102 protein-coding genes, 2 tRNA genes, 1 pseudogene and 1 riboswitch (2 of these 106 cut by a window edge) are annotated in these 115,343 nt (G+C 69.8%); of the genes and pseudogenes, 59 read left to right on the top strand and 46 right to left on the bottom strand.

Features of this window, described 5'->3' with window-relative positions; all coding sequences use genetic code 11:
* Positions 1 to 593, top strand: partial view of a bifunctional DNA primase/polymerase gene (locus tag FB157_RS12080; RefSeq protein WP_145878809.1) — the 3' portion only. The gene continues 280 nt to the left of window position 1, outside the view; 593 of the gene's 873 nt are visible here — the last part of the coding sequence; the start codon falls outside the window, past its left edge; the stop codon is at positions 591 to 593.
* Between the two features lie 31 nt (positions 594 to 624).
* Here FB157_RS12080 and FB157_RS47240 read toward each other — a convergent pair whose 3' ends face one another.
* Complete coding sequence (locus FB157_RS47240; protein WP_186581468.1) at positions 625 to 1,332, bottom strand: hypothetical protein; 708 nt, start codon at positions 1,330 to 1,332, stop codon at positions 625 to 627.
* A gap of 314 nt (positions 1,333 to 1,646) precedes the next feature.
* Between FB157_RS47240 and FB157_RS12095 the strand changes: the two genes are divergently transcribed.
* Together FB157_RS12095 and FB157_RS12100 are read left to right on the top strand one after the other, a co-directional pair.
* A complete protein-coding gene (locus FB157_RS12095) occupies positions 1,647 to 2,198 on the top strand; it encodes a SigE family RNA polymerase sigma factor (protein ID WP_145878816.1) in 552 nt (183 codons plus the stop codon).
* Positions 2,195 to 2,911, top strand: coding sequence for a SecDF P1 head subdomain-containing protein (locus tag FB157_RS12100; RefSeq protein WP_145878818.1), 717 nt, complete (start codon positions 2,195 to 2,197; stop codon positions 2,909 to 2,911). The genes FB157_RS12095 and FB157_RS12100 overlap by 4 nt, the downstream gene beginning before the upstream one ends.
* A 208-nt stretch (positions 2,912 to 3,119) precedes the next feature.
* Here the strand turns inward: FB157_RS12100 and FB157_RS12105 are convergent.
* Both FB157_RS12105 and FB157_RS12110 read right to left on the bottom strand, forming a co-directional pair.
* A tRNA-Ser gene (locus FB157_RS12105) sits at positions 3,120 to 3,206 on the bottom strand.
* A 153-nt stretch (positions 3,207 to 3,359) separates the two neighbouring features.
* The gene (locus tag FB157_RS12110; protein WP_145878820.1) at positions 3,360 to 4,826 is read right to left on the bottom strand and encodes a S1C family serine protease; all 1,467 of its coding nucleotides are present in this window, start codon (positions 4,824 to 4,826) and stop codon (positions 3,360 to 3,362) included.
* A gap of 296 nt (positions 4,827 to 5,122) precedes the next feature.
* On the opposite strand from FB157_RS12110, the gene FB157_RS12120 reads away from it, so the two are divergent.
* The 3 genes from FB157_RS12120 to FB157_RS12130 all read left to right on the top strand — a co-directional run bounded on the left by FB157_RS12120 (position 5,123) and on the right by FB157_RS12130 (position 7,901).
* A complete protein-coding gene (locus FB157_RS12120; protein ID WP_145878822.1) occupies positions 5,123 to 5,980 on the top strand; it encodes a glycerophosphodiester phosphodiesterase in 858 nt (285 codons plus the stop codon).
* Positions 5,981 to 6,121: 141 nt separating this feature from the next.
* Entirely contained in the window at positions 6,122 to 6,760 is a 639-nt protein-coding gene (locus FB157_RS12125) for an ATP-binding protein (protein WP_145878824.1), read from the top strand.
* Between the two features lie 178 nt (positions 6,761 to 6,938).
* Positions 6,939 to 7,901: a DUF5926 family protein gene (locus tag FB157_RS12130; RefSeq protein WP_145878826.1), complete on the top strand. Its 963-nt coding sequence runs from the start codon at positions 6,939 to 6,941 to the stop codon at positions 7,899 to 7,901.
* Positions 7,902 to 8,160: 259 nt separating this feature from the next.
* Here FB157_RS12130 and FB157_RS12135 read toward each other — a convergent pair whose 3' ends face one another.
* Positions 8,161 to 8,787, bottom strand: a complete 627-nt coding sequence (locus tag FB157_RS12135; RefSeq protein WP_261386280.1) for a hypothetical protein — start codon at positions 8,785 to 8,787, stop codon at positions 8,161 to 8,163.
* A 56-nt stretch (positions 8,788 to 8,843) separates the two neighbouring features.
* Positions 8,844 to 9,509 (bottom strand): bifunctional DNA primase/polymerase, encoded by a 666-nt coding sequence (locus FB157_RS12140; protein ID WP_145878828.1) that lies wholly within the window; start codon positions 9,507 to 9,509, stop codon positions 8,844 to 8,846.
* A 605-nt stretch (positions 9,510 to 10,114) separates the two neighbouring features.
* Here FB157_RS12140 and FB157_RS12145 point away from each other — a divergent pair.
* From FB157_RS12145 to FB157_RS12160, 4 genes are all read left to right on the top strand, one after another.
* Positions 10,115 to 11,542 (top strand): PP2C family protein-serine/threonine phosphatase, encoded by a 1,428-nt coding sequence (locus FB157_RS12145; RefSeq protein ID WP_145878830.1) that lies wholly within the window; start codon positions 10,115 to 10,117, stop codon positions 11,540 to 11,542.
* 156 nt (positions 11,543 to 11,698) lie between these two features.
* Positions 11,699 to 13,186 (top strand): aminopeptidase P family protein, encoded by a 1,488-nt coding sequence (locus FB157_RS12150; RefSeq protein ID WP_145879407.1) that lies wholly within the window; start codon positions 11,699 to 11,701, stop codon positions 13,184 to 13,186.
* Between the two features lie 93 nt (positions 13,187 to 13,279).
* Complete coding sequence (locus FB157_RS12155) at positions 13,280 to 14,644, top strand: PLP-dependent aminotransferase family protein (protein WP_145878832.1); 1,365 nt, start codon at positions 13,280 to 13,282, stop codon at positions 14,642 to 14,644.
* 68 nt (positions 14,645 to 14,712) lie between these two features.
* Positions 14,713 to 15,939 (top strand): MFS transporter, encoded by a 1,227-nt coding sequence (locus FB157_RS12160; protein WP_145878834.1) that lies wholly within the window; start codon positions 14,713 to 14,715, stop codon positions 15,937 to 15,939.
* 195 nt (positions 15,940 to 16,134) lie between these two features.
* Here the strand turns inward: FB157_RS12160 and FB157_RS12165 are convergent, their stop codons facing one another.
* Together FB157_RS12165 and FB157_RS12170 are read right to left on the bottom strand one after the other, a co-directional pair.
* Complete coding sequence (locus FB157_RS12165) at positions 16,135 to 16,713, bottom strand: GNAT family N-acetyltransferase (protein ID WP_145878836.1); 579 nt, start codon at positions 16,711 to 16,713, stop codon at positions 16,135 to 16,137.
* A 38-nt stretch (positions 16,714 to 16,751) separates the two neighbouring features.
* Complete coding sequence (locus FB157_RS12170; protein WP_145878838.1) at positions 16,752 to 17,195, bottom strand: ATP-binding protein; 444 nt, start codon at positions 17,193 to 17,195, stop codon at positions 16,752 to 16,754.
* A gap of 243 nt (positions 17,196 to 17,438) precedes the next feature.
* Between FB157_RS12170 and FB157_RS12175 the strand changes: the two genes are divergently transcribed.
* The 9 genes from FB157_RS12175 (at position 17,439) to FB157_RS12215 (ending at position 27,276) form a co-directional block, all read left to right on the top strand.
* On the top strand, positions 17,439 to 18,266 hold the full coding sequence (locus FB157_RS12175) for a hypothetical protein (RefSeq protein ID WP_186581469.1): 828 nt from the start codon (positions 17,439 to 17,441) through the stop codon (positions 18,264 to 18,266).
* A 178-nt stretch (positions 18,267 to 18,444) separates the two neighbouring features.
* Positions 18,445 to 19,179, top strand: coding sequence for a YcnI family protein (locus FB157_RS12180; RefSeq protein WP_145878840.1), 735 nt, complete (start codon positions 18,445 to 18,447; stop codon positions 19,177 to 19,179).
* Positions 19,180 to 19,269: 90 nt separating this feature from the next.
* On the top strand, positions 19,270 to 19,923 hold the full coding sequence (locus tag FB157_RS12185) for an SCO family protein (protein ID WP_145878842.1): 654 nt from the start codon (positions 19,270 to 19,272) through the stop codon (positions 19,921 to 19,923).
* Positions 19,920 to 20,387: a copper chaperone PCu(A)C gene (locus tag FB157_RS12190; RefSeq protein ID WP_145878844.1), complete on the top strand. Its 468-nt coding sequence runs from the start codon at positions 19,920 to 19,922 to the stop codon at positions 20,385 to 20,387. Before FB157_RS12185 ends, FB157_RS12190 begins: the two co-directional genes overlap by 4 nt.
* A 13-nt stretch (positions 20,388 to 20,400) precedes the next feature.
* Positions 20,401 to 22,362: a copper resistance CopC/CopD family protein gene (locus FB157_RS12195; protein WP_145878846.1), complete on the top strand. Its 1,962-nt coding sequence runs from the start codon at positions 20,401 to 20,403 to the stop codon at positions 22,360 to 22,362.
* Positions 22,363 to 22,370: 8 nt separating this feature from the next.
* The gene (gene efeB / locus FB157_RS12200) at positions 22,371 to 23,654 is read left to right on the top strand and encodes an iron uptake transporter deferrochelatase/peroxidase subunit (RefSeq protein WP_145878848.1); all 1,284 of its coding nucleotides are present in this window, start codon (positions 22,371 to 22,373) and stop codon (positions 23,652 to 23,654) included.
* A gap of 81 nt (positions 23,655 to 23,735) precedes the next feature.
* Positions 23,736 to 24,668, top strand: coding sequence for a prephenate dehydratase (gene pheA / locus FB157_RS12205; RefSeq protein WP_145878850.1), 933 nt, complete (start codon positions 23,736 to 23,738; stop codon positions 24,666 to 24,668).
* 530 nt (positions 24,669 to 25,198) lie between these two features.
* Entirely contained in the window at positions 25,199 to 26,476 is a 1,278-nt protein-coding gene (gene serS / locus FB157_RS12210) for a serine--tRNA ligase (RefSeq protein WP_145878852.1), read from the top strand.
* Positions 26,473 to 27,276, top strand: a complete 804-nt coding sequence (locus tag FB157_RS12215) for an HAD family hydrolase (protein WP_145878853.1) — start codon at positions 26,473 to 26,475, stop codon at positions 27,274 to 27,276. Before serS ends, FB157_RS12215 begins: the two co-directional genes overlap by 4 nt.
* A gap of 54 nt (positions 27,277 to 27,330) precedes the next feature.
* Here FB157_RS12215 and FB157_RS12220 read toward each other — a convergent pair.
* The 6 genes from FB157_RS12220 to FB157_RS12245 form a co-directional block, all read right to left on the bottom strand.
* Positions 27,331 to 27,418 (bottom strand) — tRNA-Ser (locus tag FB157_RS12220).
* A 259-nt stretch (positions 27,419 to 27,677) separates the two neighbouring features.
* Positions 27,678 to 27,920, bottom strand: a complete 243-nt coding sequence (locus tag FB157_RS12225) for a hypothetical protein (RefSeq protein WP_145878855.1) — start codon at positions 27,918 to 27,920, stop codon at positions 27,678 to 27,680.
* Between the two features lie 97 nt (positions 27,921 to 28,017).
* Positions 28,018 to 28,737, bottom strand: a complete 720-nt coding sequence (locus FB157_RS12230; protein WP_145878857.1) for an ABC transporter permease subunit — start codon at positions 28,735 to 28,737, stop codon at positions 28,018 to 28,020.
* A 10-nt stretch (positions 28,738 to 28,747) separates the two neighbouring features.
* Complete coding sequence (locus FB157_RS12235) at positions 28,748 to 29,659, bottom strand: ABC transporter ATP-binding protein (RefSeq protein ID WP_145878859.1); 912 nt, start codon at positions 29,657 to 29,659, stop codon at positions 28,748 to 28,750.
* Entirely contained in the window at positions 29,656 to 30,573 is a 918-nt protein-coding gene (locus FB157_RS12240) for an ABC transporter permease (protein WP_145878861.1), read from the bottom strand. Before FB157_RS12240 ends, FB157_RS12235 begins: the two co-directional genes overlap by 4 nt.
* Positions 30,563 to 31,525: an ABC transporter ATP-binding protein gene (locus FB157_RS12245; protein ID WP_145879411.1), complete on the bottom strand. Its 963-nt coding sequence runs from the start codon at positions 31,523 to 31,525 to the stop codon at positions 30,563 to 30,565. Before FB157_RS12245 ends, FB157_RS12240 begins: the two co-directional genes overlap by 11 nt.
* Positions 31,526 to 31,764: 239 nt before the next feature.
* Here FB157_RS12245 and FB157_RS12250 point away from each other — a divergent pair, with 239 nt between their 5' ends.
* The 6 genes from FB157_RS12250 (at position 31,765) to FB157_RS12275 (ending at position 37,915) form a co-directional block, all read left to right on the top strand.
* Complete coding sequence (locus tag FB157_RS12250) at positions 31,765 to 32,607, top strand: M24 family metallopeptidase (protein ID WP_145878863.1); 843 nt, start codon at positions 31,765 to 31,767, stop codon at positions 32,605 to 32,607.
* Positions 32,604 to 34,358 carry an SDR family oxidoreductase gene (locus tag FB157_RS12255; protein ID WP_186581470.1) on the top strand — a complete coding sequence of 585 codons (1,755 nt, stop codon included), beginning with the start codon at positions 32,604 to 32,606 and terminating at the stop codon, positions 34,356 to 34,358. Before FB157_RS12250 ends, FB157_RS12255 begins: the two co-directional genes overlap by 4 nt.
* 31 nt (positions 34,359 to 34,389) lie before the next feature.
* Positions 34,390 to 35,337 carry a MerR family transcriptional regulator gene (locus FB157_RS12260; RefSeq protein ID WP_145878866.1) on the top strand — a complete coding sequence of 316 codons (948 nt, stop codon included), beginning with the start codon at positions 34,390 to 34,392 and terminating at the stop codon, positions 35,335 to 35,337.
* Between the two features lie 121 nt (positions 35,338 to 35,458).
* Positions 35,459 to 35,998, top strand: a complete 540-nt coding sequence (locus FB157_RS12265; RefSeq protein ID WP_145878868.1) for an RNA 2'-phosphotransferase — start codon at positions 35,459 to 35,461, stop codon at positions 35,996 to 35,998.
* Between the two features lie 42 nt (positions 35,999 to 36,040).
* Positions 36,041 to 36,943 carry an LLM class flavin-dependent oxidoreductase gene (locus tag FB157_RS12270; RefSeq protein WP_145878870.1) on the top strand — a complete coding sequence of 301 codons (903 nt, stop codon included), beginning with the start codon at positions 36,041 to 36,043 and terminating at the stop codon, positions 36,941 to 36,943.
* A gap of 84 nt (positions 36,944 to 37,027) precedes the next feature.
* A complete protein-coding gene (locus tag FB157_RS12275) occupies positions 37,028 to 37,915 on the top strand; it encodes a Cof-type HAD-IIB family hydrolase (protein WP_186581471.1) in 888 nt (295 codons plus the stop codon).
* Positions 37,916 to 38,043: 128 nt separating this feature from the next.
* On the opposite strand, the gene cydD is transcribed toward FB157_RS12275, so the two are convergent.
* From cydD to FB157_RS12290, 3 genes are read right to left on the bottom strand one after another with little or no spacing between them, the layout of a single operon-like run.
* A complete protein-coding gene (gene cydD, locus FB157_RS12280) occupies positions 38,044 to 41,550 on the bottom strand; it encodes a thiol reductant ABC exporter subunit CydD (RefSeq protein ID WP_145878873.1) in 3,507 nt (1,168 codons plus the stop codon).
* Between the two features lie 59 nt (positions 41,551 to 41,609).
* A complete protein-coding gene (cydB, locus tag FB157_RS12285; protein ID WP_145878875.1) occupies positions 41,610 to 42,620 on the bottom strand; it encodes a cytochrome d ubiquinol oxidase subunit II in 1,011 nt (336 codons plus the stop codon).
* Positions 42,621 to 42,635: 15 nt separating this feature from the next.
* Positions 42,636 to 44,144, bottom strand: a complete 1,509-nt coding sequence (locus FB157_RS12290) for a cytochrome ubiquinol oxidase subunit I (RefSeq protein WP_145878878.1) — start codon at positions 44,142 to 44,144, stop codon at positions 42,636 to 42,638.
* Between the two features lie 210 nt (positions 44,145 to 44,354).
* Here FB157_RS12290 and FB157_RS12295 point away from each other — a divergent pair, with 210 nt between their 5' ends.
* Positions 44,355 to 44,729 (top strand): cyclophilin-like fold protein, encoded by a 375-nt coding sequence (locus FB157_RS12295; protein WP_145878880.1) that lies wholly within the window; start codon positions 44,355 to 44,357, stop codon positions 44,727 to 44,729.
* 74 nt (positions 44,730 to 44,803) lie between these two features.
* Here FB157_RS12295 and hisC read toward each other — a convergent pair whose 3' ends face one another.
* Entirely contained in the window at positions 44,804 to 45,883 is a 1,080-nt protein-coding gene (gene hisC / locus FB157_RS12300) for a histidinol-phosphate transaminase (RefSeq protein ID WP_145878882.1), read from the bottom strand.
* A gap of 430 nt (positions 45,884 to 46,313) precedes the next feature.
* Here hisC and FB157_RS12305 point away from each other — a divergent pair, with 430 nt between their 5' ends.
* The 3 genes from FB157_RS12305 to FB157_RS12315 all read left to right on the top strand — a co-directional run bounded on the left by FB157_RS12305 (position 46,314) and on the right by FB157_RS12315 (position 49,941).
* Entirely contained in the window at positions 46,314 to 47,426 is a 1,113-nt protein-coding gene (locus FB157_RS12305; protein WP_145878884.1) for a LacI family DNA-binding transcriptional regulator, read from the top strand.
* Positions 47,427 to 47,818: 392 nt separating this feature from the next.
* Positions 47,819 to 48,895 carry a metallophosphoesterase gene (locus FB157_RS12310; protein WP_145878886.1) on the top strand — a complete coding sequence of 359 codons (1,077 nt, stop codon included), beginning with the start codon at positions 47,819 to 47,821 and terminating at the stop codon, positions 48,893 to 48,895.
* 182 nt (positions 48,896 to 49,077) lie between these two features.
* The gene (locus FB157_RS12315) at positions 49,078 to 49,941 is read left to right on the top strand and encodes a hypothetical protein (RefSeq protein ID WP_145878889.1); all 864 of its coding nucleotides are present in this window, start codon (positions 49,078 to 49,080) and stop codon (positions 49,939 to 49,941) included.
* A 47-nt stretch (positions 49,942 to 49,988) separates the two neighbouring features.
* Here FB157_RS12315 and FB157_RS12320 read toward each other — a convergent pair whose 3' ends face one another.
* From FB157_RS12320 to thiC, 3 genes are all read right to left on the bottom strand, one after another.
* On the bottom strand, positions 49,989 to 51,092 hold the full coding sequence (locus FB157_RS12320) for a hypothetical protein (RefSeq protein WP_145878891.1): 1,104 nt from the start codon (positions 51,090 to 51,092) through the stop codon (positions 49,989 to 49,991).
* 52 nt (positions 51,093 to 51,144) lie between these two features.
* Positions 51,145 to 52,152 carry a hypothetical protein gene (locus FB157_RS12325; RefSeq protein WP_145878893.1) on the bottom strand — a complete coding sequence of 336 codons (1,008 nt, stop codon included), beginning with the start codon at positions 52,150 to 52,152 and terminating at the stop codon, positions 51,145 to 51,147.
* Between the two features lie 80 nt (positions 52,153 to 52,232).
* Positions 52,233 to 54,017, bottom strand: a complete 1,785-nt coding sequence (thiC, locus tag FB157_RS12330) for a phosphomethylpyrimidine synthase ThiC (RefSeq protein WP_145878895.1) — start codon at positions 54,015 to 54,017, stop codon at positions 52,233 to 52,235.
* A riboswitch (TPP riboswitch) is annotated at positions 54,010 to 54,183 on the bottom strand. (Overlaps the previous gene by 8 nt.)
* Before the next feature lie 71 nt (positions 54,184 to 54,254).
* Between thiC and FB157_RS12335 the strand changes: the two genes are divergently transcribed.
* Entirely contained in the window at positions 54,255 to 55,706 is a 1,452-nt protein-coding gene (locus FB157_RS12335; RefSeq protein WP_186581472.1) for a YibE/F family protein, read from the top strand.
* 95 nt (positions 55,707 to 55,801) lie between these two features.
* On the opposite strand, the gene FB157_RS12340 is transcribed toward FB157_RS12335, so the two are convergent.
* The 4 genes from FB157_RS12340 to FB157_RS12355 form a co-directional block, all read right to left on the bottom strand.
* Positions 55,802 to 56,239 carry an SsgA family sporulation/cell division regulator gene (locus FB157_RS12340; RefSeq protein WP_145878897.1) on the bottom strand — a complete coding sequence of 146 codons (438 nt, stop codon included), beginning with the start codon at positions 56,237 to 56,239 and terminating at the stop codon, positions 55,802 to 55,804.
* Positions 56,240 to 56,337: 98 nt separating this feature from the next.
* Positions 56,338 to 57,252 (bottom strand): IclR family transcriptional regulator, encoded by a 915-nt coding sequence (locus FB157_RS12345; protein WP_398946564.1) that lies wholly within the window; start codon positions 57,250 to 57,252, stop codon positions 56,338 to 56,340.
* Positions 57,253 to 57,452: 200 nt separating this feature from the next.
* Positions 57,453 to 57,665, bottom strand: coding sequence for a DUF5326 family protein (locus FB157_RS12350; protein WP_145878899.1), 213 nt, complete (start codon positions 57,663 to 57,665; stop codon positions 57,453 to 57,455).
* Between the two features lie 166 nt (positions 57,666 to 57,831).
* Positions 57,832 to 58,149 carry a cupin domain-containing protein gene (locus FB157_RS12355; protein WP_094218692.1) on the bottom strand — a complete coding sequence of 106 codons (318 nt, stop codon included), beginning with the start codon at positions 58,147 to 58,149 and terminating at the stop codon, positions 57,832 to 57,834.
* Positions 58,150 to 58,209: 60 nt separating this feature from the next.
* On the opposite strand from FB157_RS12355, the gene FB157_RS12360 reads away from it, so the two are divergent.
* From FB157_RS12360 to FB157_RS12380, 5 genes are all read left to right on the top strand, one after another.
* Positions 58,210 to 58,587 (top strand): phage holin family protein, encoded by a 378-nt coding sequence (locus FB157_RS12360; RefSeq protein ID WP_145878901.1) that lies wholly within the window; start codon positions 58,210 to 58,212, stop codon positions 58,585 to 58,587.
* A 7-nt stretch (positions 58,588 to 58,594) separates the two neighbouring features.
* Complete coding sequence (locus tag FB157_RS12365; RefSeq protein ID WP_145878902.1) at positions 58,595 to 59,104, top strand: low molecular weight protein-tyrosine-phosphatase; 510 nt, start codon at positions 58,595 to 58,597, stop codon at positions 59,102 to 59,104.
* Positions 59,101 to 60,249, top strand: coding sequence for a cystathionine gamma-lyase (locus FB157_RS12370; RefSeq protein ID WP_145878904.1), 1,149 nt, complete (start codon positions 59,101 to 59,103; stop codon positions 60,247 to 60,249). Before FB157_RS12365 ends, FB157_RS12370 begins: the two co-directional genes overlap by 4 nt.
* Positions 60,250 to 60,466: 217 nt before the next feature.
* On the top strand, positions 60,467 to 61,372 hold the full coding sequence (locus tag FB157_RS12375) for a LysR family transcriptional regulator (RefSeq protein WP_145878906.1): 906 nt from the start codon (positions 60,467 to 60,469) through the stop codon (positions 61,370 to 61,372).
* A gap of 84 nt (positions 61,373 to 61,456) precedes the next feature.
* Positions 61,457 to 61,939, top strand: coding sequence for an NUDIX domain-containing protein (locus tag FB157_RS12380; protein ID WP_145878908.1), 483 nt, complete (start codon positions 61,457 to 61,459; stop codon positions 61,937 to 61,939).
* A gap of 14 nt (positions 61,940 to 61,953) precedes the next feature.
* On the opposite strand, the gene FB157_RS12385 is transcribed toward FB157_RS12380, so the two are convergent.
* Together FB157_RS12385 and FB157_RS12390 are read right to left on the bottom strand one after the other, a co-directional pair.
* Complete coding sequence (locus FB157_RS12385; protein ID WP_391336089.1) at positions 61,954 to 63,447, bottom strand: globin domain-containing protein; 1,494 nt, start codon at positions 63,445 to 63,447, stop codon at positions 61,954 to 61,956.
* 315 nt (positions 63,448 to 63,762) lie between these two features.
* Positions 63,763 to 64,398, bottom strand: coding sequence for an HAD family phosphatase (locus FB157_RS12390; protein WP_145878909.1), 636 nt, complete (start codon positions 64,396 to 64,398; stop codon positions 63,763 to 63,765).
* Positions 64,399 to 64,561: 163 nt separating this feature from the next.
* Here FB157_RS12390 and FB157_RS12395 point away from each other — a divergent pair, with 163 nt between their 5' ends.
* Complete coding sequence (locus FB157_RS12395) at positions 64,562 to 65,428, top strand: GNAT family N-acetyltransferase (protein ID WP_145878911.1); 867 nt, start codon at positions 64,562 to 64,564, stop codon at positions 65,426 to 65,428.
* Between the two features lie 77 nt (positions 65,429 to 65,505).
* Here FB157_RS12395 and FB157_RS12400 read toward each other — a convergent pair whose 3' ends face one another.
* Complete coding sequence (locus FB157_RS12400) at positions 65,506 to 65,925, bottom strand: heme-binding protein (protein WP_145878913.1); 420 nt, start codon at positions 65,923 to 65,925, stop codon at positions 65,506 to 65,508.
* Between the two features lie 130 nt (positions 65,926 to 66,055).
* A complete protein-coding gene (locus FB157_RS12405; protein WP_145878915.1) occupies positions 66,056 to 67,264 on the bottom strand; it encodes an MFS transporter in 1,209 nt (402 codons plus the stop codon).
* A gap of 143 nt (positions 67,265 to 67,407) precedes the next feature.
* On the opposite strand from FB157_RS12405, the gene FB157_RS12410 reads away from it, so the two are divergent.
* Together FB157_RS12410 and FB157_RS12415 are read left to right on the top strand one after the other, a co-directional pair.
* Positions 67,408 to 67,866: a MarR family winged helix-turn-helix transcriptional regulator gene (locus tag FB157_RS12410; protein ID WP_145878917.1), complete on the top strand. Its 459-nt coding sequence runs from the start codon at positions 67,408 to 67,410 to the stop codon at positions 67,864 to 67,866.
* Positions 67,867 to 67,875: 9 nt separating this feature from the next.
* Positions 67,876 to 68,328 (top strand): GNAT family N-acetyltransferase, encoded by a 453-nt coding sequence (locus FB157_RS12415; RefSeq protein ID WP_145878919.1) that lies wholly within the window; start codon positions 67,876 to 67,878, stop codon positions 68,326 to 68,328.
* Between the two features lie 58 nt (positions 68,329 to 68,386).
* Here FB157_RS12415 and FB157_RS12420 read toward each other — a convergent pair whose 3' ends face one another.
* Positions 68,387 to 69,775, bottom strand: coding sequence for a serine hydrolase (locus FB157_RS12420; RefSeq protein ID WP_145878921.1), 1,389 nt, complete (start codon positions 69,773 to 69,775; stop codon positions 68,387 to 68,389).
* 84 nt (positions 69,776 to 69,859) lie between these two features.
* Positions 69,860 to 71,335: a replicative DNA helicase gene (gene dnaB, locus FB157_RS12425; RefSeq protein ID WP_145878923.1), complete on the bottom strand. Its 1,476-nt coding sequence runs from the start codon at positions 71,333 to 71,335 to the stop codon at positions 69,860 to 69,862.
* Between the two features lie 458 nt (positions 71,336 to 71,793).
* Here dnaB and FB157_RS12430 point away from each other — a divergent pair, with 458 nt between their 5' ends.
* On the top strand, positions 71,794 to 73,131 hold the full coding sequence (locus FB157_RS12430) for an MATE family efflux transporter (protein WP_145878925.1): 1,338 nt from the start codon (positions 71,794 to 71,796) through the stop codon (positions 73,129 to 73,131).
* Positions 73,132 to 73,244: 113 nt separating this feature from the next.
* On the opposite strand, the gene rplI is transcribed toward FB157_RS12430, so the two are convergent.
* From rplI to rpsF, 4 genes are all read right to left on the bottom strand, one after another.
* Positions 73,245 to 73,691 (bottom strand): 50S ribosomal protein L9, encoded by a 447-nt coding sequence (gene rplI / locus FB157_RS12435; RefSeq protein WP_067000461.1) that lies wholly within the window; start codon positions 73,689 to 73,691, stop codon positions 73,245 to 73,247.
* Between the two features lie 18 nt (positions 73,692 to 73,709).
* A complete protein-coding gene (rpsR, locus tag FB157_RS12440) occupies positions 73,710 to 73,946 on the bottom strand; it encodes a 30S ribosomal protein S18 (RefSeq protein ID WP_003949403.1) in 237 nt (78 codons plus the stop codon).
* 40 nt (positions 73,947 to 73,986) lie between these two features.
* A complete protein-coding gene (locus FB157_RS12445) occupies positions 73,987 to 74,574 on the bottom strand; it encodes a single-stranded DNA-binding protein (RefSeq protein WP_145878926.1) in 588 nt (195 codons plus the stop codon).
* A gap of 75 nt (positions 74,575 to 74,649) precedes the next feature.
* Complete coding sequence (gene rpsF, locus FB157_RS12450) at positions 74,650 to 74,940, bottom strand: 30S ribosomal protein S6 (protein WP_005482942.1); 291 nt, start codon at positions 74,938 to 74,940, stop codon at positions 74,650 to 74,652.
* 265 nt (positions 74,941 to 75,205) lie between these two features.
* On the opposite strand from rpsF, the gene FB157_RS12455 reads away from it, so the two are divergent.
* The 3 genes from FB157_RS12455 to FB157_RS12465 all read left to right on the top strand — a co-directional run bounded on the left by FB157_RS12455 (position 75,206) and on the right by FB157_RS12465 (position 77,936).
* Complete coding sequence (locus FB157_RS12455; RefSeq protein ID WP_145878928.1) at positions 75,206 to 75,520, top strand: hypothetical protein; 315 nt, start codon at positions 75,206 to 75,208, stop codon at positions 75,518 to 75,520.
* Positions 75,521 to 75,699: 179 nt separating this feature from the next.
* A complete protein-coding gene (locus FB157_RS12460) occupies positions 75,700 to 76,821 on the top strand; it encodes a peptidoglycan bridge formation glycyltransferase FemA/FemB family protein (protein ID WP_145878930.1) in 1,122 nt (373 codons plus the stop codon).
* Positions 76,822 to 76,904: 83 nt separating this feature from the next.
* A complete protein-coding gene (locus tag FB157_RS12465) occupies positions 76,905 to 77,936 on the top strand; it encodes an alanine racemase (RefSeq protein WP_145878931.1) in 1,032 nt (343 codons plus the stop codon).
* 109 nt (positions 77,937 to 78,045) lie between these two features.
* Here FB157_RS12465 and FB157_RS12470 read toward each other — a convergent pair whose 3' ends face one another.
* Together FB157_RS12470 and FB157_RS12475 are read right to left on the bottom strand one after the other, a co-directional pair.
* Complete coding sequence (locus FB157_RS12470) at positions 78,046 to 79,578, bottom strand: glycosyltransferase family 87 protein (protein WP_186581474.1); 1,533 nt, start codon at positions 79,576 to 79,578, stop codon at positions 78,046 to 78,048.
* A 129-nt stretch (positions 79,579 to 79,707) separates the two neighbouring features.
* Complete coding sequence (locus FB157_RS12475; protein ID WP_261386286.1) at positions 79,708 to 82,371, bottom strand: transglycosylase domain-containing protein; 2,664 nt, start codon at positions 82,369 to 82,371, stop codon at positions 79,708 to 79,710.
* A gap of 363 nt (positions 82,372 to 82,734) precedes the next feature.
* Here FB157_RS12475 and FB157_RS12480 point away from each other — a divergent pair, with 363 nt between their 5' ends.
* From FB157_RS12480 to FB157_RS12490, 3 genes are all read left to right on the top strand, one after another.
* Positions 82,735 to 83,415 (top strand): PadR family transcriptional regulator, encoded by a 681-nt coding sequence (locus tag FB157_RS12480; protein ID WP_145878935.1) that lies wholly within the window; start codon positions 82,735 to 82,737, stop codon positions 83,413 to 83,415.
* A gap of 43 nt (positions 83,416 to 83,458) precedes the next feature.
* The gene (locus FB157_RS12485) at positions 83,459 to 84,541 is read left to right on the top strand and encodes an inositol-3-phosphate synthase (RefSeq protein WP_145878937.1); all 1,083 of its coding nucleotides are present in this window, start codon (positions 83,459 to 83,461) and stop codon (positions 84,539 to 84,541) included.
* 123 nt (positions 84,542 to 84,664) lie between these two features.
* The gene (locus FB157_RS12490; protein WP_145878938.1) at positions 84,665 to 85,975 is read left to right on the top strand and encodes an MFS transporter; all 1,311 of its coding nucleotides are present in this window, start codon (positions 84,665 to 84,667) and stop codon (positions 85,973 to 85,975) included.
* Positions 85,976 to 86,019: 44 nt separating this feature from the next.
* Here the strand turns inward: FB157_RS12490 and FB157_RS12495 are convergent, their stop codons facing one another.
* Positions 86,020 to 87,486 carry a CCA tRNA nucleotidyltransferase gene (locus FB157_RS12495; RefSeq protein WP_145878940.1) on the bottom strand — a complete coding sequence of 489 codons (1,467 nt, stop codon included), beginning with the start codon at positions 87,484 to 87,486 and terminating at the stop codon, positions 86,020 to 86,022.
* Positions 87,487 to 87,743: 257 nt separating this feature from the next.
* On the opposite strand from FB157_RS12495, the gene FB157_RS12500 reads away from it, so the two are divergent.
* The 7 genes and pseudogenes from FB157_RS12500 to trxA form a co-directional block, all read left to right on the top strand.
* Entirely contained in the window at positions 87,744 to 90,110 is a 2,367-nt protein-coding gene (locus FB157_RS12500; protein ID WP_145878942.1) for a DUF6049 family protein, read from the top strand.
* Positions 90,111 to 90,156: 46 nt separating this feature from the next.
* Positions 90,157 to 92,508 carry a murein biosynthesis integral membrane protein MurJ gene (gene murJ / locus FB157_RS12505; RefSeq protein WP_145878943.1) on the top strand — a complete coding sequence of 784 codons (2,352 nt, stop codon included), beginning with the start codon at positions 90,157 to 90,159 and terminating at the stop codon, positions 92,506 to 92,508.
* Positions 92,509 to 92,626: 118 nt separating this feature from the next.
* Positions 92,627 to 94,345, top strand: coding sequence for a protein kinase family protein (locus FB157_RS12510; protein WP_145878945.1), 1,719 nt, complete (start codon positions 92,627 to 92,629; stop codon positions 94,343 to 94,345).
* A 26-nt stretch (positions 94,346 to 94,371) separates the two neighbouring features.
* Entirely contained in the window at positions 94,372 to 95,097 is a 726-nt protein-coding gene (gene sigM, locus FB157_RS12515) for an RNA polymerase sigma factor SigM (protein WP_145878947.1), read from the top strand.
* On the top strand, positions 95,094 to 96,008 hold the full coding sequence (locus FB157_RS12520; protein WP_145878949.1) for an anti-sigma factor: 915 nt from the start codon (positions 95,094 to 95,096) through the stop codon (positions 96,006 to 96,008). Before sigM ends, FB157_RS12520 begins: the two co-directional genes overlap by 4 nt.
* 170 nt (positions 96,009 to 96,178) lie before the next feature.
* Positions 96,179 to 97,150: a thioredoxin-disulfide reductase gene (gene trxB / locus FB157_RS12525; protein WP_145878951.1), complete on the top strand. Its 972-nt coding sequence runs from the start codon at positions 96,179 to 96,181 to the stop codon at positions 97,148 to 97,150.
* A gap of 33 nt (positions 97,151 to 97,183) precedes the next feature.
* Positions 97,184 to 97,519, top strand: a pseudogene (trxA, locus tag FB157_RS12530) (thioredoxin); the annotation flags it as partial.
* Positions 97,520 to 97,596: 77 nt separating this feature from the next.
* Here trxA and FB157_RS12535 read toward each other — a convergent pair.
* From FB157_RS12535 to rpmH, 9 genes are all read right to left on the bottom strand, one after another.
* On the bottom strand, positions 97,597 to 98,214 hold the full coding sequence (locus FB157_RS12535; RefSeq protein ID WP_145878954.1) for a GNAT family N-acetyltransferase: 618 nt from the start codon (positions 98,212 to 98,214) through the stop codon (positions 97,597 to 97,599).
* 320 nt (positions 98,215 to 98,534) lie between these two features.
* Positions 98,535 to 99,635, bottom strand: coding sequence for a ParB/RepB/Spo0J family partition protein (locus FB157_RS12540; RefSeq protein ID WP_145878956.1), 1,101 nt, complete (start codon positions 99,633 to 99,635; stop codon positions 98,535 to 98,537).
* On the bottom strand, positions 99,632 to 100,705 hold the full coding sequence (locus tag FB157_RS12545) for a ParA family protein (RefSeq protein ID WP_145879422.1): 1,074 nt from the start codon (positions 100,703 to 100,705) through the stop codon (positions 99,632 to 99,634). Before FB157_RS12545 ends, FB157_RS12540 begins: the two co-directional genes overlap by 4 nt.
* Positions 100,706 to 101,014: 309 nt before the next feature.
* A complete protein-coding gene (gene rsmG, locus FB157_RS12550; protein ID WP_145878958.1) occupies positions 101,015 to 101,731 on the bottom strand; it encodes a 16S rRNA (guanine(527)-N(7))-methyltransferase RsmG in 717 nt (238 codons plus the stop codon).
* Between the two features lie 117 nt (positions 101,732 to 101,848).
* On the bottom strand, positions 101,849 to 102,361 hold the full coding sequence (locus FB157_RS12555; RefSeq protein WP_145878960.1) for a R3H domain-containing nucleic acid-binding protein: 513 nt from the start codon (positions 102,359 to 102,361) through the stop codon (positions 101,849 to 101,851).
* 15 nt (positions 102,362 to 102,376) lie between these two features.
* Positions 102,377 to 103,657 carry a membrane protein insertase YidC gene (yidC, locus tag FB157_RS12560; protein ID WP_145878962.1) on the bottom strand — a complete coding sequence of 427 codons (1,281 nt, stop codon included), beginning with the start codon at positions 103,655 to 103,657 and terminating at the stop codon, positions 102,377 to 102,379.
* A gap of 3 nt (positions 103,658 to 103,660) precedes the next feature.
* Positions 103,661 to 104,026 (bottom strand): membrane protein insertion efficiency factor YidD, encoded by a 366-nt coding sequence (gene yidD / locus FB157_RS12565; RefSeq protein ID WP_145878964.1) that lies wholly within the window; start codon positions 104,024 to 104,026, stop codon positions 103,661 to 103,663.
* Positions 104,023 to 104,394 carry a ribonuclease P protein component gene (gene rnpA / locus FB157_RS12570; protein WP_145878966.1) on the bottom strand — a complete coding sequence of 124 codons (372 nt, stop codon included), beginning with the start codon at positions 104,392 to 104,394 and terminating at the stop codon, positions 104,023 to 104,025. Before rnpA ends, yidD begins: the two co-directional genes overlap by 4 nt.
* Positions 104,395 to 104,415: 21 nt before the next feature.
* Positions 104,416 to 104,553, bottom strand: coding sequence for a 50S ribosomal protein L34 (gene rpmH / locus FB157_RS12575; protein ID WP_015659252.1), 138 nt, complete (start codon positions 104,551 to 104,553; stop codon positions 104,416 to 104,418).
* Between the two features lie 374 nt (positions 104,554 to 104,927).
* Between rpmH and dnaA the strand changes: the two genes are divergently transcribed.
* The 7 genes from dnaA to gyrA all read left to right on the top strand — a co-directional run.
* Entirely contained in the window at positions 104,928 to 106,895 is a 1,968-nt protein-coding gene (dnaA, locus tag FB157_RS12580; protein WP_145878968.1) for a chromosomal replication initiator protein DnaA, read from the top strand.
* Between the two features lie 988 nt (positions 106,896 to 107,883).
* Positions 107,884 to 109,014: a DNA polymerase III subunit beta gene (gene dnaN, locus FB157_RS12590; RefSeq protein ID WP_145878970.1), complete on the top strand. Its 1,131-nt coding sequence runs from the start codon at positions 107,884 to 107,886 to the stop codon at positions 109,012 to 109,014.
* Positions 109,015 to 109,168: 154 nt separating this feature from the next.
* The gene (gene gnd / locus FB157_RS12595; RefSeq protein ID WP_145878971.1) at positions 109,169 to 110,044 is read left to right on the top strand and encodes a phosphogluconate dehydrogenase (NAD(+)-dependent, decarboxylating); all 876 of its coding nucleotides are present in this window, start codon (positions 109,169 to 109,171) and stop codon (positions 110,042 to 110,044) included.
* Positions 110,045 to 110,096: 52 nt separating this feature from the next.
* Complete coding sequence (recF, locus tag FB157_RS12600; protein ID WP_145878973.1) at positions 110,097 to 111,218, top strand: DNA replication/repair protein RecF; 1,122 nt, start codon at positions 110,097 to 110,099, stop codon at positions 111,216 to 111,218.
* Positions 111,215 to 111,760, top strand: a complete 546-nt coding sequence (locus FB157_RS12605; RefSeq protein WP_145878975.1) for a DUF721 domain-containing protein — start codon at positions 111,215 to 111,217, stop codon at positions 111,758 to 111,760. Before recF ends, FB157_RS12605 begins: the two co-directional genes overlap by 4 nt.
* 362 nt (positions 111,761 to 112,122) lie before the next feature.
* A complete protein-coding gene (gyrB, locus tag FB157_RS12610) occupies positions 112,123 to 114,192 on the top strand; it encodes a DNA topoisomerase (ATP-hydrolyzing) subunit B (protein WP_145878977.1) in 2,070 nt (689 codons plus the stop codon).
* A 42-nt stretch (positions 114,193 to 114,234) separates the two neighbouring features.
* Positions 114,235 to 115,343 carry the start of a DNA gyrase subunit A gene (gyrA, locus tag FB157_RS12615; RefSeq protein WP_145878978.1) on the top strand. Its footprint extends 1,486 nt past the window's final position, so 1,109 of the gene's 2,595 nt are visible here — the first part of the coding sequence; it begins with the start codon at positions 114,235 to 114,237; its stop codon lies off the right edge, out of view.

Here is a 115,343-nt window from a genome sequence, read left to right on the forward strand (position 1 = left end):
CGCACCACCTCATCGGCGTCGACCTCGACACCAAGTCCGGCACGGACTCCTCGGCCGCACTGCGCGAACTGGCCCTGCGACACCTGTTCACGATCCCCGAGACGGTCGTCGTCCTCACCCCGAGCGGCGGCCGCCACCTGTGGCTGACCGGCCCGCCGGACGTCGTCGTCCCCAACTCGGCCGGCCGGCTGGCCCCGGGCATCGACATCCGGGGCGCCGGCGGCTACCTCGTGGGCCCCGGCTCCCGTACCGCCCACGGCGCCTACGCGGCCGCGCCCGGCACCGCGCACCTGGCCCCCGCCGTCTGCCCGCCGGCCCTGCTGCGCCTGCTGCTGCCCCCGCCCCGCGCCACCCACCCGGCGGCCACGACCACCACCGACCACGGCCGCGGCCTGGTCCAGTTCGTCCTGACCGCACACGCGGGCCAGCGCAACACCCGCCTGTTCTGGGCGGCCTGCCGCGCCTACGAGAACGGGCTCGGCCCCGCCCTGCTCGACCCCCTGGTCGAGGCGGCCGTGCACACCGGCCTGTCCGAGCGCGAGGCCCGCGCGACGATCGCGTCGGCGGCCCGGATGACGGGGCGCCGGGCGTGAGGCGGGGGCACCGGGGCGGGGGACGGGATGCCTACGGCGTGTAGACCTGCTCCAGCCGGTCGATGGAACCGTCGGCGCCGGTCTCGTACTTGAACACCAGGCCGGAGTCGGGATGCGCCTTGACCCAGTCCATCAGCTCCCCCACGCCGATGCGCTGGTTCGTGCTGCTGCCGGTGACGGGGTTGGTGGCGGTGACGTACGCGGCCTGGTCCATGGCCCAGCGGGCCTCCTCACCGCTGACGACGAACGGCTTGCCGTCACTGTCCTTGTCGGCGCATCCCCAGGCGCCGTGCTGGATGACGAGGTTCACCTTGCCGGTGCTGCCCGGGAGTTCCTCGATGCGGTACAGGGCGAACTCGTCCGGGTCGTAGTGGTCCGGGTCCGGCGCCTTGGTGACGCAGTCGGCGGCCGGCGCCGCGGTCTTGCCCGATCCGGTGCCCGATCCTGTGCCCGATCCGGTGCCCGTGCCCTTGCCGGCGGGCGTCGCGGCCGCAGTGGCGCCCGAACCCGCCGTGCTTCCGCCGCTCTTGCCGGTGCCGGTGCCCTTGCCGCTTCCGGTGCCGGTGCCCTTGCCGGTGCCCCCTGCCGTGCCGGGTGCCGTCGAACCGGCCGTGGCCCCGGCCTTCGGCGCGTCGGAGGCCCCCGCGGCGGTGTCGTCCCCCTGGCATCCGGTGAGTACGGCGGCCAGCGCTACGGCAGTGAGCGCGACGGCAACGGGTCTGAGGCGATGGGCATTCATCCGGGACGTCCCCCCTGATCACGGGCGGCCCGGTCGGCCGCTCCGATCGGGACCGTAACGCCCTGCCCGTGCTCACCGCAGCACCGGAGCAACCCGTGTCACGGACTCGGGACAGTGCCGTCACCACGCCCGGACCATGTGACGTGCACAGGCCAGGACCGAAGAGCCCCTCCCCGCGGCAGGACCGGGCCGCATGAACCGGCACGACGCTCCGCGCGAGGAGCCCGGCAGCGTCGTGGCGGAGAAAGTCAGACCGGCAGGGCAGTCGAACCCTCTTCCGTACCCGTCTTTACGGGGGAACGAGGGAGGGCACATTGAACGCCGACGAGGAACGCCAGTTCCGCGAGTTCGTGGCGGCGCGGTCGAGATCGCTGCTGCACACGGCCTACCTGCTGACCGGGGACTGGGAGCAGGGCCGCGACCTGCTCCAGACCGCGCTTGCCTCCACCGCTCGGCGTTGGTCGAAGCTGCGCGACCGGCAGCACCCGGAGACCTATGTGCGCCGGGCGCTCTACCACGCCCACGTGGACCGCTTCCGACTGCTCAGCTGGGGACGGGAGACGGTCACCGACACCCTGCCGGACCAGCCGTCCGCGCAGGCCGCCGACTGGGCCGACACCGTGGTCCAGCGACAGGACATCATGGCCGCGCTGCGGCGGCTGCCCAGGCGCCAGCGCGCGGTGATCGTGCTGCGCTACTTCGAGGACCGGCCGGACACCGAGATCGCCGCAATTCTGGGCGTCGCCCAGGGGACGGTCCGCAGCCAGACCCACAAGGCCCTCGCCTCCCTCCGCACCACCCTGGCCGAGGCAGGGCCGTCGGCCGCCGCCTCCTCCACTGCCTCCGGAAGGGGCGTCGTCGCATGACCGACTCGACCGAACACCAGCCGCATGAAACGCTGCTGCACGATGCCTTGCACTCCCATGTCCGGGAGAGCGGAGGTAATGCCGCCGGTGCCTATCTGGTCGGCCTGGCCGACGGCGCATTGCGGGACGCCCGGCGGCGGCAGCGGCTGGCCCGCGCCGGGGTGGGCATCGCCGCCGCCGCCGTGGCCGCCACCGCCTGGGTGACCGTCCCGGACGGCGCGACCCAGCGCGCGCACGAGGTACAGCCCGGCGCAGGGGGCACTGCGAACGCCGAGAAGGCGGCCCTGATGTCCATCCTGCCGGTCACCTCGTCCACGGAGCACGCCTGCACCCGTGGCAGCGGCGGCTACACCGTGCGGGCGAGCGCGACCCACCCGGCGTTCTGCGTCCGCGCCGACCGGTCCAGGGGCATGACCGACGTCCGTGTCACCTCCGCGAAGGCCGAGAAGAGCAGCATCGACGGCACCTGGCAGGTCGAGGTGTCCCTCAGCTCCACCGACCGGACCCGTTTCGCCGCCCTCACCGGCTCCATCGCCGCGGACCCGTCCCCGCGCAACGAATTCGCCGTCGTCATCGACGGCAAGCTCTGGGGCATGCCCTACGTGACCTCCTCGATCACCGGTGGCCGTCTCGAAATCGTCGGGCCCTTCGCCGGGGACCTCACCAGCGCCACCGCCCACGACCTCGCCCTCCGGCTGGATACCGGCAGGTGACCCCCGTGGCGGCACGAAGGCAGCGCCGCAACGCGCCTTCCCGCTCTTTCCGCTCTTTCGTTTCTGCGCCGAGATCCTTCAGGGCGGCCCAACGCACCTGTCGAAGCCGGGACTTGGACGAGTCGGGGTGAGACTGGGTGCACGCGGAAGGGGTGCCCCTCATCGGAGGGGCACCCCTTCTGACCAGCACGTCTGTTGACCTGCACAGCGGTGGGTGTGGGATTTGAACCCACGGTGACATCGCTGCCACGACGGTTTTCAAGACCGTTCCCTTAGGCCGCTCGGGCAACCCACCTCGCCTCCGCCCACCCGGGGTCGGAGCGGGTACAGCGTACCGGGAGCGGAGCGCGGCGTGGGGCGTGGTCCGCTCAGGAGGTGCCGTCGGCCGATCCTGTGCCGGGCCGACGGGACTTTCCCGAGGGGCCGCGCCCCTGCGCGCGCGTGCGGGTCAGCTGTCGCCCGCCCGCGAGCCGAGGGTGAGGTCCACCGTGTGCTCCTGGCCGCCGCGCGTGTAGGTGATCGTGACCTTGTCGCCGGGCTTGTGGGTCCAGATCTCGCCGATCAGGGTCGGACCGCTGTCGATCACGTTGTCGTCGAGCTTGGTGATGACGTCGCCGGGCTTGAGGCCGGCCTTGTCGGCCGGGCCGCCCGACTCGACCGGGGCGGCACCGCTCGCGCCCTGGTCGGTGATCTTCGCGCCGTTGGTGGACTCCTCCAGGGAGACGGAGGCGCCGATCTTGGCGTACACCGGCTTGCCGTTCTTGATCAGCTGCTGGGCGACGTACTTGGCCTGGTTGATCGGGATCGCGAAGCCGAGGCCGATCGAACCGGACTGGCCGGAGCCGAATCCGCCGCTGCCGGTGGACTGGATCGCCGAGTTGATGCCGATGACCGAGCCGGAGGCGTCCAGCAGCGGGCCACCCGAGTTGCCGGGGTTGATCGACGCGTCGGTCTGCAGGGCGCTCATGTAGGACGCCTTGCTGGACGAGTTGCCGTCGCTGGAGGCCACGGGGCGGTTCTTGGCGCTGATGATGCCCGTGGTGACCGTGTTCGACAGCCCGAAGGGGGCGCCGATGGCGATCGTCTCGTCGCCGACGGCCACCTTGTCCGAGTCACCGAGGGTGAGGGGATTCAGGTCGGAGGGGGCGTTCTTGAGCTTGATGACGGCGACGTCGTAGCCCTGCGCGTGGCCGACGATCTCCGCGTCGTACTTCTTGCCGTTCGGGAAGGTGGCCGTGAGCTTGCCACCGTCCACCGCGTCCGCCACCACGTGGTTGTTGGTGACGATGTGGCCCTGCTTGTCGAAGACGAAACCGGTGCCCGTGCCGCCCTCGCCGCTGGTGCTCTCCGCCTCGATGGTTACGGTGCTCGGCAGCGCCCTGGCGGCCACGTTGGCGATGGTGCCGGGCGCGCGCCTGACCTGAGAGGCACTGCTGTCGGAGGCGGAGACGGTGGTGGAGCCGTTGTCGTTGTCCTTGGCCAGGGTGTAGCCGAGGCCGCCGCCCAGACCGCCCGCGACCAGCGCGGCCACCAGGACCGCGGCGACCAGCCCACCGCGCCCGTTGCGGGGCTTGGGGGCGGGCTGCTGGTACGACGCACCCCAGACGGTGCCGGAGCCGCCGGAGCCGGCGTCGCCGTAGGCGGGCGCGGCCGGAGGCGGCCAGGAGCCCTCGGGGGCGGGGCCGGGGTAGCCGGCCGGGGGCTGGTGTCCGCCGACCGGACTCTGGTGGGCCGGTGCGGCCTGCGCCGTACCGTGCTCGGGCGCACCCGGGGTGCCCGGGGGCACCGGCGGAAGCTGGGCCGTCGGCGCTCCGTCGGGCACGGGGCCCTGCGGGGAGGCTGCAGGAGATGCCACCGGCACGGGAGGTACGGACGGCGCCGGGGGTACCGCGTTGCCCTCGTTCTCGGTGCTCACAGCTCTTCTCCTCGATCCACGGCTGTTGTCATAGGTCGCACTCGGTCACGCTCGTTCACGCTGTCGCCGGTCCGTTGCGAACAGCTGTGCATGGTCCTGCGTCGTGCTTGTATGCAGTCAGTTTTTCCCACGGGCCGTCAGAGCACCATAAGCGGTGGCTGTGGGTCCAGGGTCATCCTTTACATAGGACCTTTCTGGCAAAAGTTACATAAAAGGGCATGGCGGGTGCCTCCGTTCGCCGCACGGACCCCTCCCGCGCCGCCCCGCGTACCCCGCGCGGGTGGCACCATGACGCGGTGACCCACGCACCACAGCACCCCATCCAGGTCGTCGCCCACCGGGGCGCCTCCGAAGACGCGCCCGAACACACCCTGGCCGCCTACAAGAAGGCGATCGAGGACGGCGCGGACGCCCTGGAGTGCGACGTACGGCTGACCGCCGACGGCCATCTGGTCTGCGTCCACGACCGTCGGGTGAACCGCACCTCGAACGGCCGCGGAGCCGTCTCCGCCCTGGAGCTGGCCGATCTCGCCGCCCTGGACTTCGGATCCTGGAAGACGCGCGAGGCCTGGCGCGGACGCGACGAGGAGCCCGACTGGGAGCACCGTCCGGAGGATCCTGCGGACACCTCCGTACTCACCCTGGAACGACTGCTGGAGCTGGTCGCGGACGCCGGGCGGCGGGTGGAACTGGCCATCGAGACCAAGCACCCCACCCGCTGGGCCGGACAGGTGGAGGAGCGGCTGCTGCTCCTGCTGAAACGGTTCGGGCTGGACGCACCGGCCTCGGCCGCCGAGTCGCAGGTGCGGATCATGAGCTTCTCGGCCCGCTCGCTGCAGCGTGTGCGGGCCGCGGCACCGACGCTGCCGACGGTGTACCTGGTCCAGTTCCTCTCACCCCGGCTGCGCGACGGACGGCTGCCGGCGGGCGTGGGGATCGCGGGCCCCTCGATCCGGATCGTGCGCAACCACCCGGCCTACGTGGAGCGGCTGAAGCGCGCCGGTCACCAGGTCCACGTCTGGACCGTGAACGAGCCCGAGGACGTCGACCTCTGTGTGGAGCTGGGCATCGACGCCATCATCACCAACCGCCCGCGCGCGGTGCTGGAGCGGCTGGGTCGCCGAGCGGGAAGCGGGCCAACAAGAGCCGGGTAAGGACCGGTGCACACCCCTTGACCCGGCCGCCCGGCTCGACGATCCTCCAATCTCGGCCACACCGCTGAATTCCAGCCACACGATGACAGGCCCGTCACAGGGAGTGCTCCGGCGCATTCGTTCCGTATGCGGTCGTTGCGAATGCGTCACCGGAAGGGGATTGGCCGGTTTCCGGTACAGGCCAATGGGGCATCCACACCGTGGCGTGGGGCAAAGGAGGTCTCGGGGGTGGCGTTGGTGGTGGCACAGGAGGTGCCCACGTCGTCGAGCATGGCCGTACCCCATGGCCCTGCGGGCGTAGGTAGGGCCAGGCACCGGATGCGTGCGCAGTTGCGCAGCGGCGGGGTGTCGGAATCGGTCATCGACGATGCCGTACTGATCCTTTCGGAGCTGTTGAGCAACGCCTGCAAACACGGGCGGCCCCTGGGCGACGCTCCGCCCGGGGACGGCGACGTACGCGCCGCCTGGCGGGTGGACACGCGCGGGCGGCTTACCGTGGAGGTGACGGACGGCGGCGGCCCGACCCGCCCGGCTCCGGCCACCCCGTCGGTGACCGCGCACGGCGGCCGCGGGCTGAACATCATCACGGCTCTGGCGGACGACTGGGGCGTCCGGGACGACATCCACGGCGAGGTGACGGTCTGGGTCGTGGTCAACGAGGACGTCCATGATCCGGATGCCGGGTACCGCCCCGGCGGTTTCGCTACGCGCGTCACCTCCTCCACGGTCGCGGCCATGGCCGATCTGGACTTCGCGGACGCGTTCGACGACCTGGACTGAGCGCGCCGGGGAGCAGTGGAACCGGACCGCCCGAGCCGCGCGGAGACAGGTGAGCCGTCCACAGGTTCACCCTGTCGGCGTCGCCCAAGTGTCCGTTGTCCACAGGTTCCCGTCGGCCGTGGCGCGAACGGCTAGGCTCCCGCCCGTACCAGACGAGCCGTAACCGGGAGACCCCACGATGGCCAAGAAGCGACCCCAGACGAAGGCCAAGCCGCAGATCACGGACGGAGAGATCCCGGTTGTCGGCGCCCGCGAGCCCTGTCCCTGCGGCAGCGGCCGGCGCTACAAGGCCTGCCACGGCCGGGCCGCCGCGCACGCCGCGACCGAGCTGGTGCAGCGTCCGTTCGAGGGGCTCCCGGGCGAGTGCGACTGGGTGGCGCTGCGCGAGCTGGTGCCGGCCGCCACGGTGGAGCTGACCCTCAGCAGCGGCCTGCCCGAGGGCGTCCCGTCGGTCACGCTCGCCACGGTGCTGCCGATGGCCTGGCCCGCGCTGCGCCGCGACGACGGCTCGGTCCTGCTCGGCCTGCAGAACGACACGCCCTCCGGCGACATCAGCCGCGACCTCGCCGACACGCTCCAGCGTGCGCTGGAAGCCGCGCCCGGCACGCCGGTGGAGGGCCGCCGCGCCCCCGCCGGGGGTCCGCGCCTGCAGGACCTGCTCGAGCCGGAAGGCGCGTTCGAGCCAGTTGTGCACAGCGGCTTCGAGTTCTGGGTGCCGGACGCGGAGAACGCCACCCCGGACGTGGCCGCCTCCCTGGAGCGGGCCAACGCCGCAGCCATCCCGACCGTGAAGCTGTCCGGCGTGGACGCCGCCTACTGGTGCGAGACCCCCGAGAAGAACCACCTGCGCTGGGTCATGCCGCACCCGGAGGAGCAGCTTCTGGACGCTCTCGCCCGGCTGCACGCGGCCGGCCGCTCCAGCCTCGGCGAGGGCACCCGGCTGGTGGGCTCCTTCCGTGCTCACGGCCTCACGGTGCCGGTCTGGGACCTGCCGAGCGGGGTCACGGCCGACGACGTGGAGAAGCCGGCCGCCGAGTTCGCCGAGCGGCTCGCCGCCGCCCTCGCGGTCACCGAGCCGCTCACGGTCGACGAGCGCCGCGCGCGCGGCGGACTGACCAACCGGCAGGTCACCCTCAGCTGACCTCCCCCGGGGCACGTGTCACGGCTGAACGGTCGGTCAGCCGTGACAGCGGTGCCCGAAACAGGTGACTCCTGTCACAACTCCCCGTCGGGGCAGGGAAATCGTTGTCCGAATAGCCGAGATCGAATTTGCGAACCGCCGATCTCTTGTTACCGTTCCAGTAGCCCGGTTGCTGGTGCATCCCCCGTCGCCAGCAACCGGGCCTTTCCATGTCCGCATCCGGTGTACAGCGCGCCGGGTGGCGTCAACTCCCGTTCCTCTACTCGGAGTTGCTGCCCGAGTGCAGCAGCAGCCGCCCGTCGGCGCCGCGCGCCGAGAACTCGGCGACGGCGCTGTAGCCGTCCAGCGAGCCCCGGGTGCGTCCGCGGGGTGTCTCACAGGTGGCGGGCTCGTCGTCGGCGTCCGTGGCGCAGTGCGTCTGCACGGCCCGGCCGCCCGGCTGCAGCAGGCTCAGCACGGCGTCGACGGCCTCGCCGGTGGCGTTGCGGTAGTAGGTACGCGCCCAGGTGTCCTCGCCCTGGGTCAGCACACAGGTCTGCGCCTCGACGCCCTCGGGGGAGGAGAGCTCCGGCCCGCAGCGGGCGGCGGTGGCCAGGCCCAGGCCGAGCAGCAGCGGGGAGCGCGTGGGATCGACGGAGGGCATCTTCGCGTCCCCGTCCGAGGACGAGGCCCTGGACGACTTGGCCGACGGCGCGTGCGCGCCGGACCGGCCGCCCGCCGCCGGAGGTCCCGCGGCGTCGCCCACCTGCCCCGCGGACGCCACGGCAAGCGGCAGCACGACGGCGGCCACCACGACGCCCGCGAGGGCGAGCAGACGAAGCCTTCGGGGGTCCGGCCCGCCGCGGTGCGGCGAACGAGTGCCCTGGCCCCCAGAAATGCGCAGCATGTAGCGGAAGATAACGACCATGGACGGGCATCGGGCGGCGCCCGCGCCCGACACCCCTACAACTCGGGCGCGCTCACACCCGTACGAGTGAGGGCGTCGACCACCGCGTCCACCACTGCCTCCACGTCGGGCACCCAGGGCGAAGCCGACCCCGGCAGCGGCGCGCGCTCCCAGCGGACGGCGCCGTGGCCGGTCCCGGAGGGAGGCAGGGCGAGGTAGCCGCCCTCGCCGTGGAAGCGCAGCGAGCCGGGCACGAAGTCCTTGGCGTAGAGCAGCTCGCCGAGCTGCTCCATGGAGTACGGCTTGACGAGCACCGACCAGCGGGTCGGTGCGGCGATCACCGGGCCGAGACGCATGCCCCGCCGGTCGAGCAGGTCGAGGGCGTGGGCCGCCGCGGGCGCCGGCAGGCTGACCGCGCAGGGCGCGTTGCCGCCGGTGGCGAGGATGATCGGGGCGCCCGGCCGGTTGCTCCACCACCAGCGCACCATGCGCGCGTCGGTCGTGGCGGCGAGCAGGCCCGGGTCGAAGGGGTGCGCACCGGGCACCGTGCACTCCGGGTCGGGGCACGCGCAGCGGGCCCGTCCCTGCGGATCCGGGGCCACGCCCGGGAGCACGGGCCACTGCCATTCCGTCGCGAAGGTCAGAGCCGCGCCGATCAGCTCAGGCCTCCCGTCTTTCCGCCTGGACAGGAGCCTGCGTCGCCTTCCGAGGATCTCGCGCATGAGCGCTCGTTCCTTTCCGTTGCACCGCTGGCAACACCGTGGACCACATCACACCATGTGTCGATCACTTCACTGTGCGTACCTGTTGGCGCATCACACCCCTGCGCACAGCAAGGGGAACCCCAAACGGTCGAGCGTTGGCCGCGTCCTTAGTGCGTCTATCAAAAGCACGGGTGCGGCGTGGGGGTGGCGAAGTCTGGCGTTTTGCCGTCGCGCGTATTTCTCTCCGCCTCCGCCAGGGAGGATGGGGCTCGGCCGTCGGTGGCTATGACGCCCGGGTCCGTCGCCAGGTTCCGGGTGGCCCCCAACCACCCCTGGCCTTCACCGAGTACGTACCCATCACGACCGCTGTGACGCTCAGTAGAGCAAGGCCAGTCGACCGCAATGGACCGATACCTGAGGCAGTTTTAAGCCAACTTGGCAGTAAGGCAAGGGTTTCGGAAGAAACCCACATCAGACCCATGGACACCAGGAATCCCCGCAGGACAATGCTGGACATCCCCTCACGAGTGCGTGTACATGTGGAGACACTGCTAGCGGCGCAGAATGACATGGGGGTTTGCGATGCTTCTGAGCAATACGCACCGGTCTGAAAGCCGGACGCCATGAGCGCCCCGCACCCTCCGAAAGTGGCTGGAATCGATCCAGCGGTTCCCCCACCCGCACACACTGTCGCGCCCACACCCGCCGCCCCGGGCGCCGGCCCCTCCCCGGACACCGCACCGCCGGTCAGCAGCACCCCGGCCCCCGCCGGCCCCGCCCCCGGCACCCTGCTCCAGGACCGCCTGGCCACCTGGGTCTCGGACCTCACGACCCTCCACGAACTCACCGAACGCCTGTCCCGCACGGACGCACTCGAGCCCGCCCTCGAGGAGCTGCTGCGCGCCGGAGCCGCCCTCGTCGGCGCCCGCCGCGGTCTGGTCGTCCTGGAACCCGCCGGCGGACTCGGTCCCCGCACCTCCCTCGGCCTCGGCCTCGGCCGCGCCGACCTCGGCCACCTGGAGACCGTGCCGCGCGGCTCGCAGCCCTACGGCCCCCTCCTCGGCACCGGCGCCGGCACCGCCGAGATCGTGCACGCCGACCTGTTCGCCGAGGAGGGCCTCGACCCCCGCCACCGCGAGGTGGCCGCCCGCCTCGGCTACGCCGCCAGCTACGCCCTGCCCCTGACCGCCGAGTCCGCCGGCCGCCTCGGCGCCGCCGCGTGGCTGTACGACGAGGCCGCCGAGCCGGACGAGCACCACCGCCACCTGATCGGCCTGTACGTCCGCCACGCCGCCGAGCACCTCGCCCTGCTGGTGGAGGTGGAGCGCACGCGCGCGCGTGCGGCGACCCTCGCCGAGGAGCTGCTCCCCTCCCGGCTGCCTCGGGTGGCCGGCGTCCAGCTCGCCGCCCGGCACCGCACCGGTCCGCGCGGGGGCGGCGACTGGTACGACGCGTTGCCGCTGCCCGACGCCGCCCTCGGCCTCTCCGTCGGCTCGGTCACCGGCTCGGGCCCCAGCGCGGTGGCCGCCATGGGCCGGCTGCGCGCCTCCCTGCGCGCGTACGCCGTGATGGAGGGCGAGGACCCGGTCGCCGTCCTGTCCGACCTGGAGCTGCTGCTGCGCCTGACCGAGCCCGCCCGCTCGGCCACCGCCCTGTTCGCCTACTGCGAGCCGGCCCTGCGCAGGATCGCCCTGGCCGGCGCCGGGCACAGCCCGCCCCTGCTGATCGGCGAGCGCCGCACCGAGTTCGCCGAGACCTCCGTCTCCGCTCCGCTCGGCATGCTCGCCTGCTGGGAGGCGCCGAGCGTGGAGATCCAGGCCGAAGCAGGAGAAACCGTCCTGCTCTACACCGACGGGCTGCTGCACCGCACCGGCGACCCCATGGACCGTGCCTTCGCCCGGCTGCACGCGGCCGCCGCGAGCATCCCGCGCCCCATGCGCCGGGACCCGGGGGCCATCGCCGACCACGTGCTGCGCACCGTCCTGCCGGGCGGTCTGGACACGGCCGACAGCGAGGAGGACGTGGTCCTGCTGACGGCCCGCTTCGACTGAGAGCGCTCCCGCACCGCCTCGCATGGGTGGGCATAACAGGTCTTCCGGCCCGGGTCGCATTGTGTACGACCGTACGATGATGGAGGTCCCCGCTCGGCCACAAGCATGAGCGTCGCGGGCCCGGGGGGAGATCACATGCGTACCGAGGAGGATCACGTGTCCGACGAGCTCAACCCGGCTGTGCCCGATGAAGCTGCTACCGCAGCGGGCCCGGAAGCTGAGTCCGAGGAGCCCATCAAGCAGCGGAAGAACGGCCTGTACCCGGGCGTCTCCGACGAGCTGGCCGAGAACATGAAGTCCGGGTGGGCCGACACCGAGCTGCACGACCTGCAGCCGATCCCGCAGGCAGCCGAGACCGCCCGTCGCCGTGCCGCGCTCTCCGCGCGCTTCCCGGGCGAGCGCCTCGTCGTCCCCGCGGGCAACCTGAAGACCCGCTCCAACGACACCGAGTACGCCTTCCGCGCCTCGGTCGAGTACGCGTACCTGACCGGCAACCAGACCGAGGACGGCGTCCTGGTCCTGGAGCCGACCGCGGAGGGCCACAAGGAGACGATCTACCTCCTGCCCCGCTCCGACCGCGAGAACGGCGAGTTCTGGCTCTCCGGCCAGGGCGAGCTGTGGGTGGGCCGCCGCCACTCGCTGACCGAGTCCGAGGCGCTCCACGGCATCCCGGCCTCCGACGTGCGCGAGCTGGCCGACGCCCTGCGCGAGGCCACCGGCCCGGTGCGGGTCGTCCGCGGTTACGACGCCGGCATCGAGGCCGCCCTGACCGACAAGGTCACCGCCGAGCGCGACGAGGAGCTGCGGGTCTTCCTCTCCGAGGCCCGGCTGGTCAAGGACGAGTTCGAGATCGGCGAGCTGCAGAAGGCCGTCGACTCCACCGTGCGCGGCTTCGAGGACGTCGTGAAGGTCCTCGACAAGGCCGAGGCGACCAGCGAGCGCTACATCGAGGGCACGTTCTTCCTCCGCGCGCGCGTGGAGGGCAACGACGTCGGCTACGGCTCCATCTGCGCGGCCGGCCCGCACGCCTGCACGCTGCACTGGGTCCGCAACGACGGCCCGGTCCGCTCCGGCGACCTGCTCCTGCTGGACGCGGGCGTGGAGACGCACACGCTGTACACCGCCGACATCACGCGCACGCTGCCGGTCAACGGCACGTACAGCGAGATCCAGAAGAAGATCTACGACGCGGTGTACGAGTCCCAGGAGGCCGGTATCGCGGCCGTGAAGCCGGGCGCCAAGTTCCGCGACTTCCACGACGCCGCCCAGCGCGTGCTCGCCGAGAAGCTCGTCGAGTGGGGCCTGGTCGAGGGCCCGGTCGAGCGCGTCCTGGAGCTGGGCCTGCAGCGCCGCTGGACCCTGCACGGCACCGGCCACATGCTCGGCCTGGACGTCCACGACTGCGCGGCCGCGCGGACCGAGACGTACGTCGACGGCACGCTGGAGCCGGGCATGGTGCTCACCGTCGAGCCGGGCCTGTACTTCCAGGCCGACGACCTGACGGTGCCCGAGGAGTACCGGGGCATCGGCGTCCGCATCGAGGACGACATCCTCGTCACCGAGGACGGCAACCGGAACCTCTCGGACGGCCTGCCGCGCCGCTCCGACGAGGTGGAAGCCTGGATGGCGTCCCTCAAGGGCTGATATGACACTGATGGCCGGGCACCCGGAAGGTGCCCGGCCATCGGCGTGTCCGTACGCGTGCGCAGGATTCACGTGCCTAGGGGGAGGGTTTTCGTGGACGACTTCTGGTCCGGTGTGGGTGTGGACCTGCATCTCGAACCCGACGCGGCCGACGGCCGCCGGGTCGGTCTGGAACGGGCGCTCAGGGACGCCGTACGCGACGGGCGGCTCGCACCCGGCACCCGGCTGCCGGCCACCCGGCGGCTCGCGACGGAACTCGGCATCTCGCGCGGCACGGCGAAGTCGGCGTACGACCAGCTCGTCGCCGAGGGCTATCTCACGGCCCGGCAGGGGTCGGGCACCCGGGTCGCCGAGCTGCCGGCCCTGCGGGAGGAGGCGCCGGGAACGCCGCCGCACACGCGTGCGCCGCGTTTCGACCTCCGGCCGGGCAGTCCCGACGTGGGCGCGTTCCCGGCCGCGGCCTGGCTGCGCGCGCTGCGCCGGGCCATAGCGACGGCGCCCTCACTGGCGTACGACTACGGCGACCCGCGCGGCCGGATCGAACTGCGTACCGCGCTCTCGGGTTACCTCGGGCGGGCGCGCGGGGTGCTCGCGCCGCCGGAGCGGATCGTGGTCACCTCCGGGTACGTCCAGGGACTCGCGCTCCTCACCCGCGTGCTGGACGGCGCCTCGATCGCGATGGAGGACCCGGGGCTGCCATTCCACCGGGAGGTGGTGCGGCGCAACGGCGGGACCGTGCTGCCGGTGCGGGTGGACGAGCGCGGGGTCCGTCCGGCAGAACTGGGCGAGGCGGCCGCCGTGGTGGTCACCCCGGCCCACCAGTACCCGACCGGTGTGACCCTGCACCCCGAGCGGCGCCGCGCCCTCACCGACTGGGCACGCGCGCGCGGGGGGCTCATCGTCGAGGACGACTACGACGGCGAGTTCCGCTACGACCGCCAGCCGGTGGGCGCGCTGCAGGGCATGGCCCCGGGTCAGGTCGTCTATCTGGGCACCGCTTCCAAGACCCTCGGCCCCGCGCTGCGGCTCGGCTGGATGGTGCTGCCGCCGCAGCTGGTCGACGCGGTCGCCGACGCCAAGCTGCACAGCGACCACCACACCGAGACCATCGGGCAGCTGGCACTCGCCGAGCTGATCGACAGCCACGCCTACGACCGGCACGTACGCGCGTGCCGGCTGCGCTACCGGCGCCGCCGGGACCAGCTGCTGGACCGGCTGGGGGCGCGGCGGAACGTGCGCGGCATCGCGGCCGGGCTGCACGCGCTGATCGACGTCCCCGACGAGGCCGAGGCGGTGGCCCGCGCCGAGGCGGAGGGACTCGCCGTCGGCCGTCTGGGCACCCACTGGCAGACCCCCGCCGAAGGCCGGCCGCAGGGCTTGGTCGTCGGCTACGGCACCCCCCGCGAGCGGGCGTATCCGGAGGCGCTGGAGGTGCTGGCGAAGGTCCTGGAGGCCTGAAGTGGACCAGTGAAGCAGCCATGGATTGGGCCTGCTCATGGAGCCAATGAGTGCCTACCGTCATCGGTATGACGAACCGTCCGCAGCGCTTCCTGGCCCTCGCCCAGCTCGCCAACTCCGTCGGGGACGGCGCCTTCTACGTCACCTCGGCGCTGTACTTCACCCGCGTCGTCGGCCTGGCGCCCGCGCGCGTGGGGCTCGGGCTGACGCTCGCCTGGGCGGTCGGCTCGCTGGTCGGGGTGCCGCTCGGGCGGATCGCCGACCGGCGCGGGGCGCGCGGGACTGCGGTACTGCTGGCGCTGGGAACCGCGGCGGCAGTCGGGTCGTTCCTCCTGGTGCGGGGGTTCGTGCCGTTCGTCCTCGCCGCCTGTGCCTACGCCTCGGCGCAGTCGGGTCTGGCGGCGGCCCGGCAGGCGCTGCTGGCGGGGCTGGTGCCGGCCGGAGAGCGCACGGGGCTGCTGGCGCGGCTGCAGTCGACGCTGAACGCAGGGCTGGCGGTCGGCGCGGCGCTCGGCGGTCTCGCGCTGAACGCCGGTACGGCGGGGGCGTACCGGGCGGTGCTGATGCTCGACGCCGTGTGCTTCGTGGTGTGCGCGCTGATCCTGCTGCGACTGCCGGCGGTGGCTCCGGCGACGGCGGTGGCTACGCCGGGCGGGCGCCGGGAGCAGCGGTTCGCCGTCCTGCGCGACCGGCCGTACGCGCTGCTCGCGCTGCTCAACGCCGTACTGCTGCTGCGTCTGCCGCTGCTGAGCCTCGCGCTGCCGCTGTGGATCACGGAGCGGACCGGGGCGCCGGCCTGGCTGGCCTCGGCGCTGTTCGTCCTCAACACCGGGGTGGTCACGCTGTTCCAGGTGCGGGCGGCCCGTGCCGTCACCGGGCCGGCCACGGCGGTACGGGCGCTGCGCCGGTCCGGGGTGGTGATGTTCGTGTCCTGCGCGGTGTTCGCGCTGTCGGCGGGCCGGTCCGCGTGGCCCGCTGCGGTGATCCTGGTGGCCGGCGCGGTGCTGCAGGTCGTCGCGGAGATGCAGCAGTCGGCGGGCTCGTGGCAGCTGTCCTTCGACCTCGCCCCGGCCGACCGGATGGGTGAGTACCAGGGCTTCTTCGGCACGGGCGTCACGGTGGCCCGCACCCTCGGGCCGCTGGTGGTGACCTCGCTGCTGATGGGCTGGGGCACCCCGGGCTGGCTGCTGCTGGGCGCGCTGATGCCGGTGGCGGCCTGTGCGATGGGGCCGGCGGCCCGCCGGGCCGCCGGCCGTGCCGGGCGGAAGGTCACCGAGCCGGCCCTCGCGGGCTGACCGGCAACGCGTCCGGGAACAGCGCCCCCGCGAGGGCCCGGCGCCGGGTGATCGAGGTGTTTCTATGCTTTCCCGTCATGGCCGAGGAAGTCAGGAACGCCGCTCGTCGGTCCGCCGGGCGGCCTGGGAAAGCGCGGTGAAGGAAGGAAAGTCCGAGAAGAAGACCGAAAACGCACCCTTGGGCGAGAAAGTGCCTTACGGAACCGGAGCGTGGTCGTGCAGCACGCGCTGGAAGAGCCGGCAGTCCCGCCATTCCCCGTTGATATGGAGGTAATCGGGCGCAAGTCCGATCGTCTCGAATCCGCATTTCGTCAGAACCCGCTGCGAACCGGTGTTGTCGGTCAGCGTGGACGCCTCGATCCGGTGCAGTCCGATCGTGTCCCGGGCGATACGGCAGACCTGCTCCACCGCGGAGCTGGCCAGCCCCTGGTTCTGCTGGTCGGCGGCCACCCAGTACCCGAGATAGGAACTGCAGAAGGGGCCGTGCGAAATACCGGACAAGGTGATCGCCCCGACGATCCGGCCGTCCGGAGCCTCGAACACCCAGGGCACCAACGCGCCCTCGGTGAACTGCCGCAGCAGCCCGTCGATACGCTCCGCCTGACCCTCGGTGGTGAAGAAGGATTCCGGCCTGACCGGCTCCCAGGGTTCCAGGTGTTTACGGTTCTCCGTATAGGCGGAGGCGAGCGCGAAAGCGTCGGCCGCGGCGAGCGGACGCAGGATCACGCCGCCAGCTATTTTCTCGTGCTGCAATTCCAGGTCTCTGCCATGCATGCGCGCACCATAGCCGCGCGGACTCAGGGGAGGGACCGTCATGCCGTAAGCAGGGAAGGATCTTTCTTCCACTTGAGCATCTTGTCGAAGCTCACCACCGTCCCGCCCCGGCCCGGCTTGGCACCGATGTGCACGTGATCGGCGAGTTCCCGGATCAGACAGAGCCCGCGGCCGTGCTCGGCGTCCGCACGGGCGGGCCTGATGTCCTGGGTGCGGGTGAACCCGGGCCCGGCATCGGCCACCTCGATCCGGCACTTCTCGCCGTCGAGGTAGGCGGTCACCCGGTAGGCCTCCGAGGAGCCGTCGCGCGAGCCCCCGCCGTGCTCGACCGCGTTCGCGCAGGCCTCGCTGAGGGCGACGGACAGGTCGTAGGAGACGTCCGGGTCGACGCCCGCCGTCTCCATCGTGCCGATCAGCAGCCGCCGGGCGAGCGGGACGCTCGCAGCCTCGCGCCGCAGATGGAGTGACCACCAGATGCTCATGCTCCAGCCTCCTGGCCGCGGCTCGACATACAGTTACCTATTGCCGCCCGTACACGGCCGTAAGCACACCGTTGACGTGACTCCGCCCATACGGTCGATGCATCCCTGGAGGAATCGGTGTATGAGGGCAGGTCCCCGGGCGGAGGGTGATCTTCCATTCTTTTCGGTGATCTTTTTCGCCGGGGCCGGATTCCGCGCCCTGCCGTAGGAACCGGGTAAGGCCAGTGCGATGATGAGGCCGCCATGACTGCCCCTCACCCGCGCACGGCGCGCTCCGGAGCCGGACTCCGGTTCCTGCGGGCCGCGGTGTTCGCCGCGGTCTGTGTCGCGCTGGCCGCGGCCGGGCACACACTGGCCTCCTGCGCGCGCGTGCCGCTGTGGACGCTCGGCGCGGGATTCCTGGGCTCCCTGCTGCTCGTGGCACCGCTCGCCGGACGGCAGCGCTCGCTGCCCGGCATCGCGGCGCTGCTCGCGCTCGGCCAGACCGTGCTGCACACGCTGTTCGGGCTGGGGCAGCACGGGACGACCGCCGCGATGCCGATGAGTTCGGCCGACGGGTCGCTGAGCAGCGGTGTCCTCGTCGAACGGGCCGCCCGGCTCGTGTGCGGTTCCAGCCCCTCGGCGCTCACCCCCGGGCACGCCTACCGGCTCCTGCTCGACGCGCACCTCATCGACCCCTCGGGCCGGGCCGTGGGCGCCACGCCGGCCATGCACCACATGGCCGACGCCACCGGTTCCTCGGCGTCGCTGCTGCCCTCCCTGCCGATGCTGCTCGGCCACGTCCTCGCGGCACTCGCCGCCGGATGGCTGCTGCGCCGCGGCGACCTGGCCGTGCTGCGGCTGATCGCGCTGTCGGCGCACGGAGTCGCGGAGGGGGCGCTCGTACGATCCCTGCGCGGGGCGCTGGCACTGGTGTGCGCCCTGTGCGCCGGGCTGCTGCCCGGGGCCGAGCCCGGCCCGCGGGGCCGTCGTACCGACCGGGACGAGGAACCCGTCCCGCACACCACCGCACTCCAGCACACGGTGATCCGGCGCGGCCCGCCCGCCGCCGCGTTCCTCCTCGCCGCCTGACACGACGCGACCATCAACTCCACCGGAGCCGGAAACGGAGAACCGGACGGGAGCGGCCGCCGTCGTGCGGCACGCGCGCGTGCGCACCTCGGACCCACGGCACCACGAGTGGTGCCGCCACGCGCACGCGTACTCCTGAACACCACCGGAACTCACTCGGAGTGGAGTGCTCCCCGCCATGAAGACTTCTCGCATCGCCGCCGCCGCTGCCGTCGCGGGCACGGCCGTTCTCGCGCTGTCCGCCCCCGCCTTCGCGCACGTCAGCGTGCAGCCCGAAGGCACCGCGGCCAAGGGCGGCTACGCGGTCGTCGACTTCAAGGTCCCCAACGAGCGGGACGACGCCTCGACCACCAAGGTCGAGGTGAACTTCCCCGCCGACCACCCGCTGGCCTCCGTGATGCCGGAGCCGATCCAGGGCTGGAAGATCGAGGTCACCAAGTCAAAGCTGGCCAAGCCGCTGACCATGCACGGCGAGAAGATCGACGAGGCCGTCACCAAGGTCACCTGGACCGCCGACGGCGACGGCATCGAGCCCGGCTACTTCCAGAAGTTCCCGCTCTCGGTCGGCGCCCTGCCCGAGGACACCGACCAGCTCGTGTTCAAGGCGATCCAGACGTACTCCAACAAGGAGGTCGTGCGCTGGATCGAGGCGCAGAAGGAGGGCCAGGAGGAGCCGGAGAACCCGGCCCCGGTGCTGGAGCTGGCCGCCGCCACCGGTGACCACCACGGCACCTCGACCGCCGAGGACGCCTCCGACAAGTCCGACGCCAAGAACGAGACGACGGCGGCCGCCGACGCGGACGCGAAGGGCGACAGCGACACCACCGCGCGCGTGCTCGGCGTGGTCGGCATCGTCATCGGTGCCGCGGGCGTGGCCTACGGCGTCCTCGCCGGCCGGCGCCGGGCCGCCTGACCCACCGTTCCACATGCGCACCAGGGGTCGTGCGAGGCTGTCGTACGACCCCGGTGCGCACCGGAGTTCTCACATCTGGGACATTTTTCTATGCGCAAGAAGACCTTCGCCGCGGCCGCGCTGCTCGCCGCCGCCACCCTGACCCTCTCCGCCTGCGGCAGCGGTGGCGACGGAAAGTCGCCCGTCGCCGTGGTCTCCGAGGAGACCGACTCGGGCAAGGCCGCGACCGTCCTCGACCAGCCGTTCGAGAAGCCCGATCTGGTCCTCACCGACACGCACGGCAAGAAGTACGACCTGCGTGGCGAGACCAAGGGCCACCCGACCCTGGTCTACTTCGGCTACACGCACTGCCCCGACATCTGCCCGACGACGATGAGCAACATCGCCGTCGCCAAGAAGGCGCTGCCCAAGGCCGCGCAGAACGACCTGAGGGTCGTCTTCGTCACCACCGACCCCGACCGCGACACCCCCACCGAACTGGGCAAGTGGCTCAAGGGCATCGATACCCAGTTCATCGGCCTGACCGGCGACTTCTCCACCATCCAGGCCGGCGCCCGTTCCCTCGGCATCTCCATCGAGCCGACGAAGAAGGACAAGAACGGCAAGGCCGTCTCGGTGCACGGCACCCAGGTCATCGCGTTCTCGCCGAAGACCGACGGGGGTTACGTCCTCTACGGCGAGGACGCCACGGTCGACGACTACACCAAGGACCTGCCGAAGCTCGTCGAGGGAGCCAAGCCGTGAGGCGTGCCGTCCTGACCGCGGCCGCACTCGCGGGCGCCCTCGCACTCGCCGGCTGCGGCACCGGCTCCGGCTCCGGCTCGAGCTCCGCCAAGGCCGAGCTGTCGGTGCGTTCGTCCTACATGCCCCAGCCGGTCTCCGCCGACATGGCCGCCGGGTTCCTGACGATCACCAACAGGGGCGGCGCGAAGGACGAGCTGACCTCGGTCACCAGCGACGTCGCCGGCCAGGTCACCATGCACAGCACCGTCGGCGGGGCCATGGCGGAGAAGACCTCCTTCGCCGTCCCGGCGCACGGTCAACTCGTGTTCAAAAGCGGTGGCAACCATCTGATGTTCGAGAAGCTGAAGCGCAGGCCGGAGCAGGGGCAGAAGGTCACCCTGAAGCTCACCTTCGCCAAGTCCGGACCCCTCACCGTCGAGATGCCGGTGGAGTCCGCCACGTACAACCCGTCGACCGGCCACTGAGGGAGGGACCACCTTGACCCGGACCATCACCCCCCGTCTGCGGACCCTGGTGCTGCTGCTTCTCGCCGTCGCCGGCGCGCTGCTCGCGGGCGCCGGACCGGCCTCCGCGCATGCCGCACTGACCGGCAGCGACCCCGCTCAGGGGGTGGTGGTCGACAAGGCGCCCACCCAGGTGTCGCTCACCTTCTCCGAGAAGGTGGCGATGAACGACGACTCGCTGCAGGTCCTCGACCCCAAGGGCAAGAAGGCCCAGGTGGGCTCGCCCGCCAACGTGAGCGGGACGACGTACGCCGTGCAGCTGAAGAGCGGCCTGGCCAAGGGCACCTACACGGTCGCCTACCAGGTCGTCTCGGCGGACAGCCACCCCGTCTCCGGCGCCTTCACCTTCTCCATCGGGGCGCCCTCGCAGACCGTCGTCTCCGGGGTCGGGACCGCGGCGAACGACACGGCCGTCGGCTGGCTCTACGCGTTCGGACGGTACGTCTCGTACGCCGGCTTCATCGTGCTGGCGGGCGGTGCCGCCTTCGTACTGGCCTGCTGGCAGCGCGGCTCGGGCGTACGGGCCCTGCAGCGGCTCGTGGTCGGCGGCTGGCTCGCGCTCACCGCGGCCACCCTGTGGCTGCTGCTCCTGCGCGGCGCCTACACCTCCTCCGGGAAGTTCGGGGACGTCTTCGACCTCGACCTGCTCGGCCAGGTGCTGCAGACCAAGACCGGCGCCGCGCTGGTCTCCCGGCTGCTGCTGCTCGCCGCCGCCGCGCTGTTCATCGCCGTCCTCTTCGGCGCCTACAACCGCCGGGAGGAGGCCGAGGAGAAGCGTGACCTGACCTTCGGGCTCGCCATCGGCGGAGTGGTCGTGGCCGCCGGGCTCGCGGCGAGCTGGGCCATGGCCGAGCACGCCTCCACCGGGCTCCAGCCGGGCATCGCCATGCCTGTCGACGTCCTCCACCTGCTGGCCGTCGCCGCCTGGCTGGGCGGTCTGACCGCGCTGCTCGTCGCCCTGTACCGGGCCCCCGCGGACACGCCGGTCGAGACGGCCGCCGTCCACCGGTTCTCCCGCCTCGCGTTCGGCTCCGTCCTCGCCCTGGTCGCCACCGGCACCTATCAGTCCTGGCGCCAGCTCGGTTCCTGGTCCGCGTTCACCGAGACCCGGTACGGACAGCTGCTGCTGGTCAAGATCGGGCTGGTGGCGCTGCTGGTGGGGATCGCGTGGATCTCGCGGCGCTGGACGGGACGTCTGGCGGACGTCACGAACACGGTCACCGCCGCCAGGAAGGCGAGGCAGTCCGGGAAGGAAGGCGCCGAGGAGCACGAGAAGGTGCGCGTCTCCGCGTCGAAGGCCACCGCCGGCAAGGACAGCGAGAAGAACACCGGCAAGGGCGCCGTCCCCGGTGACGGCAAGCGCGCCGCCCAGCTCGCCCGGCAGCGGGCCGCGGTGGACACCGCCCGGCAGAAGCGGCTGCGGGACGCCGACGCGAACCGCTTCGGTCTGCGCCGCTCGGTACTCGCCGAGGCCGGCGTCGCGGTCGTGCTGCTCGCCGTCACCACCTGGCTCACCCAGACCGAACCGGGCCGCACCGAGCTGGAGGCCAAGGCGGCCACGTCGTCCTCGTCCTCCTCCGCGTCGAGTTCCTCGGGCACGCTGACCCTGGACATGCCCTTCGACACCGGCGGCACCGACGGCAAGGGCCTCGTGCGGGTCGACCTCGACCCCGCTCGCGTGGGCGGCAACGAGATGCACGTCTACGTCCAGCGGCCCAACGGGCGCGCCTTCGACATCCCCGAGGTGAAGGTCGCCTTCACCCTCACGGCGAAGAAGATCGGGCCGCTTCCGGTGACCCCCGACCACATCACCACCGGCCACTGGTCCGCGAGCAGCGTGCAGATCCCCATGGCGGGCGACTGGAAGATCGCCGTGACCGTGCGGACCTCCGACATCGACCAGGTGACCGTCTCCAAGAACGCGCAGATCGGCTGAACCACACCATGCCCGACCAGTCCCTTCCCCAGGCCCGTACGCCCGAGTCCGCGGTGCGGGAGCCCGCCGCCGACGGCGGCCACGGCATCACCCGGCGCGCGCTGATCGGCACCGCCGGGGCCACCGGGCTCGTGCTCGGCGCGGCCGGCGGAGCCGTGGGCTACGCGGCCGCGCCCGCCCAGGCCACCCCGCTGACCTCGGTGGGCTCCGATCGGGCGATGTTTCACGGGAAACATCAGGCCGGCATCACCGAGGGACTGCAGGCCCGCGGTCACCTCGTCGCCTTCGACCTGACGGCGGGCGCGGGCCGCAAGGAGGCGGCGGCCCTGCTGCGCCGCTGGTCGGCGACGGCCGAGCGGCTCATGGCGGGCGAGGCGGCGCCGCACGACGACACCGATGTGGCCCGGGACGCGGGCCCGTCCGCGCTGACGATCACCTTCGGCTTCGGTCACAGCTTCTTCGGCAGGACCGGTCTGGAGAAGCAGCGGCCGGGCGCCCTCGACCCGCTGCCCGACTTCTCCTCCGACCAGCTCGACAAGGCGCGCAGCGACGGCGACCTGTGGGTGCAGATCGGCGCCGACGACGCTCTGGTCGCCTTTCACGCGCTGCGCGCGATCCAGAAGGACGCCGGCAGCGCGGCCCGGGTCCGCTGGCAGATGAACGGCTTCAACCGCACCCCCGGCGCCACCGCCCACCCGATGACGGCCCGCAACCTCATGGGCCAGCTCGACGGCACCCGCAATCCCAAGCCGGCCGACGCCGACTTCGACAAGCGGATCTTCGTGCCCGCCTCGGGAGAGCCCGCGTGGATGGCGAACGGCTCCTACGCCGTCGTGCGCCGTATCCGCATGCTCCTCGACGACTGGGAGAAGCTGTCGCTCACGGCCCAGGAGGCGGTCATCGGACGCCGCAAGGCCGACGGTGCGCCGCTGTCCGGAGGCCGTGAGACGACCCCGATGGACCTGGAGAAGGCCGACGCCAAGGGCGAGTACGTCGTCCCGGTCAACGCCCACGCCCGGATCACCCGGCCCGACCGCAACGGCGGCGCGGCCATGCTGCGGCGCCCGTTCTCCTACCACGACGGCATCGACACGGACGGGACGCCGGACGCCGGGCTGCTTTTCGTCTGCTGGCAGGCGGACCCGCTGCGCGGCTTCGTACCGGTGCAGCGCAAGCTCGACCGCGGGGACGCGCTGTCGAAGTACATCCGGCACGAGTCGAGCGGTCTGTTCGCAGTGCCCGGCGGCGCGGCCGAGGGAGAGTACGTGGGACAGCGGCTGCTGGAGGGGTGATTCCGGGTTTCAAACCACCCGGTCGAGTGGCGTCCGTGAGACACGAGGGCCGCGTTCACCGGCGCCCATTAGGGTGAGGACATGCCAGCGAGCTATGCGTATCTCGGTCCCGAAGGCACCTTCACCGAAGTCGCCCTGCGCACGCTTCCGGAGGCGGCCACCCGCGAACTGATCCCGTACGTGTCGGTGCAGTCCGCGCTGGACGCGGTGCGGGCCGGCGAGGCCGAGGCCGCGTTCGTGCCGATCGAGAACTCCGTCGAGGGCGGCATCACCACCACCCTGGACGAGCTGGTCGCGGGCGAGCCGCTGATGATCTACCGCGAGGTGCTGCTGTCGATCACCTTCGCGCTGCTGGTCCGCCCGGGCACCGAGCTGTCCGACATCAAGACGGTCTCGGCGCATCCGGCCGCCCAGCCGCAGGTCCGCAACTGGCTCAAGAAGAACCTCCCGGACGTGCACTGGGAGTCGGCCGCCTCGAACGCGGACGCCGCCCGACTGGTCCAGGAGGGCCAGTACGACGCCGCGTTCGCGGGTGAGTTCGCCGCCGCCCGGTACGGCCTCGAGGCTCTGGAGACCGGGATCCACGACGCGGAGAACGCGCAGACCCGGTTCGTGCTGGTCGGCCGCCCGGCCCGGCCCGCCGCGCCGACCGGTGCCGACAAGACCTCGGTGGTGCTGTGGCAGCGGGACGACCACCCCGGCGCCCTGCGCGACCTGCTCGGCGAGTTCGCCACCCGCGGCATCAACCTCATGCTGCTGCAGTCCCGGCCGACCGGCGCCGGTATCGGCAACTACTGCTTCTGCATCGACGCCGAAGGCCACATCTCCGACCGGCGGGTGGCCGAGGCGCTGATGGGGCTGAAGCGGATCTGTCTGCAGGTTCGATTCCTCGGTTCCTATCCGCGCGCGGACATCAAGCCGGGCGAGGCCCGGGCCACCCTGCCGGGGACCTCGGACGAGGAGTTCGTCCGGGCCGCGGACTGGGTCGCGCGCTGCCAGGACGGCCGGTTCTAGCCAGTCGTACCTGCGTATCTTCGTTATCCACAGAAGTTATCCACAGGTCCGCTTCTCGACCTGGGGACAAGTCGACAAGGCAGTGCCATCCGGTCGACAAATCGTCCTGGACGTCCCAGATGCGGCCACCGCCCGGCAGGTCACCCTTCGTCCACTCGTTTCCTTTGGTTCATCTTTTGGAGCGACCCCTTTCCACCCGAAAGTGGGTGTCACCCCTGTTTGGACCGGGAATTCTTCAGTCCGGCCGGAACTTCCGGAGTGATCAATTCCGAAGTCCACAGACTTTCCGCACAGCCTGTGGATAACTCTCCCCGGAGTGCGGATTCCTGTGGACAACGGCCCAGCCAAGTCCCGCTCTTCACAAGGGAATCCGGTCAACCAGGGGTCGGCAGACTGCCTCGTTCCAGGGAATGAGACGGCCTTTATTGACACGACCCGACACTCTGCGTAATTGCCCCATAACGGCATGTAAGGCGCAAGTCGCAATAGTGGGTCGTGGCCCGGCAGCTCGCACCGGTAGCCTTGGCCTCGTGATTGACCTTCGCCTGCTTCGTGAGGACCCCGACCGTGTGCGCGCGTCCCAGCGCGCCCGTGGAGAGGACGTCGCGCTCGTCGACTCCCTCCTGTCTGCCGACGAGCGGCGCAGGTCCTCCGGCGTCCGCTTCGACGAGCTGCGCGCCGAGCAGAAGCAGCTCGGCAAGCTGATCCCCAAGGCCGGCCCGGACGAGAAGGCCGAGCTGCTGGCGCGTGCCGAGCAGCTGAAGGCCGACGTCAAGGCCGCCGACGCCGAGCGCGACGCCGCCGACACCGAGACCCAGCAGCTGCTGCTCCGGCTCGGCAACCTCGTCCACCCCGACGTGCCCGTCGGCGGCGAGGAGGACTTCGTCACGCTGGAGACGCACGGCACGATCCGCGACTTCGGCGCCGAGGGCTTCGAGCCCAAGGACCACCTGGAGCTGGGCCAGCTCCTCGGCGCGATCGACGTCGAGCGCGGCGCCAAGGTCTCCGGCTCCCGCTTCTACTTCCTCACCGGTGTCGGCGCCCTGCTGGAGCTGGCCCTGGTGAACGCGGCGATCGGGCAGGCCACCGAGGCCGGCTTCACGCCGATGCTCACCCCGGCGCTGGTGCGCCCGCAGTCCATGGCCGGCACCGGCTTCCTCGGCCAGGCGGCCCAGGACGTCTACCACCTCGACAAGGACGACCTGTACCTGGTCGGCACCTCCGAGGTCCCGCTGGCGGCATACCACATGGACGAGATCATCGACGCCGACCGGCTGCCGATGCGCTACGCGGGCTTCTCCCCGTGCTTCCGCCGCGAGGCCGGTTCGCACGGCAAGGACACGCGAGGCATCTTCCGCGTGCACCAGTTCGACAAGGTCGAGATGTTCTCGTACGTCGCTCCCGAGGACTCGCAGGCGGAGCACAAGCGCCTGCTGGAGTGGGAGAAGCAGTGGCTGACCTCGCTGGAGCTGCCGTTCCGCGTCATCGACGTCGCCTCCGCCGACCTCGGCGCCTCGGCCTCCCGCAAGTTCGACTGCGAGGCGTGGATCCCGACCCAGGGCAAGTACCGCGAGCTGACCTCGACCTCGGACTGCACCGAGTTCCAGTCCCGCCGGCTGCAGATCCGGGTCCGTGACGGCAAGCAGGTCAAGCCGCTGGCCACGCTCAACGGCACGCTGTGCGCCGTACCGCGCACGATCGTGGCGATCCTGGAGAACCACCAGCAGGCCGACGGCTCCGTGTACGTGCCCAAGGTGCTGCGTCCGTACCTCGGCGGCCGGGAGGTCCTGGAGCCGGTCGCCAAGTGAGCGCCGGCTTCCCGTTCCGACTCATCGCCACCGACCTCGACGGAACGCTCCTGCGCTCCGACGAGTCGGTCTCGCAGCGCACCCGTGAGGCGCTCGCCGCGGCCACCGCGGCGGGCGCGGCGCACATCGTCGTCACCGGCCGGGGGGTCCCCTGGACCCGGCACATCCTCGACGACCTCGGCTACGACGGCCTCGCCGTCTGCGCCCAGGGCGCGCAGGTGTACGACGCCGGGCGGCACCGTCTGCTGACGTCGGTGACCCTGGACCGGCAGCTGGCGGGCGTGGCCCTGGCGAAGATAGAGGCCGAGGTGGGCCCGCTGCGCCTGGCGGCGAGCCGGGACGGCCTGGACGGCGATGTGCTGGTGGGGCCGGGTTACGCGGTCAGGGGCGCCCTGCCCGCCACCCCCTTCACGGACGCGTCCGACCTCTGGGCCGCCCCGCTGAACAAGATCTACATCCAGCATCCGACGCTGGGCGACGACGAGCTGGCGGAGGCGGCCCGCCGGGCGGCCGGCGGATTCGTCACGGTCGCCATGGCGGGCGAGGGCATCGTGGAGCTGCTGCCCCTCGGCCTGTCCAAGGCCACGGGCCTGTCCCTGGCGGCCCGCCGTCTGGGGCTGAAGGCCGCCGACACCATTGCCTTCGGCGACATGCCCAACGACGTCCCGATGTTCGCCTGGGCATCCCGGGGCGTGGCAATGGCCAACGCCCACGAGGAGCTCAGGGCAGTGGCGGACGAGGTCACGGCCTCCAACGAGGAGGACGGGATCGCAGTGGTGCTGGAGCGGTTGCTGGGCTGAGCGTTCAGTCTTCTGCGCCGAGCTTTCGGCTTCTTCTGCGCTCGGCTTCTTCTGCGGAGGATGCACGGATCGAACGTGCGCGGGCTTTTCAGGCCCGACCACGGTTTAGCAAACCGGTGCCTTACCACTCGGCCAATCCTCCGGGTGGGCGGCCCACGCGAGAGACACGTCGCGTGCTCGAAGCGGCCGCCCCGGGCAGCTCCCATGAGCTCTACGGAGAGGTAGGGATCACTCCGGAGCCCGGCTCAGGCTGCCCTGAAGGGAGCTGGACGTACTGCCGTGCATGGACATCGCCCAACTCCTCTCCCAGAACGCGGCGCCGGGACACTCCCGGCGGACGGGGCACAACCACTGTGCCCCGCCGCCGAGTCGGGCGCCACTGAATTAACCGGGGGCCGCCACTACCGGCGGCGCCACCTGCGCCGGCGCGCCTTGCTGAAGAACCAGCCGGCCGGCGGTTCGTCGGACCGCCACGGCTGTGGCTCCGGCTGCTCGGCGCGCCAGCGGGCGGCGAGCATCCGGGCCCGGGCGGACGGCTCGGAGATGTCGGCGGCCCGTACGAAGTCCTGGTCCAGGACCAGCTCGTCCCAGACGTCACCGCCGGTCCGCCCTCGTCCCTCGTACCGCGGGATCTCCTCTGCCATCTGCGGCCTCCCAGCCGTGCACCGGCCTCCTAGCCGTACATCCGCCGCGCCCAGTCTGCCCGGACCGGGGTGAAGCCCCCGTCAAGGCCGTGACCTGTCACTCCTCGCCGGCCAGTGTCAGCGAGCGCAGCTTCTGACCCGCGTACCAGGTGGCGAGCACGGTGACCACGACCAGCAAGACCGTCGCCGTGGGCAGTCCGACGTCCGAGGTCACCAGGTCCCCGCCGGCCACCTTGTGGGCGACGGCGAGCGACCACTGCTGGACGCTCAGGGTGCGGGCGCCGGACACCAGGGAGCCGAACAGGGCCTCCCAGACGAGGGCGTAGACGAGGCCGAACACCACCGCGTGCCGGGACACCGTGCCGAGCAGCAGGAACATCGCCGCGTAGGCGATCGACGCGACCAGTGCGGCCACCGTGTAGGCAACGGCGATCTGCTGGCCGTTGCCGTTGAGGATGAAGCCCGCGACGAGCGTCGGCAGGGCCGAGAACACCATCGTCACGGCGATCGCCACGATCAGCTTGGTGAAGATGATCGTCGGACGCTTCACCGGCTTGGACAGCAGGTAGACGACGGAGCCGTCGTCGATCTCCGGGCCGATCGCGCCCGTGCCCGCGATGACGCCGATGATCGGCACCATCGTGGCGAGCGCGAGCCCGCCCAGCAGGTCGGAGGCCGTCTGGTCGTCGGCGCCCGCGAGGCCCCGGACGACGACGGAGATCGCGATCAGCAGGAGCGGCAGGGCGCCCAGGATGAGGGCCCGGCGTCGGCCGAGCAGGGCCCGGTAGGTGAGCCGGGCGACTGTGGGGTCGTACATCTTCGGCCTCCTACGCCGCGACCAGGTACGAGAACACGGACTCGAGGGACTCGTCGGACGGCGAGACCGTGAGCAGCCGGATGCCGTGGTCGCGGGCGACCTTGGGCAGCAGGACGGTGAAGCGGCCGAAGTCGACGGCCTGGATGCGCAGGGCGCCCTCGGTGACGTCGACCTCGATGCCGGACGTCGACGGATCGGCGATCAGCGCGGCCGCGAGCGCGCGGTCGTCGCTGGAACGCACCAGGTAGCGGTGCGGGCGGTCGGTCATCAGCCGGCGGATCTTGCGGAAGTCGCCGCTGGCCGCGTGCCGCCCGGCGACGACGACCTCGATGTGCCAGGCGAGCTGCTCGACCTCTTCGAGGATGTGCGACGAGAACAGCACCGTGCGGCCCTCGTCGCCCATGCGCCGCAGCAGCTCCATGAGCTGCATGCGCTGGCGCGGGTCCATGCCGTTGAAGGGCTCGTCCAGCAGGAGCAGCGACGGGTCGTGCACCAGGGCGCTGGCCATCTTCACCCGCTGGCGCATGCCCTTGGAGTACGTCGAGATCTTGCGGTCCTGCGCGTACTCCATCTCGACCGTGGCCAGGGCCCGCGCGGCGGCCTTCGCGCCGAGGCCGTGCAACTCGGCGTTGGCGACGACGAACTCGCGGCCGGTGAGGAAGTCGTACATCGCCTCCCGCTCGGGGACGACACCGATGTGCTTGTAGATGGCCTCGTTGCGCCACACCTGCTGTCCGTCGAGGGTGACGGTGCCGGTGGAGGGGGCCAGGAAGCCGCCCATCATGTTGATGAGAGTGGACTTTCCGGCGCCGTTCGGGCCGAGCAGGCCGGTGACGCCGGGGCCGATGGTCATGGTGATGTCGTTGACGGCGACCACGTTGCCGAACCAGCGGGAGACGTGGTCGATGGACAGTGTGGTCACAGTCCCACCTTCCGGTAGCGGCGCACGAGGAGGCCGTAGCTGGCGGCGATGAGGCCCAGGACGACGAGGACGTAGACCGCGCCCTCCCCGTTGGTGGGTCCGACCGCTCCGGGGAACGACGAACTCGCGCCGAGGAACGCGGACTGCACTCCGTCGATGAGCGTGACGGGAGAGAAGAGGCCGATCCAGGGGATGGCGCCCGTGCTGTTCTGCGCCTCCGCGATGGCCTGGAGCGTGGAGACCGCGCCGTAGGAGATCGTCATGACGGCGATGACGGCCGCGATGCCGAAGCCGCGCCGCGGGGTCACCGAGGCGATGACCAGACCGATACCGGCGAAGAGCAGCGAGAGCAGTGCCACGGAGACGATTCCCTGTGCGAATCCCTTGGTCTGGTCGGCGAAGTCCAGCTTGGCCAGCAGCGCGCCGACGTAGAGCACGAGCAGCGGGGCCGCGGTGAGGACGAACAGTGCCGAGGCCAGCGCCGCGTACTTCGCGCGCACGTAGTCGGCGGTCTCGATCGGCCGCGAGAAGTACAGCGGCACGGTCTTGAAGCGCAGGTCGCGCGAGACGGACTGGGGCGCCTGCGAGGCGACGTACAGGCTGATGACGGCCTGCAGGAGGATCGCGTAGCGCGTGTAGTCGACGGGCAGGTCCTTCGCCTTCGTGGCGACCGCGACGGCGACCATGATGGCCGCGGGCACGCACATCACCACGAACAGCAGCATCGGCAGCACCTTGGACTTGACCGAGCGGCCGAGGCCGTACGCGCCGCGCAGGGACTGCGAGTAGAGCGAGCGGGTGGCGTAGGAGCGGCCGAGGCGGGGGCCGTCGTAGTTGCGGTAGCCGATGTTGTGGATCCGGGTCTGGTCACCCGGCGGTGCGACGGTTGTCGGCATGGGCTGCTCAACTGCCATGGACGGCCGCCTCCTTCCGCTGTTCTTCCCCGCTCGTGAAGACCTCCGAGATGTGGTGCCGGCGCTGCTCCATGCGCACCAGCCCGAGGCCCAGGTCGGCGACGGTGTCCCGCACCAGGTCGTACGTCTGGTCGCCCTGCGCGGTGAGCAGCAGGATGTGCCCGGCGCCGGGGAGGCCGCTGCTGTCGTCGGTGTCCACCCCGCGCGCGAGGAGCGCCTCGCGGACCGCGCGGGTGCCGTCGGGGTGTTCGTCGCTGTCGGTGACCTCGATCGCGAGGGTCGTCGTGGTCTGCGTGAAGTCCGTGGTGGAGCTGGAACGCAGCAGCTTGCCGCCGTCGACGACGACGACGTGGTCGCAGGTGCGCTCGAGTTCGCCCAGCAGGTGGGAGGTGACCAGGACCGAGATGCCGAAGTCGGTGTGGATGCGGCGGATCAGACCGAGCATCTCGTCGCGGCCGACCGGGTCGAGGCCGTTGGTCGGCTCGTCCAGGAAGACCAGCTGCGGGTCGTGCACCAGGGCCTGGGCGAGCTTCACGCGCTGCTTCATACCGGTGGAGTAACCGCCGATGGGGCGGTAGCGCTCCTCGTACAGGCCGACATGGCGCAGGGTGTCCGCGGTGCGCTCGCGTGCCGCGGTGGGCGGCAGGCCGGACATGCGGGCCATGTGGACGACGAACTCGGTGGCCGAGACGTCGGGCGGCAGGCAGTCGTGCTCCGGCATGTACCCCACGCGCTCGCGGATGTCGCCGCCCTTGGTGGCGACATCCAGACCGAGCACCTCGGCACGGCCCTCCGTGGCGGGGGACAGACCCAGCAGGATCTTGATCAGGGTGGACTTGCCGGCGCCGTTGGCTCCGACGAGTCCGGTCACACCGGGTCCGATGTCCACGGACAGCCGGTCGAGCGCGGTCACCCGGGGGAACCGCTTGCTCAGGCTTTCGGTCGCGATCACAGTCACGTCATCGAAGGTAGTGATCCGGACCACGCCGGTCGTCAGACCTCAGAGCCGTCTTCGCGTCAGACTCGAGTATTACGGGACCCTGAGGGTTCCCCTGCCTGAGAGCTATCCACGGCAGCTCACCGAGCGTTGTCCACAGCCTCGATCCCGCCTATTGACGCCGCCTCTAACAACTGTCACATTCACCAGTGTCAAGTTACGGACGCGTACCGCAGTCGACGGGACGGGGCGGCATGGCGACGGCAGTGAGCAGCGAACTCTCCGTGGAGTTGCAGGGGTTCAGGCGTGTGCAGCGCCTCGCGTACGAGTGCGCGGAGGCGGTCGCGGCACGCCTGGAGCCGGGTGTGACCGAGCGCGAGGCGGCGCGGATGCAGCGCGAGTGGCTGCGCGAGCGCGGGGTGCGGGACTGGTTCCACCTGCCCTTCGCCTGGTTCGGCGACCGCACGGCGTTCGTTAACTTCCGCATCCCGCTGCAGTTCTTCCCGACCGACCGCGCCCTGGAGCCCGGGATGCCGTTCATCCTGGACATGGCCCCGGTCTACGAGGGGTACACGGCCGACATCGGCTACTCGGGCTCGCTCGGCGTCGACCCGGTGCAGGACCGGCTGATGGCCGACCTGGAGGCGCACCGGGAACTGCTCCTGCGCGAGGTGCGCGAGCGGCGGCCACTGCGGGAGATCTACGAGGACGTGGACCGCCTCATGGTCCGCCAGGGCTACGCCAACCGGCACCGGGCGTACCCGTTCGGCGTGATCGCCCACAAGGTGGACCGGGTGAAGCAGCGCCGCTGGTCACCCCATCTGTTCGGGTTCGGCACACAGTCCCTGAAGGGCCTGGCCGCCGACGCCCTGCACGGCCACCGCGAGGGCTGGTCGCCCCTGTGGTCGCCGTACCGCTTCTCCGACCACCCGCCGCAGCCGGGCCTGTGGGCGGTCGAACCCCACCTCGGCTTCCGGGGTACGGGCGCGAAGTTCGAGGAGATCCTGGTGGTCACCGACTCCCGGGACCCCGAGCAGAGCGCGTTCTGGCTGGACGACGATCTGCCGCACGTGCGGCGCTGGGCGGAGGCGAAGTGACGCTGAAGGGTGCGCGTGAGCGCCGGGTGCACACCGGCGGGGTGGAGCTGTGCGTGGCCGAGCTGGGTGCCCCGGAGCAGCCGACGGTCGTCCTGGTGCACGGCTACCCGGACAGCAAGGAGGTCTGGTCGCAGGTCGCCGGCCGTCTCGCCGACCACTTCCACGTCGTGCTGTACGACGTCCGGGGCCACGGCCGCTCCACGGCACCGAAGCCGCTGCGCGGCGGCTTCACCCTGGCGAAGCTCACGGACGACTTCCTGGCGGTCGTGGACGCGGTGAGCCCGGACCGCCCGGTGCACGTCGTCGGGCACGACTGGGGCTCGGTGCAGTCCTGGGAGTTCGTCACGGTGGGCCGCACGGAGGGCCGTATCGCCTCCTTCACGTCGATGTCCGGCCCCTCCCTGGACCATTTCGGGCACTGGATCAACGCGCGCGTGAAGCGACCCACGCCCCGCAGGGTGGGCCAGCTCCTCGGACAGGGCGCCAAGTCCTGGTACGTCTACATGCTGCACACCCCCGCCCTGCCGGAACTGGCCTGGCGCGGCCCGCTCGGCAAGCGCTGGCCGAAGATCCTCCAGCGGACCGAAGGGGTTCCCGCCGGCGACTACCCGACCCCCTCCCTCCCCTCCGACGCGGCGCACGGTGCCTGGCTGTACCGGGACAACGTCCGCGCCCGGCTGCTGAGGCCCCGCACGGACGCGTTCGCGCACGCGCCCGTGCAGCTCATCACGCCCCAGGGGGACGCGTTCCTGTCGGAGCGCCTGTACGACGACCTGGAGGAGTGGGTGCCGCAGCTGACCCGGCGCACGCTCCCGGCCAAGCACTGGATCCCGCGTACACGTCCCGACCAGGTCGCCGCCTGGATCGGGGAGTTCGTGACCGGCGTCGAGGGCGGCCGCCCGGCGCCCAAGGCCGCCGGCCGCCATGCGGACCGGTTCGGCGGGCAGTTGGTGCTGGTCACCGGAGCGGGCAGCGGCATCGGCCGGGCCACGGCGTTCGCCTTCGCGGAGGCGGGGGCGCGCGTGGTGGCCGTCGACCGCGATGCCGAGGCCGCCGCCCGTACCGCCGAGCTGTCCCGGCTCGTCGGCGCACCCAAGGCGTGGGCGGAGACGGCGGACGTCTCCGACGAACAGGCCATGGAGAAGCTCGCCGAGAAGGTGCACCGCGAGTACGGGGTGCTGGACGTGCTGGTCAACAACGCGGGGATCGGCCTGTCGGGCTCCTTCTTCACCACCACGACCGAGGACTGGCGCAAGGTCCTGGACGTCAACCTATGGGGTGTGATCCACGGCTGCCGCCTCTTCGGCGCGCGCATGGCCGAGCGCCGCCAGGGCGGCCACATCGTCAACATCGCGTCGGCGGCCGCCTACCAGCCGTCCCGCGCGCTGCCCGCGTACAGCACCTCCAAGGCGGCGGTCCTGATGCTCTCCGAGTGCCTGCGCGCCGAACTGGCCGGACAGGACATCGGAGTCACGGCGATCTGCCCCGGCTTCGTCAACACCAACATCACCTCCACCGCCCGCTTCACCGGAGTCGACGAGGCCGAGCAACGCCGTCGCCAGAAGCACTCCGCCCGCCTCTACGGCCTGCGCAACTACCCGCCGGAGAAGGTCGCCGAGGCCGTCCTGGACGCGGTGACCCACAACAAGGCGGTGGTACCGGTGACACCCGAGGCGAGGGGCGCACACCTTCTGTCGCGGTTCATGCCGGGGGTGTTGAGGGGGATCGCGCGAGTGGAGCCGAAGCTGTGACGCCTCCGGTGCCCCTCCGAGGGACCTCCGCATGACCGGTCCCCCGGCCCGACAGCCCTACCGCATCGAAGATCTGGCCCACCGCAGCCGCACCACCGTCAGAACCATCCGCGCCTACCAGGACAAGGGTCTCCTCCCGCGCCCCGAGCGCCGGGGCCGCGCCAACCTCTACTCCGACATCCACCTCACCCGTCTCCACCAGATCGCCCACCTCCTCGACCGCGGCTACACCCTCGCCTCGATCAAGGAACTCCTGGACGCCTGGGACACCGGCCGCGGCCTGGGCGGAGTCCTCGGCCTGGTCACCGAGGTGGAGGGCCCCTGGACCGACGAGGAGCCGGCCCGCATCACCCGCACCGAACTGGAGGCCCGCTTCGGCGGCGCCCCCGACGAGGACGCCGTGGCCGAGGCGGTCGAACTCGGCGTACTGGAACCAGTGGACGGTGCCCCCGACATCTTTCTGGTTCCGAGCCCCCAAGAGCTTTCCGTCGCAGCCGAGTTGCACGCCACCGGAGTCCCGCTCTCCGCGATCTCGGGCCACCTCAGGGAGTTGAGGGGTCAGGTGGAGCACATAGCCGCCCGTTTCCTGGAGTTCACCACCGAGTACGTCTTCGCCCGCTACCTCGACGATCCCACCCGCCGCACGGACGCCCACGCGGCGGAGGCGGCGTCGCTGGTACGCCGCCTCCGCCCCCTCGCCCAGCAGACCGTGGACGCCGAACTGGCGCGGGCCATGCGTGTGTTCGCGATCCAGCACCTGCGAACACGCCTCGGTGCCGAGGATCCGCCTGAACCGCCGGGCCGAACAGGTTCGGTCGACCTGCCCACGGAGACGATCACCGCTGTGGAGAACCTCGTTGGCCGCGCACACACGTCCGCGTTCATCGCACTGGCTGCCGAACGCGAAATCAGGGCAAGGGCGTTGGACGAACTGGCCTCATCCAATCGGTCCCGCAGCGAACTTGACGAATCACCCTGAACCGCACGCCAGTTGTCCACAATTTCTTCAATTCGCCTGTGGATAACTGCACTTGCTTGTGGATCAAACCCCGGAAAGAAAACAACCTGCGTGATCCGCGTCTCTCCAGCACTCTGGAGGCATGGAAGAAAGACGCACCGTGAAGGTGTCGAAGTACCTCTCGAAGCACCTCCGCCACCAGCCCGAGCGCATCGGCCTCGCACTCGACCCGGGCGGCTGGGTCGAGATCGACACACTGATCGCCGCGGCCGCCGCGCACGGGTTCCGGTTCACCCGTGAGGAGCTCGACCACGTGGTGGCCGCCAACGACAAGCAGCGCTTCGCGATCGAGGGCACGAGAATCCGCGCCAGCCAGGGCCACAGCATCGAGATCGACCTCGGCCTGCCCCCGGCGACCCCGCCGCCGTACCTCTACCACGGCACCGTGGCCGGCAGCCTGGACGCGATCCGTACCGAGGGCCTGCGGCCCATGAGCAGGCACGACGTCCACCTCTCGGCCGACCGCGAGACCGCGACCCGGGTCGGCGCCCGCCGCGGCCGCCCCGTCGTGCTCGCCGTGGACGCCGGCGCCATGCACCGCGACGGCCACGTGTTCCACGTCAGCGCGAACGGAGTGTGGCTCACCAAGGCGGTACCACCCCGCTATCTGCGGTTCTCTTGATCGCTTTCGGCCCCTGACGGCGGGCCCCGTACCCTCGGACTCATGAGTCTGCGTCTGAGCACCGTGATCCTGCCGTACCGCCGCTGGAGCGAAGGCGGCCGTTCGGCCTGGGTGCGGGCCGAGCAGCTCGGCTTCCACACCGCGTACACCTACGACCACCTGTCCTGGCGCAGCTTCCGCGACGGCCCGTGGTTCGGCGCCGTTCCGACGCTGACCGCCGCCGCGGCCGCCACCGACCGGCTCCGCCTCGGCACCCTGGTCACCTCGCCGAACTTCCGGCACCCGGTGACCCTCGCCAAGGAACTGATCTCCCTGGACGACATCTCCAGCGGCCGCATCACCCTCGGCATCGGCGCCGGCGGCACCGGCTTCGACGCGACCGCCCTCGGCCAGGAGCCGTGGACGCCGCGTGAGCGCGCCGACCGGTTCGCCGAGTTCGTGCCACTGCTCGACCGGCTGCTCACCGAGGACACGGTGACGCACGAGGGCCGGTTCTACTCGGCGCACGAGGCGCGCAACATCCCCGGCTGCGTGCAGCGGCCCCGGCTGCCCTTCGCGGTGGCGGCCACCGGCCCGCGCGGACTCAAGCTCGCCGCACGGCACGGCCAGGCATGGGTGACCACCGGCGACCCGAAGCTGTACGAGAACGGCACACCGGAGCAGTCGGTCGAGGCGCTGCGCGGACAGCTGGAGAAGCTGTCCGAGACGTGCGCGGCGATCGGCCGGGACGTGACCGGGCTGGAGAAGGTGCTGCTCACCGGCTTCACCCCGGACCGCGGCCGGCCGCTCGAATCCCTGGACGCCTTCGTGGACTTCGCCGGCCGTCACCAGGAGCTGGGCTTCACCGAGATCGTGATCCACTGGCCCATCCAGGACTCGGACTTCGCCGCGGACGAGAAGGTCTTCGAGCGGATCGCCATGGAGGCGCCCGCCCAGCTGGCGTGACCCGGTGACAGACGTCACCTGTCGGGCGTCTCCGATGTGTCTGTGGACTCATCTGTGCGGACTTCCGCACGGGCGTGCTGGCATATGCGCGAGAATGACCCGGTGACCTCAGCGACCAGACAGCCCGGTACCCCGGCCGCCGCTCTTCCGCCGCGGCTGATCGCCACCGACCTCGACGGCACTCTCCTGCGCGACGACAAGTCGGTCTCCCCGAGGACGGTCGCCGCGCTGGCCGCCGCCGAGGCCGCGGGCATCGAGGTCTTCTTCGTCACCGGCCGCCCGGCCCGCTGGATGAACGTCGTCAGCGACCACGTCCACGGCCACGGCCTGGCGATCTGCGGCAACGGCGCCGCCGTTGTCGACCTGCACGGCGGCCCCGGCGCCCACCGCTTCGTGAAAGTGCGCGAACTGGCCCGGGCGAACGCGCTGGACGCCGTACGAACGCTGCGTGACGCGGCACCCGGCACGGTGTTCGCCGTCGAGCAGACGTACGGCTTCCACCAGGAACCGGCCTATCCCAAGCTGCACATGGAGATACCGGACAACCTCCTGGCCGCCGAGGCCCTCCTCGCGGCCGACGGTCCGGACGCCGATCAGCCCGTGCTCAAGATCCTCGCCTACCACCCCGACCTCGACCCGGACGCCTTCCTGGCCCTCGCCCGCCTCGCGGTCGGCGACCGCGCCAACGTCACCCGCTCCAGCCCCAGCGCCCTGCTGGAACTCAGCGGCCCGGACGTCTCCAAGGCCAGCACGCTCGCCCTGTGCTGCGCCGAGCGCGGCATCACGCCCGAGGAGGTCGTCGCCTTCGGGGACATGCCCAACGACGTCGAGATGCTGACCTGGGCCGGCCAGTCGTACGCGATGGGCAACGCCCACCCGGACGTCATCGCCGCCGCCTCGGGCCGTACGGTCGCCAACAACGACGACGGCGTCGCGGTCGTGATCGAGCGAATGATCGCCGAACACGTCTGACGAAGGCACAGCCGGCAAGGAGCCGGGCGCGGCAGACGCATCCCGAGCGCAATCAGTCCACTCAGTCCACTCAGTCGCGAACGCTCGGGCGAGCCACTCGTGAGCCCGGGCGCGCCGCGGCGCGCCCGTCACCGCGCTCCCGCCGGCTCCTCCGCCGCCTTCTCTCGCCGCACCATGTCCCGCAGCGGCCCGTCCACGGCTGCCAGCTCCGCGTACCGCCCCCGCTGCACCACCTGGCCGGCATCGAGCACGACCACCTCGTCGACCGCGTCGAGCCCGGCCAGCCGGTGGGTGATCAGCAGGGTCGTACGGCCCTCCGTGGCGGCGAGCAGATCCACGGTGAGCGCGTCCGCCGTAGGCAGGTCCAGGTGCTCGGCGGGCTCGTCCAGGACGAGGACCGGGAAGTCGGCGAGGAGCGCGCGGGCCAGCGCGAGGCGCTGCCGCTGCCCTCCGGACAGCCGCGCCCCGTGCTCGCCGACCAGCGTGTCCAGCCCGTCGGGCAGCCCGTCCACCCAGTCCAGCAGCCGGGCCCGGGCCAGCGCGTCGCGCAGGTCGGCCTCAGTGGCGTCCTTCCGGGCCAGCAGCAGGTTCTCGCGCACGCTGCTGTCGAAGAGGTGCGCGTCCTGGGCGCACAGTCCGACGAGCCGTCGCACGTCGTCGTCGGCCAGGGAATACGCGTCCACACCGGCGAGCGTGTACGAGCCCGCTCGCGGGTCGAGGAACCTGAGGAGCACCTGGGCGAGGGTCGTCTTGCCGGATCCGGAGGGACCGACCACGGCGATCCGGCGGCCCTGCTCCAGCGTGAGGTCGAGACCGGCGAGCGCGTCCCGGTGCTGCCCCTCGTACCGGGCACCCAGGCCCCTGAGCACGACCGGGAAGGGCGAGGCGGGCGCCTGCCGGGGCCGCTCCGGCTCGCGTACGGGCTCCGGGGCGTCCAGCACCTCGAACACGCGCTCCGCGCTCCGGCGCACCCGCTGCCGGTAGCGCACGGCGAGCGGCAGCCCCAGTACGGACTCGAAGGCCGCCAGCGGGGTGAGGACCACCACGGCCATCGCCACGCCGCCGAGCCGGCCCGCGGCCACCGCCTGGGCGCCGAGCAGGGCTGCGGCGGTGACGGTCAGGCCGGAGAGCAGGGCGGTGAGCCCGTCACCGAGCGCGGTGACGGCGGCGGAGCGCGAGGCGATCCGGGTGAGCGTGCCGTCGGCCTGCCGGGCCGCGGCCGTACGCGCCGGCAGCGCGCCGGCGACGGTCAGCTCTGCGGTGCCGGTGAGCAGGTCGGTCACCCGGGTCGCGAGCTCTCCGCGGGCAGGTGCCAGCCGCCGCTCGGCCCGGCGGGCCGCGGCCGCGGTGACCAGGGGAACGCCGACGCCGGCCGCGAGGAGCCCGGCCGCGAGCGTCGCTCCGGCCTCCGGCAGCAGCCAGGCCGTGAAGGCGGCGGAGCCGGTCGAGACGGCGACCGCGACACCAGCGGGCAGCAGCCAGCGCAGCCAGTAGTCCTGGAGCGCGTCCACGTCGGCGACCAGCCGCGTGAGCAGATCGCCGCGGCGGGCCGTGCGCAGTCCCGCGGGCGCCAGTCGCTCCAGCCGCCGGTAGACGGCGACCCGGGTGTCGGCCAGCATCCGCAGCACGGCATCGTGCGACACCAGCCGCTCCGCGTACCGGAAGACGGCCCGCCCGATCCCGAAGGCCCGTGTCGCCGTCACGGCCACCATCAGGTACAGCACCGGCGGCTGCTGCGAGGCCCGCGAGATCAGCCAGCCGGAGGTGGCCATCAGCCCGACGGCACAGCCGAGCGCCAGACTCCCGAGCAGCAGCGCGAGCAGAAGCCGACCGCGCCGGGGCCCCGCGAGCCCTCGGACCCGGGCGAGTGCACTCCGCATGGGTGCTGCGGGCTGCCTGTGGGGGCCACTTGCCAAGTGACCGAGTCCGGAAGCTGGTGCGTCAGGACGGAGATCCAGGGTGCGGGCCCGGGGAGGGCGGCCGTCGGACCGCTGCGCCGAGGACTCCGAGCCCTCCAGCCGCACCACCCGGTCCGCCACTTCCAGCAGCGCCGGCCGGTGCACGACGAGCAGCACCGTGCGCCCCGCCGCAAGCCGCCGTACCGCCGCCACGACGTCAGCCTCGGTCGCGCCGTCCAGCGCGGCCGTCGGCTCGTCCAGCAGCAGCACGGGCCGGTCCGCGAGGAAGGCCCGGGCCAGCGCGAGCCGCTGCCGCTGCCCTGCGGACAGCCCGGCCCCGTCCTCGCCGAGCACCGTGTCGGACCCCTCGGGCAGCGCGTCCACGAACTCCAGCGCGCCCGCGTCCCCCAGCGCCCGGCGTACGGCGATGTCGTCCGCGTCGGGCCGGGCGAGCCGGACGTTCTCCGCGATGGTCCCGGCGTACAGGTGCGGCCGCTGGGGCACCCACGCGATCCGCGACCGCCACTTGGCCAGGTCGACGTCGGCGAGATCGGCTCCCCCGACCCGCACCCGGCCCTCGGCGGGCGGGACAAATCCCATCAGCACGTTCAGCAGCGTCGACTTGCCCGCGCCGCTCGGCCCGACCAGCGCCACGGTCTCCCCGTGCTCGACGGTGAACGACACCTCGCTCACGGCGTCCACCGACCGCCCCGGGTAGCGGACCGTCACCCCGTCGAAGGCCAGCGGGCCCTCGGGCACCGCCGCGGTGCCGCACGCCGGTACCGGCGTCTCCAACACGGCGAAGATCTCCTCCGCCGCGGCGAGCCCCTCTGCCGCCGCGTGGTACTGGGCACCCACCTGGCGCAGCGGCAGATACGCCTCGGGCGCCAGTACCAGGATGACCAGCCCGATGTACAGGTCCATGTCGCCGTGCACCAGACGCATGCCGATCGTGACGGCAACCAGCGCGACCGACAGTGTGGCCAGCAGCTCCAGGGCGAAGGAGGAGAGGAATGCGATCCGCAGGGTCCGCATGGTGGCCTGGCGGTACTCGCCGGTGATCCGGCGGATGGACTCGGCCTGCGCCTTGGCCCGGCCGAACACCTTCAGCGTGGGCAAACCGGCGACCACATCCAGGAAGTGGCCCGACAGCCGGGACAGCAGCCGCCACTGGCGGTCCATCCGGGACTGCGTGGCCCAGCCGATCAACACCATGAAGAGCGGAATCAGCGGCAGGGTACCGACGATGATCGCCGCCGACACCCAGTCCTCGGTGACGATCCGCGCCAGCACGGCCACCGGGACGACGACCGCCAGGCCCAACTGCGGGAGATAGCGCGAGAAGTAGTCGTCGAGGGCGTCGACCCCTCGCGTGGCCAGGTTGACCAGCGATCCGGTCCGCTGCCCGCTCAGCCACCCGGGGCCCAGCCGGGCCGCGCGATCCAGCAGCCGCCCCCGAAGCTCCGACTTCACGGCCGCGCTCGCGCGGTGTGCCGCGAGTTCGGTGAACCACGCGACAACCGATCGCCCCGCGGCCACCGCAGCCAACAGCAGCAGGGGAGTGCGCAGTTCGGCGACCGACTGCCCGTGCTGGAAGGCGCCGACCACCACCTCGGCGATGAGCATGGCCTGGGCGATCACCAGCCCGGCCCCGACGGCTCCGAGACCGACTACCGCCACCAGGAAGAGACGGGTGGCGCGGGCGTAGTGCAGGAGGCGCGGATCGATTGGTTTCACGTGGAACATGCCCTTCGGTCCAGAGGGTGTGTTTCACGTGAAACACACCCTCGGCGGACTCAGTGTGCGGCAGCGTCAGGAGCGATGTGCTGCGTGCCGATCCGCTTGCGGAACACCCAGTAGGTCCAGCTCTGGTAGAGCAGGACGAGCGGTGTGGCGATGGCCGCGCACCACGTCATGATCTTCAGGGTGTACGGGCTCGACGAGGCGTTGGTGACCGTCAGGCTCCAGTCCCCGTTGAGCGTGGACGGCATGACGTTCGGGAAGAGTGACAGGAAGAGCATCGCCACCGACGCCACGATGGTCACGCCGGACAGCGCGAACGCCCATCCCTCGCGCCCCGTCTGATTGGCCACCAGAGCTGCCACCAGGGCGGCGACCGCCACGATCAGGGCGACCAGGCTCTTGCCGTCACCGTGGTCGGCCTGCGTCCACAGCAGGAAGGCGAGCGCCAGGGCAGCCGTCACGAGACCGACCCACAGCGCCAGCTTCCGTGCCCGCAGCCGGATGTCCCCGACGGTCTTCAGCGTCGTGAAGACCGCCCCGTGGAAGGTGAAGAGCGTGAGCGTCACCATGCCGCCGAGCAGGGCGTAGGGGTTGAGCAGGTCGCCGACGCTGCCGACGTACTCGAAGTGCTGGTCGATCTTCACCCCCCGCACGATGTTCCCGAAGGCCACGCCCCACAGGAACGCCGGGATGAGCGAGGTCCAGAAGATGGCCGTCTCCCAGTTGCGCTGCCAGTTCTCCTCGGGTCGCTTCGCCCGGTACTCGAAGGCCACACCCCGGACGATCAGGCAGACCAGGATGACCAGCAGCGGCAGATAGAAGCCGGAGAAGAGGGTCGCGTACCAATCCGGGAAGGCGGCGAAGGTCGCACCTCCCGCCGTGAGCAGCCACACCTCGTTGCCGTCCCAGACGGGCCCGATGGTGTTGATCAGTACTCGGCGCTCGGGCCGGTTCCGGGCGAGCAGCTTGGTGAGGATGCCGATCCCGAAGTCGAAGCCCTCCAGGAAGAAGTAGCCGGTCCACAGGACGGCGATGAGGACGAACCAGACGTCGTGAAGTTCCATGACTGTTCCCCCGGCCTAGTACGAGAAGGCCATCGGCTTGTCGGCGTCACGGGTGTCGCCGCCGATCTTCGTGGGCGGGTTGAGGTCGGCCTCGGTCAGCTCGGGCGGGCCGGCCTTGACGTACTTCACCAGCAGCTTGACCTCGACGACGGCGAGGATCGCGTACAGCGCGGTGAAGACGATCATCGAGGTGAGGACCTCCCCCTGGGAGACACCGGGGGAGACCGCGTCCCGGGTCTGCAGGACGCCGTAGACGACCCACGGCTGACGGCCCATCTCGGTGAAGATCCAGCCCCAGGAGTTGGCGATCAGAGGGAAGGCCAGGGTCCAGATCGCGATGCGCCAGTACCAGATGGTCAGCGTCGGGCCGAGCGCCTTGCTCCGGAACAGCACCAGGTGCGGCACCTCGTCGTCACCGACCCTCAGGTGCTGCGGCAGCATGAACTTCTTCCGGGTGAGCCACAGTCCGGCGAGGCCGATGGCGAAGGAGGCCATGCCGAAGCCGATCATCCAGCGGAAGCCCCAGAAGGCCACCGGGATGTTGGGCCGGTAGTCGCCGGGCCCGAACTTCTGCTGCTCGGCCTTGTTGACGTCGTTGATACCGGGGACGTACGAGGTGAAGTCGTCGTTGGCGAGGAAGGACAGCAGGCCCGGGATCTCTATCGCCACGGTGTTGTGGCTCTTCTCGACGTCTCCGTAGGCGAAGATCGAGAACGGTGCCGGCTTCTGGCCGTCCCACAGCGCCTCGGCGGCAGCCATCTTCATGGGCTGCTGCTTGAACATGACCTTGCCGAGCACGTCACCGCTGACCGCGGTGAGCAGGCCGGCGATGACCACCGTGATCAGACCCAGCCGCAGCGAGGTCTTCATCTCGCGGATGTGCCGCTTACGGGTCAGGTGGTAGGCGGAGATGCCGACCATGAAGGCGCCGCCGGTCAGGAAGGCCGCGGAGAGGGTGTGGAAGGCCTGACTGAGCGCGGTGTTCTGGGTCAGGACGTGCCAGAAGTCCGTGAGCTCGGCCCGGCCCTTCACCTTGTTGATCCGGTAGCCGACAGGGTGCTGCATCCAGGAGTTGGCCGCCAGGATGAAGTACGCCGACAGGATCGTGCCGATCGAGACCATCCAGATGCAGGCCAGGTGGATCTTCTTGGGCAGCTTGTCCCAGCCGAAGATCCACAGTCCGATGAAGGTGGACTCGAAGAAGAACGCGATCAGGGCCTCGAAGGCGAGCGGGGCGCCGAAGACGTCACCGACGAAGCGTGAGTAGTCCGACCAGTTCATGCCGAACTGGAACTCCTGCACGATGCCGGTGACCACACCCATCGCGATGTTGATCAGGAAGAGCTTGCCCCAGAACTTCGTGGCCCTGAGGTACTTCTCCTTCTCCGTGCGCACCCAGGCCGTCTGGAGCCCGGCCGTGAGGGCGGCCAGGGAGATCGTCAGGGGGACGAACAGGAAGTGGTAGACGGTGGTGATGCCGAACTGCCATCGCGCCAGTGTCTCCGGCGCCAGAGCCAGGTCCACGTCGTCACTCTCCTTACTACGCCGTGGTACTGCGGCGGTTTGCCCCTCTTGTCACGCACATAGAGGAGCAAACGGGATGCGCTTGTGAACGCGTTCACATTCACAAGCCATTATGACCTACTGATTTTCGGCAACCAACGGGGGGTCCCCCCCTTCGCCGCACCGTCAAGGTCTTGGCAGGGACTTCAACATCTTGTTGAATTGCGCGCCATGCAGATACGGATCTCCTGGCCCGCGGGCAACATCACCGCGACCCTCGACGACACACCGACCACCCTGGCCCTCGGCAAGGCCCTGCCGCTCGCCTCAGCCGCCCGCACCTGGGGCGAGGAGGTGTATTTCGACACAGGCATCACCGTTTCACGTGAAACGGACGCCCGGCAGGTCGTGGAGCCGGGCACGGTGGCCTTCTGGACGGACGGCGACGCTCTCGCACTCCCCTACGGGCCCACGCCCATCTCACGAGGCGACGAGTGCCGGCTCGCGAGCCCGTGCAACGTCCTGGGACGCCTGGACGGGGACGCCGCGGTCCTGGCGACCGTGCGGGACGGCGACCCCGTACGCGTGGAACTGATCCACGAATAGGCGCTGAAAGACGAGTAGGCCCCGCACACGCGAGGCCCACCCGGAACCGCTTCGGCACTCCCTGCGGAGCCCGCTCAGATCTCCTTGTGGAACGCTTCCGCCACCTTCAGGAAGATGTCGTTCGCCTCGGTCTCGCCGATCGTCACCCGCACACCCTCGCCCGGGAACGGCCGGACCACCACACCGTGCTCCTCACAGGCCGCCGCGAACGCGACCGTGCGCTCCCCCAGCCGCAGCCACACGAAGTTGGCCTGGGTCTCCGGGACCGTCCAGCCCTGGGCGCGCAGCGAGTCGACCACGCGCGTGCGCTCGCACACCAGCGAGCCGACCCTGCCCAGCAGCTCGTCCTCGGCCCGCAGCGAGGCGATCGCCGCCTCCTGCGCGAGCTGGCTGACACCGAAGGGCACCGCCGTCTTGCGCAGCGCCGCCGCCACCGGGTCGTGCGCGATCGCAAAACCGACGCGCAGCCCAGCGAGTCCGTAGGCCTTCGAGAACGTACGCAGGACACAGACGTTGGGGCGGTTCCGGTACAGCTCGACGCCGTCGGGCACCTCGGGGTCGCGGATGAACTCCCGGTAGGCCTCGTCCAGCACCACCAGCACATCGCCGGGCACCCGGTCGAGGAACCGCTCCAGCTCCGCGCGACGGACCACCGTGCCGGTCGGGTTGTTCGGGTTGCAGACGAAGATCAGACGCGTCCGGTCGGTGATCGCCTCCGCCATCGCGTCCAGATCGTGCACATCGCCCGGAGTGAGCGGCACCTGCACCGACCGGGCGCCGCTGATCTGCGTGATGATCGGGTACGCCTCGAAGGACCGCCAGGCGTAGATCACCTCGTCGCCGGGGCCGCTGGTGGCCTGGATCAGCTGCTGGGCGACACCCACCGAGCCGGTGCCGGTGGCCAGGTGGGAGAGCGGGACACCGAAGCGCTCCGACAGCTCGTTCATCAGGCCCGTGCAGGCCATGTCCGGGTAACGGTTGAAGCTGGAGGCAGCCGCGGTCACGCTCTCCATCACGCCGGGCAGCGGCGGATACGGATTCTCGTTGGAGGAGAGCTTGTAGGCGACCGGCCCGCCGGCCGCGGCGGGCTTGCCCGGCTTGTAGGTGGGGATACCCTCCAGCTCGGCGCGCAGCTTCGGGCTCATCTCGCTCACCGCAGTCCTCCTCGCGACCACCGGCGGACCGTCGACGCCGCCGGCTTTCAATACTCCACACCTTATGAGGATTCGGCCTCCCTGCGAACAGATGCGGGGCACGAAGACGCGAACCTCATAGGCCCCACCGGCATCAGGGGCATCACCAGACGAAGGCGTACGTATCGGGGGGGCGCGCCGCACATATATCTACGCGCCGGTGGCTCGCGCCGTGGCGCGCATCACCCGTGCAGGTGAGTTGAGACCTCTTCGAGACATCGAGCACTTGGCAGGCTCATGCGCGTCGACACGTCAGGTCTTACCATCAGAGCCCCCAACTTCCTTTCTTTCCAAGGAAGTTGGCCCTTTATGACCATGCAGAAACGTACCTGTCAATGCGTGCATATGCGTCCGCACTACCCCACCGCATGAGCCCTACTATCGGCTCGCCATGACAGCAGCAGGGAAGCACCAGGTGAGCCGCGCGGAAACCTCACGTCGAGGCAGTCGGCCGGGCCGGGCGGGCATCAGAGACGTGGCCGCCGCCGCCGGGGTCTCCATCACGACCGTGTCCGACGCCCTCAACGGGAAGGGCCGGCTCCCGGATGCCACCCGGCGCCACGTCCGCGAGGTCGCCGACCGGCTGGGATACCGCCCCTCGGCCGCCGCCCGCACCCTCCGTACCGGCAAGTCGGGTCTGATCGGCCTGACCGTGACGACGTACGGGGATGAACCTTTCACCTTCACGGAGTTCGCGTACTTCGCCGAGATGGCGCGGGCCGCCACCTCGGCGGCGCTCGCCCGTGGCTACGCCCTGGTCATCCTGCCCGCGACCTCCCGCCACGACGTGTGGTCGAACGTGGCCCTGGACGGCACGGTCGTCATCGACCCCTCCGACCAGGACCCGGTGGTCAGCGAACTCGTCCGGCAGGGGCTGCCGGTCGTCTCCGACGGCCGCCCGGCCGGCTCGCTCCCGGTCACCGCCTGGGTCGACAACGACCACGAGGCCGCCGTCCTCGGCATCCTGGACCACCTCGCCGACGCGGGCGCCCGCCGGATCGGCCTGCTCACGGGCACGACGACGGACACGTACACCCATCTGTCGACCACGGCCTACCTGAGCTGGTGCGAGCGCGTCGGCCAGGACCCGGTCTACGAGGCCTACCCGGCGCACGACCCGTGCGCGGGCGCAGTCGCCGCCGACCGGCTGCTCGCCCGCCCCGACCGCCCTGACGCCGTCTACGGCCTCTTCGACCCCAACGGCACCGATCTGCTCGCCGCCGCCCGCCGCTACGGCCTGCGCGTCCCGGACGACCTGCTGCTGGTGTGCTGCAGCGAGTCCACGGTGTACGCCAGCACCGAGCCGCCCATCACCACGCTCTCCCTGAAGCCGCGGCGGATCGGCACCGCGGTGGTCCAGCTCCTCATCGACGCCATCGAGGGCGTCGAGTCGGACCATCCCGTCGAGCAGGTGATACCGACGGAGCTGATCGTGCGTACCTCGTCCCAGCGGCGTCCCCCACGCACGACCGTCAGCCCGCCGCGGACCCCGGAAGAGGGATAGCGGGGGGATCGCAGGCGGGTGACCGCGGTCGGCTCACCCGCTGCGGTCGGCTCGGGGGACCGGGCAGACTCAGGGGGAGCCGACTCCGGCCCACCACGCCTCGGCCACCGCGGCCGCCTCGCTGCACGCCGCTCCGCGGCTCTGTCGCCCGAAACGGGTCGGTCGACCGTCCAGCCGTGCGACCGGTGCGGACCGGTGCGGACCGGCAGCCGGTCGAACCCCTGCCCAAACGGGGCGAAAGCCGCGGCGAACTGGAGTCTTGCTCCGATTCACCACCCCTGGGTCATCACACGGCGCGACGCGCATTCCTATGATGGGCCCACGACACCGCGGGCCGCTGCGACCAGGCAGTCCGAAGCGGTGCAGCTGCGGCGCGATGGTGGAGGGGTCTGATGACTCAGGGGGCCGGTCAGGGACCCGAGGTGGAGCGGACGGCGACGTTGCGCGACTTCCGGGTACCCGCGTACGTCCACGAGACCGGTCCGTACGTCCATGCCCAGTCCGGCGACACCCTCCCGTCCGTGGACGAGGCCTACCCCGAGGGCTACACGCCCACCCAGCGCGACCTGCCCGTCATCAACCGCGGCGACACGCTCCAGGTCTCCGTGGAACCGGCCCCCGCAGCCCCCGCCGCGGAGGCCACGGCCGGCCCCGGCGCGCTGTACGTCGTCGGTGACGTCCACGGCTACCTGGACGAGCTGCTGGCCGCCCTGCAGGAGAAGGGGCTCATCGACGCCTCCGGCCAGTGGTGCGCGGGCACCGCCCGGCTGTGGTTCCTCGGCGACTTCACCGACCGCGGCCCGGACGGCATCGGGGTGATCGACCTGGTGATGCGACTGTCAGCCGAGGCGGCCGCGGCCGGCGGCTACTGCAAGGCCCTCATGGGCAACCACGAGCTGCTGCTGCTAGGCGCCAAGCGGTTCGGCGACACCCCGGTCAACTCCGGCGCGGGCACCGCGACCTTCCAGGCGGCCTGGCTGCTCAACGGCGGCCAGAAGACCGACATGGACCGGCTCCAGGACCACCACCTGCAGTGGATGGCCCGCCTCGACGCCGTCGAGGAGGTCGACGGCTACCTGCTCGTGCACTCCGACACCACCGCTTACCTCGACTACGGCGACTCGATCGAGGCCGTCAACGACACCGTCCGCGAGACGCTCACGCGCAACGACGCGGACGAGTGCTGGGACCTGTTCCGGAAGTTCACCAAGCGCTTCTCGTTCCGCGACGAGGGCGGCGCCGACGCCGTACGCTCCCTGCTCGACACGTACGGCGGCACCCGCATCGTTCACGGCCACAGCCCCATTCCGTATCTGCTCGGCGAGGTCGGGTCCGAGGACGGCGAGGAGAGCGACGACCCCGTCGTCGAGGGACCGCACGTCTACGCCGAGGGACTCGCCATCGCCATGGACGGCGGTGTGACCATGGCCGGAAAACTGCTGGTCCAGCAACTTCCCCTGGACAGCTGAGCGTTCGCGGGGCAGATGCGCCCCATACCGTATGAGCGCAGGTCGGCACGCAATTTCCGGCAACCCCCTGTCACCGCGTGCCGTCACGGCTCTACCATCGGCTTATCCGTAGCAGGCTCCCCTCCGTTTCTGCCCGACGGCTCGCCGGCGTGCGAGCCACAAGCCCTACGGAGCATCGGGGGATGCACATGAACAGCGTTCCGCAGCACCTGCTGAACGAGGACCGCCAGGAATTCGAGCGGATCCTCGATGAGGCGCTGCGCTCCGCACCAAACCGACCGGAACTGGCCGCTGTCGGACAGCGGCTGAACCCCGAACAGCTGCGCACCATGGCCCTCAACGCCACCGCGCTCATCACGGCGGCCGTGGCGGCCGAGTACCAGCACTACGTGAAGGTCCGCGAGGAACTGCGCCATCCGGCGCCGTCCACCCCCTCGGCCGCCCGCGATTCCGGTTCCGCCGAACCGGGTGCGGACGCGATGGGGCTCGCCACCAGCCTCGGCGAGGCCGCCGAGACGACCGGGGCGGGCGCCATCGCCGTGATCGCGGTGCTGGCCCCTGTCCTCGCCGGGACGGCCGCGGCGATCTTCCTGCTCGTCGGCTACATCCTGAGAATGCTGGCCCCCGGTCAGGCCTTCGCCCAGACCATGCTCACCGCGGGCTGGGTGTTCGGCGCCGTGGCCGCGGCCTCGATCCTCGTCGCCGCGGTCGGACTGCTGCTCACCGCCCTGCGCAACAGCGCCGCGGCGGAAGCCGGGACCCACGACGCGGCGAGCGAGGAGGTGTCCAGGGCCAGAGAGGCCTGGCGGGAGGCCCTGCTGGAGCGCGGCATACTGCCGTTCCTGCGGGACGCGCTCGCCCAGCCCGGCACGGCAGCCCTGCACCCCGCGGCCCCGCCGGCCCCTACCGGCCGCATGCCGCGCCTCGGTTACGGCCGCCCCGGCTTCAGCAGCCCCGACGACGGCTCCGCCTCCGACCGCCCGAGCTTCACCAGCCCCGACTACACGAGCCCCGACTTCGGCGGCCCGGAACACCAGCCGGAGTGAGGCGTCTGCCCCGCCCGGGGCACACGCCTCAAGCGGACCGGATCCTGCTACAGCCGTCGGACGATCTGCGCCTCGACGCGTTCGACGGACGTGCGGCTGTAGGCGTGCACGAGAGCGAGGTGGAACAACGCGGGCGCCAGCGGCGCCCAGCGGTGGATGCGGTCCTCCCGGAGCAGATATTTGATGACGGGCGCCGGACGGAAGGGCACGTAGTCGATCGTCTGGTGCTCCCAGCGGTCCGCCACGCCCCTGCTCATCCGCGCCTGGAGATCGGAACTCCTCAGTTCCTTGAGCCTGGCGAAGTAGTGACCGCTCCAATGGCGCTTGTCGACGTCCAGGACGAAGGCCAGAAGGTCGAGTGAGTACTCGTGCGCCTCCAGGGCCAGTTCCTCGCGCATCCCCCGACGGCACACCGCGTGCAGGTCCGGCGCGCTCCGCCCCGACGAGTCGATGTGCCGGGACAGGCCTTCGTTGACCGAGGAGTTCCACACGCCGGGCGCCATCCTGACCCGCTCGCTGCGACGGCTCACCACGAGCATGTCGTCGGCGGTGACCACGGCGACGTTGACGGCGAAGCTGCACTGGAGGAACGCGGGAGCGGCCAGGGGCTGCTCGGGATCCAGGTATCTCGACCGGGGGGTCGCACCGTCCGGCAGCCGGCGGTCGAGCTGCTGAGCCGCCAGGAACGTGTAGTAGTCGGTCGGCCGCAGTCGCAGATGCACCTCCGGCGTCTCGTCCAGCGACGTGCGGGAGATGTCGAACGACTCGACCGCATAACGCGGCCCGTTCCACAGAGGGGTACGTCCCTCGGCGCGCAGGCGTTCGCTCTCGGTGGCTATCTCGTCCCGCCAGGGCTCCATGTCCGCCGGGAGCCGGACATCTTCGTCGAGCACGTGCACGAAGATCGTCTCCGTCGGGATCGGGGTCTCCCCGTCTCCCTCCACGATCAGTGCCGAGGTCTGCAGGGGCCCGAGCGAGAATGTCCGCCACGCCGGTCCCGACTCCTCCCTGCTCCGCAGGCTCCGCAGCGCACTCGCCGAGCGTCTGCGTATCCGGAACCACGCGTCCTGCAAAGGCTGTTGGAACAGCACCGCGAACAGCATGCCGATGACCGCACCGACGACCCCGTTGGCAACATCGATCCCACCCACACGGGAGACCTTAGGGATCTTGTGTGCCCCGGGCAGCAACGTGTTCCTTCCGTTACGGTGCCTGTCCCTCGCCGGGATCCGGCAGCCGGATGACCGCGATGCTTCCCGTCTGGGCAACTGCCAGGCGAGTGCCGTCGGGATGCAGCGCCGCGACCGGGGTCGGGACATGGGTGACCCCGTAGGCTCCTTCCCTGCGTGCCACAGCCACCTCCGGCCATTCCGCCAGTACGACGCCGGTGGTGACGTCGATCAGTCGGGGATGCCCATGCAGCGAGACGACTCTGCCGCCTTCCGCGAGCAGCGTGCCGATCGTGAAATCGACCCTGCTCCGGTGCATCCAGCGACGCTCGGCCAGGGACCAGACACCCAGCTCCCTGGGCCCCAGAGCGGGCAGCTCTTCGTCATCGAGGAATTCCTCGCCGGTCGCGACCACCAGGCGATCGCCGTCGAGCCAGCACGCCGACTCCACCTCGGCGTCGATGCCCGGCTCCATCGGCAGCACTCCGGGCCCGTCCAGTGCGGCCGGGTCCGTCACCGTGGCTTCCAGATCGAAGACCTCGGCAATGCCGTACGGATGCCACACCCAGCCGGCCACGAGCAGATGCCTGCCGTCCTGGCTCACCGACAGCCGGGAGTGGAAGACGTCCCTGTCTCCGCGTGGACCCGAAGTGAGGCACTTGCCCGACTCCGCCTCCTCGACGTGGAGGACGTTGTACTCCTCCGGGCAGTGGACCAGGATCTCTCGCCCGTCCGGCAGAACTCCCAGCGCGACGGGGTAATCGAAGTCTTCGGCGTGATAGGGGCTGCGCGTCAGCTCACGGACGACGCGCGATCCCTGGACCAGCAGAGCCCTGGTCCCGCGCTCGGCGTAGACGACGCTGTGACGGCCGGAGGAGGAGACGACGCTTCTGTCGAACGCAGGTCCGTAACCCGTGACCGTCCGGTGCTCCCCGTCGGCCGGGTTCCAGACTCGGCCGCCCACCAGGTCAACCAGACTGTCGCCCTGCCAGACCAGCGACTGTGCCGGAGCCGTCGTCTCCAGCAACACAACAGGCCTCATCCCCAACCCCCTTCTCACCGACCGGCGCCGACGCTGCTCTCCGGGCATCGGACCCGAAGAGCAGCGCCCACCCGCGTGCGTCAGTCCGCCAGCGGCAGGTACACCCGGTTGCCCGCGGCCGCGAACTCCTTCGACTTCTGTGCCATGCCCTCTTCGATCTCGGACTTGGTACCGCCGTGTTCGCGGCGGATGTCCTGCGAGATCTTCATGCTGCAGAACTTCGGCCCGCACATGGAGCAGAAGTGAGCCGTCTTGGCGGGCTCGGCCGGCAGCGTCTCGTCATGGAACTCCCGTGCCGTGTCCGGGTCCAGGGCGAGGTTGAACTGGTCCTCCCACCGGAACTCGAAGCGGGCGTCGGACAACGCGTCGTCCCACTCCTGCGCGCCGGGGTGCCCCTTGGCGAGGTCGGCCGCGTGGGCGGCGATCTTGTAGGTGATGACGCCGGTCTTGACGTCGTCACGGTTGGGCAGGCCCAGGTGCTCCTTGGGCGTGACGTAGCAGAGCATCGCCGTGCCCCACCAGGCGATCATCGCGGCGCCGATGCCGGAGGTGATGTGGTCGTACGCCGGGGCGACGTCCGTGGTCAGCGGGCCGAGCGTATAGAACGGAGCCTCATCGCAGATCTCCTGCTGGAGGTCGATGTTCTCCTTGATCTTGTGCATCGGGACGTGCCCCGGGCCCTCGATCATGGTCTGTACGTTGAAACGCTTGGCGATGCGGTTGAGTTCACCGAGCGTCCGCAGCTCCGCGAACTGCGCCTCGTCGTTGGCATCCGCGATCGAGCCCGGCCGGAGACCGTCACCGAGCGAGTACGTGACGTCGTAGGCGGCGAGGATCTCGCAGAGCTCCTCGAAGTTCTCGTACAGGAACGACTCCTTGTGGTGCGCGAGGCACCACGCGGCCATGATCGAGCCACCGCGCGAGACGATGCCGGTCTTGCGGTTGGCGGTGAGCGGCACGTACGGCAGGCGCACTCCCGCGTGGACGGTCATGTAGTCCACGCCCTGCTCGGCCTGCTCGATGACCGTGTCCTTGTAGATCTCCCAGGTCAGTTCCTCGGCCCTGCCGTCGACCTTCTCCAGCGCCTGGTAGAGCGGCACCGTGCCGATGGGAACGGGGGAGTTGCGCAGCACCCACTCACGAGTGGTGTGGATGTTCCGGCCGGTGGAGAGGTCCATGACCGTGTCGGCGCCCCAGCGGGTCGCCCAGGTCATCTTCTCGACCTCCTCCTCGATGGAGGACGTGACCGCGGAGTTGCCGATGTTGGCGTTGACCTTCACCAGGAACCGCTTGCCGATGATCATCGGCTCGATCTCCGGGTGGTTGACGTTGGCCGGCAGCACCGCGCGGCCTGCCGCGATCTCCTCGCGGACCACCTCGGGGGAGACGTTCTCCCGGACGGCCACGAACTCCATCTCGGGCGTGATCTCGCCGCGGCGGGCGTACGCGAGCTGCGTGACCGCCGTGCCGTCACGGCCCCGGCGCGGCTGACGCGGACGTCCGGGGAAGACCGCGTCCAGGTTGCGCAGTCCGCCGCGCGGTGAGGTGTGCTTGATCCCGTCGTCCTCGGGGCGGACGGGACGGCCGGCGTACTCCTCGGTGTCGCCGCGGGCGATGATCCAGTTCTCCCGCAGCGGCGACAGGCCCCTGCGGACGTCGGTGTCGACGAGTGGATCGGTGTACGGGCCTGATGTGTCGTACAGCGTGACCGACTGTCCGTTGGTGAGGTGCACCTGGCGGACCGGCACGCGCAGGTCGGGGCGGGTGCCCTCGACATACGCCTTGTGCCAGCCGATGGACTTCCCGGCCTCCTGGGACTTCTCGTCCTGAACGGAGGCAGGCGTGCGTGCGTCCTTGTTGGTCATGAGACCTACTCCCTACGCCGGCATTACCCGGTAACAGGTTCGGCGGTCGACGCAGCGATTTCCGTCTGCCGATGTTTCCCGTGAAACCACGTTCCACGTGAAACATCGCGAATACGGAGGTCAGCGCCCTCTCAGCCCGGTGCTCCGAGCTCCCGCGTGTGCAAAGGTGCCTCCACGCTAGCGTCAATTCGGGCGCGGTGAACAGAGGGCCCCTGGCGTTCTTGCGATGATCTGGCGGTGACCACCTTGGAGCAGTACCCGTACCCGCCCTCCGAACCACCGCGCGGCGGCGGCTCCGAACAGGGCGGCGAACACGGCCATGACGGCCACGGCCACAGGCACAGGCAGGGGCACCAGCACGGCCCGGGCACCGGCACCGGTCACTCGCACGGGCACAGCCACAGCCACGGACCCGCCGCGCCCGTCTCGAAGCATCTGCGCAAGGTCATCGCGGCGGTCCTGATCCCGTTCGCGGCCGCGGTCGTCGTCGGCCTGGCGGTGCTCTGGCCCGGGGGAGCCCCGGCGCACGAGCGCACGGGCGTCGGTTTCGACCGCCAGACACAGCAGGCCACGGTCACCAAGGTGGTCGAGGTGAGCTGCAAGTCGGTGAACGCCTCCGGGGGTGCCTCGACCGGCGATGCCTCCACCGCCGGCGGCAACCCGGCCCAGCAGCAGGCGAAAGGCACCTGCAGGAAGGCGACGGTCCGCGTCGACACTGGCAACGACCAGGGCCGTACGTTCACCGAGATCGTGCAGCCGGACCAGTCACGGCAGTTGCGCGAGGGCGAGAAGGTCGTGGTCGCCTACGAGCCCTCGGCGCCGAAGGACCTGCAGTACTCCGTCACCGATGTGAACCGTAAGGTCCCGATGGCGCTGCTCGCGGGGATCTTCGCGCTCGCCGTCGTGGTGGTGGGCCGGCTGCGCGGTGTCATGGCGCTGGTCGCACTGGCCGTGAGCTTCCTGGTGCTGACGCTCTTCATCCTGCCCGCGATCCTGCAGGGCTCGAATCCGCTGCTGGTGGCCGTCGTCGGGGCCAGCGCGATCATGCTCATCGCGCTCTACATGTGCCATGGGCTGTCGGCCCGTACCTCGGTGGCGGTGCTCGGCACACTGGCTTCCCTGCTGCTGATCGGCATCCTCGGCTCCGAGTTCATCGACTGGGCCGCGCTCACCGGCAACACGGACGACAGCACCGGTCTGATCCACGGCTTGTACCCGTCGATCGACATGAGCGGTCTGCTGCTGGCCGGCGTCATCATCGGTTCGCTGGGTGTCCTGGACGATGTGACGGTGACCCAGACGTCGGCGGTCTGGGAACTGCACGAGGCCAATCCGGCGATGGGCTGGCGCGGGCTGTACCGGGCGGGTATCCGGATCGGACGCGACCACATCGCCTCGGTGGTCAACACCCTCGTACTCGCCTACGCCGGCGCCGCGCTGCCGCTGCTGTTGTTGTTCTCGATCGCGCAGAGCAGCGTGGGCACGGTCGCCAACAGCGAGCTGGTGGCCGAGGAGATCGTGCGCACGCTGGTGGGTTCGATCGGACTGGTCGCCTCCGTCCCGGTCACCACAGCGCTCGCCGCCCTGGTGGTGTCGGCCGACCGGCCGGCACCGGAAGCGGCGGCCCCCGCCGGAGCGCAGCCCGCTCCGGCGCGCGGCGGCGGCAGGGGCCGGCGCCGGAAGCGGTGAGGGAGCCCGGCGAAGGCCGGAACTCACTGAAGAAGCGTTCCTGCACAGCTGTACGCGGCGTTCAGCTGCGTTGGTCGCCCCGTTGCCGCAACGCCTCAGCCGGCGCTCTGTTCCTCGGCCAGGATGCGGTCCAGGGCCTCGTCGAGGTGGGCGTCGAAGTCGGCCAGCGCTCCCTCCTGCCCGAGCGGCACGAGCTTGTCCGTGCGGTCGAGGAATGCCACGAGCGGCGGAGCCGAGGAACGGAACAGGGCCTGGTCGCCGCCGACCTGAAGCCGGATCAGCACCTCGCCCAGCACCTCCGAGTCGACGGGCGCGATGTGCACGTCTCCCTCGCCGCACGGCCGTCCGACTCCGTCGATCAGCAGTTCGCGGCCGAAGGCCCAGGTCACCGGGGCATCACCGGGCAGATGGAAGGTCAGCCGCACCGCGTAGGGATCAAAGGTCTCGTAGCGCAACTCCACCGGAATGCGGAAGGAGAGCTCCTCCGACACGAGAAAGCTCATCATGACTTCTGCTTGTACGGATTCACGCATCGCCTACCCCGTCAAATGACATCGACTGGCCGGGATTGATCCCTCGACCGTACTCAGATCTTGCTGAAAGTACACAACAGATCACAAGGAGTGAGTTTTCAGATACTGATAGAGGGCATCAACGCGCCCAGATGGCGTCCGATCTCGGCCTGCAACCGCTGTGCGGCGGGCAGGAGACGGTCGGCCTGGTGGGCGGGGAGCGAGATGGCCATCGTGGCCGCCGTGGTGCCGACCGTGATGGGAATCGCCGCGCACACCGTGCCCAGGGCGTACTCCTGACGCTCCACCACCGGCTCCATCCGCGGCATCCGGGCCAGCCGGCGCAGCAGGGCATGGTTGTCACGCACGGTGTACGGGGTGATGGACTGCGCCGGATAGCGGGCCAGGTGGTCCCGGCGGGCGTCCTCGTCGAGCTGGGAGAGCAGACACTGGCCGATCGCGTGCGCGTGCCCCGTCTCGCGGAAGTCGGCCCACTCCTCGACCGCCGGGGCCTCCCGCGAGTCGGCGACGCACATGACCTCGATCTCGCCCTCCCGGTACATCGCGTAGTACACCGGCACACCGATGGAATCGCGCCAGTGCGCCAGGGTGTCGGCCACCGTGCTGCGACGTTTCTGCTGCGCTCCGCTGCTGCTCAGCCGCTCGGCCGCGTCGCCTAGGAAGAACAGCCCTTTCTGGCGGCGCAGATAACCCTCGTGCACCAGGGTGCGCAACAGGTGATAGGTCGTGGGCAGGGCGAGGCCGGTCTCGCGGGCGAGCTGCTTGGCGGGGGCGCCGTACTCGTGCGCCGCGACGGTCTCCAGCAGGCGCATCGCGCGCTGCACGGATCCGATGAGGGTCGCGGCGGACGGTTGCCCCGGAACGTCCGGGGGGTGCGGGGGTCCGGGCAGGGACGCGGCGCGTGGCTGTCCCGGGACGCCCGCCGAGGGCGGCCGCTGCAGCGGGGGTGTGCAGGAGTGCGGCGGGGCGAGGGGTGTGTGGGGTTCTGCCGGTGCGGTGTCAACCGTGGCCAAGGGTCACTCCCGTAGCGCGAGGGTGGGGCAACCCGTGCGGGGAAGCACGGGTGGGGGTGTACGCCGCCCGCGGGGCCCGGCCCCGCGTGGGGTTCCGGACTCTAACCGCCCGCCACCGCGTGCAGACGGCCTGCCGGGGAAACTTCCCTCGCCCGAGGGAACCGGTGATTTCCGTTACCGGTCACCGGCTCCCGCTCCCCTCACCAGTCGCTGCGCGACGAGGAGTTCGACATGAACTTGCGCACGACGTAGATCAGTCCACCGACCAGGGCGACGAAGATCAGCGCCTTGAAGAGCAGGCCGATCACGAAGCCGACCACGGTCGCGATCAGGCTGCCGAAGACCACCAGGGCGATGACCGGCACCGCGACCCACTTCACCCACCACGGCAGCCCCGCGAAGATCTCTCGCATTGCCCTCGTCCTTTGCGTTCCGGTGCGGCCACGGCGTACTGCGCGCTGTCGTGGACGCAGCTCTCGATGTCTGCACTCGATGCTAGGGCCGCCAGTGGGTCCCGCGGGGGCCTCGCACCCCTTGTCCTCCCCTGACCCTCCCCCTAGGGAACCCCGAGGGCCGGGCTCAGGCCTCAGGCGGAGAGAAGACCACCAGAACCCGCAGATCCTCGCTGATGTGGTGGAACTTGTGGGCGACGCCGGCCGGCACGTAGACCACGCTGCCCCGGGCCACCTGGGTGGTCTCCTCGCCGACGGTGATCGATGCGCGGCCGCTGACGACGAAGTAGACCTCGTCCTGGTTGTGCGGCCGCTGCGGGTCGTGTTCGCCCGCGTTGAGGGCGTACAGGCCGACCGACATGTGACGTTCGCGCAGAAACTGCAGGTAGGCCCCTTCGTTGGCGGCGCGCTCCGCCTCCAGTTCGTCCAGCCGGAATGCCTTCATCGCCGTTTGCCGCCCTCGCCCCACTGCTCGCCGTCGATCTGGTCTGCCACGATCAGACACATGAAGAATTTCGTAGTCAAGACGATCGCCAACGCGGGCGCCCTGGCGGTCGCCGTGTGGCTGCTCGACAAGATCACCCTCACGGGTGACAGCACGGCCAAGAAGGCCGGCACGCTGATCGTGGTCGCGCTGGTCTTCGGCCTGGTGAACTTCCTGGTCAAGCCGATCTTGAAGGTGCTCACCTTCCCGCTGTTCATCCTCACCCTCGGGTTGATCACCCTGATCGTCAACGCGCTGATGCTGCTGCTGACCTCCTGGGTGTGCGGCAAGCTCGACCTCAGCTTCCACGTGGAGGGGTTCTGGACGGCCGTGCTCGGCGGCCTGATCATCTCCGTCGTCTCGTGGGCGCTGAACCTCGTCCTGCCCGACGAGGACTGAGCCCGCCATGACCTACCGCGTCTGTTTCGTGTGCACCGGCAACATCTGCCGTTCCCCGATGGCCGAGTCCGTCTTCCGTGCGCGCGTCGACGAGGCCGGCCTCGCGGACCTGGTGGAGATCGAGAGCGCCGGCACCGGCGGCTGGCACGAGGGGGATGCCGCCGACCCGCGGACCGTCTCGGTCCTCGACGAGCACGGCTACGGCACCGAGCACGTCGCACGGCAGTTCCAGCCCTCCTGGTTCGACCGCCTCGACCTGGTGATCGCCCTCGACACCGGTCATCTCAAGGCCCTGCGCCGCCTCGCGCCCACCGAGGAGGACGCCCGCAAGGTACGCCTGCTGCGCGCGTACGCCCTTTCGCTCGCCCCTTCCGGATCGGCCGACGAAGACCTCGACGTGCCCGACCCCTACTACGGGGGCCGGGACGGCTTCGAGGAGTGCCTGGAGATGGTGGAGGCGGCGAGCACCGGTCTGCTCGCCGCCGTACGGGAGCATCTGGAGGGACGCGCCGCATGAGCGACACCGGCAAGGGCCCGGACCGCGTCGGCGACGGCACGCGGGCGGTACGGGCCGGCCTCCCCGAGCCCGTCAAGCACGAGCCGACGCTGCCCGGACCGGTGTTCGCCGCGCACTTCCACCTGCCGGGCGAGGTGACCGGACCGTACGCCTACGGCCGGGACGACAACCCCACCTGGACCCTGCTGGAGCGCGCCATCGGGGAGCTGGAGGCGCCGGGACAGGACGACGTCGAGACGCTGGTGTTCGCCTCCGGCATGGCCGCGATCTCCTCGGTGCTGTTCTCCCAGCTGCGCGCCGGGGACGCGGTCGTCCTGCCCTCCGACGGCTACCAGGCGCTGCCGCTGGTCCGCGCACAGCTGGAGGCCTACGGCATCGAGGTGCGCACCGCGCCCACCGGCGGCGACGCCCAGCTGGAGGTCCTCGACGGCGCGCGGCTGCTGTGGATCGAGTCGCCGTCGAACCCGGGTCTCGACGTGTGTGACATCCGGCGGCTGGCCCGGGCGGCACACGCGCAGGGCGCCCTGGTGGCCGTCGACAACACCCTCGCCACCCCGCTCGGTCAACGCCCGCTGGAGCTGGGCGCCGACTTCTCCGTGGCCAGCGGCACCAAGCAGCTGACCGGGCACGGTGATCTGCTGCTGGGCTACGTCACCGGTCGCGACGCCGAGGCGATGGCTGCCGTACGCCGATGGCGCAAGATCGTCGGCGCGATCTCGGGACCCATGGAGGCCTGGCTCGCGCACCGTTCCATCGCCACCCTCCAGCTGCGCGCCGACCGGCAGAACGCGACGGCTCTCGCGGTCGCCGAGGCCCTGCGGCAGCGGCCCGAGATCTCCGGGCTGCGCCATCCGGGGCTGCCCGGAGACCCCGCGCACAAGGTCGCCGCCCAGCAGATGCGCCGCTACGGCTGCGTGGTCTCCTTCACGCTGCCCACACGCGCGCGTGCCGAGCGTTTCCTCGAGGCACTGCACCTGGTCGAGGACGCGACGAGCTTCGGCGGTGTGCGCTCCACGGCCGAACGCCGCGGCCGCTGGGGCGGAGACCCCGTCCCGGAGGGCTTCATCCGCATGTCCGTCGGCGCCGAGGATCCCGAGGACCTGGTGGCGGATGTGCTGCGGGCCCTGGACGAGTCCGCCGACTGACCGGATCAGGGGCCGTCGGGCCTGGTCTGCGGCGGTCCGAGCCTCCCCCCTCGTGGCTCGGACCGCCTTCGGTTCTGTGCGCGAAGAACCGCGCGAACAAGGCTAGTTGACTCTCTGTCAGTGTCCAATCACGGTAGCGACAGAGACCTATCGACTTATTTATAGTTGGTGCCTGCCTCGGGGGCCGGAGAAGGGCAGGGAGAGGGAAGGGCGTGCCATGGACCTGGCCTTGCTGCGCACGTTCGTCACCGTGCACCGGGCCGGTTCCTTCACCCGCGCCGCTGCCCTGCTGGGCCTATCCCAGCCGGCCGTCACCTCGCAGATCCGCACCTTGGAAAGGCAGTTGGGCCGCCCCCTGTTCCTGCGGCAGGCCCGCGGGGTGACACCGACGACCATCGGCGACGAACTCGCCCACAAGGCCGCGCCGCACCTCGACGCCCTGGTGGAGATAGCGGAGAGCGGCCTGGACGACGAGTCCTCGTTGCGGACGCTGCATCTCGCCGGGCCGCCGGAGTTCACCGCCGAACGCGCGCTTCCTGTCCTGACGGAGCTGACCGGCGACGACGGCCAGGGTTTCGCCCTGCGTGCCTCCTTCGGCACCGCGGAGGAAACGCTGGAGGGGCTGGCCGCCGGACACCATGACCTGGCCATCAGTACGGTCCGGCCGCGCGGCGCCCTCCTGACCGCCACCGCGCTCTGCGACGAGGAGCACACGCTGGTCGCCGCCCCCCGCTGGGCCGAGCAGATCGGCCCCGGAGCGCTGCGCCTCAAAGGGGCGCCCGCTCTGGAGAACCTCCCGGTCGTCGAGGTCCACGAGTCTCTGCCGTTCGTGTCGCGCTACTGGGCCTCCGTCTTCGACTCGCGCCCGGCCGCGTCCGGCACGGTCATCGTCCCCGATCTGCGCGCGGTGCTCGCCTGTGCGACCGCGGGCGCCGGACTGGCGGTGCTGCCCCGCTATCTGTGCACCCCCGGCCTCGAGCGAGGGGAGATCGTGACGCTGCACGACCCCGCGGTGCCACCGCTGCGCACCTACTTCCTGGCGGTGCGCACGGGCACCCTCGCCATGCCGCACGTCGCTCGGGCGCACGAGTGGCTTCTGCGGGCAGCCACGGGCTGGGGCTGAGCCTGCCCCGGGTTTTACGCGGTGCGTTCGGATGGTGGCGCTCTGGGATGTTTCACGTGGAACCAGCCGGGCCACATTTCTCCCATGACCGTCCGACCCGTGGTCAAGCGCACCGCCCGTGCTGTTCTTCTGGACGGTGACGACCTGATCCTGATCAAGCGCACCAAGCCCGGTGTCGATCCCTACTGGGTCACTCCCGGTGGCGGGGTCGAGGCCGCGGACCCGACCGTCGTCGACGCCCTGCACCGCGAGGTGTACGAAGAGCTCGGCGCCAAGATCACCGACGTCGTGCCCTGCTTCGTGGACACCGTGGAGCACATCGGCGAGGACGGCGGCTCGACCGGCGTGAAGGTCCAGCACTTCTTCGTCTGCCGGCTGGAGTCCATGGACCCGTCGCTGCGACACGGCCCCGAAGTGGACGAGCCGGCGGGCGAGTACGAGATCGTCCGTGTCCCGTTCACCCGGGTCGGCATCGCCTCCGTCCACCTCGTGCCGCTGTCGCTGCGGCACTACCTCGACGGCAACATCGAGGGCGTCCGCGCCATGCACGCCCCCGACCTCGGATAGCCGGCCGGCACCGGTCAGTTCCCGACGACGACCAGCTCCTCGACCGAGTCGTGCCGTATGCGGTTCGAGGGAATGCCGATGTCCCGCAGAGCGTGGACCCCGCTGCGGATCATGCCGGGCGGACCCGAGACGTAGGCGTCGTACTCGTTCCAGGGGCCGTACTCCCGTACGGCGTCGGGCACCTGGAGATGGGCCAGCTGGTCGATGATCGCCCGTACGGAGAGCCACGGGTGGCTCTGCTGAAGCCTGAGCATGGTGTCGATGTCGTACAGGTCGTGGTCGGTACGGGCTCCGTAGAACACCTCGACCTGTCGACGCCGGCCATGCTCGGCCACTTCCTCGACGAGGGCCTTGATGGGCGCTATGCCGGTGCCGCCGCCCAGGCAGAGCAGCCCGCTGTCGGTGGTGTGGTCGACGGTCATCGAGCCGGCCGGCGGACCCAGGCGTATGACGTCTCCCGGCCGGGCGCGGTGCACCAGTGCGTTGGAGACCCAGCCGGCCGGGACGGCCTTCACATGGAACGTGAGCAGGCCGTCCGAGCGGGGTGCCGAGGCGAAGGAGTAGTGCCGCCAGACCCGTGGCCACCACGGCGTCTCCACACTGGTGTACTGGCCGGCGAGGAAGGGGTAGGGCTGGTCCGGGCGGATGGTGAGGACCGCTACATCGGGGGTTCTGAGGTCGTGCGTGACGATCTCGGCCTGCCACCAGGCCGGGGCGCGCAGTTCGTCCGCCGCCGCGGCGTCGATCATCACCTGGGAGATCGTGGTGTAGGCCCGCACCCAGGCGGCCTCGATCTCCGGGTTCCAGATATGGGACGCGTACTTGCTGAGTGCGCCGATGAGGCATTCCCCCACGGCCGGATAGTGCTCGGCGCGCGTGCCGTACTTGCGGTGTCCGCGGCCCAGGTTCTGCAGGTAATCGACGAGGACCGGCTTGTTGTCGATGTGCTCGGCCGCGGTGAGCAATGCCTTCAGCAGCCGGTCCCGCTGGGTGTCCATCGCCGGCGGGAACATCGGTCGCAGTTCGGGATACCGAACGAATAGGAGTGCGTAGAAATAGGAGGTGACCTTGTCTGCGGCGGGGCCGATCTCGGCCATCGTGCCCCGGATGGCGAGGGCGTCCGGGGATGCCTCCTCGACGACGGGCGGAGCGGAGCGCCGAGGGGGCAGGCGATCCGGCTCGGTCGACGCGGCGGCCGGGCCTGAAGGCGCGAAGGCGGCGGCGGGCTCGGGGATCGACGGGCTGCTGGGCGGAGCCTGTGCGAGCGGCTGTGCGGGCTGCTCGACGGGAGGGGCAGAAGTGGGGGGTGCGGCAGGAGCGTCGGACACGGGGCGTGCTGTGCCCTCCCGGGTCGGCCGGCCCACCGGGCGCACCACCGCGGGCCTGCGTCCCTCGGCCGTCTCCTGATCACCGCCCGATGGTGGGGTCGAAGGCGTCTGGCGCGGCGTGAACCAGCCGCCTCCGCCCGCTATGCCGTTCTCGCCCGACGTGGTGGTCGGAGCGTCCATGGGTGCCCTCGCCTCGAACATCTCTCGGTCGGTCTGCGCACCTCCTCGGGAGGCGCATGCTTTCCCCCGGCGGGCGGCCAGCCGTAGCACTCTTCGCAGCATCCCATCCTGGCCGGATGCCGCGGCCGTATACCCGGAAACGCGGGTCTTCGATCTTTTCGTCCCGTTAGGCTGCCTGCCCTGCTCTCGGCCCGCACGGGATGCGTGTACTCCATCCCGGACGTGAACCGGAGTCGACCCTACCGGCCGTCGCCATGCACACAAGTCCCCCCTTGCATCCCCATGGAACGAGCAAGGGGCGAACCATGAACTCCCTCAACTACCGGACGTGTACACCAATTCATAGGCATCCCACAGATCACGGCCGGTGTAGGAGTATGTGGCGAGTCCGGCCAGATGCCCGTCCGCGTTGACCGCAATGGAAACCGGTACGACAGCAAATAGTTCCCTGTCCGACAGCGAATCGCCGTACGCGACGCAGTCCGCACGGGTCACACCGAACTCCTGGCAGAGACGGTCCGCGATCGTCACCTTGGCCGCGGCGTTGAGCACTCCGCCCGGGTCCACGGGCGCGGTGAATGGCACGGCGGGAAAGCGCGATCCATAGGCCGCGTGTGCACCCCACTCCAGGAGGCGTTCCACGAAGAAGGACGGCGAGAGCGACACCACCGCGCAGTAGTCGCCCGTGGCCCTGATCTCCGCCCAGACCTCACGGATCCGGGCCAGCCAGGGAGCCGCTTCGAAGGCCGCACTCACATGCGCCTCGGTCAGCTCCGCCCACAGGTCGTACACCCTGGTCGCATACTCCGGCGGACCTATCCGCCCCTCCGCGATCTCCCGGTCGAGCGCCACCGTCTCCGCCTCCCTGCCCAACTGGCGGGAAATCTCCACAGGAGCGGTGGTGCCATGCAGCAAAGTGCCGTCGAGGTCGAAGAGATGAAGTCTCGCCATGGGCTGAGGCTAATGGGAGGCCCCGCCGCGTCCCTCGATGTTTCACGTGAAACACGCACGCCTGTCCACGGTCTGTACGAACGGCCACGGCATGGCCAAAAGCACCCGCGTCTGCATCGAAACAGGTGGACGTCAGGGGTGCCGGTCGGACAGCCTGACCTGCGTGCCGACTCCTTCCCTCGCTGCTCTGCCCATCCGCCGTCTGACGCTCCGCGATCTCACCGCCTGCGCTGACTTGTCCGAAGATCGGGGGTGGCAACGCGAGGAACACAAGTGGGGACTCCTGCTCACCGCCGGCAAGGGCTACGGCATCGACGACCCCGACGGAGGGCTCGTCGCCGCCTGCGTCGTCACGGAGTACGGCTCCTGGCAGCGGTCGGACCTCGGCGCCATCGGCATGGTCCTGGTGGCCGGGCGGCACGCCCGCCGGGGTGTCGGGCGCCGCCTGATGCAGCATGTCGTCGCGGCCATGGGCACCACGCCGCTGACCCTGCACGCCACGCCCTACGGGCGCCCGCTCTACGAGGAACTGGGCTTCAAGGTCACGGGCCGGGCGGAGATGCTGCTGGGCCACTTCGTACCCGGCGGTCCGGAACACGGGGTGGCGACCCGTGCTGCCACCGCGGAGGACCTGCCCTCGATGCTCCGTCTCGACGAAGAGGTGTTCGGCGTCGATCGCACTCCCCTCATCACCCGCCTGCCCGCCTTCGCCGATCAGCTGCGCGTGGCCGAGGACGGCGGCCGGATCATCGGCTACACGGCCGCATGGCCCAACATGGACACACATGTCGTCGGCCCGCTGATCGCCCGGGACACCGAGACGGCCAAGGCTCTCATCACCTCACTGGCGGACCGTACGGACCGGCCACTGCGCACCGACATCGACGTTCGCCATGAGGAGCTGCTGGCCTGGGCCAAGGCACGGGGGCTGGCGTCCGTGGCCTTCAACTCCGTCATGACTTACGGCATCACGGACCTGCCGGGGGACTGGACGCGCCGGTTCGCGCCGCTGACGGTCGCCGCGGGCTGAGCGGTCGCACGGCAGATGCAGGCCCTCACCGGTCCAGGGCGGTGAGGGCCTGCGTTGTCATGCCGCGGGGTGTGCGGTCAGGCGAGCGCCTGAACGGCCGCGGCGGCGAAGCCGTGGTCCTGGTCCGGGGCACCGCCGCCGACGCCGATCGCGCCGATCAGTCGGCCGTCCCGGTGGACGGGGAGACCGCCCGCGATGAAGAGCAGGGGCCGGTCGAGGGCCGTGGGAAGCGTGTGGAAGAGGCCGCCGGGCTGGACGGCGTCGATGAGGTCCGCGGTGGGCGCGTTCAGCTGGAGCGCGGTGTACGCCTTGCGGGTGCTGGTCTCCCCGGAGATCAGCACGGCCCGGTCGTCCCGGCGGAAGGCGAGCAGGTGGCCACCGGCGTCCAGGACGGTGACGCTGACGGTGACTCCGGCCTCCTCGGCAGCGCGGCGGGCCGTGGCGACGAGCAGCTCGGCTTCCTCGGTGGTGAGCGGGGCGACGGCGGTGGTGCTCATGGAGCGTTCTCCTTGGTGCGGTGTGTACGTGAGGTGAGGGGGTGCCGCACGGGCCGTGGGGCGGCTTGCGCCCCCATCGGTCCGGGTGACGGTCGAGTACGGGGGGTGATGCCCTGCGGTCGGGGCGGGCTCAGTGGTGGACGGGAGTCCGCTGCCCGGCGGGGCTTCCGGAGGCCACCACGGCGCTCCGGCCGCTGTCCCGGCGCTCCAGGGCGGCCGAGAGGACGGCGAGGACCAGGGCGGCCGCGGCAAGGGCGGCGCCGACCCAGTTGGGGGCGGTGTAGCCGAAGCCGGCCGCGATCACCATGCCGCCGAGCCAGGCGGCGAGGGCGTTGCCCAGGTTGAAGGCGCCGATGTTCACGGCCGAGGCGAGCGTCGGGGCGCCATGAGCCTGGTCGAGGACGCGCTTCTGCAGCGGCGGGACAGTCGCGAAGCCGAGCGCGCCGATCAGGGCGATGGTCAGGGCGGCGGCGATCTTGTTGTGCGCGGTCAGCGTGAACAGCGCGAGGACGGCGGCCAGGGCCCCCAGGGAGACGTACAGCATCGGCATCAGTGCGCGGTCGGCGAACTTGCCGCCGATGAGGTTGCCGCCGACCATGCCGAGGCCGAACAGGACCAGCAGCCAGGTCACGGACCCGTCGGCGAAGCCGGCGATGTGGGTCATCATCGGCGCGATGTAGGTGATGGCCGCGAAGACTCCGCCGAAGCCGAGCACCGTCATCGCCATGGCGAGCAGGACCTGGGCGTTCTTGAAGGCGGCCAGTTCATGGCGCAGGTGCACGCCTTCGGGCCTGGGTATCTCGGGCACCAGCCTGGCGATGCCGGCCAGGCCGACGAGACCGAGGACGGCGACGATCCCGAAGGTGACGCGCCATCCGACGTGCTGTCCGATGAGCGTGCCCAGCGGGACGCCGACGACGTTGGCGACGGTCAGACCCGTGAACATCATCGCGATGGCGCCGGCCTTCTTGTCGGGAGCCACCAGCTCGGCCGCGACGACCGAGCCGATACCGAAGAAGGCACCGTGGGCGAGGGAGGCGATCACTCGCCCGATCAGCATGACCGCGAAGGTCGGGGCCACGGCGGAGACCAGGTTTCCGGCGATGAAGAGGCCCATCAGGATCATCAGCATCCGCTTGCGCGAGACCTTGGTGCCGAGCACGGTCATCAGCGGGGCGCCGATCACCACGCCGAGGGCGTATCCGGTCACGAGCAGGCCCGCTGTGGGGATGGAGACCCCGAAGTCTCCGGCGACCTCGGGCAGCAGACCCATGATCACGAACTCGGTCGTTCCGATTCCGAAGGCCCCGATCGCGAGGGCCAGAAGCGCGAGAGGCATGTAGGGGTACACCTTCCCAGACGATTGCAGGAGCGCTTTGCGTGCGTTCACAATAGTTGCAGACGCGGGCTAAGTGCAACCGCCGACTATTGCGGGAGTGCTCTACTCTGGATCCAGCCGCTCCGGGACGGAGGAAAACGCCAATGACAGCGACGGACCCCGCGCTCACCGCCCTCGCTCAGGGCTGGTCCGCCCTTGCTCTCCTGCACGGGAGGATCGAGGCGCACATCGAGCGCGCCCTGCAGACCGGGCACGATCTGAGCGTGCGCGAGTACTCCCTGCTCGACGTGCTCAGCCGGCAGCACGAAGGTGAGGGCGGCCATCTGCAGATGAAGCAGGTCGCCGACGCGGTCGTGCTCAGCCAGAGCGCCACCACCCGCCTGGTGACCCGCCTGGAGGACCGCGGTCTGCTGGAGCGCTACCTGTGCCCCACCGACCGTCGCGGCATCTACACCAACGTCACCGAGGCGGGTCTACGGCTGCTCGAGGAGGCGCGGCCCACCAATGACGCCGCGCTGCGCGAGGCCCTGGACGAGGCGGCCAGGAACCCCGAGCTGGCGCCGCTGGTACGCGTCGTGGAGTCCCTGAACGTGCCCGCATAGGGTGCAGGTATGGGAGATCTTGAAATACGCCGTGCGGCCGCGGACGATCTGCCGGCGATCGTCGCCATGCTCGCCGACGATCCACTCGGTGCCCAGCGCGAGTCACCCGACGATCTGACGCCCTACCTAGTGGCGCTGGACCGGCTGAACGCGGACCCGAACCAGCAGCTCGTCGTGGCGGTGCGGGAAGGCCGAGTCATCGGCACCCTCCAGCTGACGCTCATCCACGGGCTCTCCCGCAAGGGTGCGACCCGCTCGATCATCGAGGCCGTCCGCATCCACGCCGACGAGCGCGGCAGCGGCCTGGGCACCCGGCTCATCGAGTGGGCTGTCGAGGAATCCCGGCGCCAGAACTGCCAGTTGGTGCAGCTGACCTCCGACAGGAGCCGCACGGACGCCCACCGTTTCTACGAACGCCTCGGCTTCACGGCCTCACACGTGGGTTTCAAGCTCCAGCTCTGAAAGAACGGCCGGGGGTGGGTGTTTCACGTGAAACACCCACCCCCGGCCGAAGAATCACCTACTCCGCGATCCCCCGCCAGCCCTTCGGATCCACCCCACCGGGCACCTCGACCCCCTCCTCGTAGGGCTGCCGAGTGAACACGAACGACCCGAGGTCCAGATGGATCAGGGAGCCGTCCGGGCGGTGTACGGGCCGCAGCAGCTCTCCGGCGTAGTACCCCTCCAGTCCCGTCCACGTCCCGTCTCCGTTCGAACAGAAGCGGGCGCGGCGGCCGCCGCCGGTCAGCGGTCCCAGCGCGAGGAGCCCGTCGGCCATCACCCGCAGGACGAAGGCATGCGTCCCCCAGTACCACTGACCCACCAACTCAAGGACGTCCGGGTCGACTTCACTGAGCGGACGCCACGGCTCGGGGATGCGCGGCTCCGCCTCCGCGACGATACGGACGAGATCGGCGCCCACCGCTCCCAGCAGAGGGCCACTGGTGCAGTTGGCCAGCACCACCGCCGCCACGTCGTCCTCCACGCTGATGGTGAGGTTCGCGAGGAAGCCGGGGAGCGAGCCGGAGTGGCCGACCAGGAGCCTGCCGTCACGCCGCTGTACCTGCATACCGAGGCCGTAGGCAGCCCCGTCCACCACATCCGCGGCCTCGGCCGGCGCCGCGGGCGTCCGCATCTCGCGCACCGACTCCGCGCTCAGCACCCGGTCGTCTCCCCCGGCCAGAAAGACGGCGAACCGCGCGAGGTCACCGGTGGTGGACCACAGCTGGCCGGCGGGGGCCATCCGGCCGAGATCCTCCAGCGGTTCGGGCAGCAGTGCGTCGGCCCAGGGGTGCACCGCCCAGCCGCCCGCATGCGGTGCCTGCGGCTGGGCGGTGGTGCGGTGGAGGCCGAGGGGTTCGAGCACCTCGCTGCGCAGCACCTCCTCCCATGGGGCGCCCCGAAGCTCCTCCACCAGTGCGCCGAGCAGGGTGTAGCCAGGATTGGAGTAGTGGTGGCGCCGGCCGACGGGGTGCAGGAGCGGCTGCTCGCCGAGGACGTCGCTCAACTCGGGGCGCAGTGAGCCCGGGGTCCGCTCCCACCAGGGCGCGGGCGACTCGGCGGCCAAACCGGCGGTGTGTGCGAGCAGTTCGGCGATCGTCGCCTCACCGGCTCCGGTGCCCGGCAGATACTTCTCCAGGGGATCACCGAGATCGAGGACGCCCTCGTCACGCAGCCGCAGCACGAGTACGGCGGTGAATGTCTTGGTGATCGACCCGATCCGGTACTGCACGTTCTCGTCCGGCCCGTGGCCGTCCACCGAGGTACGCGACCCGTGCCAGACGGCCCGCCCGTCCCGCACGACAGCGGCGACCAGCGAGGGCGCCCGTCCTTCGGCCTGCGCGACAGCGATCCGGTGCAGCAACGCCCGCCGGGTACCGGGGAGCAGCTCTTCTTGCGATGTCGTCATGGGCCCAGTCCATCCGCTGGGGCGCCATGCGTCGAATCCATTTCCCCGGCAGGAGTGCGTCAGCAAGAGCTGCAACCGGCCGGGTCAGGTCTGGGCCATGTCCACGAAGCGGGAGTAGTGACCCTGGAAGGCCACGGTGATCGTCGCCGTGGGGCCGTTACGGTGCTTGCCCACGATGATGTCCGCCTCGCCCGCTCGCGGTGACTCCTTCTCGTACGCGTCCTCGCGGTGGAGCAGGATGACCATGTCGGCGTCCTGCTCGATGGAGCCGGACTCACGCAGGTCGGACACCATCGGCTTCTTGTCCGTGCGCTGCTCGGGACCACGGTTGAGCTGCGAGAGCGCGATCACCGGGACCTCCAGCTCCTTGGCCAGCAGCTTGAGGTTACGGGACATGTCCGAGACCTCCTGCTGACGGCTCTCGGAGCGCTTGGAACCACCGGCCTGCATCAGCTGCAGATAGTCGATGATCACGAGCTTGATGTCGTTGCGCTGCTTCAGCCGGCGGCACTTCGCGCGGATCTCCATCATCGACAGGTTCGGGGAGTCGTCGATGTAGAGCGGCGCGGAGGAGACCTCGGGCATCCGGCGCGCCAGGCGGGTCCAGTCCTCGTCCGTCATGGTGCCCGAGCGCATGTGGTGCAGGGCCACGCGCGCCTCGGCCGACAGCAGACGCATCGCGATCTCGTTGCGCCCCATTTCGAGGGAGAAGATGACGCTGGCCAGGTTGTGTTTGATCGACGCCGCGCGGGCGAAGTCCAGCGCGAGTGTGGACTTACCCATGGCGGGACGGGCCGCAATGACGATCATCTGGCCCGGGTGCAGGCCGTTGGTCAGCGAGTCCAGGTCCGTGAAGCCCGTGGGCACACCGGTCATCTCGCCGCTGCGCGAGCCGATCGCCTCGATCTCGTCGAGGGCGCCCTCCATGATGTCGCCGAGCGGCAGATAGTCCTCGCTGGTGCGCTGCTCGGTGACCGCGTAGATCTCGGCCTGGGCGCGGTTGACGATCTCGTCGACGTCGTCGTCGGCCGCGTATCCCATCTGCGTGATGCGGGTGCCCGCCTCGACCAGGCGGCGCAGGACCGCTCGCTCGTGGACGATCTCCGCGTAGTACTCGGCGTTCGCCGCCGTCGGCACCGTCTGGACGAGGGTGTGCAGGTACGACGCGCCGCCGACCTTGTTGATCTCGCCGCGCTTGGTGAGTTCGGCGGCGATGGTGATGGGGTCGGCCGGCTCACCCTTCGCGTAGACGTCGAGGATCGCCTGGTAGATCGTCTCGTGCGCGGGCTTGTAGAAGTCGTGGCCCTTGAGGACCTCGACGACGTCGGCGATGGCGTCCTTGGACAGCAGCATGCCGCCGAGCACAGACTGCTCGGCGTCCAGGTCCTGCGGCGGCACCCGCTCGAAGGAGGAGCCGCCTTCCCAGTCGCCGTTCTCCCGGCCCCGGTCGTGCTGCTCGTCACGGCCCCGGCCGCCGTCGCTTCGGCGACGGGAGGCGGGCAGACGATCGCTGGGTCCGCTGTCGGCCCACGGATCGTCCAAGGGCTCGGAAATGCTCACCGAGCCACCTCCTCCCGTCCGCACGGCGGACCTCGCCGTGCCCTCTGTTGTACGGCACGACACTGACAATTGAGAGGCCCAACTCCGCTTCTGGCACGTCGGTTTTATGACGTTTCTTGAGCCGAGAGAAGGAGCGGGCGCCGGACAACGGTAGGCCTGTCGGCACCGTCAGCCAATCTGGTTATCCACAGGCCATGTGGACGACGGCCCGGATGCTGTGGAGAACCTGCCGAAACCTGTGCACGACGCGGTGGACAGCCCTGTGAACAAGCCCTCGCTCCCATCGAGCACAACGCTTTGACCTGGTCGTTTACCGTCCACCGGCTGTGCAGAAGAAAAACTTCCCCAGTCGGACCAAGATCGCCTCGAACGGTGCGCTCATGTGCACGGTTCGAGATCGCGAGTAAGGGTCAGTAGGCAATTGCATCTCTTACCTGTGGACGATTAGATTAGTGCTCATGACACAGGCTCCGACGATCCCCCAGGCCACCCGCCGCCGGCACGACCGAGAGATCATCGCGCTGGCCGTCCCGGCCTTCGGCGCACTCGTCGCGGAGCCTCTGTTCGTCATGGCCGACAGCGCCATCGTCGGCCACCTCGGGACCGCTCAGCTCGCCGGTCTGGGCGTGGCCTCGGCCCTCCTCACCACCGCTGTGAGCGTCTTCGTCTTCCTCGCCTACGCCACCACGGCCGCAGTGGCCCGGCGCGTCGGTTCCGGCGATCTCCAGGCAGCCATCCGTCAGGGCATGGACGGCATATGGCTCGCCCTGCTCCTCGGAGTCGCGGTCATCACCCTCGTACTCCCGCTCGCCCCGGACATCGTGGACCTCTTCGGTGCCTCCGCCACCGCCGCCCCCTACGCCACGACGTATCTGCGCATCTCCGCACTCGGCATCCCGGCCATGCTGATCCTCCTCGCCGCCACCGGCGTGCTGCGCGGCCTGCAGGACACCAGAACCCCGCTGTACGTCGCTGTCGCAGGCTTCGTCGCCAACGCCGCACTCAACGCGGGCCTCGTCTACGGCGCCGGACTCGGTATCGCCGGATCCGCCTGGGGCACCGTCATCGCGCAATGCGGCATGGCAGCCGTCTATCTGGTCGTGGTCGTGCGCGGGGCCCGCAAGCACGGGGCCTCCCTGCGCCCGGATGCCGCCGGCATCCGGGCCTCGGCTCAGGCCGGAGTCCCTCTGCTCGTCCGCACGCTGTCGTTGCGGGCGATTCTCATGATCGCCACGGCTGTCGCCGCACGTCTCGGTGACGCCGACATCGCCGCTCACCAGATCATCCTGTCCCTGTGGAGCCTGCTGGCCTTCGCCCTCGACGCGATCGCGATCGCCGGGCAGGCCATCATCGGCCGCTACCTCGGCGCGAACGACGCCCACGGCACCCGCGAGGCCTGCCGCCGCATGGTCCAGTGGGGCATAGCCGCCGGTGTCGTGCTGGGCCTCCTCGTGGTGGCCGCCCGGCCGCTGTTCCTCCCGCTGTTCACCAGCGACTCCGTGGTCAAGGACGCGGCACTTCCGGCACTGCTGATGGTGGCCCTCTCCCAGCCCGTCTGCGGAATCGTCTTCGTGCTGGACGGTGTCCTGATGGGCGCCGGGGACGGGCCGTATCTGGCCTGGGCCATGGTGGCGACCTTGGTGGTGTTCGCCCCGGTGGCGTTGCTCGTCCTCACGCTGGGCGGAGGCCTCACCGCACTCTGGGCGGCCATGACGCTCATGATGACGGTCAGGATGCTGACCCTCTGGCTCCGCGCCCGTTCCGGCCGCTGGATCGTGACGGGTGCGACGCGCTGACAGTTTCACGTGAAACATGCAGCGCCCGGCGCACAGCCACACCGAGACCGAATGCGAAGAGGGGCCGCCTCGTAGGAGGCGGCCCCTCTCAGCTGCTCAAGACGAGCGCAGCGTCACGCCGCGACGACCTCGATGTTGACCTTGGCGGCAACCTCGGGGTGCAGACGCACGGACGTCTCGTGGGCGCCCAGGGTCTTGATCGGGGCGGACAGCTCGATGCGACGCTTGTCGACCTCGGGGCCACCGGAAGCCTTGATCGCGGAAGCGATGTCGGCCGGGGTGACGGAACCGAAGAGACGGCCGGCGTCGCCGGAGCGGACGGCCAGGCGGACCTTGACGCCCTCGAGCTGGGCCTTCACAGCGTTGGCCTGCTCGATGGTCTGGATCTCGTGGATCTTGCGGGCGCGGCGGATCTGCTCGACGTCCTTCTCGCCACCCTTGGTCCAGCGGATAGCGAACTTCCGCGGGATGAGGTAGTTGCGAGCGTAACCGTCCTTGACGTCAACGACGTCGCCGGCGGCACCGAGGCCGGACACCTCGTGGGTGAGGATGATCTTCATTAGTCGGTCACCCTTCCCTTAGCGCGCGGTGGACGTGTAGGGCAGCAGCGCCATCTCACGGCTGTTCTTGACGGCCGTGGCGACGTCACGCTGGTGCTGCGTGCAGTTGCCGGTCACGCGGCGGGCACGGATCTTGCCGCGGTCGGAAATGAACTTCCGCAGCATGTTCGTGTCCTTGTAGTCCACGTACGTGACCTTGTCCTTGCAGAAAGCGCAGACCTTCTTCTTAGGCTTGCGCACAGGCGGCTTCGCCATGATGTTTCTCCTGTGTGATCAAGAAGTGGGGATTCGAGCCCTAGAAGGGGGGCTCGTCCGAGTAGCCGCCACCGCCGCCGGAGCCTCCGCCCCAGCTGCCGCCGCCCTGGTTGTTGCCACCGGCGGGAGCGCCGGTCGCCCACGGGTCCTCGGCAGGAGCGCCGCCGCCCTGCTGACCGCCGCCGCCGGGGCCTCCGCCCCAGCCGCCGCCCTGCTGGCCGCCACCGCCGCCGTAACCACCCTGGCCACCGCGACCGCCGCCGGCGGCGGTCTTGGTGACCTTGGCCGTGGCGTTGCGCAGGCTGGCGCCGACTTCCTCGACGTCCAGCTCGTAGACCGTGCGCTTGACGCCCTCGCGGTCCTCGTAGGACCGCTGCTTCAGCCGGCCCTGCACGATGACGCGCATGCCTCGCTGGAGCGACTCGGCGACGTTCTCCGCCGCCTGACGCCAGACCGAGCAGGTCAGGAACAGGCTCTCGCCGTCCTTCCACTCGTTCGTCTGACGGTCGAAGGTGCGGGGAGTGGACGCGACGCGGAACTTCGCGACCGCCGCACCGGACGGGGTGAAGCGCAGCTCGGGGTCATCGACAAGATTGCCGACGACCGTGATGACGGTCTCGCCTGCCATGGGGGAACCTCTCGGCGGGTTTGCTGCTGGCTGCTTGGTGCTACTCGAATCCCGAGATCAGCTGAGCGGGAAAGCTCAGTGAGTCTCGGGGCGGAGGACCTTGGTCCGGAGGACCGACTCGTTCAGGTTCATCTGGCGGTCGAGCTCCTTCACGACCGCAGGCTCGGCCTGCAGGTCGATGACCGAGTAGATGCCCTCGGGCTTCTTCTTGATCTCGTACGAGAGACGACGACGGCCCCAGGTGTCGACCTTCTCCACCTTGCCGTTGCCCTCACGGACGACGGAGAGGAAGTTCTCGATCAGGGGGGCGACAGCGCGCTCCTCCAGATCGGGGTCGAGGATGACCATCACCTCGTAGTGACGCATGTGGAACCCACCTCCTTTGGACTCAGCGGCCACGGTCGTTCCGTGGCAGGAGGGTTGTGATGCGTACGCAACGGTATCGGCCACCACTGACAATCGGGGGCTCCTCGGCGGGATCCCCGCAGCGGCCTGGGCAGACACCGGTGCAGACGGTACAGACTACCCGCACACGTGCTTCCGGTTGAAATCCGGCGGCGGGGGCCCTTCAATCTGTACACATCGGGTGTGTATGGCGCTACAGTGCGCCGCGATCCGCAGGAGGTGCCTCATGGCACAGCAGGCATTGCGACCCAACACCGCCGGATCCTTCTTCGCCACCGACGGCAAGCCCCATCCGCTCCAGGACGCCCTGATGGTGGCGACGCTGGTCCTGGGCCTGATCGCCTTCATCACGTCCTTCTTCGGCGGCCTTCACCTGCTCGCGTCCTGGACCGGCCTGGTGGGGATCATCACCGGCCTGTACGGCCAGTGGATCTCGGAGACCACGCGCGAGCGGACCGGTCTGATCCTGGGTCTCGGTGCCTCGGGAGTCGGCTTCATGCTCGGTATGGCGAACGGCGGACTGTTCGGCGGCCTCATCTGATCCGTCCGGCCGCCGGTCCGGCATCTTCCCCGACACCGTGAAAACGCCTCGGCAGCCAGAAGCCGGGGCGAAGGTGCCGTACGCCCCAGTCGGGGTGCTCGCAAGGCGCAGTAGGCTTCGGCGCGAGAGCCGGAGCCCCTGAACCCATGGGGACACACCAGCCCGAGGAGCGCCCCGACATGAGCCTGACCCTGAGGACCATCAGCCGCGAGCAGCATCTGGCATACATCCAGAGCCTGCCGTCGGCGAGCCACATGCAGGTCCCGGCCTGGGCCGATGTGAAGGCGGAGTGGCGCTCGGAGCACCTCGGCTGGTTCGACGAGCGCACCAGCGAGATGGTCGGCGCCGGTCTGGTCCTCTACCGTCAGCTGCCCAAGATCAAGCGCTACCTGGCCTACCTCCCCGAGGGCCCGGTCATCAACTGGTTCGCGCCGAACCTGGACGACTGGATCCAGCCGATGCTGGCGCACCTCAAGCAGCAGGGTGCCTTCTCCGTGAAGATGGGCCCGCCGGTGATCATCCGCCGCTGGAACGCGGAAACCATCAAGCGGGGCATCCAGAGCCCGGACGTGAAGCGTCTGCGCGACATGGAGGCCGACCTCATCGAGCCGCGTGCCTTCGAGGTGGCCGACAAGCTGCGCCGCATGGGCTGGCAGCAGGGGGAGGACGGCGGAGCCGGCTTCGGCGACGTGCAGCCCCGCTACGTCTTCCAGGTGCCGCTGGCCAACCGTTCCCTGGAAGAGGTCCACAAGAACTTCAACCAGCTGTGGCGCCGCAACATCAAGAAGGCCGAGAAGGCCGGCGTCGAGGTCGTCCAGGGCGGCTACCAGGACCTCGCCGAGTGGCAGCGGCTGTATGAGATCACGGCCGTGCGCGACCACTTCCGGCCCCGCCCGCTGTCGTACTTCCAGCGCATGTGGACGGCCCTCAACACCGAGGACCCCAACCGGATGCGGCTGTACTTCGCCCGCCACAACGGCGTGAACCTGTCCGCCGCGACCATGCTGATCGTCGGCGGTCACGTCTGGTACTCCTACGGCGCCTCCGACAACATCGGCCGCGAGGTCCGCCCCTCGAACGCCATGCAGTGGCGGATGCTGCGCGACGCCTACGCGCTCGGCGCCACCGTCTACGACCTGCGCGGCATCTCCGACTCGCTGGACGAGACGGATCACCTGTTCGGCCTGATCCAGTTCAAGGTCGGCACGGGCGGGCAGGCCGCCGAGTACCTGGGCGAATGGGACTTCCCGCTGAACAAGCTGCTCCACAAGGCGCTCGACATCTACATGTCGCGCCGCTGAGCAGCCGGCGTTTGATTCCATAGGCTTCACAGCCTTCGCACCTCTGATTCACCGCAGCCACCAGAAAGGTTCCAGGTCCGGCCATGGCGCTCACGCTCTACGTCGACACCGCGCGCTGGCGGGCGCACCACAAGCACGTGCAGGAGCAGTTCCCGGGCCTCGTCCCGGTCTGCAAAGGCAACGGCTACGGCTTCGGGCACGAACGACTGGCCGAGGAGGCCACGCGCCTGGGATCGGACATCCTCGCCGTCGGCACCACGTACGAGGCCGCGCGCATCAAGGACTACTTCAGCGGTGACCTGCTGGTGCTGACGCCGTACCGGCGCGGTGAGGAGCCCGTCCCGCTGCCGGACCGGGTGGTCCGCTCGGTGTCGTCGATCGACGGCGTGTACGGCCTCGTGGGCGCCCGTGTCGTCATCGAGGTGATGTCCTCCATGAAGCGGCACGGCATCAGCGAGCAGGACCTGCCGCAGCTGCATGCCGCCATCGAGAACGTCCGGCTGGAGGGCTTCGCCATCCACCTGCCGCTGGACCGCACCGACGGCTCGGACGCCGTCGAGGAGGTCATCGGCTGGATGGACCGGCTGCGGGCGGCCCGGCTGCCGCTGCACACCATGTTCGTCAGCCATCTCAAGGCCGAGGAACTCGCCCGGCTCCAGCAGCAGTTCCCGCAGACCCGGTTCCGCGCCCGCATCGGCACCCGGCTGTGGCTGGGCGACCACGAGGCCACCGAGTACCGCGGTGCCGTCCTGGACGTCACACGCGTGGCCAAGGGCGACCGTTTCGGCTACCGACAGCAGAAGGCGGCCTCTGACGGCTACCTGGTGGTCGTGGCAGGCGGTACGTCGCACGGGGTGGGCCTGGAGGCCCCGAAGGCCCTGCACGGCGTCATGCCGCGGGCCAAGGGCGTCGCACGGGCCGGCCTCGCCACGGTGAACCGGAACCTTTCTCCGTTCGTCTGGGGCGGCAAGCAGCGCTGGTTCGCCGAGCCGCCGCACATGCAGGTGTCGATCCTGTTCGTCCCGTCGGACGCCCCCGAGCCCACGGTCGGTGACGAGCTCGTGGCCCATCTGCGGCACACCACCACGCAGTTCGACCGGATCATGGACCGCTAGTCCGGGCTGCCGAAGCGAAAAGGCCGTACACGACGTTCGTGTACGGCCTTCTTCGTGCCCGCCGAGGGGCCCCACAGGGTGCCGAGGGGGGTACCGAAAGGGTGTTCGCTCAGAGCGAACGCCCCCTGTGCGATGGCGTATCCGGCCTTCCCCAGTCCACCTGAGGTGCGTCGAAGTGGGCGGCGTGCCGCGGGGGACGGGTCGCCGCCCCGAGTACGAAGACGTCCTCCGCGCCGTCGAGCACCCCGCCCGAGGGGTCGTCGTCGCCCGACCGGCGCACCACGTCCCGCTCGGGCATGAGGATGTCGCGTACGACGACGACGCACAGGTACAGCGTGCCCAGCAGGTGCAACATGATCGCCCAGTGGTAGCCCTGCGTCGGCAGACCCTTGTGGGCGTCTCCGCTGGTCGTGTAGGCGAGGTACATCCAGATACCCAGGAAGTACGCCACCTCGCACGCCTGCCAGATCAGGAAGTCCCGCCACTTGGGCCGGGCGAGGACGGCCAGCGGTACCAGCCACAGGACGTACTGCGGGGAGTAGACCTTGTTGGTGAGGATGAAGGCCGCCACCATCAGGAAAGCGAGCTGGGCGAAGCGCGGCCGGCGCGGGGCGGTGAGCGTGAGGGCCGCGATGCCGAGGAAGCACAGCACGACCAGCACCGTTGCGGCGGTGTTCACGAAGTCGGTGGTGGGCGGGTTGCTGGAGTTCTGCGCCCAGATCAGCCAGAAGGAGCCGAAGTCGACACCCCGGTCGTGGCTGAACGTGTAGAACTTCGACCAGCCCTGGAAGGCGAAGAGCATCACCGGCAGGTTCACGACGAACCAGGCGACAACGGCTCCGCCCACGGCCTGGAAGAACTCCCGCCACTTGCCGGCCCGCCAGCACAGCACCAGCAGCGGGCCGAGCAGGAAGACCGGATAGAGCTTGGCGGCCGTGGCGAGCCCCAGGAGGACTCCGAAGGCCAGGGCACGGCCCCGCGACCACATCAGCATCGCGGCGGCCGTCAGAGCCACCGCCAGCAGGTCCCAGTTGATGGTGGCGGTGAGGGCGAAAGCGGGCGCCAGAGCGACCAGCAGGCCGTCCCAGGGGCGCCGGCGGTGGGTGCGGGCCACACAGACGGCGATGGCGGCCGCACAGGCCATCAGCATCCCGGCGTTGACGAACCAGTACCACTGCTCCTGGTGCTGGATGGTGCCGCTGCCGGGCGTGAGCCAGGCGGCCACCTCCATGAACACACCGGTCAGCACCGGGTATTCGAGGTAGTCCATGTCGCCCGGGAGCTTGTCGAAGTACGGCACCAGGCCATCGGCGAAGCCGCGCCCCTGATAGAGGTGCGGGATGTCCGAGTAGCAGGCGTGCGTGTACTGCGAGCTCGCGCCGAAGAACCAGGCGCTGTGATAGCACGGCGCCTTCTGGACGAGGCCGAGCGCGAACATGCCGATCGCGACGAGCGCGACGACCCGTACGGGGGTCCACCAGGTCGTCCCGAGCAGGGCGCGCCGCCCGATGGGACCACCGATCAGTTCACTCCCGGCCGCGGCGACCTCGTCCTCCCTGGTCGGCCGCACCGGCTCCGCACCGGCAGGCCGCACGGGCTCGGGCTCGTGCACGCTCGCGGGCGTCATCTCTGCACTGGGCATGGGCCACATCCTGCCGTACCTGTCTAGGAATACGCCGAGGGCCGCCGCACCTCCTGGGTGCGACGGCCCTCGTTTCACGTGAAACACCCTTGGCGGGCGATATGGCCGCCAATCGGTCAGACTGCCTGGCTAGCCATTCTGACCTGCGAAGATGCCTCCGTTGCCATTGCCTCTGCTGCTGCCGCCGGTACCGGTGGTGTCGGTGACTGTCGGCGTGGGTGTCGTCCCACCGTCCGTGCCACCGTTGCCTGTGCCGCCGCCGTTGGTGTTACAGCTGTTGCCCCAGCCGAACTGGCAGGAGTCGCTCGGCGTCGGAGACGGGGACGTGACCGTCGCGCTCGGCGTCGGGCTCGGCGAGTCGTCCGGCGTCTGGCTCGGCGTGATCGTGACCGAGGGGGTCGGGGTCGGCGCGCCCACCTCGTCCTGGACCTTGCCGATCTCTGTGGCGGGCGGGAAGCCCGAATCGTTGCTCCCCTGCAGCGCGGCCTTCATGTACTCGGTCCACACCGACGTCGGGATGTCACCACCATGGATCGACGGGACGCCCGCCGTGCCGTTCATGGACAGCAGCTTGTGGTCCTTCGGGTTCTCGCGGAACATCGCCACCGAGGTGGACAGCTGCTGGGTGTAGCCGACGAACCACGCCGACTTGTTGCTGTCGGTGGTACCGGTCTTGCCCGCCGCCGTACGGCCCAGGGCCTTGGCGTTCTGACCCGTACCGTTCTGGATCACGTTCTCCAGGACGTCCGTGACGTTGTTGGCGATGTTCGCGTCCATCGGCTGCTTGACCTTGGGCTTGGTGAAGCCGGGCTGGTCCTCGCCGTCCTTCTTGACGCGGATCACGGAGTACGGATCCGCCTGCTTGCCGGACGCCGCGAAGGTCGCGTAGGCGTCGGCCATGCGGATCGCGCTGGGGGTGGAGGTACCGATGGCGAACGACGGGTTGAGCGTCGACATGGTCTGGTCGAGAATGCCGGCCGACTGCGCGACGTCCCGCACATGCCTCATCCCGACATCCATGCCGAGCTGGACGAACGGCGTGTTGACGGACTGCTCCATCGCCTTGCGCAAGGTGATGTACCCCCACTTGTGAGGGCTCTCGTTGTTCTGGAAGAAGTTCGTGTTGTCCTTGTTGAGGTAGGGCGTCCCGTCCGGGTTCATCACCTTGAGGTGGTCGTTGCCGTTGTACTTGCTCAACGGGGAGATGCCCACACCGTTGGACTTGTAGGTGCCGTACTCCATGGCCGCGGCCAGCACGAACGGCTTCCAGGTCGAACCGACGGGGACACCCGAGGTGTCGGCGTTGTTGGTGAAGTGCCCGTTCTCGTAACCGTCACCGCCGTAGAGGGCGACGATCGCGCCGTCCTTGGGCACCACCGACGCCGCACCGAACTGGACGTACTTGTCCAGGTCGCGGCGCTTCGGGTCGATGCGCGCCTTCTGGATCTTCTTCACGGCCGCAGCCAGGGCGTTGACCTTGTCCTTCTTGAAGGTCGTGTAGATCTGGTAGCCGCCCTTGTCGAACTGCGCCTCCGTGATCTCGGAGTGGTTCAGGACGTACTTCTTCGCCGTGTCGGCCAGGTAGCTGATCTGGCCGGTCATGCCCTTGGTCGCCTTGCGGCCCTGGGGCATGGGGTACTTCTTGATGGCGTCCTGGTACTGGACGTCGGTGAGGTGATGGTCCTTGTGCATCTCACCGAGAATCCAACGCCAACGCTCCTCGGAGCGCTTGCGGTTCGCATCCTGGGTCGCCGACTTGTCCAGGTCCGGGTTGCCCGCCGGGTCGTAGTAGGTCGGGCCCTTCAGCAGCGCCGCGAGGACGGCGCACTGGCTCGGCTTGAGCTTGACCGCGTCCTTGCCGTAGTAGGTCTGGGCGGCGGCCTGGATGCCGTAGGCACCGCGGCCGTAGTACGAGGTGTTCAGATAGCCCTGGAGGATCTGCGGCTTCGAGAGCTTGGCACCCACCTTTATGGAGATGAACATCTCGCGGAACTTGCGGGTGACGGTCTGGTCCTGGCTCAGGTACGTGTTCTTGACGAACTGCTGGGTGATGGTCGAACCACCCTGCGTCTGACCGCCTCGCGCCATGTTGGCCAGGGCCCGGGCGATACCCATGGGGTCGACACCCGAGTCCTTGTAGAAGCTCTTGTTCTCGGCCGAGATCACCGCGTACTGCATGGCCTCGGGGATCTTGTCGATGGTGACGTTCTGCCGGTTGACGCCGGTGCCCGTGGCCACCATCTGAGAGCCGTCGGCCCAGTAGTAGACGTTGTTCTGCGACTGGGCGGCGATGTTCTCGCTGGGGATCTGCACCATCGCGAAGCCGATGCCGACCGCGGCGACGAGAGCGCCGACGAAGCCGATGAACAGCCCCGAGACGAGCTTCCAGGACGGCACCCAGCGGTGCCAGCCGTACTTGCCCGACCGCGGGTAGTCGATGAACCGCTTCTTCCCCGGCGCTGCCGTGGCACGACCTCTGCCGCGCCCGGGACCGGTCGGTCCGCCCGGACCGCCGCGCCGGCCACCCGGACCTCCGTTGTCGGCCGCACGGCGCCTGCCGCCGCCTCTCTGCGCCGCCCGACGGGCCTCGGCACGGCTGCCGTAGGGGCGCTCCTCACCCCCCGAGCCGTAGGGATCCGACCCCTGGGAACTGGAACCATAGGAGTCGGCAGAAGACCCGGTGGCGCCTCGCGGTGCCGCACGGCGGCCGGAGGACGGGCCGGGCTGGCCGCCTCGGGCCGCGGCACGTCCGCCTCCCTGCGGCTGCGGCGGTTTGCGACGGTGCTCGCTCATCGAACGATTACTCCTCGGGCAGGCGCACCCTTGCGCGCCTGGAACGGCGGCTGGTTTCCGGTCCCCCCGAAGTACGGATGTGGTCGGTTCTGCATTCACCCGTACTGCACCGAGGACGACGACGCCCCCCAGGCGTCACTTGGTTCCCGGTGGCGTGCATGCCGCACAGACTACGCACCGCCAAAACCTGCCGAGCCCCGAAGTTCACCCCAAAACAGGCAACTCGCTTCCAACGAATCGGTGATGTGATCCCGTTCACCGTCCTCCCTCTTGTCGCATACGGAAGGCCGCTCTATCGTCTGGATGTATCGAGTCGATACATCAGCGCGAGATAAAGACGCTGCGGACCGAGAGGAGGCGATCATGAGCCGGCGTTCCGGCATCCTTGAGTTCGCCGTGCTCGGGCTGCTGCGCGAGTCCCCGATGCACGGCTATGAGCTGCGCAAACGACTCAACACGTCTCTGGGTGTGTTCCGGGCGTTCAGCTACGGGACCCTCTACCCCTGCCTCAAGACGCTGGTCGCCAACGGCTGGTTGATCGAGGAAGGCAGCACCCATGAGGACGCCCTCGCCGCTCCCCTCGCCGGACGCCGCGCGAAAATCGTGTACCGGTTGACGGCAGAAGGTAAGGAGCACTTCGAAGAGCTTCTTTCACAAACCGGTCCTGACGCGTACGAGGACGAGCACTTCGCCGCACGGTTCGCCTTCTTCGGGCAGACGTCGCGCGATGTGCGCATGCGCGTGCTGGAGGGCCGGCGCAGCCGCCTGGAGGAGCGCCTGGAGAAGATGCGCGCCTCCCTGGCGCGCACCCGGGAGCGCCTCGACGACTACACGCTTGAGCTCCAGCGCCACGGTATGGAGTCCGTGGAGCGCGAAGTGCGCTGGCTGAACGAGCTCATCGAGAGCGAGCGGGCCGGTCGGGACCTGAAGGGTTCCGCACCCGGGGGGTCCGCTCAGCAGGACACCACAACTGGAGCGACGGGCGGCCTGCCCCGTCCCGGGGAAACCCCCCGGACGGATACGCCCGGCGACACCGCCACGTGAGACCCACTCAGGGCCTCACTCGTACACACAGGGAGCAACCGGAATGGGTTCGGTTCGCGTAGCCATCGTCGGCGTGGGCAACTGCGCCGCGTCGCTGGTGCAGGGAGTCGAGTACTACAAGGACGCCGACCCGGCGTCGAAGGTCCCCGGCCTCATGCACGTGCAGTTCGGCGACTACCACGTCGGTGACGTCGAGTTCGTCGCTGCCTTCGACGTGGACGCCAAGAAGGTCGGCCTCGACCTCGCGGACGCGATCGGCGCCTCCGAGAACAACACCATCAAGATCACCGACGTTCCGAGCACCGGCGTCACGGTCCAGCGCGGCCACACCCTCGACGGCCTGGGCAAGTACTACCGCCTCACCATCGAGGAGTCCGCCGAGGAGCCGGTCGACGTCGTCCAGGTCCTCAAGGACAAGCAGGTCGACGTGCTCGTCTGCTACCTGCCCGTCGGTTCCGAGGATGCGGCGAAGTTCTACGCCCAGTGCGCCATCGACGCCAAGGTCGCCTTCGTCAACGCCCTTCCGGTCTTCATCGCCGGCACCAAGGAGTGGGCGGACAAGTTCACCGAGGCGGGCGTCCCGATCGTCGGTGACGACATCAAGTCCCAGGTCGGCGCCACCATCACGCACCGCGTCATGGCGAAGCTGTTCGAGGACCGTGGTGTGCGCCTCGAGCGCACGATGCAGCTGAACGTCGGCGGCAACATGGACTTCAAGAACATGCTCGAGCGTGACCGCCTCGAGTCCAAGAAGATCTCCAAGACGCAGGCCGTCACCTCCCAGATCCCCGACCGGGACCTCGGCGAGAAGAACGTCCACATCGGCCCGTCCGACTACGTCGCCTGGCTGGACGACCGCAAGTGGGCGTACGTCCGCCTCGAGGGCCGCGCCTTCGGCGACGTCCCGCTGAACCTGGAGTACAAGCTCGAGGTCTGGGACTCCCCGAACTCCGCCGGCATCATCATCGACGCCCTGCGCGCCGCGAAGATCGCCAAGGACCGCGGCATCGGCGGCCCGATCCTGTCGGCGTCGAGCTACTTCATGAAGTCCCCGCCGGTCCAGTACTTCGACGACGAGGCCCGCGAGAACGTCGAGAAGTTCATCCGCGGTGAAGTCGAGCGCTAGTCGGCACCACGCGGTGCGCTAGCCCGACAGGCAGGCGCACCGCACAGAACGCTCCTGCCAGGGCTGTGAGGGTCCCCGGGTTTCCTGACCCGGGGACCCTCGGCATATGTGAGGCTTTGCTCCATGCCCGTCGTCCGTGACCTGCGCGTCCTGCTGCGTCTGCGGGACTTCCGACGCCTGCTGTCCGTACGCCTCCTCTCGCAGGGCGCCGACGGCGTCTACCAGGTCGCACTCGCCGCATACGTCGTCTTCTCCCCGGAGAAACAGACCTCGGCCGTGGCGATCGCCTCGGCGATGGCGGTCCTGCTGCTCCCTTACTCGCTGGTCGGTCCCTTCGCAGGCGTCCTGCTGGACCGCTGGCGGCGCCGCCAGGTCCTCGTGTACGGCAACCTGCTGCGGGCGCTGCTGGCGGCGGCCACCGCGGTACTGATGGTCAGCTCCGTGCCGGACTGGCTGTTCTACGTGTCCGCGCTGTGCGTCACGGCCGTCAACCGCTTCGTCCTCGCCGGGCTGTCGGCCGCCCTGCCCCGCGTGGTCGACGCCGAGCGCCTGGTGATCGCCAACTCCCTGTCCCCGACGGCCGGAACACTGGCCGCGACCGCGGGCGGCGGCCTCGCCTTCCTCGTACGGCTCGTGGCGTCGGGCTCCGATGCCGCGGTGGTCCTGCTCGGGGCCTTCCTCTATCTCTGTGCCGCGCTGAGCTCCCTGAGAATGGCTCCCGCACTGCTGGGCCCCGACCGGGCGCCGGCGCAGCCCCACCTACGGACCGCGGTCGCCGACACCGCACGGGATCTCCTCGCGGCCGTGCGGCATCTGGCCGAGCCCCGGCGCCGGGAAGCAGTCTGGGCGCTGGCCTCCATGACGCTGATGCGCTTCTGCTACGGCGCGCTCCTCGTCCTGCTCCTCATGCTGTGCCGATATGCCCTCGCCGCGACCCCCGACGAAGGACTGCGGTTGCTCGGACTCGCCGTGGCGGTCTCCGGCGCGGGCTTCTTCGCGGCCGCCGTGGTGACGCCGTGGGCGGTGGGGCGGCTCGGCCCCGGTCGTTGGATCGTGGTCTGCTCCGGCGCGGCCACGGTTCTGGAGCCTGCGCTGGGTCTGCCCTTCGCCACCGGCCCCCTGATGGTCGCGGCCTTCGTCCTGGGGTTGATCACCCAGGGAGCCAAGATCGCCACGGACACGATCGTCCAGTCCTCGGTCGAGGACGGTTTCCGGGGCCGGATCTTCTCCCTGTACGACGTCCTCTTCAACATCGCTTTCGTGAGTGCGGCGGGAGTGGCAGCCCTGATGCTCCCACCGGACGGCCGTTCGGTGGTGCTGGTGTTGTTCGTCGCCCTGATCTACGGCGGGGTCACGGTGGCCATGGCCCGCTGCGAGGCGCGCCGGGACAGCAGAGGGGGCGATGTTTCACGTGAAACATCGCCCCCTCGCTAGGGCCTCGGTCATGTTTCACGTGAAACATGACCCGGTCCGCGGTCTCAGCTCTGGTCGGACCACCACTCCTTGAGGGCCGACACCGCCGCATCGTGCTCCATCGGACCGTGCTCCAGGCGCAGCTCCAGCATGTGCTTGTACGCCTTGCCGATGACGGGGCCAGGACCGACGCCCAGGATCTCCATGATCTGGTTGCCATCGAGGTCCGGGCGGATCGAGTCCAGCTCCTCCTGCTCCTGGAGCTGCCCGATGCGCCCCTCCAGACCGTCGTAGGCCCGTGACAGCGCGGCCGCCTTCCGCTTGTTGCGCGTGGTGCAGTCGGAGCGGGTCAGCTTGTGCAGACGGTCCAGAAGCGGGCCCGCGTCACGGACGTAGCGGCGCACCGCCGAATCCGTCCATTCGCCGGTGCCGTAGCCATGGAAGCGCAGGTGGAGTTCGACCAGACGTGAGACGTCCTTCACCAGGTCGTTGGAGTACTTCAGGGCCGTCATGCGCTTCTTGGTCATCTTCGCGCCGACCACCTCGTGGTGGTGGAACGAGACCCGGCCGTCCTTCTCGAAGCGGCGGGTGCGCGGCTTGCCGATGTCGTGCAGCAGGGCGGCCAGGCGCAGCGTGAGGTCGGGGCCGTCCTCCTCCAGCGCCATCGCCTGCTCCAGCACGATCAGCGTGTGGTCGTAGACGTCCTTGTGCCGGTGGTGCTCGTCACGCTCCAGATGCAGGGCCGGCAGCTCGGGCAGGACGTGGTCGGCGAGCCCGGTCTCGACCAGGAGGCTCAGACCCTTGCGCGGGTTCGCGGAGAGGATCAACTTGTTCAGCTCGTCCCGGACCCGCTCCGCCGAGACGATCTCGATCCGCCCGGCCATGTCCGTCATCGCCGTGACGACCTCGGGAGCGACTTCGAAGTCCAGCTGGGCGGCGAACCGGGCGGCCCGCATCATCCGCAGCGGATCGTCCGAGAACGACTCCTCGGGCGTGCCGGGGGTCCGCAGCACCCGGGCCGCGAGGTCCTCCAGGCCGCCGTGCGGGTCGATGAACTCCTTCTCCGGCAGCGCCACGGCCATCGCGTTGACCGTGAAGTCCCGGCGGACCAGATCCTGCTCGATGGAGTCGCCGTACGACACCTCGGGCTTGCGTGAGGTGCGGTCGTACGCCTCGGACCGGTAGGTGGTCACCTCGATCTGAAAGCGCCAGTCAGTGTCTCCGACACGGGCATCCTTCTGCGCCCCGACCGTGCCGAAGGCGATCCCGACCTCCCAGACGGCGTCCGCCCAGGGCCGCACGATCTTCAGTACGTCCTCGGGGCGCGCGTCGGTGGTGAAATCCAGGTCGTTGCCGAGCCGGCCGAGCAGCGCGTCGCGGACCGAGCCGCCCACCAGGGCGAGCGAGAACCCGGCCTCCTGGAAACGGCGGGCGAGGTCGTCGGCCACGGGGGCCACCCGTAGCAGCTCGCTCACAGCGCGTTGCTGCGCCTGGCTCAGGGCAGAGGGATTGTCATCGTTGGGGTTCGGCACAACAGAAGAGGGTACGTGGCCCCGGCACCCTGGGGCGCCTCGATTGAACGGGCGCGGATGCCTCCTGCCATAAGCGCACAAGGGCTGCGCTTACGGCGTACATCCGCTCTTCCCTCGATACTGGATATAGAGGACGCGTCGCTACTGTCTTTCGATCTTGTGAAGCAGACCGCGGCACTTCCCCTCAGCGCGCCTCGTTACCATGCGTGGACGCACATTCCGACGACCACTGACGACGACGAGGGACGGGCGAGCGCGTGGCCGAGGCGGCTGACTTCCAGGGGACCAGTGCCTCACCTGTGCGCCGGTGGCTGCGGCGCACCGGAGGACTGCTCGCCGGGGCACCCCTGCTGGCCGGCCTCCTCCAGCTTCCCGCCGCGGGACCGGCACAGGCCGCCTCCTCGGACCCCGTGTCCGTCTCCGTGGACTCGCTCAGCCCCAGCGCCCCCACGGACGGCGACACGCTGACCGTGTCCGGCACGGTGACCAACAACGGCAAGCAGGCCGTCACCGGCGCCCACGTGGGCCTGCGGGTGGGTCGCATGCTGAACACTCGCTCGGCGATCGACGGGGTTGCCCAGCACTCCGACGACCTCCAGGGCGGGACCGGCACCGAGGTCGGCGGAAAGTACGAGGAGAAGTTCTCCAAGCTGGCTCCGGGCGTCGCCGAGCACTTCAGCATCTCGGTCCCGGTGGACAAGCTCGATCTCGGCGACGACGGCGTCTACGAGTTCGGCGTCGCCCTGTCCGGCCAGACCTCCGCACAGCCCTGGGACCAGGTCCTCGGCGTCCAGCGGACGTTCCTGCCGTGGCAGCCCGCCGAGGCCGACACGAAGACAAAGACGACATTCCTCTGGCCGCTGATCTCCACGGTCCACATGACGGCCAGGACGGGTGCCGGCGAGCTGCAGACGCCGGTCTTCCTCAATGACGACCTGGCCAAGGAGATCGCCCCGGGCGGTCGGCTGGCGCAGATGCTGGAGCTGGGCAAGGACCTCGACGTCACCTGGGTGATCGATCCGGACCTGCTGGCGTCGGTGGACGCGATGGCGGGCAACTACCGCGTCCAGGGCGACGGCAACACCACCACGGCCGGCACCCACCAGGCGGTCGCCAAGCAGTGGCTGGCGGGCCTCCAGAAAGCCGTGGCGGGCAAGGAGGTCGTCGCCCTGCCCTTCGCCGACCCGGACCTGGCCTCCCTCGCGCACAGCGGCACCAGCGTCACCGGCTCGCTCAGCCACCTCAAGGACGCCACCGACGTCGCCGCCACCACCGTGAAGACCGTGCTTCATGTCACACCGGACACGGACTTCGCCTGGCCGGTGGAAGGCGCCGTGGACCCGTCGATCATGAAGGTCGCCACCTCGGCCGGTGCCGACCGGGTGATCGCCCGCAGCGACAGCCTCCAGGAGACAGCCGGGCTGTCCTACACCCCCTCCGCCGCCCGCCCCGTCGGCGGCGGCACGACGGCGGTGGTGGCCGACGCACGGCTGTCCACCGCCTTCGACGGCGATCTGACCAAGGCGGACTCGGCCACACTCGCCGTGCAGGAGTTCCTGGCGCAGAGTCTGGAGCTGAACGCTCAGACGGACGAGCAGCGCAGCATCGTCGTCGCTCCGCAGCGCATGCCGTCGGCGAGCCAGGCCCAGGCGATGGCGACGGCGCTGAAGGCGCTCCAGGACGAAACCTGGTCGCAGTCGCAGAACCTCACCGCGGCCGCCAAGGCCAAGCCCGACCCGGACGCCACCACGCGCATCCCGTCCACGTCCGCCTACCCCTCCTCGCTGCGCAAGCAGGAGCTGCCCAGGACGGCCTTCGAGCAGATCGCGCGCACGCAGGACAAGCTCGACAACTTCAAGGTGATCCTCAGCGACCAGTCCCGCGTGGTCACCCCGTTCGGCAGGGCCATAAACCGTGAGATGTCCACGTCGTGGCGCGACCGCAGCACGGAGGCGGACAGCTTCCGGGGTGACGTGGAGAACTGGCTCGACGAACTCGCCGACCAGGTCAAACTGATCGACAAGTCCGAGACCAAGCTCTCCGGGCGCAGCGCCACCATCCCGGTGACCGTCCAGAACAACCTCGTCCAGCCCGTGAACCACCTCGTGCTGCGGCTCACCTCGACGAACCCGACCCGCCTGAAGATCGGCGGCAAGGCCTACTACGAGCAGCGCGTCGAGGTCTCCGGCGGCCACAGCCAGTCCGTGAAGTTCACCACCTCGGCCAACGCCAACGGCCGGGTCTCGGTCTACGCCCAGCTCTACACCGAGGACGGCCAGGAATACGGCGACCCCGTCCAGTTCGATGTGAAGGTCACCGAGGTCACGCCCACGGTCATGCTGGTCATCGGCGGCGGCGTGCTCCTCCTCGTCCTGGCCGGCTTCCGGATGTACACCCAGCGCAAGCGCGCGGCCGCCCGCCAGGCCGAGGACGACGGCCCCGACGCCGCGGGGGAGGACACCGGTGAGAAGCCCGGGAACCCCGGCGCCCCCGGGGATCGTCTCCCGGAAGAGTCCGACGCCCCCTCCGGGGAAGACGACCCGGAGCAGCCGAGTGACCCTGCACCGGACACCGCACCGGAAAGCGCCGACCCGTCCGGGACGGGTGAGAGAGTGGACCGTTGAGCGATGTCGTGGCCGGTGTGGCCCGGGACGATGAGGTGGGGTAACCATGAACGCGCCGTACGACGGTGACCGCGGTCAGGGCGCGGCCGGCTCCGGCTACCCCGAGCCGACGCCCGAGCCCGGGCAGGTGCCGCCGCAGCACGCTGCGGACATGTACCTCCAGGACGCCTACGACCAGGACCCCTACCGGGACCACGATCTCGCTGCCCAGGACCCGGTCGCCGAGGCGCTCTACGACCGTGCCGCGCACCCCCCGCCGCCGCCGGGCACGTACGAGCAGCAGCAGCCTCTGTACGGTCCGCCGGCCCAGTCGCCGTACGCCCCCGACCCGCGCGTGTGGGCACAGACCCCGGCGCCGGAGCCGGAGGGCGCGGCTCAGTACCTGCCGTACGGTGACGACCCCCGTACGACCCAGTTCGTGGGCGTGGACGACCTGGTGTCGCACTCCGGCGAGGAGTACCACCAGCCCGACGCCTTCGCGCACCTCTTCCGGGACCAGCAGCAGGGCGGTGCGCCCGCGCCGATGGAGCCTCCTGCCGGGCCGGGCACGGCTGCCGTGCCGGGCCCCGGGCAGGGCCCGGCGGCTCCGTACCCGGCGCCGCCGCACGCCCAGAGCCCGCAGTACGCGAACCAGTACGCCGAGACGCCGTACCAGGCCGGACAGCCGGTCCAGCCGCCGGTGCCGGCCCCGGCCGCGGCTCCCGAGCCCGCCGGTCCGTCCGCTCCCGCGGCGGCCTCCGCGCCCACGGCTCCCGCCCCGAAGAAGGGCGGGAAGGCCGGCGGGCTGCTCAAGTCCAGCGCGGTCATGGCGGCGGGCACGATGGTGTCCCGGCTCACCGGTTTCATCCGCTCCGCGCTGATCGCCGCCGCGCTGGGCCTCGGCTTCCTCGCCGACTCCTTCCAGGTGGCCTACCAGCTGCCGACGATGATCTACATCCTCACGGTCGGTGGCGGTCTCAACTCCGTCTTCGTGCCCCAGCTGGTGCGCTCCATGAAGGAGGACGAGGACGGCGGCGAGGCCTTCGCCAACCGGCTGCTGACCCTCGTGATGGTGGCCCTGGCCGCACTGACCGGTCTCGCGATGCTCGCGGCGCCGCTGCTGGTGCGGGCACTGTCCCCCACCATCGCCGACAACCCTGCGGCCAACGACGTCGCGGTCACCTTCACCCGCTACTTCCTGCCCTCGATCTTCTTCATGGGCATCCACGTCGTGATGGGGCAGATCCTGAACGCGCGCGGGAAGTTCGGCGCGATGATGTGGACGCCGGTCCTGAACAACATCGTCATCATCATCTCGCTCGGCGCGTTCATCTGGGTCTACGGCACCGCAGCCAACTCTCACCTGGACGTCGCCAGCATCCCGCCGCAGGGTCAGCGACTGCTCGGTGTCGGTGTGCTGCTCGGCCTGGTCGTCCAGGCCCTCGCGATGATCCCCTACCTGCGCGAGACCGGATTCCGGATCCGGCTGCGCTTCGACTGGAAGGGCCACGGCCTGGGCAAGGCCGCGATGCTCGCCAAGTGGACGATCCTGTTCGTGCTCGCCAACCAGGTGGGCGCCATGGTCGTGACGCAGCTCTCCACCGCCGCCGGCGACGCCTCCGGTGTCAAGGGCACCGGCTTCGCCGCCTACGCCAACGCCCAGCTGATCTGGGGTCTGCCGCAGGCCATCATCACGGTGTCTCTCATGGCCGCGCTTCTGCCGCGCATCTCGCGGTCGGCCGCCGAGGGCGACAGCGGGGCCATCCGTGACGACATCTCCCAGGGCCTGCGCACCACCGCGGTCGCCATCGTGCCCATCGCCTTCGGCTTCCTCGCCCTCGGCATCCCCATGTGCACCCTGATCTTCGGCTCCGCAGGCACCGGCTCGGCCGTCAACATGGGTTACATGCTGATGGCCTTCGCCCTCGGCCTCATCCCGTACTCCGTGCAGTACGTGGTCCTGCGCGCCTTCTACGCCTACGAGGACACCCGGACGCCCTTCTACAACACCGTCATCGTGGCGGCGGTCAACGCCAGCGCCTCCGGGCTCTGCTACCTCCTGCTGCCGGCCCGCTGGGCGGTCGCGGGCATGGCCGCCGCGTACGGCCTCGCCTACGCGATCGGTGTGGGCGTCGCCTGGCGGAGGCTGCGCAAGCGGCTCGGCGGTGACCTGGACGGCGCACGGGTGCTGCGGACGTACGCGCGGCTCGGCATCGCCTCGGTACCGGCGGCCCTGCTCAGCGGTGCGGTCTGCTACGGCATCGGGCACACTCTCGGCCAGGGCGTCATCGGCTCCTTCGCGGCGCTGGTGGTCGGCGGTGCGGTCCTGCTCGGTGTCTTCTTCGTCGCCGCCCGCCGGATGCGGATCGACGAACTCAACTCGCTCGTGGGCATGGTCCGCGGGCGTCTGGGTCGCTGAGTCGGGGGTAGGCGCACAACCATCGTCCGCAGCTGTGTGTCGTGCATAGCGTCGGACTGTGGGCACAATTGGATTCGGCGTCGGACAGCGTGCAACGGATGGGGAGGCAGGGACGACGGTGGCGGAACGGAGCACGGCTGCCGTCGACGTGGCAGACAACAGTGGCGAGCAGCCGCTGACCGCCAAGGCGGACCAGTCCACGGCCGACGGGGTGGCCCAGAACCCGGAGCGGGACACGGACAGCGAGGGGCAGGGGAGCGGCGGGACGGACGGTCACGGAAAGAAGGCCTCACCGCCGGAACTGCACAGCGGTCACAAACTCGCCAGACGCTACCGTCTCGAGGAGTGCGTCACCCGACTGGACGGATTCAGCAGCTGGCGTGCGGTCGACGAGAAACTCCGTCGCGCCGTCGGCGTGCACATCCTGCCCGCGGACCATGCACGGGCCCGGTCGGTACTGGCCGCAGCGCGTTCCTCGGCGCTGCTCGGCGATCCACGCTTCGTCCAGGTCCTGGACGCCGTCGAGGAGAACGACCTCGTCTACGTCGTGCACGAATGGCTGCCCGACGCCACCGAACTGACCGCGCTGCTGGCGGCCGGCCCACTGGAGCCGCACGACGCCTACCAGATGGTCAGTCAGGTCGCCTCCGCCATGGCCGCCGCACACCGCGAGGGGCTCGCCCACCTGCGGTTGAACCCGAACGCCGTCCTGCGCGCCTCCACCGGCCAGTGGCGCATCCGCGGCCTGGCCGTGAACGCGGCGCTGCGCGGCATCAGTTCCGACACCCCGCAGCGCACCGACACCGAGTCGATCGGTGCCCTCCTGTACGCCGCGCTGACCCAGCGCTGGCCGTACGAGAACGATGCCTACGGCCTGTCGGGCCTGCCCAAGGACATCGGCCTGATCGCGCCGGACCAGGTACGCGCCGGTGTCCACCGCGGGCTGTCCGAACTCACCATGCGCGCCCTGGTGAACGACGGGGCCACCGCGTCCCGGCACGAGGCTCCTTGCACGACGCCGGAGGAGCTGGTCAAGGCGATCGGCGAGATGCCCCGCATCCGCCCGCCGGAGCCGGCGTTCACGGCCCCGCCGGAGTACCAGCGCACGACGTACCAGCAGGGCACGTACGGACGCCCCGCAGCGCGTCCCGGTGTCTCTCAGCCGATCGCGGCCCCGCCGCCCCCGCTGCAGAGCCGTACCGGCAAGGCGCTGAAGTGGGCTGTCTCGGCGCTCCTCATCGCCGCGCTGGGCCTGGGCAGCTGGCAGCTGGCGGACGCCCTGATGGGCCAGGGCGACAAGTCGGACGACACCAACAAGACGCAGATCCAGGACGGCGGGGACAAGAACGGCGCGAAGCCGAAGGCAGCGCCGATAAAGATCGCCAATAGCCGGGAGTTCGTCGCCGTCGGCGACCCGCAGCACCCCAACGATGTCTCCAAGACCTACGACCACAACGCGTCGACGTACTGGCGGACCAAAACCTTCACCGAAGGCCCCCCGATCGCGCCGCTCAAGCCGGGTGTCGGCATCGTCTACGACCTCGGTTCGGCGAAGAATCTCAGCACGGCCACCCTGGACCTCCGTTACGACGGCAACCACACGACCGTCGAGCTGTACGCCGCCGACACGCTGGCGCCGGCGTCACTCGACTCGATGAAGAAGATCGGCAGCGTCACAACCTCGGGTAATACCGCTACGGTGAAGGTCACCAAGTCGGTGAAGACGCAATACGTCCTCGTGTGGCTGACCGCTGTGCCGTACTCGGGTCCGGACTCGGTCACGTATTCCCAGGCCGGCTTCAAGCAGGCCATCGGCGAAGTGCGGTTCACGGGCTGACGTCTCACCCGAACCGGAGGGGGCAGATGGCGGAGGGCGCCGGATACGACGGAGTGAGCGACCAGGACCTGCTCGCCCGCCATGTGGAAGGCGACCCCGATGCCTTCGGTGAGATCGTGCGACGGCATCGGGACCGGCTCTGGGCGGTGGCGCTACGGACGCTGGGGGACCGGGAGGAGGCCGCTGACGCGGTCCAGGACGCGCTGGTGTCCGCCTACCGGGCCGCGCACACCTTCCGGGGGCAGTCGGCCGTCACGACCTGGCTGCATCGCATCACCGTGAACGCCTGCCTGGACCGGGCCCGCAAGGCCGCCTCCAGGAAGACCGCTCCGGTCGACGACACCGAGCGGCTGGAACAGCTGCTGGAGCCGCACGAGGCGGCTTCCGCTCCGGCCGAGCGGAACGATGTGCACCGTCAGCTCCTCGAGGCCCTCGCCACGCTTCCGTATGAGCAACGAGCGGCTCTGATCCTCGTGGACATGCAGGGCTACCCCGTGGCCGAGGCCGCCCGGATCCTCGATGTACCGACGGGGACCGTGAAGAGCCGTTGCGCCCGAGGCCGGGCCAGACTTCTTCCGCTGCTCACCCATCTGCGGCCCGGCAATACCGATGACGAAAAAGAACCCGGGCCGGGACGGAACCGGGTGCAAGGGAAATCCGTCCCACCTGCGACGGATCCCCATGACAAGGGTCCTGGGGGTACGGGTCCGAGCGATTCAACCGTAGTGAAGGGCGGAGGTGGGCGAGCGTGACTTCCTCGACAGACACGGCCGGGCACCCGGACGTCGCCGAGATCTCCGACCTCACCGAAGGCCTCCTCCCACCGGATCGAAGCACGGAGGTACGGCGCCACCTGGAAGGGTGCGAGCTCTGCGCGGACGTGCATTCCTCGCTGGAGGAGATCCGGGGGCTGCTCGGCACCATGCCGGGACCGCCGCGGATGCCGGCGGATGTCGCGGGGCGTATCGACGCCGCCCTTGCCGCCGAAGCGCTGCTGGCCTCCACCGCACCTGAAGCTCTGACCGCGCCCCTCCTCGTTTCCGAAGAGCCGGCCCGCACCAGTAGTCGTGTTTCACGTGAAACATCGGTCCCGTCGGACCGCCCCCTCGGGCGCCCCAGCGGATCCACCGGCCCGGGGAGGAAGGGACGCGAGCGCGCTCGGCGCCGCAGGACAGTCGCCCTGGGTGCCGTTCTCACCGCCGCCGTCCTGGGAGCCGGGTCCCTCGTCCTCCAGTCGCTCATGGGTGGCGGAGCCGATACGACCGCTCACGGCCGACCGACACCGGCCACCAGCGCGTTCTCCGGGGACAGCGTGCAGAGCCAGGTGAAGGACCTGCTCGCCACGAAGAAGGACACAGAGCCGGACTCACGCTCCGGCATCGACTCCCAGCAGAACAGCCCCGGGTCCACCCAGAGCGCGAACACACTGATCCAGACCCAGCCCTCGGTTCCCGACTGCGTCCGTAAGGCAATCAACAGCAGCGAGGCAGTCCTCGGCGCCAAGACCGGTACCTATGCCGGCAGGAGTGCCTATCTCGTCGTGATGCCCGACGTCGGCGACAGCACCCGGGTCACGGCCTATGTTGTCGACGCGGACTGCGTCCACCAGGCCACTTCGTCCGTCGGCAAGGTCCTGCTCAAGCAGTCTCTCCCTCGGACCTGAGTCGGTAGAGGATTCATCTCCGGCTGTGCGGTCATCCGTACCGTGGGCGATCCCCGTGTGCCCGGACACAACGGGAATGCGCGCCCCTTAGGATCCGTTGGGTGGGGTGAGAGTTCTGAAAGGGGCTCCCACCGGTCGACTGACACAGACCAGAGACGAGGAACCAAGCCGTGAGCGACGTCCGTAACGTGATCATCATCGGCTCCGGGCCGGCAGGCTACACGGCGGCGCTCTACACCGCGCGCGCGTCGCTGAAGCCGCTGGTGTTCGAGGGGGCCGTCACCGCCGGTGGCGCGCTGATGAACACCACCGAGGTGGAGAACTTCCCGGGCTTCCGCGACGGCATCATGGGTCCTGAGCTGATGGACAACATGCGGGCGCAGGCCGAGCGCTTCGGCGCCGAGCTGATCCCGGACGACATCGTCTCCGTCGACCTGACCGGTGAGATCAAGACCGTCACCGACACCGCGGGCACGGTCCACCGGGCGAAGGCCGTGATCGTCACCACCGGCTCCCAGCACCGCAAGCTCGCCCTCCCGAACGAGGACGCGCTCTCCGGCCGGGGTGTCTCCTGGTGCGCCACCTGTGACGGGTTCTTCTTCAAGGACCAGGACATCGCCGTGATCGGCGGTGGCGACACCGCGATGGAGGAGGCCACCTTCCTCTCGCGGTTCGCCAAGTCCGTGACGATCGTCCACCGCCGTGACACCCTGCGCGCCTCCAAGGCGATGCAGGAGCGTGCCTTCGGTGACCCGAAGATCAAGTTCGTCTGGGACAGCGAGGTCGCCGAGGTGCAGGGCGACCAGAAGCTCTCCGGTCTGAAGCTGCGCAACGTCAAGACCGGCGAGCTTTCCGACCTGCCGGTGACGGGCCTGTTCATCGCGATCGGCCACGACCCGCGCACCGAGCTGTTCAAGGGCCAGCTGGACCTGGACGAGGAGGGCTACCTGAAGGTCGCCGCCCCGTCCACCCGCACCAACCTGACCGGTGTCTTCGCCGCCGGTGACGTGGTCGACCACACCTACCGGCAGGCGATCACCGCGGCCGGCACCGGCTGCTCCGCCGCCCTCGACGCCGAGCGCTTCCTCTCCGCCCTCGCGGACGAGGACAAGGCCGAGGCCGCCGCCACCGCCACCGCCTGACCTTCCCTTCCCCGCCTCACCGCAGAAGATAAGGAGCCCACCGTGGCCCTGAAGAGCACGACCGACGCGTCCTTCGACGAGGACGTCCTCAAGAGCGACAAGCCCGTCCTGGTGGACTTCTGGGCCGAGTGGTGCGGCCCGTGCCGCCAGATCGCTCCGTCCCTCGAGGCGATTGCCGCCGAGCACGGCGACAAGATCGAGATCGTCAAGCTGAACATCGACGAGAACCCGGGCACGGCCGCCAAGTACGGCGTCATGTCCATCCCGACCCTCAACGTCTACCAGGGCGGCGAGGTCGTCAAGACGATCGTCGGTGCCAAGCCGAAGGCTGCGCTGGTGCGTGACCTCGACGAGTTCATCGCCGAGTGACGTTTCACGTGAAACACGAATGGGCCAACCCTTCTGGGTTGGCCCATTTGCATGAGGCCCTCAGCTGACACCGACCTCTACAGCGGCCGCAGCACCGGTTCCTTCTGTACGGCCCCCAGCAGCCGGTCGAGCGCCATCTCCACGTCTTCCTTCCAGGAGAGCGTCGAGCGCAGCTCCAGCCGCAGACGGGGGTGCGTGGGGTGCTGCCGGACCGTCTTGAAGCCCACGGCCAGGAGATGGTCGGCCGGCAGCAGACAGGCGGGTTCCCTCCAGCGGGCGTCACCGAACGCCTCGACCGCCTTGAAGCCCCGGCGCAGCAGATCCTTGGCGACCGCCTGGACCATCACTCGACCCAGCCCCTGCCCCCGGTAGCCGGGCATGATGAACGCCGTCATGAGCTGGACGGCATCCGGTGAGACCGGACTCGTGGGGAACGCCGTGGAGCGCGGGACATAGGCCGGCGGCGCGTAGAGAACGAAGCCCACGGGGATGTCGTCCACGTAGACCACCCGGCCGCACGAACCCCAGTCCAGCAGGACAGCGGAGATCCAGGACTCCTTCTCCAGCGCGGAGGTGCCCGCCTTTACCGCGGCTTCGCCGCTGACGGGGTCGAGCTCCCAGAAGACGCACGAGCGACAGCGCTTGGGAAGGTCCTGAAGGTTGTCCAGCGTGAGCGGTACGAGCCGACGCCCCATGAAGGCTGTTCCTCGCTTCCTTCGCCCGCTGCGTCGCGAGCGGCTGTCAGAACGCTCCGTTCCCTGAGCAGGCTGCCGACAAATCCGCCGACGGCCCCAAGGCCCAAGCCAGCGCTCACCAATCCGGTGCGGCTCATCGATCGCATGGCCCCTGTCTCCCCACTCAGAGATCCGCCAGGTGGATGCGCCTACCCCATCCGCATCGTATCCACGAAGCGATTACCTCGATACCTGCCTCAAAGCAAAGAGCGAACCGCTTTCCGGTACACACCGGATGCGATCCGCTCCCCTGCCCCCCCTCCGGCGGGACCGCCGGAGGTTCAGTCGTCCTGTTCCTCGGAGTCGCCGTCGTGGAGACCCTTCTGCAGGACCGGCCCCTCGCCCGGGGCGAGGCTGCCGAGAATCCGCTCAAGATCCTCCATGGAGGCGAACTCGACGGTGATCTTGCCCTTCTTCTGACCGAGGTCGACCTTCACCCGGGTTTCGAAGCGGTCCGACAGACGGGTTGCCAGCTCGCTCAGCGCCGGGGAGACCCGGGCACCGGCCCGCGGGCCCTTGGAGCGCTGGGTCGTCTGGGGCCGCGAACCCATCAGAGTCACGATCTCCTCGACGGCCCGCACCGAGAGGCCCTCGGCCACGATGCGATGCGCCAGCCGGTCCTGCTCGTCCGAGTCCTCGACGGACAGCAGCGCCCGGGCGTGACCGGCGGAGAGAACCCCGGCGGCGACCCTGCGCTGGACCGCCGGCGACAGCTTCAGCAGCCGCAGGGTGTTGGAGACCTGCGGGCGGGAGCGCCCGATGCGGTCCGCCAGCTGGTCGTGCGTGCAGTTGAAGTCCTTCAGCAGCTGGTCGTAGGCGGCCGCCTCTTCCAGCGGGTTCAGCTGCGCCCGGTGCAGGTTCTCCAGCAGGGCGTCCAGGAGGAGCTTCTCGTCATCGGTGGCCCGGACGATGGCCGGGATGGCCTCGAGGCCGGCCTCACGGCAGGCCCGCCAGCGGCGCTCACCCATGATGAGCTCATAGCGGCCGGGACCCAGCTGTCGTACGACGACGGGCTGAAGGAGACCGACCTCCTTGATGGAGGTGACCAGCTCCTGCAGCGCGTCCTCATCGAAGACCTCACGCGGCTGGCGCGGGTTCGGCGTGATGGCATCGAGGGGCAGCTCGGCGAAGTGGGCGCCAACCGGAGGCACGGGAGCCTCCGCGGCAGGGCTCACCGACGGCTCCTCGGTTTCATGTGAAACAGGCGGCAACGTGGCCACCTTCGCCGCCGCCACCCCGCGGTCGGTCGTCAGCACCGGAACCGCTGCCGGAGACGTGGACGTTCCACTCCCCATCGCGGCCGGAGCCGGGTTCTTCTCGGTCGGGGCAGCAGGGATCAGCGCGCCGAGTCCACGGCCCAGCCCCCTCCGTCGCTCGCTCACTGGATACCCTCCACCATGCTCGGGTCGTTCTGGGCGCCGATGTGGGCCTGGCTGGCGTCATAGCTGACGCCGATGCCCTTCAGCGCGATTTCTCGGGCCGCCTCAAGATAGGAGAGGGCACCGCTCGATCCAGGATCGTAAGTCAGCACCGTCTGCCCGTAGCTCGGCGCCTCGGAGATACGGACTGAGCGGGGAATGCTCGTCCGCAGCACCTCGTCGCCGAAGTGAGTGCGCACCTCTTCCGCGACCTGCGAGGCGAGACGCGTCCGGCCGTCGTACATGGTGAGCAGGATGGTCGACACATGCAGGGTGGGGTTGAGGTGCCCCCGCACCAGGTCGACGTTGCGCAGCAGCTGACCCAGTCCCTCCAGCGCGTAGTACTCGCACTGGATGGGGATGAGGACCTCCTGGCCCGCGACGAGCGCGTTGACCGTCAACAGGCCCAGCGAGGGCGGGCAGTCGATGAGGATGTAGTCCAACGGCTGCTCGTACGCTTGGATCGCCCGCTGCAGCCGGCTCTCACGGGCCACCAGGGACACCAGCTCGATCTCCGCACCGGCGAGATCGATGGTGGCAGGGGCGCAGAAGAGGCCTTCGACGTCAGGGACGGGCTGGACAACCTCAGCGAGCGGCCGGCTCTCCACCAAGACGTCGTAGATGGAAGGCACTTCCGCGTGATGATCGATACCCAGCGCCGTGGACGCATTGCCCTGGGGGTCGAGGTCGATCACCAGAACGCGGCCACCATGCAGAGCCAGCGAAGCGGCAAGGTTGACGGTCGTCGTGGTCTTGCCCACGCCGCCCTTCTGGTTGGCGACCACGATGACTCGGGTCTGCTCGGGGCGCGGCAGGCCTTCGCCGGCTCGGCCCAGAGCCTCCACCGCCAGTTGGGCAGCGCGACCGATGGGAGTGTCGTCCATCGGGGGCGGTGTTTCACGTGAAACATCCGCCCCCATCGACTCGGTACGGGGACCGGGGACCGGATCGGTCATCGGTCCCGCGATGTTGGCGTCGGACCGCACGGATTCACTCTCCTCGACTTCAGGCTCGCAATGAACAGAGCCTCCCATGTCTTCGGGGTCGTGAACCAGTGAGGCCTGGTGTTCTGTGGAGAAATCCACCTCTGTGGACAACTCCGGTGCCTCCCCGAGTGAACCGAGAGGCTTCCGGTCGCGAGGTTCGGCCGCGGCGCGGCCGCGACTGATGATGCCGTGCAGCAGTGAGCGACGTTTCACGTGAAACACGATGCACAGCGACGGCGGCCGGACCTTCGCGACACTCCGGCTTGCGCACGTTTGGCAGCTTGTGTGGAGTACGTCTCGTCGTCAGGGCGGATCAGAGATGCCTGCCTCCAAGGCCGACAACACCGATCTCGCATATCAGCGACGTCGCCGTACCCGCCCCGTCCGGGCCGCCTTGGCCCGCTTGGCCGCGAAACGCACACCGCCCGGGCTCTCTCCCACCTCGACCCGCACGACCGTGGACGGGGGATCCACCACGCCCTCGCCCACATGCAGGATCGAGGTCGACACCGCACCGAGCTTGCTGAGCGCGGTGGCCGCCGCCTTCAGCTCCTCCTCGGCGGTGTCCCCCTTGAGCGCGAGCATCTCGCCGTACGGGCGCAGCAGCGGGATGCCCCAGGTGGCCAGACGGTCCAGCGGGGCCACGGCACGGGCCGTCACCACATGGACCGGCGGCAGCTTGCCCATGACCTCCTCGGCCCGGCCGCGCACCACGGTGACGTGATCCAGGCCCAGCAGCTCGACGACTTCGGTGAGGAAGGTCGTGCGCCGCAGCAGGGGCTCCAGCAGGGTGATGTTCAGGTCGTCCCGGACCAGGGCCAGCGGAATACCCGGCAGGCCGGCGCCCGAGCCGACGTCGCACACCGTCACCCCCTCGGGGACCGCTTCCGAGAGCACCGCGCAGTTCAGCAGGTGCCGCTCCCACAGGCGGGGCACTTCGCGTGGGCCGATCAGGCCACGCTGCACGCCCGCCTCGGCGAGCAGCTCCGCATAGCGGACCGCATCGGCGAAGCGATCACCAAACACTTCCCGCGCCTGCTCGGGCGCGGGGGGAAGCGCCGCTGCCTCCGTCACGGGGACCGTCCTTCCGTACAGCGCCGGCGCTTCGCGCACCGACCACCAGAACTACCAGGCTGACAAAGTTCGGCCCCGTCTGCGGGCAGACGGGGCCGGTGAAACGTGAGGGACCGATCAGGCGGGCAGCACGACGACGAACCGCTGCGGCTCCTCGCCCTCCGACTCGCTGCGCAGCCCGGCGGCCTTGACCGCGTCGTGCACGACCTTGCGCTCGAACGGGGTCATCGGCTTGAGCTTCACGGGCTCGCCGGTGTTCTTCACATCGGCGGCGGCCTTGGCACCCAGCTCGGACAGCTCAGTGCGCTTCTTGGCGCGGTAGCCCGCGATGTCCAGCATCAGACGGCTGCGGTCGCCGGTCTCCCGGTGCACGGCCAGGCGCGTCAGCTCCTGCAGTGCCTCCAGCACCTCGCCGTCACGACCGACCAGCTTCTGCAGGTCGCGGCTGTTGGTGTCGCTGATGATCGACACGGAGGCGCGATCGGCCTCGACATCCATGTCGATGTCGCCGTCGAGGTCGGCGATGTCCAGCAGACCCTCCAGGTAGTCCGCCGCGATCTCGCCCTCCTGCTCCAGGCGGGTGAGGGTGTCTGCACCCTCGGCAGCGGCGGAGGTGGTGCCTTCCGTCACGGGATGGGCTCCTTCTTACTTCTTGGACGGGGACTTGGGCCGCTGCGGGCCACCCTTGCGCTGGCCGGACTGGGCCTTGCTGCGGGTGCCGGAGCCGGGCTTCTCAGGCTGCTTGGCAGCGGCGGGCTTGGCGTCCTGCGGCTCGTCGGCGTCGGACTTCTCCAGGGAAGTGGCCGATGTCTCGTCGCCCGCCTGCTTGGTCGGGCCGGACTGGCGCTGAGCCTTGGTCTGACGCTTGGGCTGCTGGCGCCGGGCGGCGGCGGTGGTCGCCGTCGTGCCGTCCTCGGTCTGCGCCACGGCCTGGCTCTCGCTCTTCACCACGGTGCCGTCGGTCTGGGCCGCGAGGCCCGCCTTGCTCAGGCCGTTGATGAACTTGCGCTCGAACTCGTTGCGGTCGCGGCCCTTGGCGACGATCGCCTTGACGATGGTCTTCTCGCTGCGGCGACGGATCTTGCCGTGGTGCGTGACGTGCTTGGTGAGGCGCTCCAGGTAGGCGGCCTGGGCCTTGGAACCCGGGGTCGGGTTGTTGTGGATGACGTACATCTGCTGGCCCATGGTCCACACGTTGGTGGTCAGCCAGTAGATCAGGACACCGACCGGGAAGTTGATACCGAAGACGGCGAACATGATGGGGAAGACGTACATCAGCATCTTCTGCTGCTGCATGAACGGCGTCTTCACCGTGGTGTCGACGTTCTTCGTCATCAGCTGGCGCTGCGTGTAGAACTGCGACGCCGACATCATGACGATCATGACCACGGTCACGACGCGGACGTCGACGACCGAGGCGCCCAGCGCGTGGATCGTCTCGGCGCTGTCCTTGAACTTCGCGGCGAGCGGGGCGCCGAAGATGTGTGCCTTACGGGCGCTCTCCAGCAGCGGCTGGTTGATGACGCCGATGGTCTCGCCCGACGCGATGCCGTTGAGCACGTGGTACAGGGCGAAGAAGAACGGGGACTGCGCCAGGATGGGAAGGCACGAGGAGAGCGGGTTGGTGCCCGACTCCTTGTACAGCTTCATCATCTCTTCGGACTGACGCTGCTTGTCGTTCTTGTAGCGCTCCTGGATCTTCTTCATCTCGGGCTGGAGCGTCTGCATGGCCCGGGTCGCCTTGATCTGCTTCACGAAGAGCGGGATCAGGCAGATACGGATCAGGATCACGAGGGACACGATCGACAGGCCCCAGGCCCACCCGGTGTCGGGGCCGAAGATGGCGCCGTACACCGTGTGGAACTGGACGATGACCCAGGAGACAGGTGTCGTGATGAAGCTGAAGAGGCTGGCAATCGTGTCCACTAATCATGCTCCTTGGGCATGGGACGAGGTCTCTGCGGCCGGGCTCGAGGAGAGCTCGGAGTGCGGCTTCTCCTCGATGGCCGGTTCGGCGGCGGAGGTCCCGCCCTTGCGTGCGCGCCAAGCGTTGCGCAGCAGTTCGTGCCACCGCGCGCGCTTGCGCGGCGGAACATGGTCCACACCGCCGAGCGACCACGGATTGCACCGGAGGATGCGCCAGGCGGTGAGTGCCGTTCCCTTGATCGCACCGTGCCGGTCGATGGCCGTGTAGCCGTAATGGGAGCACGACGGGTAGTACTTGCACACCGGCCCCAACAGCGGACTGATCGTCCACTGATACAGCTTGATCAGAGCCAGCAGCGGGTACTTCATCGCGCGCCCCCTCCCAGCAGCCGCTCGAGGGCGGCATCCAGGTCTCGGGCCAGCTGTGCGTGGTCTGCGTCGCCCGCTCCGGGCAGCGCTCGTACGACTACCAGGCTACCGGGGGCAAACAGGACGACTCGGTCACGCATCAGGTGGCGAAGTCTGCGCTTCACTTGGTTGCGCACGACCGCTCCACCCACAGCCTTGCTCACGACGAAACCCGCACGCGTCGGGGGAGCGCTCTCCCCTGGCGCGTGCGGGTCCGTGGCACCGCTACGAAGGTGGACGACGAGGGTCGGGCGACCTGCCCGACGACCTCGCCGTACCGCGGTCGCGAAGTCCTCGCGCCGCCTCAGCCGGTTCTCGGTGGGCAGCACGACGTCATGACCTGATCGGGATCAGGCGGACAGGCTGGCGCGACCCTTGGCGCGACGGTTCGCGAGAATCGCGCGGCCCGCACGGGTACGCATCCGCAGGCGGAAGCCGTGGGTCTTCGCGCGACGACGGTTGTTCGGCTGGAAGGTGCGCTTGCTCACTCGGGGGCTCCAGAGATCAAATCGGTGGTGGCGGGTGCCGTCCTGGCTGTCACCGTGCGCCCACGAGTAGCTCGCGTCACGCCCGAGTGCACCGCTTCCCGATCACCTGACGTGACCTGTGCCCTTCGGAGGCAGGCGGCAGCAGCCATCGACAACTCGACCTGGTTACGGTACGCGGGGCTACGCCATCCGGTCAAACCGGGGGTCGCCGGGAGACACTATCCACAGGCTGGGGACAACAACTTGAACCGTAGCCGCCGCGCTGACTACCGTGGCTTGACTCCGATTCGTTCCCTTATCCCCGCCCGACCCGATTTTCATCCCGACCCGTCCCACAACCACACGTTCGTGGGACCTGTGAGAGAGCGTGCCCTGTGGCTGACGTACCTGCCGATCTTGCCGCAGTGTGGCCACGAGTACTCGAGCAGCTCCTCGGCGAAGGCCGTGGACAGGGCGTCGAGGCGAAGGACGAGCACTGGATCCGGCGCTGCCAGCCGCTCGCGCTGGTCGCGGACACCGCCCTGCTCGCCGTACCGAACGAATTCGCGAAGAACGTACTGGAGGGCCGTCTCGCGCCGATCGTCAGCGAGACCCTGAGCCGCGAGTGCGGCCGGCCCATCCGCATCGCGATCACCGTGGACGACTCGGCCGGCGAGCCGCCGGCCCCGCAGGCACCGCCCGCCCAGCCGCAGCGGCAGCAGCGCTACGAGGAGCCGGAGCTGCCCTCCGGACCGTACGAGGGCTACGGCCGGCACCGTGCCGCCGAACCGCTCCCGGGCAGCGAGCCGGGCCCCCGCGGGGACCAGCTGCCGACCGCCCGGCCCGCGTATCCGTCCGAGTACCAGCGGCCCGAGCCCGGCGCCTGGCCGCGGCCCGGACAGGACGAGTACGGCTGGCAGCAGCCGCGCCTCGGCTTCCCCGAGCGCGACCCGTACGCCTCGCCGTCGCAGGACTCCTACGGCTCCTCGGGGCAGGACACCTACGACTCGCCGCCCCAGGACTACCGCCCGAAGGGCATGGAGCGCCCGTCGTACGACCAGCAGCGCGGCGACTACGACGCCCCGCGCCCGGAGTACGACCGTCCGGACTACGAGCGCCCGAACTACGACTCCCGCCCGGACTACGACTCTGCGCGCGCGGAGTACGACCAGCGCGACCCCGTCCGCCGTGAACGGCCCGACCAGTCGGCCGGAGCCGGCCCGGTGCACCGCGGCGGTCCCGGCCGCCCGGACCTGCCGCCGGCCGGCGGGAGCGGTGCGCCCGGTCCGCTGGCCGCGAAGCCCTCGCCGGCGAGCGGTCCCGGTGAGCCGACCGCGCGGCTGAACCCGAAGTACCTGTTCGACACGTTCGTCATCGGCGCCTCCAACCGGTTCGCGCACGCGGCCGCGGTGGCCGTCGCCGAGGCACCCGCGAAGGCCTACAACCCCCTCTTCATCTACGGGGAGTCGGGGCTCGGCAAGACGCACCTGCTGCACGCGATCGGGCACTACGCCCGCAGCCTCTACCCGGGCACGCGGGTGCGGTACGTGAGCTCCGAGGAGTTCACCAACGAGTTCATCAACTCCATCCGCGACGGCAAGGGCGACAGCTTCCGCAAGCGCTACCGCGAGATGGACATCCTGCTCGTCGACGACATCCAGTTCCTCGCGGACAAGGAGTCGACGCAGGAGGAGTTCTTCCACACCTTCAACACCCTCCACAACGCGAACAAGCAGATCGTGCTCTCCAGCGACCGGCCGCCCAAGCAGCTGGTGACGCTGGAGGACCGGCTGCGGAACCGTTTCGAGTGGGGTCTGATCACCGACGTCCAGCCGCCCGAGCTGGAGACGCGCATCGCGATCCTGCGCAAGAAGGCGGTGCAGGAGCAGCTCAACGCCCCGCCGGAGGTACTGGAGTTCATCGCCTCCCGGATCTCGCGGAACATCCGTGAGCTGGAGGGCGCGCTGATCCGGGTGACGGCGTTCGCCTCGCTCAACCGGCAGCCGGTGGACCTGGGCCTCACCGAGATCGTCCTCAAGGACCTGATCCCCGGGGGCGAGGACTCGACCCCCGAGATCACCGCGTCGGCCATCATGGCGTCCACCGCGGACTACTTCGGCCTCACGGTCGACGACCTGTGCGGTACCTCGCGCGGCCGCCAGCTGGTCACGGCCCGCCAGATCGCCATGTACCTGTGCCGTGAGCTCACGGACCTGTCCCTGCCGAAGATCGGCGCGCACTTCGGCGGCCGTGACCACACGACCGTCATGCACGCGGACCGGAAGATCCGCGCGCTGATGGCCGAGCGGCGCTCGATCTACAACCAGGTGACCGAGCTGACCAACCGCATCAAGAACGGCTGACGGCAGCCACAGACCGACGCTGAGGGCGCCCTCGGGAGGACATCCCGGGGGCGCCTCTTCGCGTCCGGGTGCGACGACCCTGGCGGTCGCTCCCCGCGTCCGCAGCCGGCCGTCCTCCGCGTCCTCAGCCGCCCGGCGTCAGCGTCCCGGGCGGCCTCCGGCACCCCTCATCGCGCCCTGCCGACGGCTCGTCGCGGCGCCGCGGGTGTTCCTCACCGGCCACCGAGTGTTCGATTAAGTGCCTGGTTACGGCCGCTCTCCACAGATTCGGTGAGTTTCTTCCGTCCACATCCTGGGGACTGTGGAGTTGTCCCGAACTGCGTCCACAGGGAGCTTGGGGAAGCGGCGTCCGCCCAGCTCAGCTGCCTGTGGAATCGTGGACGAACGATCTCCACAGGCTGTGGACGAAACGGAGATCCACAGACTGTGGACGAAGTTTTCCACGGGAAGCCCACAGGCTGAGGCCGGTTGTCCCCAGCGAATCCCGGCTTCTCCACATGGCTGTCCACTGTTCGGCAACGCGGCGCACCCTCTCACCGCGCCGAGTGAAAGCCGTCACACGAAGCTGCCGGATTGGGGTGTGGGAAACGTGGGTAAACCTGGGGACACAGCTGGGGAGAACTGCCCTCGAGCTGTGGGCGGTGTGTGCAGAACTTTCTGTTCTCCACAGAGACCCCTGGTTGTCCACCGCCTCCACCCACAGGGTCAGTGGACAAAATTCGTGCTCTGAGCTGGGCAAACGTGGTTATCCACGGTATCCACAGCCCCTACTACTACTCCCGACTAGAGAGAGCTCGGAATCCGTTTCGAAGCGGGACCTGTGCACAACTCGCGCTCTCGAGCCCGGCTGCCCCTCGGAGCGACTTGACCCCGACAGGCACCTACTGTCAGTGCGGTGCGTCAGACTGGTCCCCGGTGTCCCGCCCTTCGCAGTGGGCGGTGACACCGAGTCGGAGGACTCAGTAGCAACAGCAGGAGGCGGCTTACGGTGAAGATCCGGGTGGAACGCGACGTACTCGCGGAGGCAGTGGCGTGGGCAGCACGCAGCCTCCCGGCCCGTCCGCCGGCGCCTGTCCTCGCCGGCCTCCTGCTGAAGGCCGAGGACGGCCAGCTGAGCCTGTCGAGCTTCGACTACGAGGTCTCCGCTCGGGTGAGCGTCGAGGCCGAGGTCGAGGAGGAGGGCACGGTCCTCGTCTCCGGCCGGCTGCTCGCCGACATCTCCCGCGCTCTCCCCAACCGCCCGGTGGAGATTTCCACAGACGGTGTACGGGCGACCGTGGTCTGCGGCTCCTCGCGATTCACACTCCACACCCTGCCTGTGGAGGAGTACCCGGCGCTGCCGCAGATGCCGACCGCCACGGGCACCGTCCCCGGCGAGGTCTTCGCCGCCGCCGTGTCCCAGGTGGCCATCGCCGCCGGCCGCGACGACACGCTGCCCGTCCTCACCGGTGTGCGCATCGAGATCGAGGGCGACACGGTCACCCTGGCCTCCACCGACCGCTACCGCTTCGCGGTCCGCGAGTTCCTGTGGAAGCCGGAGAACCCCGACACCTCCTCGGTCGCCCTGGTCCCGGCCAAGACGCTGCTGGACACCGCCAAGTCGCTCGGTGCGGGCGACAGCGTCACCCTGGCGCTGTCCGGCTCGGGCGCGGGCGAGGGCCTGATCGGTTTCGAGGGCGCGGGCCGACGTACGACCACGCGTCTGCTCGAGGGCGACCTGCCGAAGTACCGCACGCTGTTCCCGACCGAGTTCAACTCCGTCGCCGTGATCGAGACCGCCCCCTTCGTGGAGGCCGTCAAGCGTGTGGCCCTGGTCGCCGAGCGGAACACCCCGGTGCGGCTGAGCTTCGAGCAGGGCGTGCTGATTCTGGAGGCCGGCTCCAGCGACGACGCACAGGCTGTGGAAAGGGTTGACGCGCAGCTGGACGGCGACGACATCTCGATCGCCTTCAACCCGACGTTCCTGCTCGACGGTCTGAGCGCCATCGACTCCCCGGTGGCCCAGCTGTCGTTCACGACGTCCACCAAGCCCGCGCTGCTCAGCGGCAAGCCGGCCCTGGACGCCGAGGCGGACGAGGCCTACAAGTACCTGATCATGCCGGTGCGGCTCAGCGGCTGAGCCGCGGCCGCCGGTATCCACAGGACAAAGCCCCAGGTGAGGGCATACGTATGAGCGCGTATGCCCACAGCTGTGCGTGAGGGTCCGGGACTAGGCTCGGACCCGGGTACGCAGGTGCCCCACACGCCACACAGCAACCTAAGGAACACAACTGATGGAGCTCGGTCTCGTCGGCCTCGGCAAGATGGGCGGCAACATGCGCGAGCGGATCCGCCGCGCGGGCCACACCGTCCTCGGATACGACCGCAACGCCGACCTCGCGGATGTCCACAGCCTCGAAGAGCTTGTGGGCAAGCTCAGCGGTCCGCGTGTCGTCTGGGTGATGGTCCCGGCAGGCGAGGCCACGCAGTCCACGATCGACCGGCTCGGCGAGCTGCTGGAGCCCGGCGACGTGGTCGTGGACGGCGGCAATTCCCGCTGGACGGACGACGAGAAGCACGCCGAGGAGCTGGCGGCCAAGGGCATAGGCTTCGTCGACTGCGGTGTCTCCGGCGGCGTCTGGGGCCTGGAGAACGGGTACGCGCTGATGTACGGCGGCGACGCCGAGAACGTCGCCAAGGTGCAGCCCGTCTTCGACGCGCTCAAGCCGGAGGGCGACTTCGGCTCGGTGCATGCCGGCAAGGTCGGCGCGGGCCACTTCGCGAAGATGGTCCACAACGGCATCGAGTACGCGATGATGCAGGCCTACGCCGAGGGCTGGGAGCTGCTGGAGAAGGTCGACTCCGTGGAGAACGTCCGCGAGGTCTTCCGCTCCTGGCAGGAGGGCACGGTCATCCGTTCCTGGCTGCTCGACCTCACGGTGAACGCGCTGGACGAGGACGAGCACCTCGACCAGCTGCGCGGTTATGCACAGGACTCCGGTGAGGGACGCTGGACTGTGGAAGCCGCCATCGACAACGCGGTGCCGCTGCCCGCGATCACCGCGTCGCTGTTCGCCCGGTTCGCCTCCCGCCAGGAGGACTCGCCGCAGATGAAGATGATCGCCGCGCTGCGCAACCAGTTCGGCGGCCACACCGTAGAGAAGAAGTAATCCACAGGGTCGCTCCGCGATCCACAACCCTGGGGGAGGTCGGCGAACGACCATGCACCTCACGCATCTTTCGCTGGCCGACTTCCGCTCGTACGCCCGGGTCGAGGTCCCGCTCGACCCGGGCGTCACCGCCTTCGTCGGCCCCAACGGGCAGGGCAAGACCAATCTGGTCGAGGCGGTCGGCTATCTCGCCACCCTCGGCAGCCACCGCGTCGCCTCCGACGCCCCCCTGGTCCGCATGGGCGCCGAGCGGGCCGTCATCCGGGCGCAGGTCAGACAGGGCGAGCGGCAGCAGCTGGTCGAGCTGGAGCTGAACCCCGGCCGGTCCAACCGCGCCCGCATCAACCGGTCCTCGCAGGTCAGACCGAGGGACGTGCTGGGGATCGTACGGACCGTGCTGTTCGCTCCGGAGGATCTCGCGCTGGTCAAGGGGGATCCCGGTGAGCGGCGGCGGTTCCTGGACGAGCTGATCACCGCGCGTTCGCCGCGCATGGCGGGCGTGCGTTCGGACTACGAGCGGGTGCTCAAGCAGCGCAACACGCTCCTCAAGACCGCGGCGCTCGCGCGCCGGCACGGCGGCCGCTCCATGGACCTGTCCACGCTCGACGTGTGGGACCAGCACCTCGCGCGCGCGGGCGCCGAGCTGCTCGCCCAGCGTCTGGACCTGGTCGCCGCGCTGCAGCCGCTGGCCGACAAGGCGTACGAGCAGCTGGCCCCGGGCGGCGGTCCGGTCGCGCTGGAGTACAAGCCGTCCGCGCCCGGCGAGGCGCACACCCGCGAGGACCTGTACGCCCAGCTGATGGCCGCGCTCACGGAGGCGCGCAAGCAGGAGATCGAGCGGGGCGTCACCCTGGTGGGCCCGCACCGGGACGATCTGGTTCTCAAACTCGGTCAGCTGCCCGCCAAGGGCTACGCCTCCCACGGCGAGTCGTGGTCCTACGCCCTCGCCCTGCGCCTGGCCTCGTACGACCTGCTGCGCGCGGAGGGCAACGAGCCCGTGCTGATCCTCGACGACGTGTTCGCCGAGCTGGACGCCCGCCGCCGTGAGCGGCTGGCCGAGCTGGTCGCGCCCGGCGAGCAGGTGCTGGTCACCGCCGCTGTGGACGACGACGTACCGCATGTACTGGTCGGCGCCCGCTACGCGGTGGCCGACGGGACGGTGGAGCGCGTATGAGCACCGACGAACCCACCCCGAAGAACCCCGGGAAGTCTCCGGAGCCCTCCGGTGTCGACCTCGCGCGCGTGGCGTTGCGCGCCGCGAAGGAGCAGGCGCGCGCGCGTGGCGACGCGGCGCGGCAGAAGAAGCAGGCGCGGCGCGGCGGCGGTCTGCGTTCGGGCGCGCGCGCGGACGGACGCGACCCGATGGCGCTCGGCGCCGCGATCAACCGGCTGCTGAACGAGCGCGGCTGGGAGACGCCGGCCGCGGTGGGCGGGGTCATGGGCCGCTGGCCGCAGATCGTCGGCGAGGACCTGGCGAAGCACTGTGTGCCGCAGCGGTACGACGAGGACGAGCGGGTGCTGTCCGTGCAGTGCGACTCGACGGCGTGGGCGACCCAGCTGCGGCTGCTCGCCCCGACCCTGGTCGCCCGGCTCAACGAGGACCTCGGACACGGCACGGTCCGGCTGCTCAAGGTCAACGGTCCCGGCGGTCCCGCCCGGCGCTACGGCCCGCTGCGGGCTCCTGGGAGCACGGGCCCGGGCGACACCTACGGGTGACGTACCTCACGTCGTGAGGTCGGCGCGTGGTGCCGTCGTACCCCTTGGCGCAGCGCTGTGCACAGGTGTGGATCGCGAGCTGACCCCCCAGTAGCCAAGGGTTGACGGCCCGAAGCGCTGAGTGGCGCTGTGAGCCCCTTGGAGCCCCCATCCGTATATCGGTACCCGGCCGAGACCGGTTCAGGGCGGCACATGAGGACTCAGGTACCGGCAAACCCCCATCACTGTCGGCGCTACCGGTAGACTGGAAGCCAATCCCGCCCCAATCGTGGGGACCGCCCGGGAAAAGCTGAGCAACTGATCAAGGCTTACCAACGCAACATGCCGCAGCCGCTCCGGCAACCCGCCGACGAGCCCGGCTCGTGCTGTGCCAGAAAGGGCGCTTCGTGGCCGATTCCGGCAACCCCAACGAGAACATCCCGTCCACCGACGCAGGCGTGACTTCCGAGGCCACCGCCTCCGCGTCGTACGACGCCAGCGCCATCACCGTGCTCGAAGGGCTGGACGCGGTCCGCAAGCGGCCCGGTATGTACATCGGCTCCACGGGCGAGCGCGGTCTGCACCACCTGGTGTACGAGGTCGTCGACAACTCGGTCGACGAGGCGCTGGCCGGGTACGCGGACACCATCGACGTGACGATCCTCGCCGACGGTGGCGTGCGCGTCGTCGACAACGGCCGTGGCATCCCCGTGGGCATCGTGGCCTCCGAGGGCAAGCCGGCCGTCGAGGTCGTGCTGACGGTCCTGCACGCGGGCGGCAAGTTCGGCGGCGGCGGTTACGCCGTCTCCGGCGGTCTGCACGGTGTGGGTGTGTCCGTCGTGAACGCGCTGTCCACGAAGGTCGCCGTCGAGATCAGGACGGACGGCCACCGCTGGACGCAGGACTACAAGCTCGGCGTCCCGACGGCCCCGCTCGACAAGCACGAGGCGACGGAGGAGACCGGTACCTCGGTCACCTTCTGGGCCGACCCCGACATCTTCGAGACCACCGAGTACTCCTTCGAGACGCTGTCCCGGCGTTTCCAGGAGATGGCCTTCCTCAACAAGGGCCTGACCATCCGGCTCACCGACGAGCGCGAGTCGGCGAAGGCGACCAGTGGTGCGGACGAGGCGGGCGCGGACGAGAAGGCCGAGGTCAAGACCGTCACGTACCACTACGAGGGCGGCATCGTCGACTTCGTGAAGTACCTCAACTCCCGCAAGGGAGACGCGGTCCACCCCACCGTGATCGACCTGGAGGCCGAGGACAGGGACAAGAGCCTGTCCCTCGAGGTCGCCATGCAGTGGAACAGCGGCTACAGCGAGGGCGTGTACTCCTTCGCGAACATCATCCACACCCACGAGGGCGGTACGCACGAGGAGGGCTTCCGCGCGGCCCTCACGAGCCTGATCAACAAGTACGCGCGCGACAAGAAGCTGCTGCGCGAGAAGGACGACAACCTCACCGGTGACGACATCCGTGAGGGTCTGACCGCGATCATCTCGGTCAAGCTCAGCGAGCCGCAGTTCGAGGGCCAGACGAAGACCAAGCTGGGCAACACGGAGGCCAAGACCTTCGTGCAGAAGGCGGTCTACGAGCACCTCAACGACTGGCTGGACCGCAACCCGGTCGAGGCCGCGGACATCATCCGCAAGGGCATCCAGGCGGCCACCGCGCGCGTGGCGGCCCGCAAGGCCCGCGACCTGACCCGCCGCAAGGGCCTGCTGGAGAGCGCGTCCCTGCCGGGCAAGCTGTCGGACTGCCAGTCCAACGACCCCACCAAGTGCGAGATCTTCATCGTCGAGGGTGACTCCGCCGGCGGTTCGGCCAAGTCCGGCCGCAACCCGCAGTACCAGGCGATCCTCCCGATCCGCGGCAAGATCCTCAACGTGGAGAAGGCCAGGATCGACAAGATCCTGCAGAACCAGGAGATCCAGGCGCTGATCTCCGCCTTCGGCACGGGTGTGCACGAGGACTTCGACATCGAGAAGCTCCGCTATCACAAGATCATCCTGATGGCGGACGCCGACGTCGACGGCCAGCACATCAACACCCTGCTGCTGACCTTCCTGTTCCGCTTCATGCGGCCGCTGGTCGAGGCCGGGCACGTGTTCCTGTCCCGTCCGCCGCTGTACAAGATCAAGTGGGGCCGGGAGGACGTCGAGTACGCGTACTCGGACCGCGAGCGCGACGCCCTGCTGGAGATGGGCCGTCAGCGCGGCAAGCGGGTCCGTGAGGACTCCATCCAGCGCTTCAAGGGTCTCGGCGAGATGAACGCCGAGGAGCTGCGCGTGACCACCATGGACATCGAGCACCGTGTCCTCGGTCAGGTCACCCTCGACGACGCCGCCCAGGCCGACGACCTGTTCTCGGTCCTGATGGGCGAGGACGTCGAGGCCCGCCGCGCGTTCATCCAGCGCAACGCCAAGGACGTCCGCTTCCTCGACATCTGAGTCGGTCTCAGCTGACCGCACCAGAAAGGATCTTCACCAGCAATGGCCGACGAGAACACTCCAGTCACCCCTGAAGAGGGCGGCGACAGCACCGTGCGCATCGAGCCCGTCGGGCTCGAGACGGAGATGCAGCGCTCGTACCTGGACTACGCGATGTCCGTCATCGTGTCCCGCGCGCTGCCCGACGTCCGGGACGGTCTCAAGCCCGTCCACCGCCGTGTGCTGTACGCGATGTACGACGGCGGCTACCGCCCCGAGCGCGGCTTCTACAAGTGCGCGCGCGTGGTCGGCGACGTCATGGGCAACTACCACCCGCACGGCGACTCCTCGATCTACGACGCCCTGGTGCGCCTCGCCCAGCCGTGGTCGATGCGGATGCCGCTGGTGGACTCCAACGGCAACTTCGGCTCTCCGGGCAACGACCCGGCGGCCGCCATGCGCTACACCGAGTGCAAGATGGCGCCGCTGTCGATGGAGATGGTCCGCGACATCGACGAGGAGACCGTCGACTTCACGGACAACTACGACGGCCGCTCCCAGGAGCCGACCGTCCTGCCCTCCCGCTTCCCGAACCTGCTGATCAACGGCTCCGCCGGTATCGCGGTCGGTATGGCGACCAACATCCCGTCGCACAACCTGCGCGAGGTCGCGGCCGGCGCCCAGTGGTGCCTGGAGAACCCGGAGGCCTCGCACGAGGAGCTCCTGGACGCGCTGATCGAGCGCATCAAGGGCCCCGACTTCCCGACCGGCGCCCTGGTCGTCGGCCGCAAGGGCATCGAGGAGGCCTACCGCACCGGCCGTGGCTCCATCACCATGCGCGCGGTGGTCGAGGTAGAGGAGATCCAGAACCGCCAGTGCCTGGTGGTGACGGAGCTGCCGTACCAGGTCAACCCCGACAACCTCGCGCAGAAGATCGCCGACCTGGTGAAGGACGGCAAGATCGGCGGCATCGCGGACGTCCGCGACGAGACGTCGTCCCGTACGGGCCAGCGCCTGGTGATCGTCCTGAAGCGGGACGCGGTCGCCAAGGTCGTCCTGAACAACCTGTACAAGCACACCGACCTGCAGACGAACTTCGGCGCCAACATGCTGGCGCTGGTCGACGGCGTGCCGCGCACGCTGTCCCTGGACGCGTTCATCCGCCACTGGGT

Origin of the sequence: Streptomyces sp. BK340, assembly GCF_007827595.1 — a bacterium.
Taxonomy (GTDB): domain Bacteria; phylum Actinomycetota; class Actinomycetes; order Streptomycetales; family Streptomycetaceae; genus Streptomyces.

Coding starts and splice junctions, on each gene's coding strand:
- FB157_RS12165 (WP_145878836.1), bottom strand. CDS start 16,713: ATGCATGGCAGAGACCTGGAATTGCAGCACGAGAAAATAGCTGGCGGC.
- FB157_RS12470 (WP_186581474.1), bottom strand. CDS start 79,578: ATGCCCAGTGCAGAGATGACGCCCGCGAGCGTGCACGAGCCCGAGCCC.
- FB157_RS12420 (WP_145878921.1), bottom strand. CDS start 69,775: ATGACGACATCGCAAGAAGAGCTGCTCCCCGGTACCCGGCGGGCGTTG.
- pheA (WP_145878850.1), top strand. CDS start 23,736: ATGCCAGCGAGCTATGCGTATCTCGGTCCCGAAGGCACCTTCACCGAA.
- FB157_RS12295 (WP_145878880.1), top strand. CDS start 44,355: ATGCAGATACGGATCTCCTGGCCCGCGGGCAACATCACCGCGACCCTC.
- FB157_RS12365 (WP_145878902.1), top strand. CDS start 58,595: ATGACCTACCGCGTCTGTTTCGTGTGCACCGGCAACATCTGCCGTTCC.
- recF (WP_145878973.1), top strand. CDS start 110,097: ATGCACCTCACGCATCTTTCGCTGGCCGACTTCCGCTCGTACGCCCGG.
- sigM (WP_145878947.1), top strand. CDS start 94,372: ATGGCGGAGGGCGCCGGATACGACGGAGTGAGCGACCAGGACCTGCTC.
- FB157_RS12485 (WP_145878937.1), top strand. CDS start 83,459: ATGGGTTCGGTTCGCGTAGCCATCGTCGGCGTGGGCAACTGCGCCGCG.
- FB157_RS12185 (WP_145878842.1), top strand. CDS start 19,270: ATGCGCAAGAAGACCTTCGCCGCGGCCGCGCTGCTCGCCGCCGCCACC.
- FB157_RS12350 (WP_145878899.1), bottom strand. CDS start 57,665: ATGCGAGAGATCTTCGCGGGGCTGCCGTGGTGGGTGAAGTGGGTCGCG.
- FB157_RS12370 (WP_145878904.1), top strand. CDS start 59,101: ATGAGCGACACCGGCAAGGGCCCGGACCGCGTCGGCGACGGCACGCGG.
- gnd (WP_145878971.1), top strand. CDS start 109,169: ATGGAGCTCGGTCTCGTCGGCCTCGGCAAGATGGGCGGCAACATGCGC.
- FB157_RS12535 (WP_145878954.1), bottom strand. CDS start 98,214: ATGGGGCGTCGGCTCGTACCGCTCACGCTGGACAACCTTCAGGACCTT.
- FB157_RS12130 (WP_145878826.1), top strand. CDS start 6,939: ATGGCCAAGAAGCGACCCCAGACGAAGGCCAAGCCGCAGATCACGGAC.
- FB157_RS12315 (WP_145878889.1), top strand. CDS start 49,078: ATGCACATGAACAGCGTTCCGCAGCACCTGCTGAACGAGGACCGCCAG.
- FB157_RS12340 (WP_145878897.1), bottom strand. CDS start 56,239: ATGCGTGAATCCGTACAAGCAGAAGTCATGATGAGCTTTCTCGTGTCG.
- FB157_RS47240 (WP_186581468.1), bottom strand. CDS start 1,332: ATGAATGCCCATCGCCTCAGACCCGTTGCCGTCGCGCTCACTGCCGTA.
- FB157_RS12430 (WP_145878925.1), top strand. CDS start 71,794: ATGACACAGGCTCCGACGATCCCCCAGGCCACCCGCCGCCGGCACGAC.
- FB157_RS12465 (WP_145878931.1), top strand. CDS start 76,905: ATGGCGCTCACGCTCTACGTCGACACCGCGCGCTGGCGGGCGCACCAC.
- FB157_RS12100 (WP_145878818.1), top strand. CDS start 2,195: ATGACCGACTCGACCGAACACCAGCCGCATGAAACGCTGCTGCACGAT.
- yidD (WP_145878964.1), bottom strand. CDS start 104,026: ATGAAGTACCCGCTGCTGGCTCTGATCAAGCTGTATCAGTGGACGATC.
- rpsR (WP_003949403.1), bottom strand. CDS start 73,946: ATGGCGAAGCCGCCTGTGCGCAAGCCTAAGAAGAAGGTCTGCGCTTTC.
- FB157_RS12145 (WP_145878830.1), top strand. CDS start 10,115: ATGAGCGCCCCGCACCCTCCGAAAGTGGCTGGAATCGATCCAGCGGTT.
- rpsF (WP_005482942.1), bottom strand. CDS start 74,940: ATGCGTCACTACGAGGTGATGGTCATCCTCGACCCCGATCTGGAGGAG.
- FB157_RS12415 (WP_145878919.1), top strand. CDS start 67,876: ATGGGAGATCTTGAAATACGCCGTGCGGCCGCGGACGATCTGCCGGCG.
- thiC (WP_145878895.1), bottom strand. CDS start 54,017: ATGACCAACAAGGACGCACGCACGCCTGCCTCCGTTCAGGACGAGAAG.
- FB157_RS12230 (WP_145878857.1), bottom strand. CDS start 28,737: ATGTACGACCCCACAGTCGCCCGGCTCACCTACCGGGCCCTGCTCGGC.
- FB157_RS12385 (WP_391336089.1), bottom strand. CDS start 63,447: ATGGACGCTCCGACCACCACGTCGGGCGAGAACGGCATAGCGGGCGGA.
- FB157_RS12170 (WP_145878838.1), bottom strand. CDS start 17,195: ATGAGCATCTGGTGGTCACTCCATCTGCGGCGCGAGGCTGCGAGCGTC.
- FB157_RS12455 (WP_145878928.1), top strand. CDS start 75,206: ATGGCACAGCAGGCATTGCGACCCAACACCGCCGGATCCTTCTTCGCC.
- FB157_RS12445 (WP_145878926.1), bottom strand. CDS start 74,574: ATGGCAGGCGAGACCGTCATCACGGTCGTCGGCAATCTTGTCGATGAC.
- FB157_RS12380 (WP_145878908.1), top strand. CDS start 61,457: ATGACCGTCCGACCCGTGGTCAAGCGCACCGCCCGTGCTGTTCTTCTG.
- FB157_RS12325 (WP_145878893.1), bottom strand. CDS start 52,152: ATGAGGCCTGTTGTGTTGCTGGAGACGACGGCTCCGGCACAGTCGCTG.
- FB157_RS12270 (WP_145878870.1), top strand. CDS start 36,041: ATGAGTCTGCGTCTGAGCACCGTGATCCTGCCGTACCGCCGCTGGAGC.
- FB157_RS12375 (WP_145878906.1), top strand. CDS start 60,467: ATGGACCTGGCCTTGCTGCGCACGTTCGTCACCGTGCACCGGGCCGGT.
- FB157_RS12175 (WP_186581469.1), top strand. CDS start 17,439: ATGACTGCCCCTCACCCGCGCACGGCGCGCTCCGGAGCCGGACTCCGG.
- FB157_RS12260 (WP_145878866.1), top strand. CDS start 34,390: ATGACCGGTCCCCCGGCCCGACAGCCCTACCGCATCGAAGATCTGGCC.
- FB157_RS12480 (WP_145878935.1), top strand. CDS start 82,735: ATGAGCCGGCGTTCCGGCATCCTTGAGTTCGCCGTGCTCGGGCTGCTG.
- FB157_RS12305 (WP_145878884.1), top strand. CDS start 46,314: ATGACAGCAGCAGGGAAGCACCAGGTGAGCCGCGCGGAAACCTCACGT.
- FB157_RS12605 (WP_145878975.1), top strand. CDS start 111,215: ATGAGCACCGACGAACCCACCCCGAAGAACCCCGGGAAGTCTCCGGAG.
- FB157_RS12180 (WP_145878840.1), top strand. CDS start 18,445: ATGAAGACTTCTCGCATCGCCGCCGCCGCTGCCGTCGCGGGCACGGCC.
- FB157_RS12240 (WP_145878861.1), bottom strand. CDS start 30,573: ATGGCAGTTGAGCAGCCCATGCCGACAACCGTCGCACCGCCGGGTGAC.
- FB157_RS12160 (WP_145878834.1), top strand. CDS start 14,713: ATGACGAACCGTCCGCAGCGCTTCCTGGCCCTCGCCCAGCTCGCCAAC.
- murJ (WP_145878943.1), top strand. CDS start 90,157: ATGAACGCGCCGTACGACGGTGACCGCGGTCAGGGCGCGGCCGGCTCC.
- FB157_RS12135 (WP_261386280.1), bottom strand. CDS start 8,787: ATGCTGCGCATTTCTGGGGGCCAGGGCACTCGTTCGCCGCACCGCGGC.
- cydB (WP_145878875.1), bottom strand. CDS start 42,620: ATGGAACTTCACGACGTCTGGTTCGTCCTCATCGCCGTCCTGTGGACC.
- FB157_RS12545 (WP_145879422.1), bottom strand. CDS start 100,705: ATGGGAGGCTCTGTTCATTGCGAGCCTGAAGTCGAGGAGAGTGAATCC.
- FB157_RS12405 (WP_145878915.1), bottom strand. CDS start 67,264: ATGCCTCTCGCGCTTCTGGCCCTCGCGATCGGGGCCTTCGGAATCGGA.
- FB157_RS12275 (WP_186581471.1), top strand. CDS start 37,028: ATGCGCGAGAATGACCCGGTGACCTCAGCGACCAGACAGCCCGGTACC.
- FB157_RS12390 (WP_145878909.1), bottom strand. CDS start 64,398: ATGGCGAGACTTCATCTCTTCGACCTCGACGGCACTTTGCTGCATGGC.
- FB157_RS12125 (WP_145878824.1), top strand. CDS start 6,122: ATGCGTCACCGGAAGGGGATTGGCCGGTTTCCGGTACAGGCCAATGGG.
- FB157_RS12250 (WP_145878863.1), top strand. CDS start 31,765: ATGGCGACGGCAGTGAGCAGCGAACTCTCCGTGGAGTTGCAGGGGTTC.
- efeB (WP_145878848.1), top strand. CDS start 22,371: ATGCCCGACCAGTCCCTTCCCCAGGCCCGTACGCCCGAGTCCGCGGTG.
- FB157_RS12310 (WP_145878886.1), top strand. CDS start 47,819: ATGACTCAGGGGGCCGGTCAGGGACCCGAGGTGGAGCGGACGGCGACG.
- FB157_RS12460 (WP_145878930.1), top strand. CDS start 75,700: ATGAGCCTGACCCTGAGGACCATCAGCCGCGAGCAGCATCTGGCATAC.
- FB157_RS12400 (WP_145878913.1), bottom strand. CDS start 65,925: ATGAGCACCACCGCCGTCGCCCCGCTCACCACCGAGGAAGCCGAGCTG.
- FB157_RS12475 (WP_261386286.1), bottom strand. CDS start 82,371: ATGAGCGAGCACCGTCGCAAACCGCCGCAGCCGCAGGGAGGCGGACGT.
- FB157_RS12490 (WP_145878938.1), top strand. CDS start 84,665: ATGCCCGTCGTCCGTGACCTGCGCGTCCTGCTGCGTCTGCGGGACTTC.
- FB157_RS12355 (WP_094218692.1), bottom strand. CDS start 58,149: ATGAAGGCATTCCGGCTGGACGAACTGGAGGCGGAGCGCGCCGCCAAC.
- FB157_RS12360 (WP_145878901.1), top strand. CDS start 58,210: ATGAAGAATTTCGTAGTCAAGACGATCGCCAACGCGGGCGCCCTGGCG.
- FB157_RS12140 (WP_145878828.1), bottom strand. CDS start 9,509: ATGCGCGAGATCCTCGGAAGGCGACGCAGGCTCCTGTCCAGGCGGAAA.
- rplI (WP_067000461.1), bottom strand. CDS start 73,691: ATGAAGATCATCCTCACCCACGAGGTGTCCGGCCTCGGTGCCGCCGGC.
- FB157_RS12410 (WP_145878917.1), top strand. CDS start 67,408: ATGACAGCGACGGACCCCGCGCTCACCGCCCTCGCTCAGGGCTGGTCC.
- FB157_RS12265 (WP_145878868.1), top strand. CDS start 35,459: ATGGAAGAAAGACGCACCGTGAAGGTGTCGAAGTACCTCTCGAAGCAC.
- FB157_RS12225 (WP_145878855.1), bottom strand. CDS start 27,920: ATGGCAGAGGAGATCCCGCGGTACGAGGGACGAGGGCGGACCGGCGGT.